This window comes from Ramlibacter cellulosilyticus (assembly GCF_014297465.1).
GTDB lineage: Bacteria > Pseudomonadota > Gammaproteobacteria > Burkholderiales > Burkholderiaceae_C > Ramlibacter > Ramlibacter cellulosilyticus.
Genome location: NZ_JACORT010000002.1, coordinates 110,481 through 223,685, shown reverse-complemented (window position 1 = coordinate 223,685; position 113,205 = coordinate 110,481). Strand labels below are relative to the sequence as shown.

Sequence of the window (113,205 nt, the reverse complement as noted above, 5' to 3'; positions counted from 1 at the left end):
TCCTGCGCGATCCGCCCGTTCACCACCACCCCGATGCGGTCCGCCACCTCGATGGCGACGCCGAGGTTCTGCTCGATCAGCAGGATGCCGATGCCCGTGTCCGCCGCCAGATGGCGCAGCGCCTGCGCGACCTGCTCCACGATCACCGGCGCGAGCCCTTCGGTGGGTTCGTCCATCACCAGCAGCTTCGGCTCCAGCAGCAGCGCGCGGCCGATCGCCAGCATCTGCTGCTCGCCACCAGAGAGCTGCCCCCCGCCGTTGCCCTTGCGTTCGGCGAGGCGCGGGAACATGGCATACACCTTGTCCACCTCGCGCCGGTGCTTTGCGACCAGTCGCAAGGTTTCGTCCACGGTGAGCGACGGCCACACGCGCCGCCCCTGCGGCACGTACGCGATGCCGCGCCGCGTGATCTCGTGCGGCGTGCGGCCGAGGATCTCCTCGCGGGCCAGCTTCACGCTGCCCGTCGCGGGCACCAGGCCCGTGATCGCGTTGCACAGCGTCGTCTTGCCCATGCCGTTGCGGCCCACGAGGCCCAGCACGCCTTGCGCCAGCGTGAACGACACGCCTTGCAGCGCGTGGGCGCGGCCGTAGTAGACGTCGAGGCCCTGCACCTGCAGCAGAGGATGGTCGGCCATCAGTGCTTGCCTCCCATGTAGATCGCCTGCACCTGGGTGTCCGCTTCGATCTCGGCCGGCGTGCCTTCGCGCAGCACGCGGCCGTTGTGCATTACCGTCACGCGTTCGACGACGCGCAGCGCGATGTCCAGGTCGTGTTCGATCAGCACGTAGCTCATGTGCGAGGGCAGCGAGGTGAGCAGCGCCACCAGCTCGCGCCGTTCCGCGGGCGACAGCCCCGCCGCCGGCTCGTCGAACAGGATCAGCCGCGGCGCGCCCGCGAGCGCCATCCCGATCTCCAGCTGCCGCTGCTGCCCGTGCGCCAGGTTGGCCACGGGTTCGTCCGCCACGTGCGAGAGGCGCGTCCGCTCCAGCAGCTCCTCGGTCGCGAGGCGCGTGGCATGCGCCGCGCCCGCGCGCACGAAGCTGTAGCGGCCGCGGCTCATGCCGCGCACCGCCAGGAAGAGGTTGTCCCGCACGCTCAGCTCGCGGAACAGCAGGGAGGACTGGTAGGTGCGCCGCAGCCCCTTGCGGATGCGCTCGTGCGGCGGCAGCTCCGTGATGTCCTCGCCGAAGAACCGGATCCGTCCCGCGGTGGGCGGGAAGTCGCCGGTGATCGCGTTGAACAGCGTGGTCTTGCCGGCGCCGTTGGCGCCGAGCACGGCGCGCCGCTCGCCGGCGGCCACCGCCAGCGTCACGTCGTCCACCGCGCGCAGGGCGCCGAAGGTGCGCGAGACACCCTGCAGCACCAGCGCATCGTTCGAGGCCAGGCCGGTGGCCGCGGGCGGCACGGACCGCGCGCGCGGCGCGGCGGGACGCAGTGACGTGACGGAAGCCACCCGTGCTCCTTACGGGCAGTTCGGCTCGTCGCGCGAGCCGATCTTGAACTGCGCCTTGGGCACGCCCAGCGTCTGGTCGACGTTGTCCACCTTGGCGACGACCTTGTTGTACAGGTTACCCTGCGCATCCTTCACCACCTCGGTGATGAAGGTGCTGCCGATCGCCTGGCGGTTGGCATCGAGCTTGACGTCGCCAGTCGGCGTCTTCAGCACCATCTTCGTCAACGTGTCGCGGTACTTCGCCTGGTTGCCGGAGAGGTCGCCCTTCACCTGCTCCAGGCCGTCGAGCGCCGCCTTCATGTTCATGTAGTACACGTACGCGAAGAGCGAGGGGCTGGGGAAGCCGCCTTGCGCCACGGGATAGGCCTTCTGGTAGTCGGCGACGAACTTCCTCCACTCGGCACCGTCGTACGCGTCGGCCAGCGGGCCGGCGGAGAGCGTGCCCACCAGCGAGTCGCGGCGCTTGCCGCGGTAGTTCAGCACGTCCTGCGACACCGTGATGGAGCCGCCGAGGATGGGCTTGTCGCCGCCGGCCGCCTCGTACTGGTTCAGGAAGTTCACCGCATCGGCGCCGCCCAGCACCAGCAGGATCGCGTCGACGTCCTTCGGGATGCGCGCGATGGTGGACGCGTAGTCCTTGCCGCCCAGCGGCACCCAGGCCTTCACCGGCACCTTGCCGCCGCCCTTGCAGAACTCGGTCATGAAGCCCTGCACCTGCGAGTACGGGAAGGAGTAGTCCTCGGCGACCACCATGACCTTCTTGTAGCCCTTCTTCAGGGCCGCGTTGCCCAGGCCCACCATCCACTGCGCACCCTCGGTGTTGAAGCGGAAGAAGTTGGGCGCCGGGTTGTCCAGCGTCGTGGCCTGCGCGCCGGAGGCGCCGTTGATGAAGGTCTTGCCAGGCTGCGTCTTCGCATAGTCCTTCACGGCGATGCCCTCGCTGCCCGAGAGCGGGCCGACGACCACGTCGACCTTGTCCTGCTCCACCAGCTTGCGCACGGCGTTGACCGCGACTTCCGGCTTGGCGTCGGAGGAGGCCTTGACAATCTCCACCTTGTGTCCGGCGACGGTGCCGCCGCGCTCCTTGAGTGCGAGCTCCGCGCCGCGCATGCCGTCCGCGCCGCCGGCCGCGAACGGGCCTTCCAGCGTGGCCAGCAGGCCGATCTTGATCGTCTGCCCCTGTGCCCAGGCCCCGCCCAGGGTGGCAGCGAACGCTGCGCCGGCGACGGCGCTCAGAAGGAATCTCTTGTGGACCACGCTTGTCTCCTTGGGGAAGTTGCGCTCAGCGCAAGGTTGATGGGACGGATGCCGGCTTCGCGAGCCGCGCCTTCGCGCGTGCCCAGAGGCCCAGCAGGCCGTCGGGGGAAAAGAGGACGATGGCGAGGAAGACCGCGCCGATCAGCAGGTTGAAGCGCTCGCGCTCGATCAGGTCGATCGCGAAGGTCTGCAGCAGCACGAAGACGAGTGCGCCGAGGAAGGGGCCGATGGGGTGGCGCAGGCCGCCCAGCACCGCGATCACCAGGATGTTGATCAGCCACGACGTGCCGACGGAGCCGGGGGTGACCAGGCCGTTGTACCAGGTGAAGAGGATGCCGCCGACGGCGGCGATGAGCCCCGCGAACGCATACGCGGCGACGCGGTGCGCCGTCACGTTGTAGCCGAGCGCGTTCATGCGGCGCGCGTTGTCGCGGATGCCCTGCAAGGCCATGCCGAAGGGCGAGCGCGCCACGTACTTCACCGCGAAGTAGCCGGCGAGCGAGCACGCGAGCGCGAGCCAGTAGAAGGGCAGCGGCGAGCGCCAGTCGATGCCGAGCACGTGGGGCGGGTAGACGCGCTGGAAGCCCTGGAAGCCGTTGAACAGGGAGTAGTTCTGCAGGCAGAGGTAGTAGAACGCCACACCGATCGCCAGCGTGATCATGATGGTGTAGATGCCTTCGGTGCGCACCGAGAGCCAGCCGATCAGGGTGGCCGCGACGACCGCGACGAGCATCGCGATGGCGAGCACCACCGGCCAGGGCCAGCCGAGGCTGATCGCGCTGGCGCTGGAGCCGAGGATGCCGACGACGTAGCCCGCCATGCCCGCCACGGTCATCTGCGCCAGCGAGACCATGCCGCCGTAGCCGGAAAGGAACATGAGCGAAAGGGCGACCAGGCCGAGTGCGAGCGATTGGCCCGCGACCTGGAAAGTGAGGAAGGGGGAGGCGACGAAGGGGAAGACGAGCAGGGCGACGGCGACGACGATGTGGTGGGGGGCGATGTTGGTGCGCAGCCAGTGCCACCAGCGCGAAGTTTCACGCTCGCCCGTAGGCTGGGTTTCGCGCAGCGAACCCCAGCTTTCGGCGCCGGATCGCTGGGGTTCGCTGCGCGAAACCCAGCCTACGGACCGTGCGGACCCGCCAGCCGACGCTGCCGCGCCCGTGTTCATCGCCTTCCGCCACTGCGCCGCACTCATGCCGCCCTCCCGAGGATCCCGCGCGGGCGGAAGGCCAGCACCAGCACCAGGATCAGGAACGTGAACACCACGCTGTACGTCGGCGCATAGACCAGCCCGAACGTCTCCGCCAGCCCCAGGATCGCCGCGCCGATGGCGGCGCCCACCACGCTGCCCATGCCGCCGACGATGACCACGATGAGGGACGCGAGCAGCAGCCGCGTGTCCTCGCCCGGCACCATCGACAGCTCCACCGCGCCGATCACGCCGCCGATGCCCGCGAGCCCCGCGCCCAGCGCGAAGGTGACCGCGAACACGAGGTTCACGTTGAACCCGGCGGCGGACAACATGCCGCGGTCGTCGACGCCGGCGCGGATCATCATGCCCACGCGCGTACGGTGCAGCAGCAGCCACAGCGCCACGCCGATCACCAGGCCCAGCCCCAGCAGGCTGAGCCGGTAGGCCGAGTACGCGTTGATGACGGGGATGCCGCGGATCGGGCCCTGCAGCCACGCGGGCGCCTCCATCTGGTGGACCTGCGCCGTGAAGATCCAGATCAGCAGGTCCGCGATCACGACCGACAGGCCGATCGTCACCATCGTCTGGCGCAGGTCCTGGTTCTGCATGTGGCGCAGGATCAGCACCTGCATCAGCAGCCCGAGCAGCGCCGCCACCGCGAAGCCCGCCGCCACCGCGAGCAGCCAGGAGCCGGTGCGCTCCGCGACGATGAAGCCCACGTAGCCGCCGACCAGGTAGAGCGAGCCGTGCGCCAGGTTCACGTTGCGCATCAGGCCGAACACCAGCGTGAACCCGCTCGCCACGATGAAGTAGAGCGAGCCGAGCGTGAGCCCGTTGAGCAGCGTGATGAGGAAGAGGCGCGGGCTGTCGAAGAGTGCCCAGAGGCAGAAGGCGAGGATCGGCCCGCCGACGAGGACCCAGGTCGCGAGCGTGCGCGCGCGGCGCTTGCGGGCGCCGGGGAGGGGCACGACGGGCAGCACCGCGCTCATGCAGCCACCCGGAATTCGCGCTCCGACGCCATGTCCGGGCTCTTCGCGAACTGCCCGTCCTTCATCACGGCCAGGATCCGCTTCGGGTCGCGCAGGATGGCGATGTTGGCGAGCGGGTCGCCGTCCACCAGCAGCAGGTCGGCGAGGTAGCCTTCCTTCACCTGGCCCAGCTCCTGGGCGCGCATCATGATCTCGCCGCCGTACACCGTGGTGCTGCGGATCGCCTCGGCGGGCGTCATGCCCAGGTACTTGACGAAGAACTCGAGGTCGCGCGCGTTCTGGCAGTGCGGCGTGAAGGCGAAGCCGTAGTCGCCGCCGGGCAGGACGCGGATGCCGCGCTTGTGCATGGCTTTCAGCGACTCCAGCGCCGCGTCCCACTCGCGCTGGTAGCCCATCGCGACCGCCTTCTCGTGCGTGATGCCGTAAGCCTCGGCCTCGTGCAGCATCGCGTAGAGGATCGCGATGCCGGGCGCGACGAACACGCGGCCCCTGGCGGCCTCCAGCATGTCCAGCGTCTCTTCGTCGGTGAAGCTCGCGTGGTAGATCACGTCGATGCCGTGGCGCAGCGCCTGCTTGACCGAGGCCGCCGAGCGGGCGTGCGCCGTGCCGCGCTTGCCGCGGACCCGCACTTCGTCCATGGCCGCGGCGACTTCCGCGTCGCTCATCCAGGTGGTCTCGGCCGGAGAATCCGGCGTGAAGTTGTCGCCCGACAGGTTGATCTTGATGGAGTCCACGCCGTACTTCAGGAACATGCGCACGGCCTTGCGCATCTCGTCGGCGCTGTTCACGTTGACGCCGAAGCTGAACTCCGGGAAGGGCAGGTGGGGCAGGGTTTCGTCGCCCAGGCCGCCGGGCACGGTGATCTCCTGGCTGGCCGCGAGGTAGCGCGGGCCGGGGATCTGGCCGCTGTTGATCGCGTTGCGGATCACGACGTCCAGGCGCGGCTTGGCGCAGGCGGCGCCGACGCAGGAGGTGAAGCCTGCCTCGAGGTAGCGCTTGGCCACCTTCGCGCACCAGAGCACGTGCTCCTCCAGCGGCATGCGCTGGATTTCGGACAACGTCGCCGCATCGTTCCAGGAGAAGTGTGTGTGCGCCTCGCACATGCCGGGCATCAGCGTGGCGCCGGCCGCGTCGATCACGGTGGCGGGGCCGCTGGAGACGGACGCGGCGGAACGGCTCACGCGCTTGATGCGGTTGCCTTCGACCAGCACGCTGCCGAGATACGGCGGCGCGTTCACCTGGCCTTCGAGGATGCGGACGTTGGTGAAGAGGACGCTGTTGTCCATGCCGCGCTCCTCAAGCCGCCCAGCGGGTGTGTCGGGTGGTCGCGTCCTGCCGCACGGGCGGGGCGCGGTGGAACTCGCCGTCCTTCATCACGGCGAGCAGCCGGCGCTTGTCCTGCAGCACGGCGATGTCCTCCAGCGGGTCGCCGTCCACGAGCAGCAGGTCGGCGAGGTAGCCTTCCTGGATCTCGCCGATCTGGCGCTTGAGCTTCATCATGGGAGCGCCCCAGGCGGTGGCGGAGAGCAGCGCCTCCATGGGCGACATGCCGACCATCTTCACGAAGTACTCCAGGTCCTTCGCGTTGGTGCCGTGCGGCGTCCAGGCGAAGCCGTAGTCGCCGCCCGGCAGGATGCGCACGTCGCGGCGGCGCAGCGCCTTCATCGTCTCGATCGCTGCTTCGAGCTCGCGGAAGTAGCCCATGCCGCGCGCCACGGCGGGCGTGATGCCGTACTCGCTGGCGTGGTGGCAGGTGTTGATCAGCCAGGCGAGGCCCGGCGCGATGAAGTGCTCCTTCTTGTGCTCCTCCAGCAGGTCCAGCGCTTCCTCGTCGGCGAAGCTCGCGTGGTAGATCACCTCGATGCCGTGGCGCACGCACAGCTTGATCGACCTGGTGGAACGCGCGTGGGCGGCGACGCGCTTGTTCCAGGCCTTGGCTTCCTCGACGCAGGTGGCGATCTCGGCTTCGGTGAACTGCGAGGCTTCGCTCGGGAAGCCCGTGATCGACTCGCCGGAGAGGTTGATCTTGAGCGAGTCGACGCCGTACTTCGCGAACATGCGCACGCAGCGCCGCATCTCGTCGCAGCCGCTCACGACGGCGCCGAAGGCGAACTCGGGCTGGGGCAGGTGCGGCTGCGTGGTGTCGCCCAGGCCGCCGGGGACGGTGATCTCCTGGCTGGCCGCGAGGTAGCGCGGGCCGACGATGGTGCCGTCGTTGATCGCGTTGCGGATCACGACGTCCAGCCGCGGCTTGGCGGTGGCGGCGCCGACGCAGGAGGTCCAGCCCATGTCGAGGTAGCGCTTGGCGATCTGCGCGCACCAGAGGATGTGCTCCTCGGGCGGCATGCGCTGGATGGCGTCGAGGCTGGGCTGGTCGTTCCAGGCGAAATGCGTGTGCGCCTCCACCAGGCCGGGCATGAGGAAGGCGCCGGCGGCATCGACGACCGTGACGCCGCCGACCGGCGCGTTGCGCACGCCGGCGCCGCTGCGCGTGACGCGGCTGATGCGGTTGCCCTGCACGAGCACCTCGCCGCGGAAGGGCTGGCTGCCCGAGCCGTCGAAGACGCGCGCATTGGTGAACAAGACGTCTGCCATGCTTTGCCTCGGTGTTCAGCGTTGCGCCGGGAGGAAGGCGCGCAACTCGCGCGCGCAGTCTTCCGGGCGTTCGATGGGTGTCCAGTGCCCGCAGCGGTTCAGGATGACGGTGCGCAAGCTCCTGGCCTGCGTGAAGCGTTCGGCCATGTTGCGGACGGCTTGGGGTGGGGCGACCACGTCTTCGTCGCCGGTCACCAGCATGGTGGGCGCGGCGATGCGTTCCACGGTGGCGGGCTTGCAGTCCGCGAGCGCGAAGCAGTTGCGGGCATAGCCTTCCGGGTCCTGCCGCATCAGGCTTTCGCGCACGTACGCCACGGCGACGGGTTGGCGCTGGCGCGTGTCGGTCGACGTCGCGGCGTCGACGAGGGCCAGCGCGATCTCGTGCATGCCGCGCAGGCCTTCGGCCTTCGCTTTCTCGCCGCGGGCGCGGATGTTCGTGCGCGCCGTGTCGCTGGGGGCGAGCAGCGGCCCGAACAGCGAGAGGCTGCGCACCAGGTGCGGCTGCGCCGCGGCGAGGTGCTGGGCGACGATGGTGCCCATGGAGTGGCCCAGCACGTGGGCGCGGCTGACGTTCAGGCGGGCGCAGACGTTGGCTGCCGCTTCGACGAGCTTCTCCATCGTGAGCGTGCCGCCCGCGCTGGCCGACCTGCCGCTCCCGGGCAGGTCCGGACGGATCACGCGGTAGCCGGCGAGCGCCGGCATGAGGGGCGTCCAGGTGTTGGAGTCGCCGCCCAGCCCGTGCAGGCAGAGAACGGCATCCCCTTCGCCGTCTTCCTCGACGGCGAGTCGCTCGATGCTGTGGAACACGGTCGTCTCAGGCGGGCGCCGAGCCGCGGGCGCGGGCGGCTCGTCGCGAGCCGCGGGAATGCCGGGTTGCCATGCGCATGGTGATCCTCCCCATTGCGTCTGAACCACTGACGATCCGCACCTGGCGCCGAGACGCCAGGACCGTTTTGAGACACCCGTCTCAAATTGGCCGGGTCATGATAAGCAGAAGCCACATTGACCCGCAACGGCCATGCGGCACCATCCACCCCCGGAGTTACCCTTGCCCAAGAAACAACTGATACCGACTGCGGCACCGCCACCGCCGAGCAGGGGCGTGCGCGCTTCCACCTTCAAGCTGCTGATGGACACGGCGATGGACCTGATCCAGCAGGACGGCCACATCCCCTCCATCGCGGAAGTCGCCGTGCGCTCCAACGTGTCGCGCGCGACGGCGTATCGCTACTTCCCGAGCCGCAGTGCGCTGATCACGAGCGTGGTGGATGCTTCGCTGGGCCCGGTGCGAAGCGCTCCGCTCGGCACGGATTCCGATGCCGAGGATGCGCGCGAGCGCGTGCACGCCGTGTTCAAGACGACCTTCCCGCGCTTCGAGCAGTACGAGCCGCAGTTGCGCGCCGCGCTGCAGCTGGCGCTGGAGCAGTGGGCGCTGCAGCGCGCCGGCTTGCTGGAGGAGGAGCCGTACCGGCGCGGGCACCGGGTGGGGATCCTCTCGACCGCGCTCGCGCCGCTGAAGGGCGATCTCACGCCGGCGTCGCGCGAGCGGCTGCATCGCGCGCTGTCGGTGCTCTATGGCATCGAGGCTTACACCATCCTCAAGGACATGTGGGGGATGGGGGAGAAGGAGATCGAGAAGACGGTGCTGTGGATGGCGGATGCGTTGATGGAGGCGAGCTTGCGGGAGGGGAAGGGGAGGCGGTGAGCGGTGGAGGTCGGCGCATGCTGGGGTGAACTTCGTTCAACCCAGCCTACGAAGGTTTCGTTCGACCCAGCCTACGAAGGGCCCGTAGGCTGGGTTGCGCGAAGCGCACCCCAGCAACCCCTTCCCCCCGCAGCCATCACTTCCCGATGCAGAACCTGCTGAAGATCACCCCCAGCAGGTCGTCCGCACTGAACTCCCCCGTGATCTCCGACAACGCGTTCTGCGCAAGCCGCAGCTCCTCCGCGAGCAGATCCAGCGCCTGCGCCTGGCGCGCAAGGTGCGCAGCCGCTTCCATCAGATGCGCGTCGACGCGCCGCAGCGCGTGGAGGTGACGCTCGCGGGCGATGAAGACGCCTTCGGGGGCGGCCTGCCAGCCGGCGATCTCCAGGAGGTGCTTGCGCAGCTTGTCCAGGCCATCGCCGGTCCTGGCGGAGAGCGTGATCGACGGTGCGTCGGTGGGGTTCGCTTCGCTCACCGTCCCCGCGTCGCGGGCCACCCTACCAGTGGCGTCCGATGTAGGGTGGCCCGCCGCCAGGCGGGGAAGGTGAGCGAAGCGAACCCCACCGTCGACCGCATCCGCCTTGTTCCACACATCGATCACCGGCACGTCCACCGGCAGCTTCGCCGCGATCGCCGCGTCGGCGGCCTGGTAGTCGGCGGAGTCCGCCCGCGTCAGGTCGTGCAGGAACACCACCGCGTCCGCCTTCTCGATCTGCCCCCACGCGCGCTCGATGCCGATCTGCTCCACCTGGTCCGCGCCTTCGCGCAAGCCCGCGGTGTCCACCACGTGCAGCGGCACGCCTTCGATCTGGATCGTCTGCCGCACGACGTCGCGCGTCGTGCCCGCGATCGGGGTCACGATGGCGAGCTCGGCGCCCGCCAGCGCATTGAGCAGCGAGCTCTTGCCCGCGTTCGGCTGGCCCGCGATCACCACGTGCAGGCCTTCGCGCAGCAAGGCGCCCTGGTGTGCGCGCTGCATCACGCGCGCGAGATGGGACTGCAGGCGTTCCAGCTGGCCCTGCGCATCGGCCTTCTGCAGGAAGTCGATCTCCTCCTCGGGAAAGTCGAGCGTCGCCTCCACCAGCATGCGCAAGTCGATCAGCGCATCGCGCAGCGCATGGATCTCGCGCGAGAACTCGCCGGCCAGCGAACGCGTCGCGCTACGCGCCGCGGCTTCCGTCGACGCATCGATCAGGTCCGCGATCGCCTCGGCCTGCGCGAGGTCGAGCTTGCCGTTGAGGAACGCGCGCTGCGTGAATTCCCCTGGCTCCGCGACACGCAAGTTGATCGAAGCACCCGCCTCCAGGCAGCGCGCCAGCAGCAGCTGCAGCACCACCGGCCCGCCGTGCGCCTGCAGCTCCAGCACGTCCTCGCCCGTGTACGAATGCGGCGCGGGAAAGTGGATCGCCAGCCCCTGGTCGATCGCGCTGCCGTCCGCGGCGCGGAAGGGCCCGTACACCGCCTGCCGCGGCGGCAGGTCGCGCGGGCAGATCGCGGCGATGATCGACGAAACGTCCTTCGCCGAGACCCGCACGATGCCCACCGCGCCGCGCCCGGGAGCGGTGGCGATGGCGGCGATGGGCTGGTCGAGGCGGGAGAGCATGGGGGCGGATTATCGGACCGCCGCGCGGAACGCGCCGCCGCTGCGCCCTAACGCACCAGCGTCACGGGAATCCGCGAGCGCCGCGCCACCTCCAGCGCCACGGATCCGAGCGTGGCGGCGGCGGCAGCCCCGAGCCCGCGCGTTCCCATGAAGACGAAGTCGCACCCGAGCTCCTGCGCGCAGGCGAGGATCTCGTCCTCCGCTCGCCCGGTTCGCACGTGGGGGACCACGCGGCGGTGCGCGCCCAGGGCCATGTCCTGCGCCTGCGCGAGCATCGCCGCGCCCCGGGCGTGGGGCGATGCATCCGCGCCCGCGTCGGCGGGCGGCTGCACGTTGAGCAGGTGGAGCGTCGAATCCGCGGCGCCGCCGAGTTCCTTCAGCGCCAGCGAAAGGGCGCGGTACGCGGCGGGCGAGCCGTCGATGGGCACGAGGACGACGTTCACGGGCTTCTCCCTGCTGGGTTTGCGCGCTGCGTGGGCGTGCGAGGGCAGTATCGCGCGGAATGGGGGGAGCGGGAAAAGAAAAGGGCCGCAAGCGCGGCCCTTCACTGGGTCCCCGCCTCCGCGGGGATGACGGAGGGGGAAGCGGGGACGACGGAGGGGGAAGCGGGGACGACGCCTATTTCTTCGCGTCGTTCGCTGCCGCCTGCCCGAACTTCGGCAGGTTGAACTCCGGCGGCACGCCCATGCGGACGTTGATCAGCCACTGCTGCGCGATGGACAGGATGTTGTTCGTGATCCAGTACAGCACCAGGCCGGCCGGGAAGAAGAAGAACATCACCGAGAACACCAGCGGCATCAGCCACATCATCTTGGCCTGCATCGGGTCCGGCGGCACCGGGTTCAGCGCCGTCTGCAGCAGCGTGGTCAGCGTCATGATCGCCGGCAGGATGTAGTAAGGGTCCTGCACCGACAGGTCCTTGATCCACAGGATCCAGGGCGCGCCGCGCATTTCCACCGAGGACAGCAGCACCCAGTACAGCGCGATGAACACCGGGATCTGCACCATGATCGGCAGGCAGCCGCCCAGCGGGTTGACCTTCTCCTCGCGGTAGACGCGCATCATCTCCTGCTGCATCTGCTGCGGGTTGTCCTTGTAGCGCTCGCGCAGCTGCATCACCTTGGGGTTGATGGCCTTCATCTTGGCCATCGACTCGTAGCCCTTGGCCTGCAGCCAGTAGAAGGCAATCTTGATGATCAGCACCAGCGCCATGATCGACCAGCCCCAGTTGCCGATGAAACCGTGCAGCGTGGAGAGCAGCCAGTACAGCGGCTTGGCGAGGATCGTGAGCCAGCCGTAGTCCTTCACCAGCTCCAGGCCGGGGGCGATCGCCTCCAGGCGCTTTTCTTCCTCGGGGCCGGAGAAGAACTTGGCCGGCACCGTGGTCGTGGCGCCCGGCGCCACGTTCAGCGGCGTGATCATGCCGACGGCGTACAGGTTGTCGGACACCTTGCGCACGAAGTTGTCGCGCTTGATGCCGTCCGGCAGGATCCAGGCGCTCGCGAAGTAGTGCTGCACCATCGCGACGTAGCCGCCCTCGGAGTTCTTGTCGATCTCCGCCTTGCCCTTCTCGATGTCGCTGAACTCGATCTTGTGGAACTTCTGCGCCGGGGTGTAGACGGCGGGGCCCGTGAAGGTCGAATAGAAGGACGACTCGCCCGGCAGCTTGTTGCCGTCGCGGACCAGCTGCATGTAAAGCTGCGGCGTCACCGCGGCGCCGGAGGTGTTGACCACCTCGTGGCCCACGTTCATGGCGTAGTCGCCGCGCTTGATGGTGTAGGTCTTCACCAGCTTCACGCCGCCCTGCACGGGCGACTCGAAGCGCACGGTCATCTCGTTGGTGCCGTCCTTCAGGGCGCGATCACCGCTGAAGGTCATCACCGTCTTGTGGTTCGGGAAGTCGCCGCCGATCAGGCCCGTCTGCGCCAGGTACACGCGCTCGGCGTTGTGGTTCATCAGCACGAAGGGCTCGCCGGTCTTGTCGCCCGCGTACTTCAGGAGCTCCGTGCGCACGACGGTGCCGCCTTCGGTGTCGAAGGTGACCTTCATGACGTCGTTGCTGACGGTGATCATCTCGCGCGGCGTCGCGGTCGCGGCAGGCGCGGCCGACGGCGGCACGGCGCCCGGCGCGGCGGCGGTCGTCGACTGCGGCACGGTGGCGATGCCGCTGGCGGCGCTCGCATTCGCGCTGGCGGCGGCCGAGGGGGCCTGGGCCGTCGCCGCCGGTTTGCCGGAGGGGAAGAAGGTGGCCTGCTTGCCGTTGTAGACCTGCCATTGGTCCCAAAGCATCACCAGGGAGAAGCCGAAGATCACCCAGAGGATGGTGCGGCGGATGTCGGTCATGGAGATTTCTTCTGTTGTGCGAGTGCGCCCCAGCGCGTGAAGAGCCGCGGGGGATGGTCGGGAACGGGATCATGCCCGCCCGCGCACCAGGGGTGGCAGCGCGCGATGCGCGCGACCGTGAGGTAGGTGCCCGCGGCCGCGCCGTGGCGGTCCAGGGCTTCCAGCGAATACGCGGAGCAGGTCGGCGTGAAGCGGCAGGCGGAGCCTATCCAGGGGGAGAGGGTGAGGCGGTAGGCCTTGACCAAGCCCATGAGGATGCGTTTCATCGTGCAGCCTTCTCGAAAAGCTGCAGCAGCTCCCCGCGCACCGACGCCTTCAGCGGCTCGCTCCAGGCGCTGGGGAAATCCTTGCGCGCGAAGTCCAGCCGCAGCCGCACCACATGGGCGGCCGCGGGCAGGCGATCGGCGTAAGCCGCGCTCACGGCGTAGATCTGCCGCTTGATGCCGTTGCGGGTGACGGCCCGCTTCGCATGGCGCTTGGGCACCACCGCGCCGATCCAGGGTTCGTCCCGGACGGCAAACAGCGCCTGGCTCTTGTCAGGCGCAGGCGCTGTGGGGTGGGACGGCTCGAATGCTGCGCGGTGCAGCACGAAATGCGGCGTCCGGGAGACGGTGCCGCCTGCCATCGCTGCCTCGAACTGTGCCCGGGTCTTCAGCCGCTGCACGGCAGGCAGGCGCAGGCTGCGCTTGCTAGGCGTTGCCGGCTCAGACGGCCAGGCGCTTGCGGCCCTTGGCGCGGCGGGCGTTGATCACGGCGCGGCCGCCACGGGTCTTCATGCGGACCAGGAAGCCGTGGGTGCGGGCGCGGCGCACTTTGGAGGGTTGGTAGGTGCGTTTCATGTTGCTTCTCGGGAAAACCCGGCATTATCCCCAAAACCGGGTACCCGGACAAGCAAGTCGGTTGTCAAGCCTCCGGAAGATGACCCTCACAACAGCCTCGGCAGCTTGTGTGGATAAGGTGTTCAGCAACTAGAATGCGCCGTTTCGCGCGACAAAACTAATCCACAGGAGCGACGGGGCACATGAGCGAGGGGCAACAAGGCAGGCTGGCAGCATCGCCGAGCCTGGAAGCAGGCGACAGCCTTTGGCAGGCGTGCGTCGACCAGCTGGCACAGGACCTCCCCGAGCAGCAGTTCAACACCTGGATCAAGCCGCTGACGGCCCAGGTTTCGGATGACTTCTCCAGGGTCACGCTGTTCGTGGCCAACCGGTTCAAGCTGGACTGGGTCCGCGCCCAATACGCAGGCCGCATCGCGGCCGTCCTCGAGAAGCTGTACGGCCAGCCCGTGCCGCTCGAGTTAGCCATCACTCCGCGGGAAACCGGCGCCAGGACTTACGCCACGCCCGCCGTGGCGGCCAATGCGCCGGTGGCCGAGCCGGCCGAGATCGAGGAAGAAGTCGCCCCCGGCGGCTTCAAGAGCCGGCTCAACACGGCACTGACTTTCGACACCCTGGTGGAGGGCACGGCCAACCGCATGGCGCGCGCCGCGGCCATGCACGTGGCCGGCACCCCGGGCCAGCTTTACAACCCGCTCTTCATCTATGGTGGGGTCGGGCTGGGGAAAACCCACCTTGTGCACGCGGTCGGCAACAGGCTGCTCGCGGACAAGCCCAATTCCAAGGTTCTCTACATCCACGCGGAACAGTTCGTCTCGGATGTGGTCAAGGCTTACCAACGGAAGACTTTCGACGAGTTCAAGGAGCGCTACCACTCCCTGGACCTGCTCCTGATCGACGACGTCCAGTTCTTCGCCAACAAGGACCGCACGCAGGAGGAATTCTTCAACGCGTTCGAGGCGCTGCTGGCCAAGAAGAGCCACATCGTGATGACCTCGGACACGTACCCGAAAGGCCTCACGGACATCCACGAGCGCCTGGTCTCCCGCTTCGACTCCGGCCTGACAGTCGCGATCGAGCCGCCCGAGCTGGAAATGCGGGTGGCCATCCTGATCAACAAGGCGCGGGCCGAGAACTCGGAGATGCCGGAAGAAGTGGCCTTCTTCGTGGCGAAGAACGTGCGTTCGAACGTGCGCGAGCTCGAAGGCGCGCTGCGCAAGATCCTGGCGTACAGCCGCTTCAACCAGAAGGAAATCTCCATCCAGCTCGCCCGCGAGGCGCTGCGCGACCTGCTGTCGATCCAGAACCGGCAGATCAGCGTGGAGAACATCCAGAAGACGGTGGCCGACTACTACAAGATCAAGGTCGCCGACATGTACAGCAAGAAGCGCCCGGCCTCCATCGCCCGCCCGCGCCAGATCGCCATGTACCTGGCCAAGGAACTCACCCAGAAAAGCCTGCCCGAGATCGGCGAACTCTTCGGCGGCCGCGACCACACGACGGTGCTGCACGCGGTGCGCAAGATCTCCGGCGAGCGCCAGCAGCTGACGGAGTTGAACCAGCAGTTGCACGTGCTGGAGCAGACGCTGAAGGGGTGAGCCAGGTTGCAACGGTGGGGTTCGCTGTCGCTCACCTGCCGCTTGCGCGCCACCCTACAGGGGGCGCGCCGACCTGTAGGGTGGCGGCGCGCCGGCGCCGGCAGGTGAGCGCAGCGAACCCCACCGGACAGCCCCCGCACCCCCCACCCCGTCGGTGGGTAAGTGCCTGTGAAATAAGCGAAAATAACGGTTTCACCCGCTACAACGACAGCATTAGGAAGAGGAAGACATGATCGTCCTGAAGGCAACGCAAGAAAAACTGCTCTCGGTCCTCCAGTCGGTAGCGGGCATCGTCGAGAAGCGGCACACCTTGCCGATCCTGGCCAACGTGCTGGTGCGCAAGACGGCCGGCAACGTGCAGTTCACCACCAGCGACCTCGAGATCCAGATCCGCACCACCGCGGACATGGACGGCGACGCGGGCAACTACACCACCACCGTCGGCGCGCGCAAGTTGATCGACATCCTGCGCACCATGCCCAGCGACCAGACGGTCAGCCTCGAATCGAACCAGAACAAGTTGATCCTGAAGGGCGGCAAGTCGCGCTTCACCCTGCAGACGCTGCCGGCCGAAGACTTCCCCCTGGTGCAGGAAGCCCCGAGCTTCGGCCCCGTGTTCTCCGTGCCGCAGAAGACGCTGAAGGACCTCCTGAACCAGGTCTCCTTCGCGATGGCGGTGCACGACATCCGCTACTACCTCAATGGCATCCTGTTCGTTGCCGAAGGCAAGGCGCTGTCGCTGGTGGCCACCGACGGCCACCGCCTCGCGTTCGCCTCCGCGAACCTGGATGTCGAAGTGCCCCGCCAGGAAGTGATCCTGCCGCGCAAGACGGTGCTGGAGCTGCAGCGCCTGCTGTCCGATGCCGAAGGCGCCATCGAGATGCAGTTCGCCAACAACCAGGCCAAGTTCGCGTTCGGCGGCATGGAGTTCGTGACCAAGCTGGTCGAGGGCAAGTTCCCCGACTACAACCGCGTCATCCCCAAGAACCACAAGAACAGCGTCACGCTCGGCCGCGCGCCGCTGCTGGCCAGCCTGCAGCGCACCGCCATCCTGACCAGCGAGAAGTTCAAGGGCGTGCGCCTGAACCTCGAGCCCGGCACGCTGCGCGTGGCCAGCAACAACGCCGAACAGGAAGAAGCCGTGGACGAGCTCGACATCGACTACGGTGGCGATGCGATCGAGATCGGCTTCAACGTCACCTACCTGATCGACGCCCTGGCCAACATGGACCAGGACATGGTGAAGATCGACCTGGCCGACGCCAACAGCTCCGCGCTGGTCACGATCCCGGAGAACGCGAGCTTCAAGTATGTCGTGATGCCGATGCGCATCTGAGAGAGATGTGATGTGCGGAAAGCTGGGGTCGGCTGCGCCGAACCCAGCCTACGAACTGCGGGAATGCCCCGCGGGCTGGGATTCGCGAAGCCGACGTAGGCTGGGTTCGCGAAGCGACCCCAGCGATTGGTAAGTCAAGCAAAGCAGGTTATGGCCCAAGATCACGTGAACCCCCTCCCGCCCGAAGACCAGAACGGCCAGCCCGCCGTTCCTCCCGCCGGGGCCGGGGACTACGGCGCCAGCTCCATCCAGATCCTCGAAGGCCTGGAAGCCGTGCGCAAGCGCCCCGGCATGTACATCGGGGACACCAGCGACGGCACCGGCCTGCACCACCTGGTCTTCGAGGTCGTCGACAACTCCATCGACGAGGCCCTGGCCGGCCACTGCGACGACATCGTCGTCACCATCCACACCGACAACTCGATCAGCGTCACCGACAACGGCCGCGGCATCCCCACCGGCATCAAGTGGGACGACAAGCACGAGCCCAAGCGCAGCGCCACCGAGATCGCCCTGACCGAGCTGCACGCCGGCGGCAAGTTCAACCAGAACAGCTACAAGGTCTCCGGCGGCCTGCACGGCGTGGGCGTGAGCTGCGTGAACGCGCTGTCGTCCATGCTGCGCGTGGTGGTCCGCCGCGAAGGCAAGGTGCACGAGCTGGAGTTCAGCAAGGGCTTCGTCGTCAAGAGCGGCGAGGTGCACGAGGAGACGGGCCCCACCGGCGAGAAGGCGGTGATCCGCCCGATGAACATCCTGGGCGACACCGACAAGCGCGGCACCGAGGTGCACTTCCTGCCGGACACCACGATCTTCAAGGAAAACAACGACTTCCACTACGAGATCCTGGCCAAGCGCCTGCGTGAACTCTCCTTCCTGAACAACGGCGTGCGCATCCGCCTGCACGACGAGCGCACCGGCAAGGAAGACGACTTCGCCGGCGCCGGCGGCGTGAAGGGCTTCGTCGAGTTCGTGAACAAGGGCAAGCAGGTGCTGCACCCGAACGCCTTCACGGCGATCGGCGAGAAGCAGAGCGACCAGGGCACCATGATCGGCGTCGAGGTCGCGATGCAGTGGAACAGCGGCTACAACGAGCAGGTCCTCTGCTTCACCAACAACATCCCCCAGCGGGACGGCGGCACCCACCTCACGGGCCTGCGCGCGGCGATGACGAACGTCATCAACAAGTACATCGAGGTCAACGAGCTGGCCAAGAAGGCCAAGGTGGAGATCTCCGGCGACGACATGCGCGAGGGCCTCACCTGCGTGCTGAGCGTGAAAGTGCCCGAGCCCAAGTTCTCCAGCCAGACCAAGGACAAGCTGGTCTCCAGCGAAGTGCGTGGCCCGGTGCAGGACGTGGTGGCCGCCAAGCTGGCCGAGTACCTGGAAGAGCGCCCCAACGACGCCAAGATCATCGTCGGCAAGATCATCGAGGCCGCCCGCGCGCGCGAAGCCGCCCGCAAGGCGCGCGAGATGACGCGCCGCAAGGGCGTGCTGGATGGCATGGGCCTGCCCGGCAAGCTGGCGGACTGCCAGGAGAAAGACCCGGCCCTGTGCGAGATCTACATCGTGGAGGGCGACTCCGCCGGTGGCTCCGCCAAGCAAGGCCGCGACCGGAAGTTCCAGGCCATCCTGCCCCTGCGCGGCAAGATCCTGAACGTGGAGAAGGCGCGCTACGAGAAGCTGCTGACGTCGAACGAGATCGTGACCCTGATCACGGCTCTCGGCACCGGCATCGGCAAGGCCGCGGTGGAAAGCGGCAAGAGCGGCGCCGACGACTTCGACGTGGCCAAGCTGCGCTACCACCGCATCATCATCATGACCGACGCGGACGTGGACGGCGCCCACATCCGCACGCTGCTCCTCACCTTCTTCTACCGCCAGATGCCCGAGCTCGTGGAGCGCGGCCACATCTACATCGCGCAGCCCCCGCTGTACAAGGTGAAGAGCGGCAAGGAGGAGCTGTACCTGAAGGACGGGCATGAGCTCGATGGCTTCCTGCTGCGCATCGCCCTGAACGGCGCGCGCGTGGAAACCGGCGGCGCCGACAACCGCGTGATCGAAGGCGACACGCTGCAGGAGCTGGCGCGCAAGCACCAGGTGGCCGAGAGCGTGATCAACCGCCTCTCCGGCTTCATGGATGCCGAGGCTCTGCGCGCCATCGCCGACGGCGTGCGCCTGAACCTGGACACCGTGGCGGACGCGGAGCAGAGCGCGGTGGCGCTGCAGGCAAAGCTGCAGGAGATCGACCGGCTGACGAATGCGGCGCCGGCGGAAGTGGCGGGCGAGTTCGATGCGCGGACGGACAAGCCGATCCTGCGCATCTCGCGCCGGCACCACGGCAACGTGAAGTCCTCCGTGCTGACGCAGGACTTCGTGCATGGGGCGGATTACAAGGCGCTGGCCGAGGCGGCGGATACCTTCCGCGGGCTGCTGGGCGAAGGTGCCCTGGTGAAGCGCGGGGAGGGGGAGAAGGCGAAGGAGGAGCGCGTGTCCGACTTCCGCTCCGCGATGAAGTGGCTGATCTCGGAAGCCGAGCGCACCACGTCCCGCCAGCGCTACAAGGGGCTGGGAGAGATGAACCCCGAGCAGCTGTGGGAGACCACGATGGACCCGAACGTGCGTCGTCTGCTGCGCGTGCAGATCGATGATGCGATCGAGGCGGATCGGGTGTTCACGATGTTGATGGGGGATGAGGTGGAGCCCAGGCGCGACTTTATTGAGACGAATGCGCTGAGGGCAGCGAATATCGACGTCTAAGTTCTAGGCGCTGCCTTGGGCACAAGAAGGGGCACAACGCGGCTGGCGTGTGCCCCATTTTTCTTTACTCCTGGCCTGTGAGGAACCTTGTTTGCCCGTTCTATACACGGTTGGGACCTAGTAGCCGTGGAGAGCGCGTGTTCGGAACCGATATCGATCTGAAGGATTTGAGTGCCCTGGGCGGAGCCGGGGGCGCTCTGATTGCGGCAATCAGCTATTGGTGGAAGACGCGGCATGAGCGTCGGCGCGCAACTAGGACCGCGCTGTTCTATTTGCTGGAGCTGCATCACGTACTAAGGCGGGTTTATGCCGCCTCCAGGTGGCTTAAGTTCGAACTAGGGCCTTCACTCAAGGCGTCCCTTCGCTCGCGCGGCATCGAGTTGAACGAAAGTGAGTTCACTTCCATGTTGGCCCAAGTCATGCCGGCATTCAACCAGTTTGGCCGATCTCAGATCGAAAGAAGTGTGGCGGGGATGGCCGAAGGGTTGGCGCGGTCCTTGGTCGATCTCGCGAAGGAAGATCCCGTGCTGGCGTTCCGGTTGCGCGGGCGCGATCAACTCCTCCTGATGCCGCAGCACGTAGAACAGATTGCGGCCGGTCAAACAGCGTCGCAGCCCCCTGGGAGCAGCGACTCAGGCTGGGCGGACGCCGGTGAGTTCTTCACTACTGTGAGCTTGGAGGATCTTGAGAACGCGATCCGAAGTACGGCGAAGCGATGCGACCTGTGCACACGTTTTCGAGTTTGGAAGCTCCTGCGATCGGCGGCAGATGACCGAGATATTAAGTCAGTCATTCAGCGGCTTGTTGACAAGGCTGCGGCTTCGATAGCAGCGCAGAAGCAGTAGATCAGTTACAGCTGGCCGGCGCCTAAGTCGGCACGCTGCTCCTCATCATTTTCTACACCCAGATGCCCGGGCTAGTGGAGCCTACGACCAGTTTCACATCTGGTCCTTGGAGACGTAGTTGCGGTCTCGAGCTGCTGAAAGCTGGGAAGGGATATCGGGAACTTCGGTATCCCTCACGATCGTTCCAAGCGAGGTCTCCCCATGTCCCGCCAAGCTCAGTCCATACGCGACCGACAACCTGTCGAAATCGTCGGGATGCCATCCCAAGTCAACTAAGTCCGGCGGGACTGGAAGGCGCATCGTCTCCACGCTGACGAGCCAACCTGGAGTGCTGTTGATTGCATCTCCTATGCCTCCATAAAAGCGCATCCTCGATCCGCCCCCGCATAGAAGCAGTGGAATGCGCTGGAGTTGCGAGGGCGGCACTCCCTTGCCTACCTTGGCATCGCGGATGCACCCAGCGACCTGTGCACGGTAACGTCCCATGCTGAAATGCGCGTCCACGTCCGGACCGTCACTTTCCACTTCGTACCCAGGTAGATAGTCCAAGACACTTCCCGGGATGGGTCGCAGCCGATCGGTCGGCTTCGCAATTGCAGCAAGGTAATCTCTTGCTGCATCGTGCTCCGTCTCCCTGGGCAGGAGCTGCTGAAGCCAACCCACCCGGTCCCGATGCAGATTCATCACTCCGTTCGGCTCAACGCGGCTTGCGTAGAAGGTAAGGACGCCATCGCCGGCTTCGGGTACGCGCACATGAAACAGCGCAGAGTCCACTGTCCCCGCGCCTACGTCGACGAGCATCATCACCGAGCGCGATTGCCAGTCCCAGCGCGCGGACGACATGAAGCCCTGGAGCTGTGCACTCACCTCCGGAACAGCATCGACAGCGGACCAAGCGAATTCACAAGTCTCCTGGTTTGGGTCGGTCTCGATGGACAGTGAGCGAATGCGATAGCGGTCAGCCGCTTCTTTCGTGATCGTCTCCGCTTGCGCGTCGGCGGCAAGATTCGCGGCTGCCCAGGCAAGCCGCCTGAAAATTCTCACCATCGCCTCATCGCGATACGACCGCGCCGGCAATCCGAGGTTCATGCGCCAGTTCAACGCGTGCCGCGCGTACAGATCGCCATATTTCGTGAATAGCCACCCCCGCGCGCGCCGGATCACGAGAGCCAAGAAGGCGCAGCAGTCGTTGAACTCCGTGACCGGGCTCTTTGCCTTGCAGGCGAGCAGCCTCAGCTTCAGATCAGTGATCTGGTGGGTGCCGTCATGCAGGGAGTAGGCCTCGCCCGTCCGAAATACGCGCGAAGGAAGGAGATAGCTCTCGATTCCGATGCGCCGCGAATCGAATTGAACCGGAAAGACGCCCGCCGCGGCAAACGCGTCCCGAATCAGCACCTTGGTCGAGGAGGTACCAAAGTCGACGCCGAGCACGAGATCCGTTTCGTTGTCAGGTTCAGCGGTCAGCTGGCGGCCGATGCCCTCATTCATGAGAAGCGGAAGTCCTCGACTATCAGCCCGGTCATCGACGAACAGCGCATGCGGATGAAACTCGCCCACGCGGACGATCCTGGTCGTGGGCTTGGGCTGAGCGGTGGACAGGTCCGACCCGGAAGGTCTGGTCGGCACAATCTTCGCGGGGGAGACAATTGTCTGCCGCTCAACACCCCTGGTGGGTGCGCCCACACGCTGGGTACCTTTTGACTGCTGCCGGGCCGGCGACGCTGCTCGCACCGGAATGAAGGGGATGCGCTGATCGCTCGCCGCTGTCGTCGGCAAAGGCGCATCGCGCCTTTGAGGAGGGATGGATGAAGTTTCGGCAGGCTTGGCGGACCACACGCGGGAGTTGGCACGCACGCCCTTGGTCTTCTGCAATCCCAGACCGAGTGCCTTGAGCGCATCGCGCATTTGACTCCCCATTCCAGTGCCCTCCGTCTTCTTTATTCGAGCATGACCACCCCGGCGCAGACGAGCGCTGAGTCGTGCCTGAGTTCTCTGCGAAGTTGAAGTCGCGCGCGTCGCTCCACCGCTCGCTCGCGTACCTTTACGATGCGCCCCACGTTGGCCTTGATGGTCCGCAGCTTGCCCTGGCCACGCAGGAGCGCAATAAGCCCTTCCAAGCGCTCGATCTCGCGCCTCTCCTGGCGGTCGATCTGATCCATCTGGAAAGCCACGCGATCCCGGTTTTCCCGTCCAGCCCTCGCGGTGTATTCGACGTACCTGGCTTCCAGCCGGTCCATGACCGCTTCGAAGCCGTCGCCCACAGCGTCCCCAGGGAGTTTCCCTGGGGCCTCCGCCCACGGCTTGCCGGTCAGAACCGCGCCCGTTACCAAGCGCTCCGCATCATCCGGAGCGAGACTCCGCGCATCATCCAGCTTGAGGACCTCGAAAGCGAGCCGCTCGGAGTCTTGCTCACCGGTGATGCTCCAGCGACACACGGCAAAGACGTGCACCCCGCTTTCGAGGCCGCTCATCTCCCCACGAGAAGCGCGCAGCGCTGCGAGCACTGGATGCCGATGACGCTCCTCCGCATTCAGGCGCTCCCGTACGAATGCGATCAGCGGGTGGTACTGCGAGATCGATTCGGCGTCGCTCCGACTGCGCCTGAGCACGTTCTCGAAGATGCACCGCTGTCGACCACTAGCGGGACTCGCAAGGTGGCTTCGCTCCTGCAGCCGCTCTCGCTTCAGAAATTCCCCGAACTCGGCCCTGACGGTGGGGCCCAAGTCGATCTCCCACACCGGCGGATCGCCATCGGCGGTGCGAACCAGCTGTGCACCTTGACAGAACGCGTCGATGAAGTCGCTCACGTAGGCCTGCAGGTCTTCCGAGGCGACATAACGGTTCAGTTCCCGTGCCGCCGAGATCCTGTGCTGCAGGTAATCACCGTGCGCCACCAGTCTTCCAGCCTCCTGCTCCAGGTTGTCCTCGATGCGCGAGCACTGTTCCGCCGCGACGCGTGTCTGCTCTATCCGTTCGGCCTCCTGCGCCTCGGTGAGTTCATGGCGCAGCAGGTCGAAGCTCATCTCCCGAATCATCTCTCCCAGGATCCCCTCGATGCTGCCGAGAGCACGCTCAAAGATCCGCAGGCGCTCGAAAAGCCGAAGGTAGACGCGCTCGTCCAGCGTCCGTGCGAGGAACAGGTTCAGGATGTTGATGCGTGGCGCCTTCTGGCCTATGCGGTCGATGCGACCGATCCGCTGCTCGATGCGCATCGGGTTCCATGGCAGATCGTAGTTGACCAACAGCGCCGAGAACTGCAGGTCCACACCCTCGCTGGCGACCTCCGAAGCCAGCAGGAGCCGGGGACCACCGGTCGACTTGAACCGCTCCAGAGCAGCCTGCTTGTCCATGCCCCCCATCAGGACGACGGAGTCGACACCGATCTCCGCAAACCGCTCCGCCAGATAAGTCAAGGTGTCTCGGAAGTAAGCGAAGAGAACCACCTTCGCGCCGCCAGTCTGCCGCCAGTACTCGAGCAGCTGATCCCGCAGCTTGTTGAACTTGGAGTCGTGCTGCCGAAGCGCTGCAAAGTCGCCCACGTCCCGCGCAATCCGCGAGAGCTGCGAAATGAGGCTGTCTGCGTTGGGACGCGTCCCCTCGCGCCGATCGAGCGAGGCATCCTCTCCAAACGCGTCCCAGAGGATTTGGTCAATCTCCGCGTCCAGGTCGCCGCTGCGCCGGACCCACGAGCGGCACGCCGCCGCCATGGAACTGCACATCTGCCGCTGCGGCAGGGTCAACAGGAAGCCCTCTGCCATGTTCAAGTCGCGGCAGTACCGGCGCACTGCTGCCGTCACCTGATCGTAAAACCCGGCCTCCACTGGTGACATCTCCGCACTCAGCGCGATCGGCTGGCGGACGACGCGGCGCTCGTGTACGTCGCGCTTGCGGGTTCTCGTGACTACCTTCGTAATCGGATTGACTCGGTCGATCTGCTCCGCCAAGGCAAGCCTATGAGGCACTGAGGCCAGCGCCGCCCCGTCAGGAGGTGATGCCAGAATGAACTGCAGGGCCTCGCTGCGGGCAGACAGCTCGGAGCCGCGGAGGGCATCGAGCGCTGCATAAATGGCCTCCGCGTCGGGTCGGCCGCGCAGCAATTGGTCGCGCAACTCCACCAACGGTGCGTTCTCCTGCAACGCGTGATCGAACGACCACTCGTGCGGAAACGAATCACTGTCCACGAGATTGAGCAGGTGGAACAAGTCGGCATTGCGCAGATGCACTGGCGTGGCCGACAGCAGCACCAGGTTTTCAGCCATTCTGCGCAGGAGCTGTCCGAGACGGGCCGTCTGCGTCTCCGGATTGCGCATGTAGTGGGCCTCATCGATGACTACGAGGTCGAGCGGTGCGTCGCCGCCAGCGTTGTCGTCCGCCAGCCGTCGCAGGCGTGCGGCAAGGGACCGTTCCTCTTCGTCGTCGTCAGGCAGGTCGGTCAGGCCACGCAGACCCTGCATGCTGGTGACGATCGCGAAGGATGCGCGCGCATTGCCGGCCGCCTGCTCCAGGACCTCGACTACTTCCCCGGCGTTGCACTTGCGCGCCTCCACGCCGAAGCGGTCGGCCAGCTCCTCCCTCCATTTGTCCTGGAGCATGGCAGGGCAGACCACGAGGAGCCTGCGGGCGTCTTCCCGGCTGCGCAGTTCGGTCCAGATCAGACCGGCCTCGATGGTCTTGCCGAGGCCGACCTCGTCGGCGATGAGGATTCCGCGCGACGGCGAGTCCAGGAACGACAGCACCGGCTTGAACTGATAGGCGTAGAAGTCGGTATTGGTGGTGTACAAGCTATAGATCAGGTCCGCCAGCTTGCCTCCGAGCCGGGCGTGCGTCAGCGCGGAACGCAGATCGCGTGCGCGCCCGAAGCGCAACTGGCGCATGTCGTCGTAAGGGTTGGTCCCTTTCTCCGGGATCAATTCCAGAGCCAGTCCCGGGACGAATTCCGTCCGGTCCGGGAAGATCACCTGCCATCGCGGCGAGGCCGGATTGCCAGTCTGCTGGCCCGAAAGCACGCCCGCGCGCGCCGGGTTCGACTTCAGGCGCACGCGCTGGCCAGCCTGGAATTCTGCGCTCATGCGGCTGCGTACCAGCGGATGAAGCGCTCCAGCGCGGCCATCGTCGTGCACCGGAGGTACCAAGCCTTATTGCCTTCTGCCAGCCGGCTGCACTGGGAGTTGACCGCCGAACTTCTCGCCTGATCGGGCGCGTAGGGAAGCTTGGGGCGCTTGACATTATTGATCTCTATGCCTTCCATGTCCGGGGGGCATGCCTCGGCCCAAAGATAGATGGCTTCCCTGCGTTCGAGCGCCAGCGCGAGCTGCCGGCCCCGGTCGTTCTGGAACGCTGCCAGCTTCGTTGTTGCAGGCTGCAGTCGCGTCAGGTTTGCCGCCAGATATGCCTCTGCATCCTGGGCGAGCTTGAACTCCGTTTCGTCGCTCACTTCGTCCTCCTAGCCTTCGCGATCTGCACTGTCAGGCGACCCTGAACACCTTCATCACTTCGTCGCCCAGGTGGTTAATCACCTTCACCGCGATCCGGCCGGACTTCGGCTTCGGAAACGGCCGAGACGTGTCGCCGTACAGTGTGGCCCAAGCTTCCTCGTCGATCTCGGCCTTCAGCGTCGTTTTTAGCGATTTGTAGGGATCGCTTGCACCCAGGAAGTAGGCCTGGCGCACAAAGAAGCTCTCCTCGTTGTAGTCGGTGTCCACGAACCAGCAGGCGATCTCGTCGGGCCCGCTCGATTCCACCTTGCCCTCGTTCGGCCGGAACACGTCCACGCCCTTCACCTTCACCCGCAGGCGTCCATCGGGTTCCGCCAGGAGATCGATGTCCGGCTCGCCGAAGATCACGAACAGGTTGCCCTTCCCCGTGTTCTTCAGGTCCTCAGCCATGTGCAGGTCGGCATTCATGCGCGCCTTCAACACCGGCAGGGCGCCCAGCTTGTTGAACTCGGTCGTGTGCGCCTCGTAGTTGAAGGCACAGGCGATCAGCACATCGAATCCAGCGTCCGCCGACTCCCGCGCCGCGGCGACCAAGTCCACGCGGGTGACGGTGCCGAACTCCGGACCTATGAGGATCGCCGCGCGGCGTGGCTTGCCGGTCTCCGCGTCACCCTCGACGTAGCGACCCTCGGCGCACACCAGTTCGCCCGGCCACGGCGTCAGCGACGTGAAGTTGATCCGGCCCTCCTTGTGCGCTTGCTGAACACCGGCGGTCTTGAGGTTTTCCAGGATAATCTGCGCGAACGTCGGCTTGGGCGTGAAGCCCGCATCAGGCTCGTTCGCCTCCAGCGGATCGATCAGCTCGTCGTTCTCGTCCACGCCCAGCACGCGGTGGGGCGACAGGCTCTCGACGGTGAAGGGACCGGCGACGCGTACGCGCTTCTTGTCCTCATACGGCTTGTCGTAGAGGTACTGGTACTCCGCATTCGCGGCGATGCTGGCGTCGATCGCCTTCTGGCGTGCGATTCGGGCCTGCCACCATTGGGCGTGAAGCTTCCTGACAGTGTCGGGCCACTTGGCATCGGCTTCGCGCGGGATCTCCCATTCCGCCCACGCCCTTTTCAGCGCAGAGTTGAGCTGTTCGCGCAGCGGCTCCAGCGCCTTCTGCCACTCGTCCCAGATCACGTCCACTTCAGCGTTGTTGGTGATGGAACTCAGCTTGATGCGCGGCACTCGCTCGTAGACAAAGCCTTGGCGGATCCTGCCGTGAACGGGTGCCACGGACGGAGCGCTCCCCGTGATCTCCGCCTCCTTGATTTGACCTTCGCGCGTATCGGCGGGGATGTAGTAGGGGTAACGCGCGCCCATGATGCGAGTTCGGGCCAGCGCTAGGGCTACGCGCGAGGTGTCGACGGTGATCCAACGGCGCGCCCACTGCTCCGCGACGTAGGCCGTCGTGCCAGAACCGCACGTGGGATCGAGCACTAGATCACCAGGGTCTGTCGCCATCAAAAGGCAACGTTCGATTGCCTTGGCACTTGTCTGTACGACGTACAGCAACCCCGTCCCAATCTGAATTGATTCCCACCTATCCGCAATCGGCAGGACACGAAAATCCGAGATCTTTCGCAAATACTGCAAAGTGCCGGCGGGAGCGAACAGCCGAGCGGCTCGCTCAAGTCTTTTGAGGCCCGACTCATTCGTCTTGAACGTTCCAGTTCCCGGTCTGAACGTCCGCCCCTGAAAGGCGAAAGACTTTAGGTCCCCCTCACCTGCCGGCCTTGCACTTACTACGGCTGTGTACCGGCCCCGCTCGATCGCTGGGTCACTCTCATCGCGCGCGGCAAAGCGGCGAACCAATCCTCCCTGGTCCATAGCCAAGTCGTAACGATCAAGCCCGGGGCTGCCTGTCTGGCGCTCGACATACAGCGGCCGGAACTTTACGCGAGTCTTGTCTCGCGCGTAGAACAGTAGGTAGTCGACCGTCTGCGGCAGCAGCGCCTCATCGCTCGACCCAGTCTTTTGAAACGAAATGGTCGCCACATGATTCGCATCGCCAAAGACTTCATCCAGCACCGCACGTACCCGGTGGACGTTCTCATCTCCGATCTGCAGAAAGATCGACCCGCTTTCCGTGAGCAGATCACGTGCCACGGCGAGTCGATCGCGGAGGTAGGTCAGATAGGAGTGAATGCCATCGCGCCACGTATCCCGAAACGCCTTCACCTGCTCCGGCTCTCGCGTGATGTGTCCGGCATTGCCATCTTTCACATCCCGGCTCGTCGTGCTCCACTGAAAGTTCGAGTTGAACTTGATCCCGTACGGCGGATCGAAGTAGATGCACTGCACCTTCCCGCGCAGGCCCTCGCGCTCGGCAAGCGAGGCCATCACCTGCAGGCTGTCGCCCAGGATCATACGGTTGGACCAGTTCTGGTCGTGGGCGTAGAACTCGGTCTTGTCGGCGTCGTGCGGCACACCGTTGAAGTCGGAGAACAGGTCCGGCGTCCGCTCGCCTTCCACATGTTGACGCTCGCGGGTCTCACGAAGCAGGTCGTCAACCAGTGCCTTGGCGTGCACCTTCTCTTGGATGTACAACGGCGCCGCGTGGACCACGAGGTCGCTCCAGTCCTGCCGGTCCTTGCCGCGCCACACCAGCTGCGGGTCGAGATCCGAGTTCCGCGCCTGCTTCTCCTCCTCTAGCGCCTGCCCGCCGCTGCGCGGGTACTTCACCTCCACCGGGGCGAGCTTCTGCTTCTCGAGGACCGACTGGTACTCCGCGGTCGGAATGTTCTTGCGTCTGGCCTCGTCGTGCCGGATGGTCTCGACGGTCTTGGCGGCCGCGCCGCCGTTGCTCTTGCGCGTCGCCATCACGCGATCTCCGCCGGTTGCAGCACGCGATCGATCATCTCGCGGAAGGCCCTCTCCACCACGTCGGCAAAGTCCTGCTGCATGGCATAGACGTCCGTGAACTCGGCAAACGCCCAGCGCCCGAATTGATCCAGGCGGTTCACCCCCGGTACCCAGTAGGTCTGCATGGTGTTCTTCTTCTCCTTGGCATCCTCGCCCCGATATCCCTTGATCTCCACGACTAGGTTCAGCAGGTCGTCATCACCGCGGCCGTCGTCCAGCCGCACGATGAAGTCCGGCCGGTAGGTGCGCGTCTGGACCTGGTAGCGGTAGGGGACTTCCAGCCCGAGGTTGTGGTTCTTCACATAGGCGCGCACGCGCGGGTGGGTCTCGGCCACCCGACAAAACTCGGCCTCCCAGTCACTATCAAGCACCACCCAGTTGACATGGCAGCGGTCGGCCGCTGTCTGGTACCGCTCGGTTCGCGTGGTTGTGAACGAGAGGTGACGCGTGCTGCCCACCGGGTTATAGGGATCCAGCACGGCTTGCACCGGCCGCGCATTGGCCATCTCGGCGCGTACGATGCCGGCGGTGATGCGCTCGCAGGCAAGATCGGCCAAGGCCTTGTACATCAGCTGAGCCGGGCAGGTCCCGCCTTTGCAAACCAGATGTCCCTCTTCCAGCCATTGCCGCACAACACGTTTGAGCTGACCGAAGAGATGCAGCCTGGGCGCCTCGCCGGGTTCGCGCCACTTGTTCATCACGAGGTAGGAGGTCAGCTCGTACACGATCTGCGTGGTGCGGACGTCCGCCTTGTGCGCCAGGGTCAGGTTCACCTGCTCGCCGATGATGGCGCTTTGCAGCGTCTGGGTGGCGCCCACAAGGTCGGGCGTGAGCACGAGGGTGGAATCCTCATCGAAGGTGGCGGTCAAACGCTCCTCCGGCAGCTCGACGCGGTAGCCCTGGACCCGCGGAAAGCGGATCTCCAGCGCGTCGCGCCCCGGCCGTACCGCGTGCACGCGCACAGTCTCACGCGGCGGCTGCGGTGGGGCAATCACAGGTTCGGCGTTGAAGTCGAACGGAATGCCCAGCACATCCGCGTATTCCACATTGAAGAGGCCATCGTTGTTCAACTCATAGCTCGCGCGGCGCAGGGCCCGGCCGATCACCTGTTCGCAGAGCAGCTGGGTGCCGAAGGCGCGCACACCCAGCACGTGGGTTACCGTGTTGGTGTCCCAGCCCTCCGTGAGCATGCTCACCGAGACCACGCAGCGGATCGACTCACCCAGCCGGCCTGACTTGCCCACCGTGTTCATCACCTCGCGCAGCAGTTCCTGATCGCTGATGCTCTCGGCCGCCTGGGGATTGCCGCTGCGCTCCACCATCTCGCGCTTGAAGCGTTCGATCTCCGGGCCGGCAACGGCCCGGAAGTTGTCGTCCAGCGCCTCGCCGGACTCCAGCTGCTCGCTGTCAATCAGCAGCGTGCGCGGGCGCACGAGCCACCGACCGTTCTCGTCATGGTTGCGGAACAGGTCCAGTCGGCCGAACTCCAGCTTGCTCGTTCCGTCTTCGGCCAAGCGTTCGAAGCCGGAGACATAGTCGTACACCAGCTTCGACGTAGCGGTGTTGTTGCAGACGATGATGAAGCACGGTGGCACGGCGATGCCCGCCTTTTGCCACAGGTCGAACGTCTGCTTGTAGTGCCCGTAGAGCGCTTCCAGTGCGGTGATCAGCGGCGTCGGCAGCTTCAGCGGGTCCAGCCCGGCAGACTTGCCGCGGCCCTTCTTCGGCATGTCCTTGCGGATGTGCTCCCACAAGTTGCGGTACATGGGCATCTCGGTGCCGGGAATATTGTCCGCGACGGGAACGCGCGGCAGCTTGACGATGCCGCATTCGATGGCGTCCATCAGCGAGAAGTCCGACATGGTCCAGGGGAACAGGGTGCCTTCGACGTAGCCCGAGCCGCGCAGGAAGAAGGGCGTGGCCGAAAGGTCCATGACCCGGGACATGCCAATCTTGCGCGCGACCGCCTCCAGTCCGCTGATCCACAGGCGGGCGGCCTCGTTGTTTTGCATCGCCTCCTGCTTTTCTTCGGCGGTCAGGTCTTCATCCGGCGCGGCCGGCTTCTCGCGATAACAATGATGGGCCTCGTCGTTGATGGCCATCACGTGCTGCAGCCCCATCAGCTCTGGACAGACGCGCTGCAGCATCTGGCCGGCGGATTCCAGCGTCTGCGGCGCCTCGCCCGTGCGGCCCTGCAGCAGCTGCCGCCCACCCTTGGAGAGCTCCATGCGCTCGCGAAGCTTGAAAGCGTGATAGTTGGTGATGACGATCCTGGCCCGGCCCAAGTCTTCCAGCATGTCGGCAGGAATCAGCTCCCTGCTGCGGTAGTAGCTGTCGGGGTCATTCGGCAGCAGCACGCGCAGACGATCGCGGATGGTGAGTCCGGGTGTGACGATCAGGAAACCCCGCGTGAACTTGCGGCTGGTCGGCCGGCGAACGGCATTCACTGTCTGCCAAGCAATGAGCATCGCCATCACCGTGGTCTTGCCTGCGCCGGTGGCGAGCTTGAGTGCCAAGCGGGCCAGACCGGGATTGGCCTCGTTGCTGGCATTGCCCAGATGTTCGAGGAACTGCTCGGCTCGTTTCCCAAGCTGGGGCGCCACCTCGGTGAGCCAAATGGCGGTCTCCACCGCCTCCACTTGGCAGAAGAACGGCCGAACATCGCTGAACGCATGGTGGCGCCAGTGCTGCAGGAGGCGCGCCGTCTCCGGAGTGACTCCCCACGTGTTCGGGTCCGGCAAAGCGCGCCACTTGTCCACCTCCGCGCGCACCCCGTTGATGATGCCGGCGTGCGCGTACTGCTGCTGCGCCGACGAGTGCTCGTCAAAGACCAGCGCCTGCTGGGTGGCGCCTTTCTGCTTCCTGGGCTTCGGAATCGGAGTGACGAAGTCCGCGCGACGACGCGTCCGGACGATCTTTTGCGTCGGCTGCCCGCTGGCGTCCAGTTCCCAGTGTGCCGAGGGATAGCCGTAGGGCGAGTTGAGGATGGGGCGTTGGAAGAACTGACTGTCGGACATGCCGGTTTTCCTCAGGCTGACTCCGACATGCGGTTTGCGAAGCCGGCAGCCTGCCGGCCATACGCCTCCCGCGCTGATTCGGGCAGGAACACGTGCAGCAGGCATCTGGCCCGCGACAGGCCAGCGTAGTGGAGCATCGACTGCGCGGGGTCTCCGATGCCCTCCATGTCAATGGCCAGAACGACCTGCCGCTCGAGGCCCTTGAACGAGTGCATGGTGGAGAACACCATGTCCCCGGCGGCGGCCGCGCTCACATCTACCAGCGGCACGCCGGCAATATCCTTTATGCCGGCAAGGAGGGAGTTGTCCCGCGTGCGCGTCGAGAGCACGGCGATGTCCTGGGGTCGTACGTCCTGCTTGATCAAACGGGCGACAGTGCTTTCCAGCTGCGCCAGAAGAGCCTTGTGGTTGCGGTAGTAGACGTTCTCGCAGGGCAGCCCATCCGGAGCTCCCTCCAAGGCGAGGTCGATGCCCGAGATGATCGAGCCCTGCACGGCCACCTGCCGCGTGTTGCGGCAGTTCTCGAACAGATCGTCGAAGGCTGGTTGCGCCTCGTTCAGCCTCTTTTCAACTTGTTCCTGGATGCTCGTGCCGTAAATGTTCTGGTTGCGGTCAAAGAAGATGTGCCATCGGCCGCGGTTGATTCCGGGATTGCCCAGCATCAGGTCGAAGGCATCGATGTTGTCCAGCGTAAGCAGATCCTGCGCCTCGTCGATGATCAGCGCATCCCAAGCGGGCAGTCCGATCTCAAGCGCCGCGTCGACGAACGCCCTTGGATAGTCCTCCGCAAACAGCTTCGTCGCGTCCGAGGAACCGAGCCGATCCTGCAGGCCTGCCTTCGCGATCACCTCGTGGAAGAGAGCATGGACATGCCGGACATCGACGCCCGCAGACCGCGGGTCTGCGGCCATGGAGGTTCGCAGGTGTTGCGCCAGCAGCTGGTTGAAGCAGAGAAAGAGCACGCGGAGACCTTGTGCAGCCAGCTGGCATGCCCGTTCCACCGCCACGATGGTCTTACCGGTGCCCGCCTTGCCACGCACGAGCGTGCGCGGATTGGCTGCCATGCGCCGGGACGCCCGGATCTGGTCGTTCGAAAGCTGGATCAGACGCGACTCCACTCCTGTCACGTAGCTTCCCAGGCTGAAGGCCGAATCGATGTCCGGCCGCAGGATGCGCCGCGCGAGCTGCAACTCGGCACGAGTGGGCGCTCGGTACTGCCGCTCGTGCTTCTCGCGGTAGACGTTGGACCAGTGACGTTGCAGGCGACCGATGTACCAGCTCAGATTGCCGCGAAACTCCCTCTTGTCCATCAGTACGGCCGGTTCGATCTCGGCGCCAGTTGTCGTGAAAGTCTCGTTCGGCATCACCACACCAAATCCGAACAGGACATCGGCGAAGACCCGGTCTGCCTCCTCCAGCTTGCGCTGGACGGCGAACATGGTGGTTTTGGCCTGGGTCCAAGGATCTTCCCGCTTTGTGTACGACCGCCCGTTGGGTTCGCCGAATGTCCAGACTCCTTCTTGGCAGGACACCTTGCCGCCCTTCACCTCCAAAGCAAAGATGCCCTTGGTGGAGAGCACGATGATGTCGGCCTCGCCCCAGATCTTGGTTTCATGACCGTGCAGACCAAGCGAGTGCAGCACGATCCAGTCGGCGTCCAGGTCGCGCCCGAGTTTCTCGTAGACGGATCGCTCGCCATACGGGCAATCCTTCGGCTGTTCGGGGATGAGTGTGGCCACGTCTCAATCCTCCAGCGTGCCGAAGAATCCGCGCCAAGCAGGGCCTGCTTCCGATTCCGCAGTGCCAACCAGCATGGTGCGGTCCAGCTCTCGGTTGAACTTCTCGCATGCAGTTTCGGGGACCAGCAGGCAGCAGTGGCAGGCGGCACCACTGACCCTGTCGCCGGATTGAGCGGGATCGGTCTCGAGGCACACCGGGTCGCTGCCACACCATCGTGCGGAGCGAAGCGCGCGCACGACGATTCGCTCGATCTGCCCCGGCTCGGCCAAGCGGACGAGACCGCCGAGGCTGCCTTCCGAATCGGGGGAGCCGGTGTACACCAGCACTCCGTTCATCGCTTGCCTGGAGCCGGACGGTTCGCTGATGTACAGACGTTCCCGCAGCGCAGATGACGAGTAGCCGCAGTCGATCGAGATGGTGCGAATCAACGCGTGTGCGAACGAGTGCACCAGCAGGAGCCGCGCCGTGATCGTGTAGTCGCGCTGATATCCTCGGTCTGCAGCAATGGCGGCGGAGCGACGCTCCAGAACGGCCACGCGGTCGTGAATGGCGGGATTGGCCGTCAGCCACGCATCGATGGCATCGGCGCGGAATCTCAGGAACAGGCCCTCTCCGCGAATCTCCGCGGCGGGAAGCCAGTTGCGATGGCTCTTGGAAAGTGCCGCCACCTTGCCGTCGCGAATGGCATCCTGGATCTTTTCCGCACTTACCGGATACGGTTCGATGCGGCTGAATCCCGCCAGTGCCCGCACCTCCCGCAGGCGCGAGACAGCTCCCACCAGATCAAACCAGGGCGCAAGTGCAGCAGGCGGTTCGGCCACGGCGTTGCAGAACTGGGGCACGATGCCGCCCACGATCGGATCGTCGCGGTCCTGCGAGAGCGCGGCATACTCCTCGGCCCGGGACCCAGCATCCGAGAGGTCCGTCTGCAACCCCTCGATCTTCTGCTTTTCGCGCAGTGCTGCCTGGAGCGCCTCCACCGGCACGCCATAGGTTTCCGAGAGTCGTGCCAGTACTGGCGCCACGGCCTCGGCCGGAAGAGCGCTAAGCGTGATCCAGTTTCCCTCGATCAGCTGGAAGGTGGCATCGGACACCGGTGGAATCGAGAGCGCCGAAGCCACGACGGCAAAGTGCGCATTGGACGCGCCTCGCTGGATGGCTTGCGGCTGCGAGTCGCATCCAGCCTGGCGATCATGCAGCCATGGGCGCACCCCGTGGCAGCTGCGACCTTTCATGCTTTCAGGGCGGAAGGCATCCCCCAACGACTCCGAAGCATTGCAGCTCTTGCAATGCACATAAAGGTCGGCGAGCGAGGCCGACTTGCCTCGGGACTTGAGCTCCAGTACCGGACGGTCGCAGACACCGTCCGGCCGTCGCCGATGCGCCCACCATTCCCAGGGAAACTCCTCCAAATGTCCCTTGCGGCACGCCACGACGAAGCGAACCGGTGTGGTCAGCACCGGTCGCCCATGCGCCTTGCACTCGAGCTGGGCGCCGTCGGTGCCCAGCTCGAACGGGTTGCCCTCAGTTCCGATCCGGTTGCAGTGGGGGCACTCGTGCCACTCCGGGAAGCGGATGGCAGGCGCGGAATGCGAGGGATCGACACGACCGGGAAATCCGGACAGGTCCTCCGCGATAGGCGGCAGACGGAAGTGGTCGACACCCAGCTGCGCCTGCAGCCGCGCCTCCCCGATGGTGAGAGAAGGCAACCGCGTGGCCGCCTCCCAGTCCTCGAGCCCCATGGGCATGAAGGAACCCTTCTCAAGGTCGACGATCGCACCAATGCCATAGGTGGAAATGAGTTGGGATCGGCGGACTCTGCCAAGCGGTTCGACCCCCGAGGTAGCCGCGCCCTGCGCAGGCGAGCCGCCGCGGCCCATGGGTCTTCTTGCGGTGGCCATCAGGTGCTCCGTGGCTTGCGAGGAATGGTCTTGAGGATGAAGGCCGATGAAGGCTCGACTTCGCGCATCGTGTTGGGGGTCGGCCACGCCTGCCGCGCGCCCGGCGACGCCTCTTCGGCTGAACACATCAGGTGGGGCAGCGTCCGTCCGAAGGGCGCCTTCTTGATCCAATAGCGGAGGCGACCCGACGTGGCCCTGGCCTCGTTTGCTCGCCTTGCCCACTCTTCGACCTCGGCACGAAGATCCTCGATCGTGTCGCTGGCCTCGCCAGGGTCGGTTGCGGCGGCGACCCGCCTCCCGATGATCGAGAGGATCGATCCCACAGCCGGATCGTTCGGATCGAATCGCGCAGCCCCGTCATCGTCGGAAAGGCCGGGAACTAGATGGCGCACAAGTGAGGCGATCACGGCATGAAGGGCCTTGTCACGGGCCCGAGGAGCCCACGGCGTGACGCTCGTCGCCTCGACGCTCCGGTACAGCGCACCGTGGTAGCTGCGGAAGTGCTCGAAATGTGAGAGATCGCGTGGACGTCCGAAGTTGTAGAGCGTCATGACAAGTCCCGGTATGCCGCGGCCCACCCGACTGCTCGCCTGGATGTATTCTGCGGTCGACTTGGGCTGACCGTTCACAACCATCAATCCGAGCCTGGGCACGTCAACGCCAACAGAGATCATGTTGGACGCGAGCACAGTGTCCCTGGGTTCCGGATGCTCACCGGGGTCTTCATTGAATCGACCCAGCGTCGCCCCTAGTGCTTGCAACAGCTCCGGCAGCTCTCGCGACGAACGACGACTGCTCAGTTCAACGGGGAGGTTCTGGAGCTCGCGCCGGCTGACGCCAAGGCGGCCCGCGAGGAACTGCATCTGTCGCGGCACGTCGTCCTGCATCAGGACGTACGCGCCGCCAAGCTCGCGCAAGCTATTGAAGTAGGCGACGCAGGTCCAGTACGGGTCGATGGCGTCATCGTCGGCCCGGCCGGCTCCGACCAACGCCTCTGCAGACTGCAGAAGCGAGGCTACGACAGCCTGCAACGCGAACTTCGGACTGCGGCCTGCAGTGGGAATGCCCACATAGAGACGGTCCGGGCCCACACTGTCCCGCACCGCGAAGAAGGAGTCCGAGGCCTCGAACCCCGGAGGCGGGAATTGCAGGACCTCCCGGTCGAACAGCGACCGGACCTGCTGCTCCGCATGTCCGATCGTGGCTGTGGACCCGATGACTTTCGGCCGGATCTCGCCACGCGTGCACAGCGTATCGACGATGGTTTCGTAGAGTCCCGCCATCGAGCCCAGCGGCCCCGAAATCAGATGAAGTTCGTCCTGGATGATCAGGCCCGGCGGCTCCCCTCCATCAAGGCCGAACAGCTTTCGGATCTCGGTGCTTCGTGGGATCTGGGCGAACTTGTCGATCGTGCCAATCAAGAGAGAAGGGGGCGTCTCGTAGATGACTGCATCCACCGTCATGACCGGCAGTGACACACCCGCGGCCTCACAGTTCGGGTTCTCGCAGACGATGTCGATGCGCGCCAGCTGGGGGTCGGCACGGTAGGAGCTTGCTCTCAGATCGGAGCCGCAGACGGGACAGCGGAGTAGCTGCCGGGGCGTGGACTTCGGCTTGAGGTTGTTCACCTCCTGGGCGATTGCCTCGCGGGCCAGCTCCATCTTGTTGGGGGTGGCATCGCCGCCAACATAGAGGCCGAGAGTAATGCGCGAGCTACCCAGCCTAGTGTCGACAGCCCGTATGAGGTCGCATGCCGTGATCAACGCTGCCGCGCGCTGGAACTGCTGCACCGTGAGCAGACGCAGCGTATATCGCATGAGCACGTCCACACCGCCTTGCTCGCGCCGGCCGGGACTCTGCAGACGACGGTGGAAGATCTGGAATGCGGTCAGCGCAAGGTATGCCTCGGTCTTGCCTCCGCCGGTCGGGAACCACAGCAGGTCCATGCATTCACGATCTTCCAGTGAAGGGTCCACCAATCCGGGAATGACCAGCAGCATGAAGGCGAGCTGGAACGGGCGCCATACCAGTGCTCGGGCGGACGTCCCCTTTGCCGCAAACAGGGCCTGCCGGTCCATAGCGGCGTTGGCCAGTGCAAATGCCACCCAGGCAGCGTCATCGTCACGCAGCACGCCGACGCCCCGGCGGATCCGCTCGCACGTGGAGAGGCATCGCGCCAGATTCCCTTCTGCGGCATCGCGAAGATCTCCCTCGAACTGCTCGACGCGCTCTCTCAGGGTCTGATCGATCCAGAGGCCATAACAAGAAGCGAACGATTCGAGTGCCTCGATCACGGTTTCCCTGCCGGACTCCTTCGCCAAAAACGTCGCGCGAAGAGCGTCTGGCCACGACGCGCGGAAGTCGGCAAGAAGCGGATGACCGTCCGTGCTCGTGCCGCGCACGCTGGATTCCGGCAGCCATGCGGTGCGGACCTCACCGAGAGCGGGTCCCGGATCCTGCTGCCAAGTCGCAGCAATTCCATGCCCGACGGCGAATTCGCGCACGTCGCGGTAGAGAAGTGCGTTGGTGAGCGCATCCAGATCACCGCGGTCTGCAGGAGGCAGCGGTCGCGGCTGAATGGCGGGCGCTCCCGACAGCTCCGCACGGACGACGATCTCTGTCTGGAACAGACAGCGAGCGTCTCGCGGAGCCGCGTTTCCGCTGTCGGTCTCCTCGTTGATCAGCGTCACCGTGAAGACTTGCTGCTCCGGTCCTGCGCGTCGCCGGATATGCAATGAGAGTCGAGGATCCTTCACTTCCCCGCCGTCCGGCATTGAGAACGTGCTGATCCTGGTCGTCGACGATTCCGTTTCATTCGGGAGCACGACGCTGTACCGGAGCGGACGCCGGACCCACACCTTGCGGATGCGCGCATCGCTTCCTGCACCTCCCTTGGCAACATCGCCGTCTGAGCCAGGGACCTTCGCGCCTTCCCCGGCGGACACTTCGCCAGGCACATCGAGCGGCTCGTACCGAGATGTGCAACCCAGGTCGATCGTGACCGTCGCACCCGCTCGAACCGCGAAGGTGATGCCGATCGAGCAGGGACGAATTGCGCGATACCCTGGCACGGCGGCTTCGGAGGCTTCGTCGTCGCCGCTCGACTCGAGTCCGCTCTCATCGTCAGCGCCGTCCACTGCCGCGCCTCGCGGCCACAGGATGCCTGTGAGGTAGGTGTCAACCGGTGCGGATTCGATCGTTTCGTCGAGCGCGAGAGGTCCGGTCAACAACGAACGCGCCATCTCCACGAGCGACGATCGAACCGACTCCATGGAATGGGGTTCACTTGGCATGACGCTTCCAGGTCTTGAAATCGCCCGTGCCGGCGAGGGTGATGCCGAGCCAGATTCGGCTCGAATGCCACGGCTGCGGGATGCTTTCCGCCAATTCCGCATTGACGGCGACTGAGACAACTTCCGCAATGCGCAAGTTGTAGATGTTGCGCGGAATGGCGTAGCCGGGCTCCCAGAGTAGATCCAGCAAGTCCTGTGTGACTTGGGAGCTTGTCCGGCCAAGGAACAGGCCCTCGCCGTCCTGCTGTTGCAAACGGATGTCGTATCGGATGTCTCTTGCGCGCGCGGACGTTCCTTCTGCCTTTGCTTGGCTGAGAACCACCTTCCGATTGCGAAAAGCGGAGACACTGCCTGCCAGCACCTCCTGCAGCGACGCCACGCCTTGTTCGTCCTTGTGAAGATCCAGGGAAACGAAGCTGGTGAGCTCGATGTCCCCTTCAAGTCCCATCTGCACCTGAATCCACCGTGCCTTCCCCGTCCACGCTCCCCACTCGACGAGCCTGCTGCGCCCACCCCTGAATGAACGACTCGTCAGCGGTTTGAAGATGCAAGTGTTGGGAAGACGCCCCATGTGGCGACCCGCTCTTGTGACAGCAACGAAACCGACGTGTGCCTGCTCGAGAGGGTCCTCTGGCTCTTCGGTCGAATCCCTGTTCTGTGCGTCCAGGAGCGCTACGTTGTCAAACTCCATGCCCTTGGCTTGGTGAACCGTCGTGATGTGCACCACCGCCTCGTCGTCTATCTGATCATCCGGAAACGCATCCGGCCACGCCAGCCGATTCCTGAGTTCGTCCAGATCAAGGGCGAGCGCCGAATCAGATGCGCCGCTCGCGCGAGCAAGTCGCCGCCAGGCAATTTCCAGCGGAGGGACGCCGCCATTGGCCGCCGTCCCTTCCGGGAGGCGCTCCCTCGCCTTCGCATGCACCACATCGAAGACCTTGCGGCTGATGGTGGGATGCCTGAAGGTCGAGAGAACTGCGGCGATCCACGGCGGCACCGGTGGCCTGCCCCCAGCGAGACGCAGCGTGACCGCGATGGCAGGGGGTTCGAGCGCATCGCCCAGGAGCATCTTCCACACACGCAGCGCTTCTCCGTTCGTCCGTGTCAAGATGGCGAGCGATCCCTCGGGAAGCTGTAACAGCCAGCTGGGCCCGAGCTTTGCGTCCGTGGTTGACGTGGGCATCCTCGCCAGAAACCGCTGCATCGCTTCCAGCTTGCGCCCGGCATCGAGGGCCGGAGTGCCGAGGATCTTGCGCAGACTGGCAGCAGCGGCGGCGAGCTTCTCCGTTGCCCGGTAGTTCCGTGTGAGTGCGAGCTCCCGCAAGTTCGGACCCATGCGCCGCTTCAAGTCTTCCCAGGGATCCTCGGGCAGCGGCTGATCCCCACTTCGGGCGGCGAAGCGGTAGATGGCTTGGACAGGATCGCCGAGGACGGTGAATCCGACGGCGCCTCCACGGTTCCCGTTCAGTCGCTGCAGGAGTGAGGCCACCATCGCGGCGCGCACTCCCGGCAGGTCCTGGAATTCATCCACGATCACATGGCGGATGTTCGCCAGACGGTCGCCGATCGGATTCAAGGAGTCGTCCAGCATTCTCGTCACGGCGGTGATGTTCTGCTCGTAGGTGCGGGACATCAGTTCGTTGACCGGCTCGCCGCTTTGCCGCAGCACCCGGAATGCCCAGGAATCGAAGGTCCTGATGGCGAGATGCCTCAGGTCCTCGATGACCCCCTGATCGCTTAGCCGAAGATTGACCAACCTCTTCGACAATGTAGCAACGGCGCTGCGCGAAAAGCTCAATACGAGGATCTGGGCTGGTTGGAGGCCTTCCTCCAGCAGATGAACAAGGCGCATTGCGGCAACTTGCGTCTTCCCTGTACCCGGACCGGCGACGACCAACAGCCACTCATCGGAACCGGCCCCGATGACGGCGAGTTGTTCGGGATTGGCCTCGAACAGCTGGCCGGCCACCGCATGCATTCGCTCGGTCATTCGATCCGTCTTTCTTGTTCTGGTCGCACCGGCTCTGCCCCCTGTCGTTACTGGCACGAACCCCCGTTATCCAGCACTACTGATGGGATCCACAGAATCCAGAAGAATCCTGCGCCCACCCCCTCTCCAAAAATGTATCACTGATGGCCTCGAAGCCGCCTCATTCTTCCGAGCAAGTCACGATCGAAAAGTACAACCTATCCAGTACTTCTTCGTTCTCCACTTCACATTCCCAGACCGTAAACACGCGCCAACCCATTTCCCGGAGTGTTTCGGCGACTCGATGGTCGCGTGACATGTTCTGCCTGAACTTCTCTTGCCAGAATTCGTATCTGGCTTGTGGCGTCGTGGCAAACGGGCAGCCCTGATGCCGATGCCAGAAACAACCGTGCACGAAGACCGCTGCGTCATACCGGGGGAGCACGATGTCCGGGCGGCCCGGGAGATTGGTGCCGTGCAGCCGAAACCGGAGCCCCGCCGCGTGCAAGTAGCGTCGCACCAGCAATTCCGGCTTGGTGTTGCTGCCCCGGATGGCCGACATCATGCGGGACCGGGTGAGTGAATCGACTACGTCCACCATGTAATTGACTGTGCGAACGAGCAGGAGAACCAATCGAAGTGGGCACAGCACCTGGCCGAACGTACCCACGCACGCGACAATGTGCATTGTCTCCTGAGAAGAACGGCAAAAATGCCCCTGATCCCCGTCATCGACCTGTTTGCCGGCCCTGGAGGTCTCGGCGAGGGCTTCTCGCGTGAAAGCTCTGCCGATTTCCGGATAGCCGTTTCGATAGAGAAGGATCCGATGGCCTTCGAGACGCTACGCCTGCGAGCCGCGTTTCGGCAACTCCAGCGTCGGAACGCTTCCGAGGCCACGTGGGCCGAGTGGGACCGAATCATCGCCGAGGCGCCTTGGCCATCAGCATTTCGCCAGCTGGCGGAAAGCAGGGACACTGCGATTCAAGCAGCCTGCAGGATTGCGGATGACGAAGCGTTGAACCTGGAGCTCGGCCCGCGTGCACGCGCATCGGCCTCCGCCGAAATCCGGAAGCGGCTACTTGCAATCACAGGATCCGAGCAGCTCCCTCGCAATGCTGTTCTCATCGGTGGCCCCCCCTGTCAGGCGTACTCGCTTGTGGGAAGAGCCCGAAACAGGGGAACTGCAGGGTACAAGGCGGAGGCAGATCACAGGCACTTCCTGTACTTGGAATACCTGCATGTCATTGCTGAATTTGAGCCAGCGATCTTCGTGATGGAGAACGTCAAGGGCATTCTGACGTCCAAGGTCAAAGAAGCTGTCATCTTTGACTCGATCACGCGCGATCTCAAGCATCCGGCGAGCGTCGCCGGTGCGACGCATGGTGCGGAATACGTGTTGTGCACACTTTCCCAGTCGAGCTCCCTGTTCGAGGAGCCGTCGGCGGAAGACTTCCTTATCCGGGCCGAGGAGCACGGCGTGCCGCAGGCGCGCCATCGGGTGATCATTCTGGGAGTCCGCAAGGACGTATTCGAAGCTGCAGGTGGTGTGCGGAAGCTCGATCCTGCACCTGCTCCGTCCGTCCTGAGTGTGATCGGCGATCTCCCTCCGCTACGTCCGCAGCTCTCCTATCGAGGGAAAGGGCTCAATTGGCTGCACGCACTTCGCGCGCCGCTGTTCGATTCGGCAGTCCGCGAACTGCGCAGAGACCGACATGGGTGCGGTCCTGCGGTCGCCGAGCGGATGCTCAGAATTCGAGACAAATTGCAGGAGCGACAATCAGATCCGGGACACGGCAGTGATCGGTACAGGCTTTCAGCTGCCTTCCGTGAAAAGCAGCCGCAGGCGCTCGCAAACTGGTATCACGATCGGAAGGCCGCTCTTCTCGCCAATCACGAGAGCCGCTCGCACATGCCTAGCGACCTGATTCGGTACTTGTTCGTCGCCGCATTCGGCGAGGAAACCGATACAAGTCCACGTCTTCACGATTTCCCGAAGTGCCTTCTGCCGGCGCACAAGAACGTTGACCCCGAGAACGTTGCCGGTTCCATCTTCAAGGATCGGTTCCGCGTTCAGGTCGGGAAGCTCCACGCAATGACAGTGACGAGCCACATCGCCAAGGACGGGCACGCGTTCATTCATCCGCGTGCAGTGCAGTGCCGAAGCTTGACTGTTCGCGAGGCCGCACGCCTGCAGACGTTCCCTGATTCGTACGTCTTTCTAGGGAACAGGACCTCGCAGTACACCCAGGTGGGCAATGCGGTCCCGCCGTACTTGGCTCGCCAAATTGCGTCCGTCGTCGCCGATACTCTGAAGCGAGCGAGGCTCGACGAGCCTTCATCTTGTCAGGAGCCGCGACTCGCTCTGGCTGCGTGATTGTCGACGCGTCAGCTGTGCCGCGCCCCTCCCGCGGCCCGTCAGATCTTGTGCATCGTCCGCCCCACTCGAATCAGGCTCGCTTCGGGCGTGCGTAGGCGAAAAGCGGCCCTCCGCTCCTGAGGGATCTCGGGTTCTGGCGGCGCGGCTGATACTTGGGTCCTTAGCGATGGTAAGCGCAATGAGGAATGCGGCCTTGACCGTATCCCGGCGACGTCCAGGTCGTCGAGCGAGCGGGGCAGCTGCGCCGCGTCCAGTTCCACGAACTTGATCTTCTTCGGGTTCTCCACCACGTGCAGCGGCGTGAACTCGAAGCCAGCGCTGGATTCAGCTCGATCAGCCCCTGGTCCTGCAGCACCAGCGGCGTGCCGCCGCCGTTGGTGGGGTCGTTCAGGATGCCGTAGCGCGGGCCTTCCTTCAGGTCCTTCAGGTTATGGAGGGCGGCGTTGGCGCACGTAGTCGCTGAACTCCACCACCTACAGCTTCAGGCTCGGCGACTTTCTTCACCGCCTTGAAGATCTGGGCGTATGGGCTGGCGGACATAGAAGATTGCAACCGTCAGGTTCCGCTCTATGCTTGCGCGCAAGGCCCCGGCGCCGGCCAGCCCCATGGAGGACCGCCATGCCCATGCACCCCCTTCGCCCGCTGCTCCTCTCAGTCCTCCTCCTCTCCGCCTGCGCCTCCCAAGTCCTCAACCCCGTCACCGGCCGCACCGAACTCTCCGTCATGGACGAGGCCGCCGAGATCAAGGAAGGCGCCAAGGCCCACGAGGGCGTGCTGCAGGAGTACGGCGTCTACGCCAACCCCCGCCTGCAGGCCTACGTCAACGAGGTCGGCCAGAAGCTCGCCGCCCAGTCCCACCGCGCGAACCTCAAGTGGACCTTCACCGTCCTCGACTCGCCGGAGATCAACGCGTTCGCCTTGCCCGGCGGCTACGTCTACGTCACGCGCGGGATCATGGCCTACCTGGAGAGCGAGGCGGAGCTCGCCGGCGTGATGGGGCACGAGATCGGGCACGTCACCGCGCGGCATGGCGCGCAGCGGGCCACGCGCGAGCAGGCGGCGGGGATCGGCGTGCTCGCGGCTTCGGTGCTCGGGGCGGTGCTGGAGGCCGGCGGCATCGGCGGCGCGGGCAACCTGGCGGGCCAGCTGTCGCAGACGGCGGCGGCGGGGTACATTGCCTCGTACAGCCGCGACCAGGAGTCGCAGGCCGACCAGCTGGGCGCCGAGTACCTCTCGCGCAACCGCTACGACCCGCGGAACATGATCGACGTGATCCAGGTGCTCAAGCGCCAGGAACAGTTCGCCGCCGACATGGCCAAGGCCGAAGGCAAGCCCGCGTCCTCGGGCGCCAGCTGGCTTTCCTCGCATCCGGCCAACGACAAGCGCCTCGCGGACATCCAGGCCTATGCGGCGCGCTACAAGGAGCAGTCCGGCTACGGCGACGACGGGCGCGCGCGCTACCTGCAGGCCATCGCCGGCATGACCTTCGGCGACAGCGCGGAGCAGGGCCTCGTGCGCGGGCGCAACTTCTACCACCAGGAGCTGGGCATCGCGCTCACGGCGCCGGCGGGCTGGAAGATCCAGAACGCGCCGGAAGCGATCGCGCTGGTCAACCCCGCGGGCGACGCGGGGCTGGTCGTGCGGCTGGTGCCGCCCAAGGCCGGGACGACGCACGAGGAGGTGATCCGCAACGTGGTGAAGCCGGTGGACGGCCGGGTCGAGCGGCGGTCGCTGCACGGGCTGTCGGCGACGCACTTCGCGGGCACGGTCCGCAACCAGCAGGGGCAGTCACGCAACGTGGCGCTGACGCTGGTCACCGGGCCGGGCGATCGCAACTACTGGCTGCAGCAGGCGGCGAAGAGCAACGAGGCGCGGCAGCGGGCGCAGGCGGGGCTGGCGGAGGCGGAGGCGTCGTTCCGGGCGATGACGGCTGCGGACAAGGCGGCGGCGAAGGCCTGGAGCGTGCAGGCGGCGCCGTATCCGCGTGGCGGGTTTGCGGAGCTGGCGAAGGCGTCGCCGCTGCCGGCGGGTACGGCGGAGGCGCAGTTGAAGTTGATGAATGGGGTGTACGGGGGTGGCGCGGAGCCGAAGGTGGGGGAGATGGTGAAGGTGGTGCGGTGACGTAGGGTGATCGGTGGGGTGCGCATTCGCGCACCACCACCCTACAACACTTAGCCCGCCAGGTGCTCCCTCGCGGCCTTGGCCAGCTTCGCATCGAAAGTGGCAAGTGATGCTTGCAGCACGCCTGCCAGCCAGAGATATGCTGCGTCGTACGCGGACAACCCATACCGAACCGCCAACGCGTACTGGGCCTGCACATCCGAGCGATGCAGTTCGATGTCGTGCTCGAGATACTCGCGCAATGCGTCTCCGATCAGCGCTCGGGACTGGCCGCCGCGGGTCTTCTTCACGGCGACATTTGCGATCTCATGATCCAGCAGGAAAGGCGCATGGAGTGCCTTGCCTGCAAGCGCGTGCAGGGCGTCACTGCGCTGCGGCTCGTGGAACAGCACCGCCACGAGCACGCTGCAGTCAACCACCAGGGGCGGGCGGCCAAGGTAGGCCGGGGGCGGCTCCGCCACATGAAGCGCGCGTGACCGCGCCGATCCGCTCACCGGCTGTCCCGGTCCTCACGAATGATGTCGACACCAAGGGGACCGCCTCGCACCGGTTCGGGATACTTGACGAAACTTTCCCTGGCAATCTCCTCGATCGTGCGGGTGCCCCTGCGCCATCCCTGCAGCGGCGAGTTCACTGCACCAGGCCCGCGCGTTGCTGCGGGCTGGACCGCCTCCGTGATGATGGCCATCAGCTCTCCCTGGAGCGAGCGATGGTTGCGCGCCGCGCGCTGACGCAGCGCTTCGGCGAGAGGTTCCGGAACATCCTTGATCGAGAGGTTCGGCATGGCGGGCTCCTGAAGCGCGTGGAGCCATTTTGGAGCTGGAACGGAGCGGGGTCAAGTTCCCGCTGGGCCCTGGGACGCATAGGGCGGCCGATCGGCCGCCCTATCGGTTGCGGCTCGAGGCCGCAATGACGAGTTGGGGGGTTAGAAGCCCGGGACCACGGAGCCCTTGAACTCCGTCTGGATGAACTTCCGCACCTCCTCCGACTGATACGCCTTCACCAGCTTCGCCACCCAGGCCTTGTCCTTGTCCTGCTCCCGCACCGCGATGATGTTCACGTACGGACTCTTCGCGCTTTCCTGCGCGATGCTGTCCTTGCCCGGGTGCAGGCCGGCCGGCAGCGCGTAGTTGGTGTTGATGCCGGCGGCGTCCAGGTCGTCGAGCGATCGGGGCAGCTGCGCCGCGTCCAGCTCCACGAACTTGATCTTCTTCGGGTTCTCGACCACGTCCAGCGGCGTGGCCTTCAGCCCCGCGCCCGCCTTCAGCTTGATCAGCCCCTGGTCCTGCAGCACCAGCAGCACGCGGCCGCCGTTGGTGGGATCGTTGGGGATGCCGAAGCGCGCGCCTTCCTTCAAGTCCTTCAGGTTCTTGACCTTCTTGGAGTACACGCCAATCGGGAAGTTGACGGTGTAGCCGACCGAGGTGAACTTGTAGCCGCGGTCCTTGACCTGCTGGTCCAGGTAGGGCTTGTGCTGGTAGCTGTTGGCGTCCAGGTCGCCGGCGGCCAGGGCGGCGTTGGGCTGCACGTAGTCGCTGAACTCCACCACCTGCAGCTTCAGGCCGTCGCGCTCGGCGACCTTCTTCACCATGTCGAAGATCTGGGCATGCGGCCCGGCGGTCACGCCGATCTTGACCGGCTTGTCCTGCGCCAGCACACCGCCCGCCAGGGTGGCGGCGACGGCGAAGGCCAGGGTGGATTGCAGCAGCTTGCGCTTGTTCATGTTGTCGACTTTCCTTGGATGAAGAACAAAAGAGGGATTCACTTGTGGCTCAGGCGGCGCACCGCCCAGTCGCCCAGGCTTTGCACGGCCTGCACGAAGAGGATCAGCACCACCACGACGGCCAGCATGATTTCCGGCAGGAAGCGCTGGTAGCCGTAGCGGATGCCCAGGTCGCCCAGGCCGCCGCCGCCGATGGCGCCGGCCATCGCGGAGTAGCCGGTGAGGCTGACGAGGGTGATGGTGAAGCCGGCCACGATGCCGGGCAGCGCCTCGGGCAGCAGCACCTTGAAGACGATCTGCCAGGTGCTCGCGCCCATCGCCTGCGCCGCCTCGACCAGGCCCTGGTCCACTTCGCGCAGCGACGTCTCCACCAGCCGCGCGATGAAGGGCGCGGCGGCCAGCGTGAGGGGCACCACCGCGGCAGCGGTGCCGATCGACGAGCCCGTGATGAAGCGCGTGAACGGGATGATCGCCACCAGCAGGATGATGAAGGGCGTGGAGCGCACCGCGTTGACGATGCCGCCCACCACGCGGTTGACGCCCGTGTTCTGCAGCACGCCGCCGCGGTCGGTCAGGCGCAGCAGCACGCCCAGCGGGATGCCGATCAGCGAGCCGGCCAGGCCGGAGATGCCCACCATCACCAGCGTCTCCCACAGCGAGCTGGCGAAGAGCTCCAGCATGGCGGGGGTGAAGTTATCCCACATGGGCGACCTCCTCCACGACGACGCCGGCGCCACGCAGCTGCGCGGTCGCGGCATTGAGCTTCTCGCGCGCGCCGCGGGCGAACACCGCCAGCGATGCGAAGGGCTGGCCCTGCACCTCGTCGACCTGGCCGTGCACGATGCTCAGCTCGATGCCGTGGTCGCGGATCACGTCCGAGAGCAGCGGCCGGTCGGCGTCGTCGCCGGCGAAGGCCAGGCGCAGCAGCTGGCCGTCGGCGGCGGGCTGCGCGGTCATGAGGGCGCGGATGCGCGCCAGCACGCTCTCGGGCAGCGCCTGGGGCACGATCTCTTCGATCAGACTGCGCGTGGTGGCGTGCTGCGGCCGCGTGAAGACCTCGATCACCGGGCCTTGTTCCACGATGCGGCCGGCGTCGATCACGGCCACGCGGTCGGCCACCTGCTTGATCACCTGCATCTGGTGCGTGATCAGCACGATGGTCAGCCCGAACTCGCGGTTGATCTGCTTCAGCAGGCCGAGGATGGAGCGCGTGGCCTCCGGGTCGAGCGCGGAGGTCGCCTCGTCGGAGAGCAGCACCTTGGGCCGGTTGGCGAGCGCGCGGGCGATGCCCACCCGCTGCTTCTGGCCGCCGCTGATCTGCGAGGGATAGCGGTCGCGCATCGCGGAGAGGCCGACGAGGTCCAGCAGTTCGTCGACTCTTCGTTTGATCTCCGGTTGCGCCACGCCCGCGAGTTCCAGCGGCAGCGCGACGTTCTGCGCCACGGTGCGCGAGGAGAGCAGGTTGAAGTGCTGGAAGATCAGGCCGATCTCGCGCCGCGCCTCGCGCAGCTGCGGCTCGGAGAGGGCGGTGAGCTCGCGGCCGGCGACGATCACCTTGCCCGCCTTCGGCCGGTTCAGGAGGTTGATGGTGCGCACCAGGGAGCTCTTGCCGGCGCCGCTGCGGCCGATGATGCCGAAGACCTCGCCGGGAGCGACGTCCAGGTCGATGCCGCGCAGGGCCTCGTGGGCGCCGTACGCCTGGGTGACGGCTTGCAGTTGGATCATGCTGACTCGGGTTGTTGGCGGACAAAGGGCCGCCTGCGCCGCCGTGTCACGGGCGGTGCGACCAAAGAGGGAAGGGTATGGGCCGGAGCGCGCGTGCGCTCAGGCGGGACATCGCGCGCAGCGGCGCATTCGGCGGGAGGCGAGAGCCAGTCTCATGCTTCGCATTGTGGCGATGCGGGGCTGGGAAGGGAACGAATAAAAAATTGGATGCTTATGCGCGCACGCCTGGGCAACAGCGAAGACGGGTCTTGTGTCGCAGAGCTCGTAGGCTGGGTTGCGCGCACGCGCACCCCAGCGTTGCGCGAACGCGCTGGGGTTCGCTGGCGCGAAACCCAGCCTACGGAGCCGGCCGGAGCAGGGCTGCGGGCCGGGTGCTGATGGGTTCCGGACCGGCGAAAATGCGTTCATGCAAACACGTTCCCTCCCGCGCCGCACGTTCACGCGCCTCGCCGTAGCCTGCGGCCTCGCCCTGACGCTCTCCACCCCTGCCTTCGCCGCCTGGCCCGACAAGCCGATCCGCCTCGTCGTTCCCTTCCCCACGGGGCAGGCCACGGACATCTTCGCCCGCGCGCTCGCCGAGCAGCTCGGGAAGAAGCTGGGGCAGGCCGTGATCGTCGACAACAAGGCCGGCGCGGGCAGCAACATCGGCAGCGAATACGTGGTGCGCTCGGCGCCCGACGGCTACACGCTGCTGGTCGCGGGCAGCGCGATGGCGGTGAACCAGACGCTGTACTCCAAGGTCAACTTCGATCCGGCCAAGGACCTCGTCGGCATCTCGCTGATCGCCAAGGTGCCGCTGGTGTTCCTGGCCACGCCCGCCTCGGGCATCAAGTCGATGAAGGACCTCGCCGCGCAGGCGAAGGCGCGGCCCGGTGCGCTGAACTACGCCAGCGCCGGCATCGGCGGCACGCAGCATCTGTCCGGCGAGCTGTTCAAGTCGATGGCGGGCCTGTACATCACGCACATCCCGTACCGCGGCAGCGGCCCGGCGCAGTCCGACTTCCTGGGCAACCAGGTGCCGCTGATGGTGGACTCCGTGACCGCGGCGCTGCCGCACATCCAGTCCGGCCGTGCAGTGCCGCTGGCTGTGACGTCGGCGACGCGCTCGGCGCAGCTGCCCAACGTGCCGACGGTGGCAGAGTCGGGCGTGCCCGGCGTGAAGGGCTTCGAGGCCGTGGGCTGGCTGGGCCTGATGGCGCCGCACGGCACGCCGCCGGAGATCGTCGCGCGGCTGCAGAAGGAGGTGAACGACATCCTGCGCAGCGACGAGATGGCGCGCTTCATCCGTGAGCGTGGGTCGGAGCCGGCGCCGACGACGGGGCCGGAGTTCGATCGGTTTGTTGCGGCGGAGATCCGGAAGTGGGGGCAGGTGGTGAGGATTTCGGGGGCGAAGGCGGAGTAGGCCTCGCGACAACGGCTGGGGACGGGCGCTGTCCTCAGCTGCGGCAATGAAGTTCCGCGCACTCCTTCGTGATCGCGTCCAGCGTTCGTGAGAATTCAGAAGTGCGTCAGCGGCTCACGCACGGATTCGAGCAGCTTCTGCATGCCACCTTCATCCTCTTTCTTCGCCGTTTTGATGGCCTCGCCCAGGGCCTTGCGAATGCTGGACTTCAGCGAACGCAGGAGGACCGTCTGGTCGGAGAGCTTGGCCGCATACACCTCGAACAGAGCCTCCCCCTTGCCGGAGCCCGGCCTCAGGTTCTCTCCGTCGAACCAGCCGAGGTCACGCTTGGACGTCCAGATCGCGGCGTACACGTTGCTGTCGAAGGCCTCCTCACGCTTCGTACTCGTGCCTTTCTTGATCCCCAGCTTCAAGCCATAGCGAAGGTGAACGGTCTGGCTCCCCACCTTCCCGATGGCGCAGTCGGTGTAGATGATCCAGGTGCCGCCTAGCTTGCGTGAGTACGTCCAATAATCGCCCGACTCGTCCGTTGTCGTCAGCGGAGTGTCGGCCTTGTAGAGCGGATTCGCGCGGAACTTCGTGCCGGGGCGGCCCAGCTTCTTCTTGGCGTCGTTCATCGCTGCACCCTGCGCATCGGTGATGTGCGCCGTCAGCATCTGCCAGTTCTTCACGAGCAATGAGAACGCGCTCGCCCCATTGGCTACCCGTTCGCCTTTGATCATCTTGCCGGCGTGACCGATATGCGGCAGGAAGGAGAAGGCCAGGAAAGTCTTGAGCGAAAGAATGTCCGTGGAGGTCAGACGCGTCATCGCGAGTCCCTGTTGTTCGAGGTATTCGAGGAAGAGGTCCAGGAGCGAGCTTCCCGTTCGATCACTTGCCACCCGGAGCTGGTCGGCCAAATGCGTCAGGCGCAGGTGGCTCACGATGCCCCCACAAGCCTTTCCCTTGAGCTCCTTCTGGGTCGACAGGGGCAGCGGGTAGTGCGTGAGCAAGAGAACCTTGCGACCCGGTTCGGCGCGCGCCCAGTCCGCGTAATCGAGGAGCTGCTGGTTATTGAAGGTGGCGTTGGCACCGTCTGCTGCCTTGATCTCCACCAGGACGCTCGGACTGTCTTCGCCCTCGCGGGTCAGTGCAAGGTCAGCCCTTCGTCCGTGCCGTCCATAGGTGAACTCCAGCGAACCCTCCCACCGGCCCCGCTGACCGGACAGGGCGCGGTAGACCTCTGGATGACGACTCCCTACCGCCTTGAGCAGGTGGCCCATGTAGCGGCCCTGAAAGTCGCTCCCGCCACCCGCGTCGCCGGCTCCGCTCGCAGCCTTGAACTTGCCTTGGATCTCGTAGAAAAAGTTCTCTGATCTCATCGGTCCTTCCTGTTCTGCGGCGGGCGAACGTCGCCAGCATCGAACGTCGCCGTCACGGCTTGACGGGTCAGTCCCCGAACCAGTCCCGCATCTTCGCCGCGGCGAGGCCTTTCACCTTCGCATCGATGTAGGCAGCACACGTGGCAACGGCACCGGCGAGCGCCCCCAGGTCGTCGGTGAAGCCCGCCACGGGGATGGCATCCGGAATCGCGTCGATCGGAACCACGAAGTAGACGAGCGCGCTGTAGATCACGGTCTTGGCCCACATGGGCGTCTCCGGCTGCTGCGCGGCGTAGTAAAGCCATAGCGCCTTCTCGATGACTTCCCGGCCGGCGGACTTGGCGAAGTTCTTCACCTTCTCCCAAAAGCTGGAGTCGTCAAATTCGGCGGCGCTGATTTCCTTGGACATGGATCCCCTCTGTTCGTGTTGTTGGTGGGCAGAACAACGACCTGGCCCACCGACAGGTCAAACCTGAAGCTGGCTTTCGGTTACGGGGCGCCCTTGATCGTGGCAAAGACGATGGCATCCACCATCGCCAGGTTCGCGAGGTCGGGACGCTTCGGCTGGATCTGGATCAACGCCTGCCGCAACAGGTCCTCCAGGGCGAGGTAGGCCTTCTTGCTGGAAAACATCCAGTCCTCCAGCGTGACGATTCCATCGAAGAACTTCTTCCAGCGCGAGTCGAGCGGCACGACGTTCACGGCGAGCCCGGTGTTCACGAGGATGTTGCGCAGCTGCTTGTGACCGATCTGGGGAAAGGGCTTGGGATCGAGGCCCGCCGAGAAGTGTTTCGAGGAGGGCAGGTGGGCATCGCTGATCGTTCCGCGCGCCAGGTCGCAGAACAGTTGCAGGGCCTGGCCGTTCCGGCACAAAGTGTTCAACGGGTCCTGCGGTGCACCCGCCTTGGCGAAGTGCGGCAGATTGCCTTCGACCAACTCGCGCTTGAACTTGAGGCGCCACAGCCCCGAGTCGTTCATGCAGGTGTCCACCCATGGCCCCAGGTCGGCAGCATGGGCGAGCACTTGGTCGAGATGGAACAGCGGCCCGTCTGCGGCAATGAACAGCCCGAGAGGATCGGTCGCCTCGGACTTCTCGCGCGTGGAAAAGCCACACTCGACGAGCTTCTGCCAGAGATCGGCCAGAACGGTCGCGGGCGCCTCGCCGCGCCACATCCGTTGCGTGGCGTTCTCGACGTCCTCGGCTCGAGGCAGCGCTGCCATCTTCTCGGCCACACGGGCAACCACGCCTGCGTCGAAGGCAAGGGACGCAGATCGCGTGCCCTCGCGCCGATCTCCGGCCTTCGTCCGAATCCTTTTCACGGCGCCCTCTGCGTCGGCTTGATCGCAGAGATCGGCGACGGCGCGGCCGTCCTCGGTTCCCTGGGACAGGGCGTTGCCGCGAAGCGTCTTGCGCTCGTCGCGGCTCAATGCACGCACCTTGTCCATGTTCCAGAGGGTCGCCGGGCGCGACTGCTCGCGCCGCATGACTTCGTTGGTGCTCACTGGATCCTCACATTCGATGCAGACTTCATTCCTCAGGGCGCCACGCTGGCTTTGGCCGCCTCGAACACATGGTCGATGGCTTCATTGGCTCCCATCTGGCGCCAGAGCCTGACCATCTCGCTGTGCATCGCCTCGGGATCAAGGTCGTCCTCCACCTTGGCCTTGTAGGTGCGGATCCGCGTGAACGAGGACTTGAACTTCTTGTCCTTCTCCTTGAAGCGGGCGCGCAGTTCCCTCACGAAGCGCGCGCGATCGAACGAACTCCCATCCAGGACCGGGCCAACCTCGACGCACAGCGAAAGCTTCTCCTCCTCGCGGTGGAACCAGAACTTCGCGGGAAAGCTGGACCCCCATCGTTCCTTGTCGGCTACTTGGAGTTCTGGAGCAGTCAACCAGTCTCTTGCGACAAAGAACACATCGTTGGGCCGAGTGGAGAACGCCTCGACCTCGGACACATCCTGAGCGAACGTCTTGAAGGCCTCGCCCAGGGCCGAGACCTGTCCGTGCTCGATGATCAGGTCGAACGCCTGTCGATGCTGTGCGTAGATCTTCTTGCAGGCATTCACCAATTCTTCGGACACCACGACCTCCCTTTCCAACAAATGCAGATAGTCGCCAATGGCGTCGGCGATACGCGGATGCGGCGCGGCCTCCCTCAGGACACGATGCAAGGTGTCCTTGATGCGCCGGTAACCAATGCAGGCCCACGCGCCATCCTCGCCGTCGTAGCCGTCCGGAGTGAGGAACACGCCCATGAAGTTGTCTTCGTGATACTTGACCTTTGCGCGATCCCTGTAGTCGGAAAGCTGCTTGTCCCTCTCGGAGGCCCGGATCTTGTTTTCGATCACCACCAGCAGGCGGAGTGTTGGCACGTGGATGGTGATGTCGAAATGGTCGCGTTCGTAGTACACGAAGGCGCCGGAGAGATCGGCCACCGCGACGGTAAGCCTGGACAGCGGGGACTCTTCGGGATGCACCGCGACGACATCCAACAGGAAGGCTTTCAGAAACCGATCGCCGAGACCGTGCGCCTCGCTGGGGTTCAGCAGGTAGCCGATGAAGCGCGAGTGCCGGATTTCCTGCGTCTTCATGCCGACCGCGTCGAAGAAGTTGAACCTCTCCGCGACGTCATGTTCTCGCTCGAACGCCTCCACTGCCTCCAACAAGCTCAGGAGGCCATCCTCATGTTCCGTCATCGTTGTTTGCACTCCTCCCGCCACGCCTCCAGCACCATCACCATCGCCAACGTATCCAGCTCGCAGTACCGCTTCAACGCCGCCTCGACCCGCCCACGATCCGCAGCCGCCACATCCCCGAACTGCAACCGCGCATAAGCCATCGTCGCCGCGCCACCCGCCCGGATCTCCCCGAACTCCGACGACTCCTCGTCGTCGGCCTCCAGCGACACGTCATCGAACACCGGCGCCAGCAACTTGTACGGATCCTTCACGCCGCCGTTAGCCTCTCGCACCCACCACACCTGCTCCCGGAAGTTCAGGCTAGGAACCCCACCCGCCGCCCCGTACACCGGCTGCGAATAGCGCCCGCGCAGGTACGCCGACGACCGCAGCACCGCCGGCAGCACCTTCTTGATCGAACAGCTGCCCCGTGTGGACGGATGGAAGAACGCGCGCTCGGCCAGGTCGCACAGGTCCACCATGGCGCGGTCGCCCACTTCGATCCGCTTCGCATCGATCTTCCGGCGCGTCAGGCTGCGCAGGAACGCCATCAGCTCGGGTGCGTCGGCGGTCGGATGCGGGTCCGCTTCCAGTTCCTTCAGGATCGCGACCAGCGTCGTGTTCTCGTGCGGCGACCACATGAACACCGTGCCGCGCGCGCCCACCGCCCGCGCCAGCGCACGCGCGAAGTCGTAGTTCGGCCGCTGCCCCGGCGTGGTCACCAGGAACTCGTTCGCGTGCGCCACCGCGCCGTCGGCGGCGATGGTGTGGTGCGAGAACTGGAAGGCGATGTTCTCGTACGGGCGCTGGCCGGCGAAGTACGGCAGCGCGACGCGCGCCGTTTCGAAGTCGATCATGTGCAGCGGGTATTCCCACTGGCCCATCTCGCGCCGCAGCAGCTCGCGGTCCAGGTAGAAGTCACCGCCGCCCGGCCACTCGGGGCGGATCTGCAGGCACTGGCGCGCGTAGGCACCGAGGCCCTCCGACGCGGAAGGCTCGCCGAGCATGTCCGGCGTCACGTCCGCGAGCGCCACCACGCCGCGCTCCATCAGCTCCGCCTTCTTGCGGAAGTTCCACAAGTCCAGCACGGTGCCGCGGGCGATCCCTTCCGGGCCCATGCCGAAGGCCTGCTGCCAGCATTCGTGGAAGCCGCTGCGCTGGCCTGCCACGGGAGCGTCGACGCGGAATTCGCAGTGGGCGCAGCGCGCGCCGGGTACCGGTGCGATGCGCTCGTCGCGCACGTAGCGCTCGCTCCACTCCTGCGCGAGCGAGGCGAGCGTCGCCCCGGCCGGCGCACCGGGCGCCTTCAGCGGCCGCACCAGGATCTCCTGCACTTCCGCCTCGACATCCGCGCAGGTCAGCACCGGCTCCCCGATCGCGGCAGCACGCACCTCCACGCGCGCCTGCCTGCCATCGCGCCGGATCCGGAACATCTGGTTCAGCCCGTCGACGGAACCCGCCTTCGACTTGTCCGCCATCATCAGGCTGCACCGGGCCTGCAGGCCGGGGTAAGCAAGGGCGAACACGTGCCGCTGGAACGCGATGTCCTGCAGGTACGGCAGCATCTCCCCGACGATCCCGCCCCGCTTCGCGCGGAAGGCATGCGGGTCCGTGGAGTCGAAGGACTTGGCCTTCACCTCGATCAGTTCCACCTGCGTTCCCATTTTCCGCAGGATGTCCACGCGCACGAAGAAGTTGCCGTGGCGGATCGCGGCTTCGAAGATCGTGACCTCGTCGCGCTGGAGCAGGGCGTCCGTCTCGGCCACCTGCGCGTCGTGCGTCGCGGCGGTGACCTCGATGCCGCCGGGGAACATCAGCTTGGCCAGCTCCCCGACCTGGAAGCCGCCTTCGGCCAGCGCCTGCAGAAATTCGTCGTCGGACTTCGCGTCCGGGTACACCGCGGGCTTGCCCGTGTAATGCAGCTTGGTCGGGCACTCCACCGCGAGCTTGAAGCGCGACTTCGTGAGGTACCGAGGACGCGTGCTCATGCCGCCACCTTCATCCGGTGCGGATGCACCGCACGCGCCAGGCGCGCCGGCGCAAGCACCGTCACGTCGTCGCCGAAGCCCCGCAGCCACCACACCAGGCGCTCCGTCGATGCGACGGTGGCGCGGATCCTGTAATCGCTGCCGCGTTCCTCCAGGCGCTGGTCCGCGGCCAGGCGCGACTCCGCCAGGTGCAGCCCCGCCCCCTTGTCGATCAGGATGTCGATCTGCACCTTCTCTCCTTGTCCGAACGCCAGGCGACCCTCGTCGTCGAAGCGCTCCAGGTCGAAGCCCTTCGGCCGCGCGAAGGGCAGGCCCGTTTCCTTCGCCTTCTGGATGCGGTGCAGCGCCAGCGAGCGGTCGTCCTCGTAGCCGTCGAAGCGGCACACCAGGTACAGGCGCTCGGCCTGCTGCGCGAGGCCCAACGGCTGCACGCGGCCCTTCACCAGCTCGCCGCGCGCGTTCCGGTACTGCACGTCGAGCAAGTGGTTGGCGTAGAGGGCGCGGCTCACGGCGTCGAAGACGCCGGGCCGGATCTCGGGCGGCAGCAGCGGCTGCGCGCTGCTCACCACGCGCACCTTCTCCATCCATTCGCCGGCGGCGGATCCCTTCTGCAGGCGCGCAGCGGCGCCCAGCGTGCCGCGCGCCTGCGCGAAGAAGGGCTCCATGGACCGCATCACGTCCGCCGGCAGCAGCGCGCCGAGCTGCCGCTCCGCCAGCGCCAGGACCAGCGACTCCGTCTCGTTGAGGTGCGGGATGGACAGGCCGCGCGCCGCCTCCTTCCAGCAGTAGCCGTAGGGCCGCTCGCGGTCGTCGCGCTCGATGTCGAAGTGCGCGGAGAGCTCCTCCAGCTGGCGTTGCACCGTGCGCAGGTCCCGCTGCCAACCCGCATCCCGCAGCTGCTTCCACAGCTCCGTCGCGGTGATCTTGCGTCCGCGCGGGATGCGCTTGAGCAGCTCCAGCGTGAAGGCGAGCGTCTCCAGCGAGGCCGGCCGCGATCGCGTGCCACCTTTCCCCCGTGCGCTCGTCGTTTTCTTTTCCTGCGTCACTGCTTTGTCCGCGTCCTGGTCGCCGCCGGATGCCGGCTGCCTCCCGCCAGGCGCGAGGTGCCGATGCTAAGAGCCGTAACTCGATGTAAGCAATACGCCATTGCGACGCCTGTTGCGGGCCACCCACGCAGGAATGCACACGACGGCGCTGCGGCACGACGCGTCGTGCCCCGCTGCACAGTGGCACCGTTCCAAACCTTGTAGCAAGCTGACATGTTGATTCCCATCGCGGTCGCCATCTCCATCCTCGGCACCCTGTCGTCCACCGTGCGCTCCTGGGTCGGGGCCCCGATCTACTGGGCCTCCGTGCTCGTCCTCCTGATCACGCTGTACGGCATGACCGTGTAGCGGCCTCACACGAAGCCGATGCCAGCGCGCTGGGCACCCGGCTTCACGGCGTGCTCCGCCTCCAGCTCGCCGACCCAGGCGGCCGGGTCCAGCGCGAGCTGCAGCGCACGCACGCGCCGCACCACGTTGGCGAAGTCGCCGGGCGTGAGCTGGTCCAGCCGGTGCAGCCGCGCCGCCACGTCGGCGGCCAGCGCCGGGCGCGGCTCTTCTCCGCTCCAGCCCAGCGCGGTCTCACAGAACAGGGCCTCCCGCTGCTCCGGCCGCAGCGGCAGCATCTCCAGCCGGTACTCGAAGCGGCGCAGCAGCGCGGCGTCGATGTGGCGGCCGAAGTTGGTGGCGCAGACGAATACGCCCTGGAATGCCTCCACCTGGCGCAGGAATTCCGCCGTCACCGCCACCTCGGGGCGGTGGCCGGAGGCCTCGCGCGCCGCGAGCAGCGTGTCGGCCTCGTCCAGGAACAGGATCTCCTGCTGCGGCTCGCACTCCTCGAACAGGCGCGCCACGTTGCGCTCGCTCTGGCCGAACCACATCGAGTTGATGTCGGATGCCGTGCGGTACACCAGTTCGCGCCCGAGCCGCTGTGCGATCTCCGCCGCCAACTGCGTCTTGCCCGTGCCGGGCGGGCCGCTCAAAAGCAGGCGGCCGCGGCCCAGCCGCTCCAGTCCGCCCAGCACCGCGTCGGCACCGATCGCACCCTTGGCATGCAGGTAGCGCAGGTCGAAGCGCGTCGCGCGCTCGGGGATGCCGGGGCGCAGCTTGCAGCCCATGGCCTCGAGCATGTCGCCCAGCATCACCTTCACGCCGGCGTCGGCCCGCGCACCGGCGAGGCCGGCCAGCTGCGTGAAGTTCGCGGCGGAGGACACCAGCGCGGGCGATGCATTCGGGTCCGCCGCGATGGACTCCACCAGCTGCGTCGAGCACCCGAGCGGCGCCAGGTGCCGGCGCACCACCTCGCGCCGCACCTGCCGCGGCGTGGCGGGGAATTGCAGGCAGTAGGTGAAGCGCCGCAGGTACGCCGGGTCCAGGTGGTCGATGCGGTTGCTGATCCAGAGTACCGGGTGGACGTTGCGTTCCAGCAGGCCGTTGACCCACGACTTGCTGTCGTCGCGCCGGCCGAACATGCGCCCGAGCGGGTTGTTGTATTCGGCCTGGAAGATGTCTTCCGCTTCGTCGAGGACGACCACGCTGCGGCCCCGCGGCGCGAACACCTGCGTGAGCAGCAGGCTGCCCAGGCGCTCCTCGCGCGAGGCGGGGTCGCCGTCGGGGTCCGTGTCCATGACGCTGAAGCCCTCGGCGCCCAGCCGCTGCACGACCTGCGCCGCGTACTGCGTCTTGCCGGTGCCGGGCGCGCCGTACAGGAGGATGTTCACGCCCGGGCGTTGCGTGGCCAGCGCCTGCGCGAGCGCGGCGCGCAGCAGCTCGCTGCGCGCTTCCAGGTGCGGCCACGCGAGCGCGTCGTCCACCGGCTGGGGCAGGCGGCGCAGCACGATGGCGGCCATCGCCGCCGCGTCGCGCACGGGCGTGGTGACCAGCAGCATGCCCAGGCGCGACACCCGCAGCATGTCTTCCAGGTCGTTGCGCTGCGTGAAGCTCCCGGCGTCCAGCAGGCCGCTGCGCAGCAGGCGGGAGCCGCGCCGCATCATGGCGCGCACGTCGTGTTCTTCGGCACCGGGCAGCGCCGACTGCACGGCCTGCACGAGGCGCGCACCGCCGGCGGCCGATGCGAACGGTGCGGTGCCGATGCTGCTGGCCAGCACCGCGGCGGCGAGCGCGAGGTAGCCGCGCTCCACGTCCGTCAAGGCGAGGAGCTGCCCGAGCATGTCGACGTTGCGGTCCGCCGGCAGGGCGCTGCGTGCGACGCGGCGCTCCAGGTCGGCCTCCAGCGCGTCGAACAGCGGCCGGAACCGCGCGCCACCGCGCACCATCGCCTCGCCCACGATCTCCAGCACGACGTTCTCGGGCGGCTGCAGCGGCAGGGTGCGGCCGCTGCGCGCGCCGGCCTTCAGCCAGCGGGCGACGTGCTCCTGCGCGTCGTCGCGGACCAGGTTGCGCATGCCGCGCCTGCCTCCAGAGGGCAGCGGCGCGCCGGAGATCGCGTCCCGCAGCAGCGTGCGCTGCAGGCGCAGCAGCGGCCAGAAGGGCAGCGCCAGCGCGGCATGGTCCGTGTCGCTCTCGCGCACGCGCACGTTGCGGTAGATGCGCAGCAACGCCAGGCACACGCGCAGGTTGGCCGCGTGCTCCGGCTTCCTGCCATCGGGGCGCCATTCGCCGTCTCGGAATCCCATGGGTGCTCCTGTCTTTCGATGAGGCGGCAGTCTCCGCGGCGCTGCGACACGTTGCGTCGCACCGGCTTCCTAGAGTGCGTCCCCCCACCAGCGGAGACCCTTGCCATGAAGACCGATGACCTGCTTCGCCGCGCCTTGCTGAAGGCGGCGCTCCCGTGCCCGTTCACCCGCACCGGGCCGTCGCCCGGCTTGCTGTATCCCGCGGGCGCCCATGCCTGCACGCTGCCCCTGCGCGAAGGCGCGCCCGCGGCGGAACTGCGCTTCGCCGCCAGCGAGCTCGGCGTGCCGCGCGTCGAGATGACGCTGCTGCTGCCCGGCGACCTGGCGGGCGCCGACACGGTGGCGCTGTACCAGCGGGTGCAGCACGTCCACGACCTGTGCTGGCCCTGCCACTTCTCGCGCCACGAGGCGACGCGGCACATCCAGGTGCGCGCGCAGGTGTTCACGCGTTGCGTGCTCGATCCCGGCGAGCCGGGCGTCGACGAATTTCCCCTCGCGCCGGACGCGACGAGCCTGGCGCGCTGGATCCGCACCAGCTACGCGTCGTCGAAGCTGCTGCTCAGCGCCTACGCAGGGCAGGTGAGCTGATGGGGCCGATGGAGGACGTGTGCACCTATGCGCTCGCGCGCCTGCTGCGTTCGCGGGCGGTGTCGGTCGGGGCGCGAGCGCCGGGGCGGATGTTGCTGCAGCGGCGGGTGCGCGAGGCGATTGCACGCGCGCCGCGCAGCGCGCCGACGGCGCTGGACGACATCCTCGAACGGGTGGCGCAGGATGCCCGCCAGCGGCTTGCAGGCCTCATGCCCGATCCGCCGGCCTCGGACCCGGTGGGGCAGCTGCTGCTCCTGCGCGCTGCCGTGGCCGCGCGGCCGGACCTGTGGGAAGGGCTGGAGCTCGCGCCGGCGGGCGCCGACGCACTGGCAGCCGCACTCGGGCTGCCGGCGGGCAGCATCCCGCCCATCTACCTGCAGCGCCTCGCCGCGCAGCACGAGGCATTCGCAAGGCTGGCGTGATGGCGCGGGAGGTCAGCTCCGGGGCGCGAGGAAGGGAAAGCGCTGGAGCAGCCGATCGACGAAAGTTTCCGGCACGCGGGCCGGTGGGAGGTCGAGGCCCTTCGCCAGCGCGTCGCGCACGCTGCCTGGGCGCAGCCTCACGGATTGCCACGCGCCTGCGTGCACGGCGAGGGCCTGCTCCAGGAGCATCAGCTGCCGCAGCGGGCGGGCATCCGGCGGATCCGCCATCACGTCCCGCAGCACCCAGCGGCAGCTGCGGTCCACGTCGAACAGGATGCCGTCGAACATGGCGGCCTCTGCTTCGCCGGCGTCGGCGCGGTGCCGCAGCCAGCCATCGACGCGTTCCTGCGCCTGCGCGCTCGCGCCGTCCCGCATGCACCGAAGCGCCGCGTCCCGGACGAGGACCCAGGCCGGACCGGCGTCCGCGAGCTCCGCAAGGTCCCAGCGCACCAGCCGCGAGAGCACGAAGACGCTGAAGGGTTGCAGCAGCTCGATCGGGCAGGGCGCGATGCGCCGCAGCGCGGGCGGCGTCCCGGCCGTCCCGGACTGCAGCAGCTCCAGGCAAGTGGCACACGTGGAGAAGACCGCGACCAGCATGTTGAGCGTGGCCTCGCGTTGCGCGAACACCATGCCCGCGTCCGGGGGAAGGCCGGGGACGTCGTGGTAGCCCGTGTAGACGATGGACTGCTGCACGACCAGCGTGCCGGTGGGCAGGTCGCAGTGCACGGCGGCCCAGCCGCGCCGGTTGGCGTCGTTGGCCAGGCGCAGGAGCGCGTCTTCCGCCTTCGCGTCCGCGGAGATGGCGACCCGCACGCGGACCTGCGGGATCTCGTGCGCGGGTGCGTTCGCGCTGGCCTCGAGCTCCAGCCAGGGGCCGGCATCGTCGAAGCGGAAGCCGTCGGAGATGCGGTCGGCCGCCGCGGAGCTCTGGACCGCGAAGGCCTCGCCGGGCGAGCGCCAGCGCAGGTCGAGGGAGAAGGTGGCGCGCTGCAGCGCCTGGAGCAGGATGTCGGTGAGCAGGACGGGACCCTCCTTGTTTCAGTCGCGGGCCATCCTCCCCGGCGGCGCGACGGCTCGTGTCGCAGCGGTGCGCGCGACGTCGCGCGCCGGCGGCAACGCCATTGCCGCCAGCTCCACCACGAACTCCTCCAGCGGCTGCGCGGGCTCCCGCTGCGCAGCCCAGTCCCAGAACGCGAGGAAGCGCGCCTGGAACTTCCTGCGCCAGCGGCGCTGGAGGTACATCGTCGCGCCGAGATAGTCGATCGGTCGCAGGTAGCGCAGGGGCAGGCGCCCGAACGCGGCCAGCACCGACTGCGCCATGAGGCGGCGGAACCGCAGGGACGGATGGCATTCCGCCACGTAGCGGGCGAACACGCGCGACGTGCCTTCGCGCACGCCCTCGCGGACGGCCTGCTCCGGGTCCATGCCGCGGCGCGCGAGCGCCTGCATCGCCTTCGCTTCGAGGTCCCGGCACAGCGCGAGGCGCTCGCGTTCGAGGTCGTTCATCCAAGGCTTGCCGCAACGGCGGCGATGCGGTCCATGACGCTCCCCCAGTGCGACTCGTAGCGATGTCCGCCGTCGGGCGTGACGCACCGGAAGGCGTCCGCCGGGATGCGCTGCAGGGCGCTCGTGTACGGGAGGACGTCGTCGTCCTGCGCGAGGAAGAGGCTGACGAGGCGGGCGTCCAGGCCTTCGGCGAGGCTGGCCTCCATGGCCGCCCATTCGCGCGCATGCTCCTGCGTGACCTCGAAGTCCGCCCCCGTGCTGTAGTTCCTGTGGGTGCCGATGCGCTTGCCGACCGTCCGGCTCGGCTCCATGCTCGGGTTCACGAGCACGCAAGGCAGGCTCCAGCGCCGCGAGAAGTAGCAGGCATAGAAGCCGCCGAGGCTGGTCCCCACCAGGATGAGGGGAGAGCTGCGGGCCGTCCGGATGAGCGAGTCGACTTCGTCGCGCACGGCGCGCGGATCGATGGGCAGGTCGGGCGACAGCACGGAGCGGGGGCCGAACCTGGACCGGAGGGCCTGGGCTTTCGGCCCGTTGCCGGCGCTGGCGAAACCATGGAGATAGAAGATCGTCGGCGTGCTCATGCTGCTCCTTGTGGAACGGCAGAGGATAGGAGCGCACACGACGCGTCGCGTCGCGCCGGTGCGCGGTGGGCGCTGGCGCGCTCGGTGGGGTTCGCTTCGCTCACCGGCCCGCGGCGCGCCGCGGCCACCCTACGACGAACGGCGGGACACACCGGTACGTAGGCTGGGTTGCGCGAAGCGCACCCCAGCGTTCGCTGCGATCGCGCCGATCGCTGGGGTGGCTTCGCCAACCCAGCCTACGTCAACCCAGCCTACGTGGCTGCCAACCCAGGCCAGGCGCGCCCGCGCTATTGCAACGCGATCGGCGCCACGCCCATGTCCAGCCAGTTCTCCTGGTGGCAGGTGAAGATCAGGATCTGGTGGCGCTGCGCGGCGTCGTAGAGGACGCGCTTCATGCGCGCGAGGCGCTCGTGGTCCGAGTTCACCAGCGAGTCGTCCAGCATCACCAGCGTCGGCTTGCCGGCTTCCTTCAGCAGGTCGGCATAGGCCAGGCGCGCGATGATGCCCAGCTGCTCGCGCTCGCCGCCGGAGAGTTCCTCGAAGCGGCCGGTTTCGGTGCCGAAGGCGCCGCTGCGGCTGATGCGCGCCGGGCGCAGCGCTTCGTCCAGCTCGATGCTGGCGCCGGGGAACTGGATCGCGAGATAGTGGTTCAGGTGCTTCTGCAGCGGCGCGCGCAGGCCGCGCGCGACCTCGGCACGCTTGGCCGTCAGCACCTCCAGCAGGTGCGAGAGCGCGGCGGCGCGGCGCGTGCGGTCGTCCACCTGCCGCTGCAGGCGCGCCACTTCCTCTTCCAGCGTCGCCGCCTGCTCCTGCAGGCCGAGCGCGCCCTTGGCTTCCAGCTGGCCGGCCAGCTGGTGCAGCTCGGCGCCGATGCGGCCGTGCGCCGCTTCGAGCGCCGCGGCGCCATCGTTCCAGCGGCGGATGTCGTTGCGCAAGTGTTCGGGCTGCGAAGCCTGCAACTGCTCGTCGAGCCGGGCGATCGCCTGCGCGCGTTCGTCCTCCTCGGCGCGCGCTGCCACCAGCCCGCGCTGCGCCGCGGACCGGCGCTCGTCGCGGCCGGGCGCCTGCAGACGCGCGCGCGCGGCGTCGAGTTCGCGCGTGGCGAGGCGCAGTTGCTCCTGGGCACGGCTGGCCTGCTCGCGCGCACTCTCGTGCGCACGCTGGGCGGCACGGAGTCCTTCCTGCGTGACCTTCTCGCGCGCTTCGGCCGCCTCGACGGCCACGACAGGACCGTCGTCGGCCGGCAAGGCGGCGAGCGACTGTTCGTACCGGGTGGCTTCGCCCGCGGCAACGGTGAGGGCGCTGCGCAAGGGCTCGAGGCCGGCCGGCGCGAGCCCGCGCAGCAGGGCCTGGGCCTGCTCCACCCGGGACCTGGCCGCCTGCAGGTCGTCCTCGCCCTGGCGTGCCTGCTCGATGCTCTCGGCGCCGAAGCCTTGCAGCAGGCCCTGCAGTTCGTCTTCGGCCCGGCGGAGGTCCGCGCGCAACTGCGAGAGCTCGTTGGCCCCGGGCAGCACGCGGATGCTGCCGAAGCCGGGGATCGCCAGTTCGACCGGCTCGGACACCGTCACGCTGCCGCTGCCCGCGAGCGGCTTCCCGTCGAGACGGATGCCCTCGGCCTGCAACGCGTATTCGACGCGCGTGGAGACCGCCTCCAGCTTCGCGCGCGCCTGCGACAGCCTGGATTCGGCGGCACGCAGCGACTTGCCCGCGCCGGCAAATCCCTGCAGCCGCGCCTGCGCGGCCTGGTGCGCGATCAGTTGCTGCTGCTGCCCTTCCACGGTGGCGATCTGCGCCGCGAGCTCCTGCTGCCGCTGGCGCGCCGAGCGCAAGGCGTCCTCCTGGCCACGGCGCAAGGCAGCGCGGCGTGCAGCCGCGGCCGCGTCGCGCGCGGCGGTGTCGGCGTCCTGCGCGGCGCGAAGCTGCACCTCGGCGACGCGCACCGCATCGTGCGTGCGCGCGTCTTCCTCGTTGGCGGCGGCGACGGCGCGCTCGCGGTCCTGCGCCGCCTGTTCCTCCTGCTCCAGCGCTTGGAGTTCCTGCACGCACTGCGCCGCGCGACTGGCGGCCACCTGCCGCTGCAGTTCCAGCTGCTGCCGCTGGCCGGCGAGCTGCTCGATCGCCTGCAGGTCCAGCCGCGCCTTCTCTGCCTGCGCGCGGAGCTTCTGCCAGGGCTGGTCGCGCTCGCCCATCGCGTGCTGGTCGCGCAATTGCGTGAAGCGGTCGACGGCACTCTCGTAGTCGGCGATCGCGGTGCGCAGCTGCTCCAGCCGCTGCTGGCTGGCGGCCAGCTGCTCGATGCCGCGGGCGTGATCGCCGGCCGGCTTGCCCGTCTTCGTCTGCAACACGGCGAGCTCCGCGGCCACCTGGTCGATCACCCGGTCGCCCGCGGTGGCCGCGAGTTCGCCGAGGTCGTCGCCGAGCGCGCGCCGGATGTAGTCGTGCGCATGCTCCACCTGCTGCGCGATCTGGCCGGAGCTGCCTTGCTGCACCCACAACAGGCCCGGCACGCCCTGGTTCTCCGCCTTGCTCTCGCCCCTGCCGGCGTAGCTGAAGGCGAACATGTCGGCGAGCGCCTGTTCCGCGTCGTCGCCGCTCAGGGGCTTGGCGCCTTCGATCTCCAGCGTGCACGACTTCTTCGCGCCGAAGGTCTTGGCCAGGCGGAAGCGCTTGCCTTCGCGCAGGAACTCGATCTGCACGCTGGGGTTGGCGCCCGGCTGGCTCCAGGGCGCCAGCGTCTCGCCGAGGCTCGCCGTGCGGTGCCGCTCCAGGAATCCGACGCGCACCGCCTGCGCGAGGGTGGACTTGCCCTTGCCGTTGCCGGCCGCGATCAGGTTGATGCCCTCGGCCAGCGTCTCGAGGGCGAGCGGCTGGCGGAAACGCTTGAAGCCTTCGAGGCGGATGGAGCGGATCTTCATGCGGCCGCTCCCTGCGCGGACGCGCCGGCATGGGCGCTGCGCTGGATGCGGGCGAGCTGCAGCAGCGCTTCGCGCGCCAGCTCCGCCTGCGGGCCCTCCAGCTGCGTCCTCAGTTCCTTCACCGCCTCGCCGACGAAACCGTCGGCATGCAGGGCCTGCAGGTCGGCTTCGGTCGGCGCGAGCCGCAGGTCGTGCTGCCTGGCGGTGAAAGCGGCGGCGTTGCGTTCGGCAGCCTCCAGCGCCGCCTGCAGCCGCGCCTGGGCGGCCAGGTCGCACGTGCCACCGAGCACGACGTCGGCGACGGTGGATGCATCGATCGCCGCGAGCTGCTCCAGGGCTTGTTCGACGTCCGCTTCCCCCGTGACGTCCAGGCGCAGTTGCAGCCAGCGGTAGCGGGCGCTCGCGATGGAGCTGACGCGCGGCAGGGTGCCCGGTGCGTCGATTTCCACCAGCAGCACGTGCCCCGGATCGTTGTCGCGGAAGCGCTCGGGCTCGTGCGTGCCGCTGTACCAGGTGCGATCGTCCACCTGCTTGCGGCCGTGCCAGTCGCCGAGCGCGAGGTAGTCCAGGCGCGCCCGCGCCGCGCGGCCGGCGGCGATCGGGTTGGGCGAATCGACGTCCTCCGGCAGGATGCCGGCCACGCTGCCGTGCGCCAGGCCGATCCGCAGCAGGCCTTCGGACGTGGCGGCCTGGTCGAACCAGTCGGTGAGGTCGGTGTGGGTGTGGCGCTGGGTCAGGGGCGCAGGGAGCACGGCGAAGCGGGAGCCGCCGCGGCCGGTGACTTCCACGACTTCCGGCCGCAGGCAGAGGATGGCGTTCGGAGGCACCGCACCCAGGCGCTGCGCCAGCTGCCAGACCGATTCGGCCAGGGCCGCATCGTGGTTGCCGGGCAGCAGGAGCCAGGGCCCGTCGTAGCCGGCCAGCGCTTCGAACAGGCGCACGACGGTCTTCTCGCGCGGCGTCTGGCTGTCGAACACGTCGCCCGCGACCAGCACCGCGTCCACGGCGTGCCCGGTGGCGAGCGCGGCGATCCGGCGGACCGATTCGATGCGGCCGTTCGCCAGTTCCGCGGCGTCGCCCGCGTCGAACTGGGAATGAAGGCGGCCGATCTGCCAGTCGGCGGTGTGCAGGAACTTCACGGGGGTCTCCTCGAGGCTGCGATTATCCGAGCCCGCGCGGAGATCAGCGCGGCGGCGCGAGGAAGAAAGGCGCCGGAGGAGCCGTTCGACAAATGTTTCCGGGACGTGGGCCGGCGCGAGTCGCGTCCCGTGGCGAGCAGGGTGCCGCGCCGCCTGCAGCGGCACCCTGTACGTGGTCGACGCTTACCGCCCGTACCCGTAGCCGTAGTTGCCGCGCTCGCGGCTCAGGCGCGCGGTCGCGCGCTCGTCGCCGCTGCGCAGCACGACGCGCGCGTCCCGGAACGCATCGGTGTCGTCCTGGCGGCGGATCGTGTAGCTGCCCACGTAGGAGCCCGGCCGCTCCTCGTCGAGCCGCATGCCGCGCACCACCCCGGGGACTTCCACCCAGGCGCGGGCGCCCGGCGTGCCGTCGACGCGGAAGCGCACCACCTGGCCGGGGTCGAGGCGGTCCGGGTTGCGCGGCCACATGGTGAAGGCGCGCACCTCGACCGGGCCCGCGGCGGGGCCGGCGCCCATGTCCGCGGTGCGGAGCGACGCCGGGTAGTCGAACGCCATCGCGACGGGACGTTCGCTCCAGCCCGCGCGCACCATCATGCGGTCCGTCGGGTCGATCCGGTCGCCGCGGCGGATCACGTGGGTGCCGACGTAATCGCCCGGGGCGCGCTCGCGCAGCGCCACGCGCACGTCGTCGCCCAGCGACACGTTGGCCCAGCGCGCGCCCGGGGTCGCCTGGACGTGCAGGCGCAGCGTCGCGCCGGGGCGCAGGCCCGCATCCGAGCTGATCGCCAGGCTCCGCACCGTGCCCTGCGTGCTCTCGGCGACACGGTACTGGTACGTCTGCGCGGACGCAGGTTGTGCGACCAGGGCCGCACCCATCGGCGCGAGCGCCAACACGGCCAGGGCCACCTTGCTGCGAAGAATGTGTCTCATCGATATCTCCTGATTTGACGATGAGGACAGCTTAGGCCGCGGTGGATGAACGCACTCTGAACACGCCGGAGCGCTCTCGTAGGAGGAGGCCGCGCTGGCGTGTGCGGCGGGGTTGACTCTGCAAAGGCACTGCGAGGAGGCCCGAGGATGTTGCGTCAGGAGAAGAACATCCGGGAGAGTCCGCCGGCGATCAGCGCCAGGCCGAGCACCATCGCCACGCGCTCGCCGCCCGGCACCATCTTCTCGACGGCCACCGCCACCGCGAGAGCGGCCACCCACGCGATGTTCATCACGCCGCCGACGAAGAGCAGGGCCATCAGCGCCCAGCAGCAGCCCACGCACATGGCGCCGTGCCGCAGCCCCATGACCCACGCGCCCCGCACGTGCGGCCGCCACTCCCCCACGAGGAACGCGGCGGGCGTCCTGCACCGCGCCAGGCACACGCGCTTGAGCGGCGAGAACTGGTAGGCCCCGGCGATGAGCAGCAGCCCCGCGTTCAGTTCCTTCGAGGTGCTGACGATCATGGGGTCCACCCAGTCCATCCACTGCAGCACCCACTGCAGCCCGGTCGCCAGCGCGCTGAACCCCACCCACACCGCCAGGTACGCCGCCTCGAAGGCGCGCGCGCGGCCGGCCTGGCCTGGCTGCTCCTCCATCCGCGCGAACGCGAGCAGCATGGGCAGCGCCGACGGCAGCATCATCGCCGCCATCATCACGGACCACATCGCGAAGATGGCCGCCACGTTGGCCGGCGACCAGTCCGGCGCGCCGGGCATGGTGAGCTGCACCAGCGGGTGCCCCATGTCCAGCGCCATCCATGCCAGCAGCGCCCACGCGGCCAGCGCCACGGCGACGGCCAGGCCGGTGGTGGCGAGAGGGCGCGCGATTCCATGCATGGGCGGAACCATCCACGCAGCGGCCGTGCATGTCAACCGGCTTGAAAGTCGGGACGCGCGGGCTATCCTGAGCGGTACCGTCCACTTCACGTCAGGAGGGCTCCCATGGCCTGGCAGATCTCCGGTCAGTACATGGAGACGTGCAACTGCACGTTCCTGTGCCCCTGCATCGTCACCAACCTCCAGGGCACGCCGACGGAAGGCAACTGCAAGGCCGCCCTCGGGATGCAGATCGAGAAGGGCAGCAAGGACGGCGTGTCGCTGGACGGCATCGCCTTCATCACCATCCTCGAATCGAAAGGGCCGATGGGCAAGGGCGACATGACCGTCGGCCTGATCGTGGATTCCTCCGCCGACGACGCGCAGGTGCAGGCGATCACCGCCATCGCCAGCGGCGCGGCCGGCGGGCCGATGGCTGCGCTGGCGCCGCTGGTGGGCAAGTTCGCGGGCGTGGAGCGGGCGAAGGTGACGGTCACGCGCGAGGGCGAGAAGTGGACGGCCCGCGCCGGCGACCTCATCGACGAGACGTGCGAAGGCGTGCTCAACATGGAAGGCCGCCCGCTCGCCCTCGACCATGCCTCGCACCCGGTCAACGCGCGCCTCGCGCTGGCGAAGGCCGTGCGCAGCATGTTCAACGTGTTCGGCATCCAGTGGCGCGACGACAGCGGCACGCGCAACGGGCACTACGCGCCGTTCTCGTGGTCGGGTTGACGGCTCGCCGGGAGGGCCGAAGAGAAATAAGCCTGGATCGCCTTCGGCAGCGCCTTGCGCTGCGTGCGCTGCAGCCTGACCAGCAGCGCGTGCGGCGCCGCGTCCACTTCGTACTCCCGCTGGATGTCCTGCCGGATGCGTGACAGCAGCGCAGCGGCCACCTCGGCGTCGGCCATGGCACGGTGGGCGCGGCCGGCCGGGGGCAAGGCGTGGAAGGAAGCGAGGGATTGCAGGCGGTAGCTGCCCGCCTGCGGGTAAAGCCGGCGCGACAGCAGCATCGTGCAGGCGAAAGGGTGGTCCCGGCTGGCGTCCGGCCCCAGGCGGTCCAGCTCCGCCGACCAGAAGCGCTGGTCGAACGATGCGTTGTGCGCCACGAGCGGCACGCCCCGCACGAAGCGCGCCGCCTCGGCCATGACGTCCTCGGCGGGCGGCGCCGCGCGGATCATCTCGTTGCTGATGCCGGTGTATTGCTCGATGAAGGGCGAGATGCGCACGCCCGCATTCATCAGCGACTGGAAGCGGCCGACGACCTGCGCACCGTCGAGAAGGACGATGGCGACCTCGGTCGCGCGGTCGCCCATGGCCGGCGACAGCCCGGTCGTCTCGAAGTCGATGACGCCGACGACGCTCATGGCGCGCCGGCCGCCGGTTGCTGCTGCAGGTCCACGGTCACGCCGTAGGCGTGCAGCAGGCCGAGCACGTGCCCGATCGCGACACCGGGTTCACCGGCTTCGATGCGGCCGATGGTCTGCACGTGCACGCCCAGGCGCTCGGCCGCGGCGGCCTGGCCTTCGCCGGCACGGGTGCGGGCGGACCGGGCGGCGGTGCCCATGGCGCGGATCGCTTCGAGGACGGGGGCGGGGAGGTCGGGGGAGATGCGCTTGCCTTGGGGCATGCCGGGGATTGTCGCTGGTGGGCGGGGGGAACCCGTGCGGCGCCGATCGCAGTACCATGGCCGCACGACGGCTGCAGGTGTACGCATGCGCATCCGGCACGACCCCGCCACGGCGGCAGCGATCCTGCTGGTGGGGGTGGCTGCGCTGCATGGGCTGCTCGGCAGCCGCTTGGGGCCAGCGCCGGCGGCCGTCGCTCCTGCGGCGCGGCAGGCGCTGCCCGCAGCGGGTACGCAGGCCCGCACCGCGCTGGAGTGGTGCCGGGAGAACGTCGCGATCATCCACGACGTCCACTGGGCCAGCGCCTGCAGCGCCGCGGCGGCTGCGGGGGAAGCCGAGGATTCCACCGAGTGCACGCTGCCGGACGAGCGCGCGCGCCCGCTGAACGTTGCACGGGCCAGCGCCGAACAACAGTGCCTGGACGATGCGCTGGCAGGCACCGGTGCCGCGCCGGCGCGCTGAGTCCCAGGTCTTTTCAGCGCGCGGCTCCGTCGCATGCCAGCACCTTGCCCGGCCCGACGGCGCACACCTGCATCACGTGGCCATCCGTGCGATACGCGGTCGCGCTCCACGCGTCTGCGCGTGCCTCCAGCAGCAGGAAGCCGAACTCCCGCGCATGCCGCACGGGACCGAGGGTCACGCCCGGCGCGGCCGCGGGCCAGCCACTCGCCGGCTGCGGCAGGTCCGCATCCAGCCGCACGCCGCCATGCCCCGCCACGATCGCAGGCGGATGCCCGGACGTGAACGTCAGCGCCTCGAACAGGTGGACGTGCCCGTGCAGCCCCAGCTGCACCGAGGGTGGGTAGTACGCGTCGCCGTTCACCGCCCGCAGCACCTCCTGCAGCGAAGCATTCCCCGCATGGGGCGGCTTGCCGGGATTCGGCGCGTACCCGAACACCGGATGGTGGCTCACGAACCAGGTCGGCGCGCGCGCGGCCAGCTCGGATGCGGATCGCGCCTGCGCGAGGTAGACGTCGAGCGCACGGGCGTCACCGGGTTGCTGCGCATGCAGGCCCATGTCACCCGCCGTGCCGGAGTCGAACACGACGAGCTGCAGCGCGGGGCCGAGCGGCACGGCGTACGGTGCAGTGAAGTCGCCTGCGCCCCGCGGCTGGCGGTCGTCGCAATTGGCCGCGTCGTCGTACCGCTGCGGCACCAGCAGCCGGTGCCAGCCCTGGCCGGCGCGCGTGCATTCCTCGTGGTTGCCGCGCACGAAGACCCAGGGCGCGGCTGCGAGCAGGGGCGCCGCCGGTGCGAAGAAGTCGGCCCGCCACACGTCCCAGCCGTAGCCCATGGGGGTGCCGGGGCAGCCCGCCGCGCCGGCGGGGCAGGGTTGCTCGCGGTAGTGGTAGTCGCCGACGTGGATGACGAGGTCCGGCCGCATCGCCGCGGCGGCGGCCGCGATGCGGGCGAACGGCCAGTCCAGCGGGTCGTCGCATCGCTGGCCCGCGCCGGTGCGGCAGCCGGTGTCGCCGAGCACGACGATGCGGCGCGGCGATGCGTTCGGCACGGGGAGTTGCCGGACGCCGAGCTGCACGTGCGCGGCGCCAGTCGGCAGCATCGCCTCGCACACGGTCATGTCGAACACGGGTTGCGCCGACGAAGGCGCACCGCGGGCCCGCAGCGACGACGCCAGGGTGCGCCCGTCCACCACCAGCCCGGGACACGCATCGCCCGCCGCCATCACGATGCGCGCCTGCATCCGCGCCTCGGGCATCGCCTGCACCCACGCGGCCAGCGGCTCACCGCCCTGGCGCAGTGGCGTCGCGCAGCCTGCCAGCAGCACGGCGGCCGTCACGAGTTGCAACCAGCAGAGAAGCTTCCCCTTGCGCATGCAGGCTCTCCAGGGCGATGCGGAGCTCGCCATCATGGCCTCCGCGACGGGTTCCCCGCGCCAAGACCATCATCATTTCGTGGTACCTGCCCCGGGCAGCAGAGACTTTGCTGCATCGATCTGCATCCCAACTCACACCCCGTTGCCCTGCCGCTGGCCCGATGCATCCCACATGCAAGCCGGCCTTTGTCGCCTCGTGATCCGCCGCGCGCGTTCCTATCCTTCCTGCATTCGCAACCAAGGAGATCTCCGATGAACAAGCGCAACGTTTCCCTGTCCGTCGCCGCCGTGCTCGCCGCTTCCGTCATGGCGCTGCAATCGCCGCTCGCCACCGCTGCCGGCAACACGGCCAGCTCCGACACTTCGACTTCGCAATCGCAGTCCGCCAGCAACCAGAACGGCGTGCCGGGCGTGGAGATGAACGTCGGCAGCAATGCCAGCGACCGCGGCCTGCCCGGCGTGGAGATGAACATCGGCCGCGACGGCGACCAGAAGAACATCGACACCCGCACGCTGGGCGCGGGCTCGGACGACAGCACGGTCGGCAGCGACATGCAGTCCTCGCGCCCGCTGCGCGTGGACCGCAACTGACCTGCGCGTCAGGGATGGAAGGGGCGGCCCGCCGCTCCCGCGTGAGGGCGCGGCAGCGGGTCGTATTACCAGCGACTCCAGCACGTCGTGGATCGGTGCGCCCTGGATCGCGATCTGCAGGACCTGGTTCTGCCCGGCCATCAGGGGCGCTTCCGAGCCCTTCCACTCAGGGCGCCATCATGGTCGGCGCTGGCGTCAGGTGTTCCGATAGTTCCCCGGGCTGGAAAGGAGTCCGATGTGCGCACGAGACTTCATCAGCTGCAACGGCGAGAACCAGATCGCGCGTTTCGGGTTGTCGTTGCCATCGATCGCTACGCCGGTGGCCTTCTTCACTGACTGCCACACCAGCTTGGAGCAGTAGAAGCCCGAATCGTCCGCCAGGTCGAAGTTGAAGAACCTGTATGGCTTGTTCTGCTGCGACTTCGCGTACGCCAGCACGGCCCCCCGCTGGGCAGCATCCAGGTTCTTCAGCCGACCATGCCAGACGAGGATGTCGCCGCGCGCCTTCAGCCAATCGGCATAGCGCACGCGCTGCACGCAGCTTTCGCAGGCGAGGTTCTTGCCGTAGACAGCTTCGACCACGTAGGGAGTCTTGGTGGCGGCGTCGACCTCCACGAAAGCGACGTGCCCGACATAGGCGAGCTGCCCGATGCCATAGGTCTGGAAATCCTCCGGGCTGGAATCCGCCGCGTACTTGTTGATGAAGGACGTATACGTCATGTCCTCCACCACCTGGGCGAGCTGCAGCTGATACGTGCGGTCCTCTGCCGTCGCCTGCGCGGCGCTTGCCCGGGTGCTGCGAATGAAGTCGACGCGCAGCTTCTGCCACTCCTCCTCCGCGAGTTCGCCGTTGGACACCGCTGCCTTGTTCGGGTCCACGCCGGCGTACGGAATGAAGGCCCCTGCCGGCTTGGGCCAGACCAGGTCGCCCGTTTCGAACTGGTTGGGGTCCGGCTGCTGGGCGAGGATGGCCTGTTGGGCGCGCGAGGCTGCGGTGTGTACCGCTGCACCAGCCGCAGCCAGGTGCATGACGAAGGACCGACGCGAGGGCATGAGTTCCTTTCCTAGCGGAAGCGGTTCAGGAAACTTCTGACGGCGGACACCGGTACGAAGTAGTTGTTGATGCTGTCCCCGAGATTCGTTTTCGCCCCGGAGACGACACCCACCACCTGGAACTGCTCGTTCAGCACAGGCCCGCCGCTGTTTCCCGCAGTGAATTTCAGTCCGGTGGTGAGGAGCGGAATCCTGTGCTTCAGCATGCCGATGTAGTAGGTGCCCGCCTGCAGCAGGCACTCGGCCTTGGTGAATTCGTCCGGCCGTCGACGCTCCATCACCCCCGCCCCCGCCTCCTGGAAGCCGATGGCGATCACCTTCAGGTCGCTGCAACCCTTGCCCTCCGGGACCAGCGGTATGGCCTGAAACAAGGCCTTGAAGTTGGAGAGCTGGATCGCGTTGAGATTGGTGATCTGCAGGAGCGCGAGATCGGAGTCTCGATCGATGGCTACCAGCCGAGTCGGCATCGGGTACATGCCGTCGGACGTTTGCAGCTCGATTCTTGCAGTGCGGCTGAGGGTGTCTTCGATGGCCGTATCAAGGTTTGCGAACTGGTTCGTGGTGGACTGCAGCAGGCTCGTCCAGTCCCGGTTCCCGACCAGGACGTGCTTGGCCGTGATCACGAAGCCGCGGTCCCGATCGACCAGAAACCCGCTCCCGAAGCTCGAGGGCCTGGCGGCAGGGTTGTTGAGTGCGTCGTAGGTCACCCTCACGATGTACGTCGCGTTGTCTGCTGCGTAGTACGCGGCGCGGTAGTTGAGCGTCGGGATCAGGCGGCCGACGCAATCCTCCGCCCCGACGTACGTGTTCAGCTCGCAGTTCGCCTGGATCTTCTCCTTGCTCAGGAGATTGACGTCGATCGACTGGCCAGCGGCAGCGCCGGCGATGCAGAGCGCGCACGCCACGAACAGCCATCCGGAGGACTTCATGCGTTCTCCCCAAACAAGTGAACGAGGGAAGCGCACACGAGCCGTCCGCCGATGGACGGACCGGCTGTCCAAACCTGCCGGACAGCTGTGGCGAAATGTTTCGCCTCCCTGTGCGGCGCATTTCATTCTTGCCCGTGGTGGATCGCATCGGGAGAGACGAGCTTGCACGGAGCTGCATGTTCAAGTAGTTACGCCCGGCGAGGCCGGACGCGCGCATGCACAATGCGAGTTCACCCGCAAACTCTGATGCGCCCCTCCCCCTGGCCCGACAAGATCCTCGCCGTCCTGCGCGCCGGCAATCCGGCTGCCGCCATCGCGCAGATCAAGGTGGCACCGTCCGTGAAGGATCTCAACGCCTTGAAGAAGGCGATGGAGAAGGCGCAGTTCGCCGGGCGGTGGGTGGACGTCGACCGGGCGATCGAGGAGAGCTTGCAGGCGCTGTCCGCGCCGAGGCTGCACAGGTCGCCCTGAGGGGCGCGCCCCGAAGGCGCGGGGCGCCGCTATGATGGCCGCGCGCCGGCTGCGGGTCGGCCTCCAGCCCACACCATGCGCATCATCATCCTCGGCGCCGGGCGCGTCGGCGAAAGTGTCGCCGAGAGCCTGGTCTCGGAACGCAACGACATCACGGTCATCGATCCCGACCCGCAGCGGCTGCGGGAACTGGAGGAACGCCTGGACCTGCGCGGCGTCGCGGGCAACGGCATCCACCGCGAGGTGATGAAGCGCGCCGGCGCGGACGACGCCGACATGCTGATCGCCTGCGCCTCGCTGGACGAGACCAACCTGGTCGCCTGCAAGGTCGCCACGGACCTGTTCAACATCCCGACCACCATCGCGCGCCTGCGCACCGACGACCTGCAGGAAGGCGACGCGCTGCTGGCCCGCGAGGGCTTCGCGGTCGACCACGTCATCCGCCCCGAGCAGTCGGTGGTGCGCTACATCCGCAAGCTGATCGACTATCCCGAGGCGCTGCAGGTGCTGGAGTTCTCCGGCGGCCGCGTCCTGCTGGTGGCCGTGCGCGCCGCGCACGGCAGCCCCGTCGTCAACCAGACGATCGGGGAGTTCCGCCAGCTGTTCCCCGAAGCGCAGATGCGCCTGGTGGCCCTGTACCGGCAGGAACGGCTGCTGCGCTGCGAAGGCGCCACCCGCCTCCTGCCCGGCGACGAGATCTTCCTCCTCGCCGACCGCGAGCACGTGCGCGCGGTGCTGCGCGCCATGCACCGCAGCGAGCAGCCGGTGAAGCGGGTGATGATCTCCGGCGGCGGCAAGGTCGGCCTGCGGCTCGCGCGCATGCTGGCCGGCGAGTACCAGGTGAAGGTGATCGAGCGCGACACCAAGCGCTGCGAGTACCTGGCGTGCGAGCTGCCCGGCGACATGCTGGTGCTGCAGGGCGACGGTACCGACGAGGAACTGCTCTCCGACGAGAACGTGGAGCACGTCGACATGTTCCTGGCGCTCACCAGCGACGACGAGGACAACATCCTCTCCGCCATGCTGGCCAAGCGCCTGGGCGCGCAGCGCGTGCTGGCCCTGATCAACCGGCGCGCCTACGTCGACCTGATCCAGGGCAGCACGATCGACATCGCGCTGTCCCCTGCGCAGACCGTCATCGGCGAGCTGCTCACGCACGTGCGCCGCGGCGACGTGCAGGCCGTGCACTCGCTGCGCCGCGGCGCGGCCGAGGCGCTGGAAGGCGTGGCGCGCGGCGACAGGCGCACCTCGAAACTGGTGGGCCGGCGCATCGAGCAGGTGGCCTGGCCGGCCGGCGTGGAGGTGGGCGCCATCGTGCGCGGCGACGGCGCGGCGCAGCAGGTGCTGCTGCCCCACCACGACACCCTGATCGAAAGCGACGACCACCTGGTCATCTTCATTCCCCAGAAACGCCAGGTGCGCGAGGTGGAGCGCCTGTTCCAGGTGAGCGCCACCTTCCTCTGACATGGACAGCCTGCAACCCGTCCTGGCGGTGCTCGCGCGCGTGCTCGTGGGCTTCGCCGCCGCCTTCCTGGTGCCACTGGCCTGGGCGGTGGGCACGGGCGAGATGGCGGAAGCACGCGTGTGGGCCGGCGGGCTCCTCCTCACCGGCGGCGTGGGCCTGCTGATGCGATGGGTGCTGCGCCACCACACGCGCGAACTGCTGGCCCGCGACGGCTTCCTGCTCGTGACGCTGGTGTGGATCGTCCTGCCGGCCTGCGCCGCGGTGCCGCTGATGTTCACGGTGCCGCGCATGACGTGGGCCCCGGCGTACTTCGAAGCCATGAGCGCGCTGACCGCCACCGGCGCCACGGCGCTGATCGGGCTCGACGGCCTGCCGGTGTCGGTGAACGTGTGGCGCTGCTTCCTGCAGTACATCGGCGGGCTGGGCATCATCCTGCTGGTGGTGGCCGTGCTGCCGCTGCTGGGTCTCGGCGGCATGCAGCTGTACCGCGCGGAGACGCCCGGGCCGCTGAAGGACGACAAGCTCACCCCGCGCATCGCGGAGACCGCGCGCGGGCTGTGGACGGTCTACTTCATGTTCTCGGTGGCCTGCCTGGTGGCGTACCGCGTCGCGGGCATGAGCTGGGCCGATGCCTTCATGCACATGTGCACCACCATGGGCCTGGGCGGCTTCTCCCCGCACGACAAGAGCTTCGCGCACTGGGATTCGCCGGCGATCGAGGCAGTGGCGATCGTCTTCATGACGCTGGCGGGTGTGAGCTTCCTGCGCTACTTCGCGGTGTGGCGCAACCGCTCGCTCGGCGTGCTGGCGCGGGATGCGGAGGTGCGCTCGTACGTCACGGTGCTGGTGGTGGCCACCGTGGCCGTCACCGTGGTGCTCGTGGCGCACGGGAACTACGACAGTTACCTGGCGGCGTTGCGCGTGGCGGCGTTCCACGTCGTCTCGCTCGCCACCACCACCGGCTATGCGTCGACGGACTATGCGCTGTGGCCCGCCTTCGGCCCGGTGCTGATGATCTTCCTGGGCTGCTTCGCGTCCTGCGCGGGCTCCACGGGCGGCGGGATCAAGATGGTCCGCATGCTCCTGCTGCTGAAGCAGGCGCGGCGCGAGCTGGTGCGCATCACCCACCCGCGTGCGGTGAACCCGGTGACGCTGGGCGGCGGCACGGTCCCGGCAACGGTGATCGCGGCGGTGCTCGCGTACATGCTGATCTACGGCGCGAGCATCGTGGGGCTGACGCTGGTGATGCTGCTGTCGGGGCTGGACCTGGTCACCGCGTTCTCGGCGGTGATCGTGTGCGTGAACAACATCGGCCCGGGCCTGGGGTCGGTGGGGCCGGCGGGGCACTTCGGCGTGCTGAACGACTTCCAGCTGTGGGTGCTGAGTTTCGGGATGCTGCTGGGACGGCTGGAGCTGATGTCGGTGCTGGTGCTGCTGACGCCGCAGTTCTGGCGCAAATAGGGGGTCGGTGGGGTTCGCTGCCGCTCACCTTCCGGCGCTGGCGCGCCGCCACCCTACAAACATCGTGCGGCCTGCTTCTCGTAGGGTGGCGTGGCGAAGCCACGGAAGGTGAGCGCCAGCGAACCCCACCGATCCCCGCTCACTCCGGCAGGATCCCCAACCCATACATCACCTGCAGCGCCGGCCCCGGCTCGCCCAGCCCCGCGAACCACTTCAGGTAGATCTCCTTGATCGCCGAGCTTGCGAACACCTGCGCCAGGGCCGCATCCACCGCCTGCTGCATCGCCCAGTCGCCGCGCGGCAGCGCGATGGCATAGGGCTCGTACGAGAGCGCCTCGCTGAGCAGCACCACCTTGGACGGATCCTTCGCCTTCGCCACCATCCCCAGCAGCAGCACGCGGTCGCTGGCCACGGCGTCGATGGCGCCGGACTCCAACTGCGCCAGGCCTTCGTCGCGCGACTGCAGCGGCACCACGGTCGCCGCGACCGACAGCGCCTTCATCGCGTCGGCCAGCGCACGCTCGTTGGTGGTGCCGCGAATCACGCCGATCTTCTTGCCGGCGAGCGCCAGCAGCGAGTAGCCGGGCGTGCTCTTCATCACCATCAGGCCGGTGCCGTCCACGAACACGAGCGAGGAGAAGCCCACTTCCTTCTTGCGCCCGAGGGTCACCGTGCTGGCGCCGCACTCCATGTCGGCCTGCCCGCTCGAAATGGCGGTGAAGCGCGTCTGCACCGTCACCGGAACCCACCGCACCTGCAGCGGGCCCGCGCCCAGCTGTCGCTCGATGCCGGCGACGACGGCGCGGCACAGGTCCACCGTGTAGCCGGCCGGATTCTTCTCCTTGTCCTCGAAGGAGAAGGGGAGGGCGTCGGTGCGGTAGGCCACTGCGATGGAGCGCGTCTCCTGCACCTTCTTCAGCCGCCCTTCCAGCGGCTGCGCGAGAACGAAGGAAGGCGCCAGGCACAGCGCCGCGAGGAGGAGGGTGGGAATGCGGGACATCGCGCGACTGTCGGGCATCGCGCGCGTGTGTCGTATTGGACGAAGGTCCTACGAGGCCAGGAGCAGCGTCCGCGTGCCGAGCCGCCATCCTTGCAAGTTCAGAGCCGCGCGATCGCAGCCTCCACCGAATCCGCGAACGGGCTCGGCCCGCTCGCGCTCAGGTGCAGTTCGTGCGTCGCGCGCGTCATGCCCACGTACAGCAGCCGCACTTCCTCGGCGAACTCGTCTTCGCGCGCGTCGAGCAGGTTGAGCGCGACAAGCAGCACCACCGGGAACTCCAGCCCCTTGCTGCTGTGCAGCGTCGTCAAGGTGACGGCGTCCTCCGCGCGCTCCTCGCCGCGGCGATGCTCCCGCGTGAGAACCGCCGCTATGCCGGCGCCGTCCAGGAGCTCCTGCAGCTTCTCCAGCGGCCACCACTGGCGCGCGAGCACGACGATGTCCCGGGCTCGCGTGCCTTCGCCGAGCAGGTCCTTCACCTTGTCGACCACCGCGCGCAACTCCGACGTCACGCTGTCGAATCGGCGGAACACGGGCAATGGTCCGGAGCGGCCGGCCGACTCCGGCAGCACCAGCGGGATGTCGTCGCCGTCCGTGGTTGCGCGCTCCTGCAGGATGGAGCGCGCACACTCCAGCGCCACCGACAGCACCTCGCGCGTGTTGCGGTAGTTGATCCTGAGGATCTCCGTGCGGCCTCGCGCCTCGACGCCGAGCTTCGCGAAACTCAGCTTGCGCCGCTTCTTCTGGTAGATGGACTGCGCATCGTCGTACAGCACCAGCAGCGAGCGCGTGGCGGGATCCACCATCTTCACCGCGGCAGCAATCCAATCGTCCGCGAGGTCGTGGGCCTCGTCGATCAGCAAGGCGGTGTACTGGCCTTGCGGCACGCGGGACGAGGCGATGCCATCACAGGCGAGGCGCGTGACCGCGTCCGACCACTCGTCTCCCTTGAGATGGTCGACGCTCCCCAATTGGTAGGTGCGGACCAGCTCCCGCGCCCAGCTGTGGAACGTCCGGACCTGCACCGCCGGCCCGACACCCTTCATCCGCAGGATCGCATCGATGCGGTCCGCCAGCGCCTTGTTGTAGCAAAGGACCAGGATGGGCTTCTCCGGCCGCGCGGCGGCCTGCAGGTGCACCGCGCGGAAGATCAGCAGCATGGTCTTGCCCGAACCCGCGGGACCGTGGATGAGGCGGTGGCCTTCGCCGAGCGTGCGGGCGATCGCCTCCTGGTGCTGGTCCATCACCTGCAGCACGTCACGCACGACGAGCGCGGGCAATGACGGATTCAGCGGCAGCGACTGCTGTTCCCCCAGCCGCAGTTCCGGAAAGAGCAGGCCGCGCACCAGCGACAGCTGCGGCAGGGTGAGGGCAGGGCGCCAGTGCACCGTGAACATGCCCCAGAGGCGCTCCTGGAACGCCATGGGATCGACGTCCTCCGCGAGGTCGTCGGCCAGCAGCACCCGCGCCGGGTCGAAAACGTTCTGGAAATCGGGCTTGCCTTCGACGTCCGCGCGCTTGATGTGCGAGAGCACCGCGCCCCAGCCCCAGGGCAGGATCACCTTGCCCTGGTGCGGGCCTTCCTGGTGGCACAGCGCGGGATGCTTCTCCAGGAGGTGATGGACGTCCAGCGCATACGCCCGCGCCTGGGAGAGCGGATGCAGCGTGGCGACCTCGCCCCGCTCCGTGTGGAGGTGCACGCGCAGCGGGTTCGCCTCGACGATCGTCGAGAGCTTCCAGTCCTTCACCTCCAGGATCAGCAGGCCGCGCTGCGGATGCAGGACGAGGAAATCGGGCTCGCGGCTGGAACCGAGGATGGGGATGTTGTGCCAGACGGTGTAGTCGTCTTCCAGCTGCCTGGCCAATGCTTCGAACACGCGCCGCTCGCCGCCACGCACGCGCTCACGGATGCGCGTCTTGCCTTGAGGGAATACCGCCACGCCTCACCTCCCGTGGAGGTGGAGTCTACCGGCCTGCTGGCGAGGCGTTGCTGGGGTTCGCTGCGCGAAACCCTGCCTACGGGCGGCTGCACGAAAGGCGGCAAACGGGCGGCTGCGCGCCTGCAGGCACGTAGGCTGGGTTGCGCCGACGGCGCACCCCAGCCAGCCTGAAGCGAACCGGCGCGCCTCGGGATCGAGCATGGCCGCGCTTCGTTCGCGGTCGTGGCCGGCATGAGCGGCCCCGACCAGTGCAAGCGCGAAGACGGAATGGACGACGGTGCGCTTCATGTCGGCACGAAGAAATACGACGCAGCACGAACCGGCGGCCCAGACGAAGTCCTTGACCGGAATGGGTTCCGACACAGGTATTTCTCCGAAGGAGCAGGCCGCCTCCTCCTGAAGGAGGAGGCCCCTTGGCTGAGCCTCAGGGCCGCGCGAGGGCCTTCGCGATGTCTTCGGCGCTCACCGGCTTGGTGAGATGCAGCTGGAAGCCGGCCGCGCGCGAGCGCTCGCGGTCACGCTCGGCGCCCCATCCCGTGAGGGCGACGAGGTAGGCATCGCGCAGGTCCGCGCGGGCGCGCAGCGACATCGCCACTTGGTAGCCGTCCACGTCGGGCAGGCCGATGTCCAGGAAGATGATGTCCGGGCGTTCGCGCCCGGCCAGCTCCAGGGCTTCCCCGCCGGAATGGGCCAGGCGCACGGCATGGCCCTCCAGCTCCAGCAGCATGCCCAGGGTTTCGGCGGCGTCCTTGTTGTCGTCGACCACCAGGATGCGTTGCCGCTCGCCACCGAGCCGCGCGCGCGTGCCCGCGTCCTCACCGGCGTCGGTCCCGGCCTGCGCCTCCACCATCGGCAGGTCGATGACGAAGCGGCTGCCCTGGCCCGGGCCGGCGCTCTCCGCATGGATGCGGCCGCCATGCAGTTCCACCAGCCGCCGCGCGAGCGACAGGCCGATGCCCAGACCGCCCTGCGCGTGCTGCAACGCGCCGCCGACCTGCGTGAACAGCTCGAAGACGCGCTCCAGCATGTCGGCGGGAATGCCGACGCCGTCGTCCGCCACCACCACGCGCAGCATCTGCTCGCCCTGCGCGTGCGCCTCCAGCGTGATGCGGCCGCCGGCCGGCGTGTACTTGGCCGCGTTGTTCAGGAGGTTGGAGAACACCTGCGCCATGCGCGTGGAATCCACGTCGAGCAGCACGGGCGCAGGCGGCAGCTGCAACTCCAGCCTGTGGCCGGCGGCGTCGACCAGCGGGCGCGCAGCGAGGCGGCGCTGCCCGCCTCCGAGCGGCCCAGGACGGCCAGGCCGTTGCGCAGCGGTGCGAGCGGATTGCGCAGCTCGTGCGCGAGGGTCGCGAGGAATTCGTCCTTGCGCGCATCCGCCTCGCGCAGCGCCTCCTCGATCTGCTTGCGCTCGTTGATGTCCTGCAGCGTGCCGCGCAGCGCCACGATGCGTCCTTCGGCATCGCGTACCGCCGCGCCGCGGGCGGTCACCCACAGCCGGCGGCCCTTGCCCAGGGCGCGCACGTCCACCGAATACGAGGTCCCTTCGGCCACGGCCGCCTGCGCCGCGGCATTCAGGCGGTCCCAGTCTTCCGGGACGTACAGCGTGCCGCGCTGGTCGCGGAAGGGCGGCAGCTCGTCCCCCGGCTCCATGCCGAAGATGCGCAGCAGCTCGGGCGACGCCACCGTGCGGTCGCGCGCGGGGTCCCAGTACCAGGAGCCGATGCCCGCCAGGCGCTGCGCCTCGCGCAATTCGGCTTCGCGCTCCAGCAGCGCGTCCTGCGCGTGCTTGCGCTCGGTGATGTCGGTGAACAGCAGCGCCACGCGGCGCCGCTGCGGGTCGCCGACGCGGAAGGCGAACGCGTCGAACCACTTGTTCAGCGCCCGTGCCTGGCTCTCGAAGCGGATCGCCTCACCCGTGAGCGCGACGCGGCCGTAGTTCTCGATGTAGTTCGACTCGATGTCCGGCACCATCTCGCGGATGGTGCGGCCCACCGCATCCACCAGGCCGGCCTGGCGGGCGAACGCCGGGTTCACTTCCAGGAAGCGGTAGTCGACGGGACGCTCCTGCGCGTCGAACAGCACTTCGAGGATGCAGAAGCCTTCGTCGATGGATTCGAACAGCGTGCGGTAGCGTTCCGCCACGCGCTGCTGCTCCAGCTGCGCCACCTTGCGCTCGGTGATCTCCAGGAACAGCACCGAGAACTGCCCGGGCCCGACGCGGCGGGCGCGTGCCTCGTACCAGCGGTCGTCGAGGGCGGGGATCGTCACCTCGAATTCGGCGGGCTCGCCCGTGTCCACCACGCGCGCGTACGTGTCGACCAGCTCCCGCTGCACGCCGGGGATCACTTCGGAGAGCGCGCGGCCCACGGCCGTGGCCGCCGGCACGCCGGTGAGCTTCTCGAAGGCGTTGTTCGCCTCCAGGAAGCGGAAGTCGTGCATGCGGCCGTCGTCGCCGCGGATCGCCTCGGCCACGAAGAAGCCTTCGGCCATGCGCTCGAACAGGCCGCGCCAGCGCGCCTCGCTCGCGCGCAGCGCCTCCTCCGCGCGCCCGCGCTCGATCAGCTCGCGCGTGCGCTCGGCCACATCCTCCATCAGCGAGACCTCATCGGCCGTCCACGCACGGGCCGCCCGCTGGTTCAGGTACACGATGGTGCGCAGCTTGCCCGCCTTGAACAGGGGCACCACCAGGACGGCCCGCGTGTCCACCTCGTGCGAGGTCTTCACCGTGCCCTGCTCGCTGGTGAGGGGATGCTCGCGCACGTTGGCGATGGCGATCGCCTCGCCGGCGCGCAGGCGCGCGATCACCTGCGGGCCGAAGGCGCTCGCAGGGAAGCGACCGAGCAACGTGGGCACGGTGCCGTCGGTCCAGCACACGTCGTAGTCGATCAGGTCCAGCGTCTCGTCGACGTGGCCGTAGCCCACGCGGTCCACGCCGAAGTGCCGCCCCAGCATCGCGCACACGCGGCCCAGGATGTCCGCGTGCGGCGCGGTGCCGCGCAGGACGTCGGTGAGCGACAGCAGGAAGGCCTGGCGCGCTTCCGACTCGCGCAGCGCGCGGAACAGCCGTGCATTCTGGATCGCGACCGAGGCGCGGGCCACGAGGTCGCTCGCCAGCTCGAAGTCGTCCCTGCCGTACACGCGCTGCGAATCGGAGGACACGAACACCATCACGCCCAGCACGCCGCCGGGCGCCGCGATGGGAATGCCCATGTACGAACGCAGGCCCAGCGAACGCAGGGCGGCCAGGTGTTCCGCGTCGCGCGCGCTCCGTTCCAGCAGCTCGTCGCCGATCTCCGGGATCATTTCCGGCACGCCGGTGCGCACGATGTTCCACGCGCCCGCGGGCCCGTCGCGCAGCGGCGGGTAGCGGCGGTGCAACTGCCGCGCGAGTTCCACTTTCGCCGGGTCGGCGTGGGCGACGGCCAGGCGGCGCAACTCGCCATCGGCGTCCACCATGTCGACGGCGCACCAGTCGGCGAAGTGCGGCACCGCCATCGCGACCACGCGTCCGAGGGTCTCCTCGTAGTCGGTCGTGGAGGCCAGTTCGGCGCTGGCGCGCGCGAGGAACTGCAGGTCGGACTGCGCCCGCTTGCGCGCGTCGATCAGCGCGCAGGTCCCCGTGATCGCCAGCGGGCGGCCGTCGGCGTCCACGCTGGAACGTCCCACGCCTTCGACCCAGTGCACGCTGCCGTCCGGCCAGCGCACGCGGTACTGCACCTCGTGCCCGCCCGCGCGGATCGACTGCGCGAAGCCCGCCTCCACCGTCGCGCGGTCGTCCGGGTGCACCAGTGCCATGTAATCGGACGGCACTTCATCGGCGCCCGCCAGCCCGTGGACGGTGAACATCTCGGGCGACCACCAGCGCTCGCGCGTGCGCAGGTCGCTGTGCCAGGCCGCGACGCGGCCCGCAGTGAGCGCGGCCTGCAGGCGCGGCTCGCGCAAGGCGTCCGCCGGGAAGGGAGCCGTGTGGCCTCCCGCGCCGGGCCAGCGGAGGGCGCCGGGCTCGGCTGCCTCGGGAGCTTCGTCGTACGTCACATCGTGTCTCCAGCCGGCGATTGTGGAAGCTCGACCAATGAGGGGTTGTAGGCCGGTACCTACAGATTCTTCGAGACGAACGGACGGCGCCGTGGCTATGATCCCGCCGTACCAGCAGGGGGTGATGGTGCACGCAGCGCAGAGCGACCTGTCCGGCACGCGCGAGGAGCGGCGATATCTCACGCTGCTCTTCGCCGACCTCTCGCACTCCACCGCCCTCGCGGAGCGGATGGAGCAGGAGCACTATGCGGCGCTCATCGCCGACGTGCACGCCATCTACCAGGACGTGATCGAGCGCCACGGCGGCGAGGTCGAGCAGGTGCAGGGCGATGGCGTCCTCGCCAGCTTCGGCCTGGCCGGCCGCGCCGAGGATGCGGGCCGCCGCGCCGTGCAAGCCGCGCTGGAGATGCACGAACGCGTGCGCTGCCTGGCGACGCCGCTGCCCGACGGGCTCGCGCCCTCGCTGCACAGCGGCGTCCATTCCGGCCTGGTGCTCGTGCGCGAAGGTCGCGCCATCCTCGGCAAGCGCGAGCTGCTCGGCCCCGTCACCAACACCGCCGCCCGCCTGGCCGCAGCAGCCGGGCCGCACGAGATCCTGGTGAGCGAAGCCGCGCTCGGGCCGGCACGCCGCTTCTTCGTGACGAGCCCGCCGCAGCAGCTGGAGGTGCGCGGCCGCAGCGACCCGGTGCTGGTCTACAAGGTGGACGCGCGGGCCGGATCGTCCGAGGCCGTGAAGGCCGCATGGCGGGCGGGCACCGAGTTCCTCGGCCGTGCGGCGGAGCTGGCGCGGCTGGACGCCGCGCTCGACGAAGCCATGGCCGGGCACGCGCGCACCGTCGCGATCGTGGCGCCTCCCGGCCAGGGCAAGACGCGGCTGGTCGACCAGTTCCTGGCCGGTGCGCTGCAGCGCGGCTGCTTCGTCCTGCGCGGCTATTGCGAAGGCACGCTGGGCGGCGAACCGTCCGAACCCTTCCGGCACATGCTGCAGGCGCTGGGCGCCGAAGCCGCGTCGGCGACGGCGTTCGAGCAGGTGCTGGAGCCGGTCGCCCGCGAGCAGCCGGTGGTGCTGTCCATCGACGACTGGCAGTGGGCCGACGACGCCTCGCGCTCGCTGCTCGCCTCGCTGCGCACGCGGCGCGGCTGGCCGCTGCTGGTCGTGCTCTGCGCGCGCCCCGTGCAGGACGCGACGGGACCCATGCCCGCCGACGACGTCTTTCCCCTGCCGCCGCTCAGCGCCGACGAGTCGCGGCAGCTCGTCGCCACGCGGGTCCCTGGCGCGGACCCCTTCATCGCCGCGAAGATCTGCGACGCGGCCGGCGGCAACCCGCTCTTCCTGGAGGAGCTGTGCCACTCCGCGGCGCGCGGGCAGGCGGAGCGCCGGCCCGGCGGCGCGAACGCCGGCTGGCTGAGCCAGCTCGTGCAGTCGCGCGCCGAGGGACTCGACGCGGCGCAGAAGGAGCTGGTGCAGGTGGCCGCGGTGATCGGCAACGTCGTGCCGGCCTGGCTGCTGGAGACGCTCACCGGCCGGCGCATCGACGACGCCGTGCTGGGCCAGCTCGTCGAGCGCGACTTCCTCTTCGCGGGTGAACGGGCCGGCACGCTGCGCTTCAAGCACGGCGTGACGCGCGACATCCTCTACGACTCGGTGGGCCTGCACGCGCGGCAGGCGCTGCACCTGCGGATCGCCGAAGCGCTGCGCCAGCACACCTCGGGCGAGTCGCGCGACGACGCGCTCGAAGCCATGGCGCTCCACTACGACCTCGGCGGCGACGCGGCCCGCGCCGCGGATTGCGCGGAGCAGGCGGCCGACAAGGCGCTGTCGCTCTCCGCGCTGGACCGCGCCCGCGCGCTCTACCGGCTCGCGCTCGCCTCGCTGGACAAGCTGCCGCAGACGCCGGAGAGCGCCTTGCGCTGGGTGGGCATCGTGCAGCGCCTGGGGCGCGTGTGCGTCTTCGACCCGGTGCGCAGCGAGCTCGCGCTCGGGCAACGCGCGATCGCACTCGCGCAGGAGCATGGCGATGCCTCCACGGTGGGGCGCGTGCATCACTGGATCGGCTACATGTGCTATTCGCTGGGCGACACGCGCGCCGCCATCCGGCATGGCGAGCTGGCGCTGTCCGCGGCACGCGCGACCGGGGACGCGAAGCTGGAGCCTTTCGCCGTGGCCCTGCTGGGTGAAGCGTATTGCGCGGCGGCCCTCTACGACCGCGCGTTGCCCCTGCTGGACGAGGCGATCGTGGTGAAGCGCCGCCACCACAAGGGCCGCACCAACGTCGGCCTGGCCTTCTCGCTGGTGTGCCGCGCCTACCTGCTCGCCGAGCGCGGCGACTTCGACGGCGCCTACGGCTGCTTCGACGAGGCGGCCGCTTGCATCGAGGACGTGACGCACGAAGTGGGCGCCACCGTGGAAGGCTGGCGCAGCGCCGTGCTGCTGTGGCAGGGCCGCTGGCAGGAAGCGCGCGATGCGGCGGCGGCTTCGTGGCGCGTGGCCGAGCGCACGCAGAGCCTCGCGCAGATGTCGATCGCGCGGGCGATGGGCGCGTATGCGGAGTGGATGCTCGAGGGCCGCCCGGACAGCATCGGCACCATCGTGGAAGTGCTGGACTGGCTGCGGCCGCGCGACAGCTGCCTGTACCGCTCGCTGTACCACGGCTGGCTGGCCGACGGCCTGCTCGCGATGGGCCGTCGCGAGGAAGGACGGGCGCATGCCTTGCAGGCCTTGCGGCGCGGGCGCGAGCGCGACTTGCTGGGGCTGCCCATGGCGTGCCGGGCGCTGGCGCTGGATGCGGTGGTGCACGCGCCTGGACGGGCGGAGCGCTACCTGCGCTGGGGCATGCGGGCGGCGCAACAGCGCGGCTCGGTGCACGAGATCGCGGGGATGCAGCTTTGCGCGGCACGGGTTGCGCTGCGTGCCGGGGAAGAAGCGCGGGCCCTGGGCTTGCTGGACGAAGCCGCCGCCGCCTTCTCGCGGCTGCGGATGGAGTGGCATCTCGCGCAGGCCGAGGCACTGCGCGGGGAAGTCACTCGCGGTCGGTGATCACCAGCAGCACGGGCGAGCCGGTCGGTCGCAAGGTGCCGGCCTTGAGCACGCCGCCGATCATCGCGAGAAGGACGCCCATGGCCATCTCGTAGCCGGGGCAGCCGTGGACCGTCGGCTTCTCCGACGCGGGGCAGTCGCGCCCGAACAGGAGCTCGTCGGGTGCCTTCGGGTTCGTCATCGCGGAGCCGATGCCGAGCACGACGCGGCGGTAGGTGTTCGTCGTGTCGGCCTTGCGGTCGCTACCGACAGGGCTGCGCCAGAGAAGCTCGGGGACCGGGTGCTTGCGCATCGCGTCCAGCATCCGGCGGCGCAACGCGGTGTCCGCCTGGCCCAGGGTGAGTTGCTTGTCGGGCGAGTGTTCGAAGAGCACCTGCTGGTGGTCCCACAAGGACTTCTCCTCGTTGATCCAGGTTTCCATCACGCGCAGGAAGTTGCCTTGCACCGTGGGAGTGAAGCCGAGCATCGTGCCGGCGATGTTGTCGGCGATGCGGTCGGCCGTGACGCCCTGGGCCTGCAGTTCCTTCTCGATGTCGGCCGACAGCGGCGCATTGGCCAGGGACGGCCTGGTTGCGTACCAGGCGGCCACCGCCTTGCGGACCGCGTCCCCGTGCGCCTGGCCTTCCTCCACGACCTCGGTGCGCGGATGCGGGCCGAAGATGTAGCGCGAGGCGCTGCCCAGGCTGCCGGGGCAGCGGGGCTTCTCGGGACGGCCCGGACGGCGCCCGCCGGTGGCCAGGTGCGTGCCATCGGGCACGCCGAACAAGGCCGTGCACACACCGGCGAGGACGTCGTCGCTGAACGTGACCAGGTCGAGGGGGCGCCGGGCCGGGTCGCCGGGCGCGCTGGGGATGGGGAGGATCTTCGCCAGTGCCTTGTCGACCTCGGTCAGGGCGGTCGCGAAGGCAACGGACTCCGTGATGCGGGCGATCGCGTCCCTCACCGGCAGCTCCTGCTTTCGCTGCGCGTCGTTCGGGTCCATGCCCAGCAGGTTCGGGCCGATGGACAAGCCCTTGCGCACGCCGTAGCCGTGCACGGAGTAGCTGGTGCCGTCGTCCTTCATCACCGCGAGCACCTCGTCGTGCGTGCCCAGGAGCTTGCCGTACGCACGATTCTGCGGCGCCGCCGGGTTCCTGGTGCGCACCCATTCCCAGACGAGGGCGTTCTTCTCGCGGTCCTCGACGAGCGAGCGCACGGCTTCCAGGTCGGCGGCTTCGGGGTCGAAGGCCGGTGCCGTGGCCGCCGCAGCAGCGGCCGCGGGCGGGCGCGGCACGGCGAACTGGTCGAGGGATCGCAGCGCGGCGAGCGACGGCACGAAGGTGTACAGCCCCCACTGGAGCTGCACCAGCGGCTGGTCGTCGAACTCCACACGCTGCACCACGAACTTGTCCGGCGGCTGGACGCCCGGGGCCGGCGCCGGCACGGTCTCCTTCTCCACGTAGCGGAAGGTGTACTTCTCGCCTTCCTGCGGCACGCGCAGCAGCGGGTCGCCCTGCGCCGAGCCTACGCCGCTGCTGTTGCCGCCGGCGACCCAGCGCTGGATGGTCTCGAACTGCTCGGTGATGCTGGCGCAATAGGCCATGAACATCACGCCGCGGTCGGTGGTCCGGTCCTTCGTGGACTCCGGGCCGTAGGACATGCCGCGGCGCAGGATGCGGGGCGTGTACGGCCGCCCGTCCCGCGGGTTGGAGCGGCGGATGTGCGAGTGGTACGGGCAGGCGTCGCTGGCCTCCTGCGTGTCGAAGGCGAAGTCGTTGGGGTGCTTGCCGTTTGCGGGCAGGCCGTGCAAGGGGGCGCCGCCGGCGCCGCGCCCGAACATCTTCTCGAGCAGCTTCATGCCCTGTTGTCCGGGGGGCGCCACCTTGTCGAGCCGGTCCATGAACAGGCGCAGCTTGCGCACGACGAGGAAGCTGCCGTCTTGCAGGAAAGGGTCCTGCACGGAAGGTGCAGCGTCGCCGCGGGCATTGGCACGACCGAGCAGCAGCTCGCCCGAGCGGACGGCGTCGTCATGGAACGTTCCGCCCTTCTGCGGCTGGCAGGACAACGACGGCTGGCTGACGCCGTCTGCAACACCGAGGTGCCCGACCACGTCCCCGTTCGCGTTGCGGTAGCTGCGCAAGGCCTCCACGGCCTGGAGGTACAGGCCTCCACCATCGAGCTTCTTCGCGGCCGCCAGGAGGGCGGGGTGCAGCAACTCCTTTTCCGACGGGTCGTCGATGCGCAGCTGCACGACCACGTGCACCGTCTTGAGGTCGACGCGCTGGCCGCTGCCGCCGTTCAGGAGCTGCGGCCGGGTCCAGCGGTCCGGATGGTTGGTGCGCACGTCCCCCAGCAGCGCGGCGCGCGCTTCCATGCCTTCGAGGAAATCCTGCGGCAGCGTGTCGAGCGTGTCCTGCGAGAAGCCGAGCGCCTGCAGGCCCGGGTACGTGAGGGCGACGAGATGGCCGATGCCGCCCTTCGTCACCGGGCCGCAGAGGCCGGCGAAGCCGGCCAGCGTCTGGCGTGCCGCCTGCACGACCTTCGGGTCCCGCGCGTCCTGAACCCGCAGCAGCGCCATGCACCCGTGCGTCACGCGCCCGTCGTCCAGCATGTGCGACTGGAGCAGCTGGGGGTCGACGATGTCCGGCGCGCTCTTGGGTACCTGGGGTGGCTTGTTCCACTGCAGCCACTCGAGTTCCTCGGCGAACGCCTGCTTCGCCCCTTCCCATGCCTGTTTCAGCGGATGCGCCGCCGGCAGCGCGGCGGCCTTCGCCTCCACCTCCCGCATGAACAGGATGGGATCGCCCAGCACGTGCTGCGCGAACCGGCGCAGCACCGCCTCGTCGCCCAGCGGGTCGCCGAACCTGTCGTTGCGGGGGAAGTAGGCAGCAATGCGGTACAGGCCCTTGAGCGTGCGGAAGGGAAGGGCCAGCGCGCGCGTGGGGTTCTTCCAGGCTTCCACCAGCATGGTCCGGGTGCGTTCGACCGCCGAGGGCTGCCGGTGCCGCGCGAGTTCCAGGTCCGTCTTGCCATCGCGCTGCATGGCCTCGAGGCGCCCCAGGTAGCCGGCGTCTTCGCAGGTGATCGACGAGTTCGTATAGAAGAGGCCGGCATCCACCTCGTTGCTGCGCACCCAGTCGCAGAACGCGTCGAAGGTGGCCGCGCGCGAACCCGGATACGTGGGCGAATGGCAGAACAGCAGGTCCAGCAGCGGGCCGATGTCGCGCTGGATCACGCGCATGTACGGTTCCCAGCCGCCGTCGAAGGTCACGTTGAGCGAGAGGCGCCAGGTGCCGAAGGAAGGCGGCAGGCCTTGCGGCATGGAGTCCGGCGGCACCAGCGCGTAGCGGAAGCCGTGGATGATGCCGAAGCGCCCGATCACGTCCGGGAACACCGACAGCAGCTCCGATTCGCGCAGGTTCTGGCGCGAGGCATGCAGCGCGTCGAGCACCTTGCGCAGGCGGGCCACGTGGCTGATCGCCTCCACGCTGGGCACCATGTCGCTGCGCAGCGGCGCGAGCACGGAGAGATTGGTGAGGCCGGTCAGGCCGGTGGAGCGCGTGCGCGCCTTCGTTCCTGTGGATGTCACGGCTGGTCTCCTTCGCGCGTCACCGGGTGTAACGGAGCGACACACTTTAGGACGCAGGGCAGGCGATGGCAACGGACCGTCCCCTGTTTGGGCGTCGGCCGAATGGGGGAGGCGTTGCGCTTCGTCGAACGCCGTTCTGCTCGGCTGCAGGCAAGGAAACGCGCCGGTATGCTGCGCGCGAAACATGTCCTCCACGCCCCGCACCGCCGACGCCGTGACCGGCGACTCCCTCTGGTCCGCCTTCCTTCCCCTGCTGCCTTTCATGGCGACGGTGTTCGCCGGCTTCTTCGCCATGGGCATGGCCTTGCCCGTGCTGCCGCGGCACGTGCACGAGGCGCTGGGGCAGGGCACCGTCGTCGTCGGCTTCGTCATGGGCAGCCAGTACCTGTCCGCGGTGTTCGGGCGGATGGTCGCGGGCGGCAGCGTCGATGCGCGCGGGCCGAAGCACGCGGCGCTCGCAGGCCTCGGGTTCGCGGTGGCGGTCGGTGCGCTCTATCTCGCGTCGGTGCCGTTCGCGGGAATGCCGGACGTGGCACTGCTGCTCGTGCTGGCAGGACGGCTGCTCTCCGGCTTCGCGGAGGCGTTCGTGATCACGTCGACGTTGGCCTGGGGCCTCGCGCGCGTGGGGCCGGCGCATGCGGGCAAGGTGTTCGGCTGGATGGGCGTCGCGCTGTTCGCCGGGTTTGCCGCGGGGGCGCCCGCGGGCACGTTCCTGCACGGGCACTTCGGATTCGCGGGCGTGGCAATCGCCGTCGTGTCCGTCGCGTCGGTGGGATGGGTGGCCACGCACCGCATTGCCGCCGTGGCGCCGAGCACCTTGCCGCGCCTGCCGTTCCATCGCGTGCTCGGTGTCGTGAAGTTGCCGGGGCTGGGCCTCACCCTGTGCTCGCTTGGCTACGCGATGATCACCGCGTTCGCCGTGCTGCTGTTCGCCGAGCGCGGCTGGGGCGGCGGGGCGCTCGCGGTGAGCTGCATGGGCGTGGGTTTCATCGCCGGGCGGCTGCTGTTCGGGCAGTTGCCCGATCGCGTGGGCGGCGCGCGCGTCGCGATGTTCTGCGTGCTCGGCGAGGCGGTCGGGCTGGCCCTGCTCTGGATCGCACCGCACCCGGCGGTGGCGTGGTTCGGTGCGGCGCTGGCGGGCGGCGGCTACGGGCTCGGCTTCCAGGGCTTCGGCGTCGAGGCCGTGCGGCGCGCGCCGGCGCAAAGCCGCGGGTCGGCGATGGGCGCGTACGTGATCTTCCAGGACGTCTCGATGGGGCTGGGCCCGCCCCTGGGCGGACTGCTGGCGCAGGCGGCTGGACTGGATGCGGTGTACCTGGCGGCGGCGGTGGGCGCAGTCGGATCCGCGGCGGTCGCGGCCGTCCTCGCGCGCCGCCCGGCCTGACGCGAAGCTTGTGGAAAGCTGACAGTCCGGCGAACGACGATGGGAGAACTGGCCACGCTTAGGCAATTACCTTAAGCTCGACCGTTGCACCGGTTCAAAAACAAGAACGACCCGACGTGTCCCACGACGCTTCCCCGGCAATCCAGGCAGTCTCCCCCAGCCCGGGCGGTGCTCCCGCCGCGGCGGCGGCCGCCTTGCCGACCATCGACCGGTGGCTGGTGGCGGGGCATGACCGCATCGTCGGTGTCCTGCGCGATGGCACGAGCCCGCGCCACGGCAAGAAGATCATCACCTCGCCCGTCGTCCGCATGCGCATCCGCGACGACGGCGCCCGCGTCGCACAGACGCAATCCGGCAGCCGCTACGTGCTCGCCGCTCCGGCAGCGGGCTTCGGTGCGGAGCGCGCGGAGCAGTTCGTGCGCTTCAAGTGCAGCGTCCCGAGCTCGCAGGAGCTGCCGCCGCTGTCGCCGGACCTGCAGACGGGGTTGTTGAAGCTGCAGGGGTAGGGCCGGCGTCAGCAGCGCAGGCGGAACTGTTCGTCCCGCGTCTTGTGCCGCTCGGCCCGGATCCAGTCCTGTGTCTGCGCGCTCTGGGGCTGGCGAGCCATCGCGTCGAACTGGTTGACGCGAGCGTCCAAGGACTCGCACAACTGCCTCCTCTGGCTGGCCTGCGACGGCGGAGCCTGCACGTACGCCGGTGGTGCCGCGAGCTGCTGCCCTGCGTGGCGCTGCGCCTCGGCGATCTGCACCTGCTGCTCGAAGGGGAGGCCGGCGGGCACGCTGGCGATCCGGTCGATCAAGGCGCGGTGCTCGTGGCAGTGATTCGACGCCCAGAAGGTTCCGCCGGAATAGTCCTTGCAGTGGTAGATCGTTCCACCGGTCCGAGCCTGCGGCGCAGGCTCCGGCGCGGGTGGCTGCGTCGGAATGGCCACGACTCGCGCTGCCTCCGATGGCGACGGGACGCGCTCCGATCCTGGACGCGCCAGCGGGGTGGCGGAGGGTCGCTCTTCGACCAGCCTCTCCACCACGGGCTGCGCCTGCTTGCGGCGGGCGTTCTTCGCGGTCCACCAGTCGTAAGCCTGGTAGAGGGCGAAGCCAACGGCGATGCATGCGAGCGTCATCGTGAACAGCGACGGCGCTTGCGGTGGCGTAAAAGGCCGATCCATGTCCCGCAGCATGCGGTCCAGCGTGTTGCGGTTGCGCTCCCGCATGTAGTCGCGATCTTGCAGTCCCAACTGCCGCCCCCTCGTCGTCTGGCTCGGGAATGTAGCTAGGTTTGCCCGAATGGGACAGCCGGCGGAAGGAGGAAGGGCCGACGCGCTGCGCGCGCGGTGGGGTTCGCGGTGCTCACCTGCCGGCGGCGCGGCCGCCGCCACCCTACGAAGATGCGACGACCCATTCGTCGCGACTCCGGGATCTTTGCGCTCGAGGGGCGCGATGCTGCACGCATGCAGGCGATCCGGCAAGCGTTTTCTGCGTGGCGTCGCCTCGCGGCGACATCCAGTGGTCGGCTGAAAATTTATTTCGATGGAACAAGCCTGTGGAGCGTTCCGGCACAACCGGGCAGTTGTCCACATGCTCGGCCGTTACGCCAAGGTTGTCCAAGTTTGCAGGACACCACCGACGCACGCCTACACACAGTCGTCTCACGGACGCAAGTGCTTGATGGCAAAGGAAGAAAAGCGGGTTGTCCACACCGGAGCGCCGCCCTTAGCTACTACGACTAACTTTGAAAATGAAATTCAGGAGAACAGCCGCGGACACGAATCCGGCTGTTTGCGGCCGCGGGCCTTGGGGTCGGCGAAGCCTTGGCGCAGAATCCGCCGCTCGGATGGAAAAGGGTTCGCGATGCTGGTGCTCGTGGTCGGGTTGGTGCTGTTCCTGGGGGTGCATTCGACGCGCGTCTTCGCGGACGACTGGCGCACGGCCACGGTCGCGAAGGTAGGAGCGCGGCCGTTCAAGGGCGCGTACTCCGTCGTGTCGCTCGCCGGCTTCGCGTTGATCGTCTGGGGCTACGGCCTCGCGCGCCAGCAGCCGGTGGCCTTGTGGGCCCCGCCGCCGGTGGGCATGCGGCACGCGGCGTCCTTCCTGACGCTGCTGGCGTTCATCCTGATCGCGGCTGCCTACGTGCCGCACAACGAGATCAAGCACCGGCTGCACCACCCGATGGTGCTGGGCGTGAAGGCGTGGGCGCTCGCGCACCTGCTGGCCAACAACACGCTCGCCGACCTGGTGCTGTTCGGGTCCTTCCTGCTGTGGGCCGTGCTGGACTTCCGTTCCGCCCGCAAGCGGGACCGCGACACGGACACCGTCTACGTGAAAGGCAACGTGAAAGGGACCGCCATCACGGTGGTGGTGGGTGTGGCGGCCTGGGCGGTGTTCGCGTTCTGGCTGCACCGGGTGTTGATCGGGGTGCAGCCGCTGGGGATGGGGGCGTGAGGCTCAGCTCCCCCTTCCCGTCTTCTCCTGCAGTTCATCGATCTTCTTCGACGCCTCGGCCTTCGTGAGGTCGTCCTCGACGTCTTCCTTCGCCTCTTCGGCGAGCGTGTGCAGGTAGGAACGCTGGGCGCCCGTCATGGGCTGGTCGCCCGTGACCCAGCGGTCCGGGTCCTTCTGCATGTTGCTGTCCTCGGCCTTGGCTTGCGTCTGCTTGTCGGTCATGCGAACTCCTGACTGGCTATAAGCACAGTGTCCGTCCGGGGGCTGCGCCGGCATGTAGGTGCATGCCGGGAACTGCCCTCCGATACGAAGGTGTCCGACACCCTCGTGGCGACCTCCTTCCCAGAATGGGTCGGATGACACGGAGGTTTTCGCAATGGATGAACTGAAAGCGCCGCGGCCGCTGGCGGTGGTCACCGGTGCCTCGACCGGCATCGGCTACCACCTCGCGCGTTGCGCGGCCGAACATGGCTACGACCTGGTCGTCGCCGCGGACACGCCGCTGGCCGACGCGGTGAGGGACTTCGAGTCCCTCGGCGCGAAGGTGCAGGCGGTGCAGGCCGACCTGGCCACCACCGAAGGCGTGCAGCACCTCGTCTCCGCGATCGGCGAGCGCGAGGTGGAGGCCCTGATGGCGAACGCGGGCCACGGCCTGGGCGGCTCGTTCCTGCAGCAGGACTTCGCCGACGTGCTGCACGTGATCAACACCAACGTCACGGGTACGCTGCACCTGATCCAGCAGGTCGCGCGCGGCATGGTGGCCAAGGGCCGCGGCCGCATCCTGGTCACGGGCTCGATCGCGGGTTTCCAGCCCGGCGCGTTCCACGCGGTCTACAACGGCTCGAAGGCCTTCGTGGACTCGTTCTGCGCCGCCTTCCGCAACGAGCTGAAGGGCACCGAGGTCACCGTCAGCTGCCTGATGCCGGGCCCGACGGACACCGAGTTCTTCGTGCGCGCCGGGATGGAGACCACCAAGGTCGCCAACGACCCCAAGATGATGATGGACCCGGACGAGGTGGCGAAGATCGGCTTCCAGGCCATGCTGAAGGGCGAAGCCGATGTCGTCGCCGGCGTGCGGAACAAGATGCAGGTCGCCATGAGCAAGGTCATGCCCTCGCAGGCGACGGCGCAGATGCACCGCAAGCTGGCCGAGCCCGGCACGACCGAGCCGACGCTGCAGAAGGAACACCTGGACCACAAGGAGTAAGACCATGACCCACCGCTACAAGGCCCACCCCGAGGACAAGCAGACCCCCCGCTCCGGGAAGGTCGAGAACGACACCAACAAGCAGGGCCACGAGAAGGCCACGCAGACCAACGAGGGCCGCCGCACGGCCGCGAGCCGGCACGACCGCGAGGACCACATCGGCAACAACCAGGTGAAGATGCGCCGCGGGTCGACCCAGGGCACGAGCTCGCAGCAGCCGCCGATGAAGGAGGCGCGCGGCGGGAACAAGCGCGGGATGTAGGTCCCGCCAGTGAAAAGGGCCGCAGCGCGGCCCTTTTCGTTTCAGTGCGGATCCCGCAGGTCGCTGAACTCGAAGCAGTGGCAGCCCAGCCCCAGCTGGCAGCCTTGCGGGCGCCAGCGACCGTCCGCCTGCTTCACGAAGAACTGCTTGCCCGCCAGCAGGCGGCGCAGCACCGGGTCGAAACCGTCGAAGGCCGTGGGCGCCAGCGAGGCTGCTACGACGCTGCCGGTGACGAACTTGTCCGTGGCGATGGTCATGGCGCGGATTCTCCTGCTTGCCACAACGGCACGCCAGCACTGTCGTTGACAGTGGTGCGAGGGAGCAACGGTAAAGAAGTTTGAGGTGCGCGCCCTAGAGGTGCACGCCCACCCTGCGGGGGAACAGCTCGCGCTCCATGAGCGCCAGCATGTTGGTCCAGCCCTTGCGGCCGGTTTCTTCCATCATCCGGGCCTGCTCGCTGGCACCCATGTCGTGGGTGAGCGTCAGTTCGCAGGCCATGGGGCTGACCGGGACGATGTCCACACTCACGCGCGTGGGGTCTTCGGACCCGAACATCAGCACGCTGAAGTCGAAGACGATCCGGCGGGGGCGTTCCAGCTCGAGGTACTTGCCCAGGTGCACCACGTCGAAGACGCTTTCGTCGCCGTCTGCGGCGGGGCGGCGGTCGATGACGGTGAAGCCGCCGCCGACCTCGGGGGTGATCTCGCACTGCATGACGTTGCCGGTGCGGGTGCGGAACAGGAAGCGCGAAGCCTGGTTGGGCGTGAGCCACGCGTCGTACACGCGTTCCGCAGGGGCGCTATAGCGATGCGATACGCGAATGACGACGGAACTGCTCATCCGTGCTTTATCCCTCTGACAGGCACCGCCTGTCAATCCTGTCAATCCTGACAGTCCCCCTAGCGTGTGACTTCCGGCAGCTCGATCTTCACTTCCAGCACTTCCAGGTTGTCCTGGCGCGCCACGTCGACCTTGAGGTGGGAAGGATCGATCTTCACGTACTTGCTGATCACGGCGATCAGGTCGCGCTGCAGGGCCGGCAGGTAGTCGGGCGCGCCGCCGGGGTTGCGGCCGCTCCTCTCGTGCGCCAGGATGATCTGCAGCCGCTCCTTGGCCACGCTGGCCGTTTTCTTCTTCTCTCCGAGGAGGAAGGACAGCAGCGACATATCAGTAAACCTCCGTGCTACGCACTGCGGTTGCATGCTCCTTCGGAGCGGCCGGGCGGAGCATGTTCACTTCCTCCCGAACAGGCGCTTGAGCAGCCCCGCCTTCTGCGGATCCACGAAGCGCAGGGGCTTGTCCTCGCCCAGGAAGCGCGCCACCACGTCGAGGTAGGCTTCGCTCACGTCCGTCCCTTTCAGGTGCACGGCCGGCGTGCCCTGGTTGGAGGCCTGCAGCACCGACTCCGACTCGGGGATCACGCCGATCAGGGGGATGCGCAGGATGTCCTGGATGTCTTCCAGCGACAACATGTGGCCCGCGTCGACCCGGTTCGGGTTGTAGCGGGTGATCAACAGGTGCTCCTTGATGGGCTCCTTGCCGTCGATGGCCCGCTTCGTCTTGCTTGCGAGCATGCCCAGGATGCGGTCGGAGTCGCGCACCGAGCTCACCTCGGGGTTGGTCACCACCAGCGCCTCGTCGGCGAAGTGCATGGCCATCAGCGCGCCGGTCTCGATGCCGGCCGGCGAGTCGCAGACGATGTACTCGAAGCCCAGGCCGGCCAGGTCGTTCAGGACCTTCTCGACGCCTTCCCGGGTCAGGGCTTCCTTGTCGCGCGTCTGGCTGGCGGCCAGGACGGACAGGCTGTCGTTGTGCTTGTCCTTGATCAGCGCCTGGTTCAGCGTGGCTTCGCCATGGATCACGTTGACGAAGTCGTAGACCACCCGGCGCTCGCAGCCCATGATCAGGTCCAGGTTGCGCAGGCCCACGTCGAAGTCGATGACGACGGTCTTGTGCCCGCGCAGGGCCAGCCCGCTCGCGAAGCTGGCGCTGGTGGTGGTCTTGCCCACGCCTCCCTTGCCGGAGGTGACGACGATGATCTTGGCCATGGGGTTTCCTTAGGGGTTCAGCGGCTCCATCACCAGCTTGTCGTCGATCAGACGGACCTGGGCGGGTTTGCCGCGGAGGGATTCGGGCAGCGGGTTCTCGCTGGTGCGGTAGACGCCGGCGATGGAGACCAGCTCGGGCTCCAGGCACAGCGTGAGGATGCGGGCGCCGGTGTCGCCGCGCGCGCCGGCGATGGCCTTGCCGCGCAGCGGCGCATACACGTGGATGTGGCCGTCCGCGATGACTTCGGCGCCGGGATTCACCATCGACATCACCACGAGGTCGCGGCCCCGGGCATAGACCTGCTGGCCGGAGCGCAAGGGCTTGTCGACGACGAGGGCGAAGGCGGGCTGCTGGATCACGACCGGCGGCAGCGCCTGCATCGGCTCTTCCTCCCTCTCCCCCTGGGAGAGGGTGGGGATGAGGGCAGCCTCCGGCGCAGCGGCCAATCCGGCCTTCAGCGCCTCGCGCATCTGCGCCTCCGTCCCGCCCTTGGCCGCCACCGGCACCAGGCGGTACGCGGACAGCAGCTTCAGGAGGCGCTCGAAGTCCACGTCCGCGGCGCCCAGCGGCGCCAGGTCGATCACCAGCGGGTCGTGGTCGAAGAACTCCGGCATCTCGCCGAACCGCTCCTGCAGTTCTTCCGCCAGCGTCCCGAGGTCGGCGGACTTCAGCAGCAGCGCCACGAGGGGCAGGTTGGCGCTCTTGATCTCGAACGTGGCAGGCGCGCGTCCTGCGATGGCGACGGTCATCGGTACTGCGTTGGAAAGGCGCGCGGAGTTTAGCAGTCAGGTGTAACGCTTCAGGTTGCAAGCGCAACGGTTCATCGACGCAAGCCCTCTCCTACCGGATCTCCAGCATCCCGCGCTCTTGCCCACCCCTGCCGGCGCCGCAGACTGCGGGGGCAGACAAGGAGTCTGGAGATGACCCACACCCTTCACCATCCGACGCACTGGCTGGGCGTCGCCGTCGTCCTCGCCATGGGCTGCCTCGCCTTCGAGGCGATCGGCCAGCAGCCCACGAACAACCTGAACCCGAACGCCGCCGCGGTGTTCCAGGGGCGCCCCGCCATGTCCGGCGCGCAGGCCGGCCTGGGCGCGATGGCGGGCCCGCCGCAAGGCGGCCTGGGCCTGCAGGGCTCCGATGGGAGCGGCATGAACCTGCGCCGGCCGCGCATCATCGAGGAGCAGATGGCCCAGGCCCCCGCGCCGGTCGCCTGCCCCGAGGTGCCGCGGATCTCAGCGGCGGAACAGCCGCTGTGCCTGCCGCAGGTCTTCGACGAAGGCCTCGAACGCCGGTTCGCGCGACTCGGGATCGACCCGCAGCAGCGCGGACGGATGTAAGGTCACCAGGACCTCCAGGCCGTCCTCCCGCGGCAGCCACTGCCCGCGGTTGACGGTCACCGGCACGGCGCGTCCGAGCAGGGAACGCGCCGCGCTCGCGCCCAGGGCCACCAGGGCCGCGGGCCGCACCAGCGCGATCTCGTCTTCCAGCCAGTGATGGCAGGCCGCGATCTCTCGCTGCGTGGGGCTCTTGTGGATGCGGCGCTTGCCGCGCAGCTCGAACTTGAAATGCTTGACCGCGTTGGAGACGAAGGTCTGCTCGCGCGGGATGCCGGCGGCTTCCAGGGCGCGCGACAGCAGCTTGCCTGCCGGCCCCACGAAAGGGTGCCCTTGCAGGTCCTCCTGGTCGCCGGGCTGTTCGCCCACGAGCATCAGCTTGGGCTTCAGCTTGCCTTCGCCGATGACGGACTGCGTGGCGATCTCGCCGATGGGGCACTCGCGGCAGGCCATGGTGGCCGCCTTGAGCGCATCGAGGGTGGTGATCTTCGGGTCGGGCCGCTCAGGCATGGTGCGCGGCGAACACGCGCTCGTGGCAGGCCAGCCAGTCCGCATCGCCGGCATCGTGGCGCGGCAGCTCCGCGCCCGGCACGCCGGGGCCGAACAGCAGCCGGCCGCCTTCGCAGCGCACGCTGCGCTCGGGCGTGAACACCGCCCAGCGCGGCGCGGGCAGGCGCTTGGCGAGCCAGGGCGCCACCGCTTCCACGACGTGGTGCGCGGGCTCGTAGCAACCCACCTGCACGTCTTCGCCGTCCGCGTCGCGGAGCGAGCGCATGCGCAGGTTGGCCTTCATCTTGTGGATGTCGCGGCGCACGGCATGCGCCATGTGCTGCGCCTGCAGCATGTCGGCGTCGCCGGGATCGTTGCGCAGCCCGGGTTCGTGCACCAGGCGCCAGAGCAGCCGGTACAGCAGCGAGAAGCGCTCCGGGTCGCGGTGCAGCACCACGAACTCGCACAGGCGCGTGAAGGAGGCCGGCACGATGGCCGTCGCCGCGCGCGCGACGTTGCGCGGGCGGCTGGATTGCGGCGACTGCGGCGCGACGTAGGCGTCCGCGGGTTCCTCGAGTTGCCACTGCACTTCGTCGGGCGGGACCTGGTGCGCCAGCAACTGGCGCGCTTCGGAACGGAAGCCCGCCAGGTCGGTGTGGCCCGCGAGCCTGGCTTCCATGCTGGTACTGCTCATCATCCTCGACTCCGCTTCCGGCTCTTCGCCGTCGCCTTCCTGCGCGTCACGATGCGTTGGGGCTCGTCGCTCGCCACGGGTGCCATGTCCTCGCCGCGGACGCGCGGGCGCGAGGCTTGCCGCGGCGCGTCGTCGGCCGGCAGCGTGGGCGGCACCATGAAATGGGGCGGCACGGTGGTCACGAGCGCCACCCATTGCTGCCAGCCCTTCGCCATCCAGTCGAAGGTGGCGCGGTTCCAGCGCGATGCGGCCTCCCAGCCGGCCAGCGGGTGGAACCAGTCGGCCAGCGGCTGCGCTGGCTGTTCGTTGCGAGTCTCCATGGACGGCATTTTCGATACCAAAGTCTCTTCCGTGCGGTCAACGTATGTAATTGATTCAGGCGGGCACCGGCTTGCGCGTGCGCATCTCCAGCTTCAGGTAGAGCAACGCACCGGCCAGCAGCGGCGTGAGGTAGAAGATGGCGCGGTAGGCGAGCAGCGCGCCCAGCAGCTGGTGCTCGGGGATCTTGTGCGACAGCAGCGCGATGAAGACCGCTTCCGTGACGCCGAGGCCCGCCGGGATGTGGAGCATCACGCCGGCGATCGCGGCCACGAGCAGCACGGCAAGCGCCTGCGGATAGTCCACCTGGCCCTGCAGCAGCGCCCAGGGCACCGCGGCCATCGTCATCCAGTGGGTGCAGGAGATCGCGAGCTGCGCGAACGCCATGCGCAGCGTGGGCAGGTCGATCTCGTGGCCGCGCACCGTCCAGCTGCGCTGCTTGCTGAAGGCGCAGAGCCCCAGGTAGACGACGCTGAACGCCAGCAGGCCGACGCCCAGCAGGCGCAGCTCCTCGTGGTCGATGCCCCACTTGGGCGGCAGCTCCAGCGGCGCGAGGGTGAACACGAGGCCGGCCAGCAGGATGTAGCCCAGCCAGTTGGTGATCATGGACAGCGTCACGATGCGCGTGATGTCGCCGTAGCGCACGCCCATCTTGCCGTAGAGGCGGTAGCGGAAGCCGATGCCGCCCACGAGCGAACCCAGGTTCAGGTTGAAGGCGTAGCTGGTGAAGCTGATCTGCATCACCTTGCGGTCCGGCAGGTGGTGGCCCGTGTAGTGCCGCCCGACCACGTCGAGCAGGCTGTAGACCAGGTGGCTGACCACCGCCAGGAACAGCGCCTTCATCAGCACGGGCCGCGGCAGCTCCAGCATGCTTTCCTTGACGCGGCCCCAGTCCACCGTGCGTGCATAGCGCACCAGCAGGAAAGCCACGGCGAGGAGGAAGACCGCGCCGACGATGCGCTTGATCCACGGCCACCAGGGGTGGTTGCGCATCAGGCCTTCTCCCGCGCCGGCGAGAACAAGGGCATGGGCTTGCCCGCCATGGCGGCCGCGGGCAGCAGGCGCGGCACGTGCCGCGGCAGCCACTGGGCCCAGCGCGGGTAGTAGCGCGTGAAGTGGTACGCGAGGATGCTGCGGACGCGATCCCAGCCCTGCAGCTCGCCCAGCGTCTTCTCGGTCACCTCGCTGCACGCGTGGCACATCAGCTTCTCGAGGTTGGCGGACAGCGTCGCGTTGAACGCGCGGTCGCGGATGATGACGTTCGCCTCGAGGTTGAACGACAGGCTCATCGGGTCGAGGTTGCTGGAGCCGACGGTGCACCACTCGTCATCCATCACGGCCACCTTGCCGTGCAGGGGCCGCTCGCAGTATTCGTAGATCTTCACGCCGGCCCGCAGCAGGTAGTGGTACAGCATGCTGGCCGCGGTCTTCACGAACGGCATGTCGGGTTCGCCCTGCAGGATCAGCCGCACGTCCACGCCGCGCTTCGCCGCGCGCTTCAGCTCCTTGATCACCCGGTAGCCGGGGAAGAAGTAGGCGTTGGCGATGACGATGCGCTTGCGCGCCGAGCGGATGGCGATGCGGTAGTGCCGCTCGATGTCGTCCATGTGCCGGCGGTTGTCGCGCACGACGAACATGGCCTCGGCGCTGCCGGCGGGCGGCAATTCGTCGGGGGCGGCGCGGAACTGCTTGCGCCAGCGCCACCACTGGCGGCGGTGCCCGGCGTAGCGCAGGCCTTCCGCGAGCGCCGCGTGGGTGAAGCGATGGATCTCCGCCACCAGCGGGCCGTGGATCTCCACGGCGTAGTCCTGCTTGGCTTCGGGTCCGAAGTCCTTGAGGTGGTCCGCCGAGTAGTTGATGCCGCCCACGAAGGCGACCTGCCGGTCCACCACCACGATCTTGCGGTGCATGCGGCGCAGCAGGTGCGGCCGCAGCCCGAAGGGGCGCGGGCCCGGGTTGAAGGAGTGCACGCGCACGCCGGCTTCGCGCAGCGAGGAGAGGAAGCGCTCGGAAAGGTCCGGCGAACCCCAGTCGTCGATGGTGATGTCCACCTGGGCGCCGCGACGCGCCGCGGCGATCAGCGCCTCGTGCAGCTGCAGGCCCACCTTGTCCTCGAAGAGGATGAAGGTCTCGACGATCACCTCGCGCCTGGCGTTCGCGATGCAGGCGAACACGCGCGGGAAGAATTCCTCGCCGTTCTCGAGCAGGGTGAAGTCGTTGCCGGGGATCCAGCGTCTCTGTTCCATGCGTTCCTCAGAGGTGGATCTCGGCCACCAGCGGCGCGTGGTCCGAGAGGTGCGACCAGGGGCGGCGCGGCAGCACCACGGGCAGGTGCACCGAGCAGTTGCGCACGTAGATGCGGTCGAGGGACAGCACCGGGAAGATCGCGGGGAAGGTCTTCGCCGGCTCGCCGTACGCCGCCACGAAGATCTCGCGCAGGCCGGCCTCGCGCAGGAGGATGTCGTTGGCACGGCGGCGCCAGTCGTTGAAGTCGCCCGCGACGATCAGCGGCGCGTCCTGCGGCACTTCGGTGCGGGTGATCTGGCACAGGAGGTCCAGCTGCTGCTGGCGGTGCGCTTCGGCCAGGCCCAGGTGGACGCAGATCGCATGCACCTGGTGCGGGAAGTTGGGCACCTGCAGCACGCAGTGCAGCAGGCCGCGCTTCTCGGGGCCCGCGATCGACACGTCGTGGTTCTGGTAGTGGACGATCGGGAACTTGGACATCACCGCGTTGCCGTGGTGGCCCTTGGGATAGACCATGTTGCGGCCGTACGCGAACTGCGGCCAGATGCTGTCGGCCAGGAACTCGTACTGGCCGCCTTCCGGCCAGTCCTCGTATTTCTTGCCGTGCGCGTCGTGCATGCCCAGCACTTCCTGCATGAAGACCAGGTCCGCCCCGACCTTGCGCACCGCATCGCGCAGCTCGGGGAGGATGAAGCGGCGGTTGAAGGTGGTGAAGCCCTTGTGGATGTTCACCGTCATCACCGTGAGTTGCGGTGCCGCCACCTGGTTCTCGGTGGTGCGGTGCAAGGGCTGGCTCAGGTCGCTCATGGGCTTGCGTCGTCGTCGTTGTGCGGTGGGGCTCTTTTTGTAAATGCCCAGCTCTAGCGGCCAAGTAGGACGCAAGGCCAAGATCGTGCTGGCTTCAGGCGGTGCGGGCTGTGGCCCGCCGTCGATTCGGCCGTGGCGAAGCCGCGCGGCCGCCGCGCGTGTAGGAAGGCGACGCACGCGCCTGCCGGAAAGCGCCGCACGCCCCCGTGCGGGCGCATCCATTTTTTCGCGGCCGCGGCCACGGCACGGCTGAGGCAGGCCACCGTGTGCGCACGCCGCGACACACTCCGGCCCCATGACAACAACAACGACCCTCGCGCGCGCCTGCGCCACCGGCCTGCTGGCGCTGTCCTCCTCGCTGGCCCACGCCGTCGACTGGCAGCCGGACGCGTTCACCGTGAAGGCGGGCATCGGCGAACACAATTCGGTGATGGCGGGCGGCGGCCTGCGCTGGGACTGGGACTTCCAGCGGATGCGCCGCAAGTCGGAACTGACCGCCCACACCGAGGTGATGCTCAACGAGTGGCGCGCGGAGCGCCCCGATCACAGTGGCTACCGGCTGTACACGCAGGTGGTGGTGCTGCCGTCGCTGCGCATGCGCCTCGATCGCGGTGCGTCGCCCTGGTTCCTGGAGTTCGGCATCGGCCTGAGCTGGATGAGCCACAAGTTCGAGACGCCCGACAAGCAGTTCAGCACCGAGTGGAACTTCTACGACGTGCTGGGCGTGGGCTACACGTTCGGCGGCGCGCAGGGCAAGCACGAGGTCGACCTGCGGCTCGTGCATTTCTCGAATGCGGGGCTGCGCGATCCGAATCCCGGCCTGAACTTCGTGCAGGTTCGCTACACGCGCGAATTCTGAGACGGCGCCGTGCTCGGCCGTCCTACGACGCGCCGGAGCATCGGCCGATACGCGTGGCGAGTGAGCGCTCCAAACTGGTTCCATAGCACCCGGGCGAGCCGGGGATTCCTATAACCGAACCGTACGGAGCCTCACTGATGAAGAAGTCCACCCTTTCCCTGATCGTTGCCGGCTTGGTGGCCGTGGGCGGCATCGCCCAGGCCGAAACCTTCGACACCCCGCAGCAGTCGGGCGAAGCCAGCACCATGACCATGGGCCAGCCGAACCAGCTGACCACGAACTCGCCGTATGGCGACACCACCGTGATGGGCGCCGCGCCTTCCACCGTGATGGTGCCGATGGAGCACTACGTGCACGTGCAACCGGGCTGGAGCGGCAGCTACCAGCAGCGCCACGAGGCGGCCGCCACCTTCAACGTGCCGGCGCGCGCGGGTGAAGCCAGCACCATGACGGGCGGCGTGCCGAACGTGTCCACGGACAACCAGCGGATCGCGGACAACACCTACGTTCCGGTCTGGAGCGTGCCTTCCTATTGATCCAGGAGTGATGCCATGAAGAAGATCTCCCTCGTCGCGGCCGGCGTGCTCGCCGCTGCCGCGGGCCTCGCGCAGGCCCAGTCCGTCATGCTGGAGGGCCACAACGTGGTCACCACGGTGGCGGCCGAAGGGCAGCGCACCTTCTGGATCGACACGCCCGTGATGTCGGGTTCCGTGATCCCGGGCTCCGTCGCGGCGCTGAGCGTCGATTCCACGCCGGTGGCCGTGATCCACCAGGACAGCGTGCTGGCCGCCGCGCCGGTGAGCTCGGACACGACCATCCTCGGGGCCGGCCCGCTGCTGCGCATGGACCCGTCCATGTACACGCCGCCCGGACTGGTGTTCGAAGGCCGCTGAGCCTCCATCCCATCCGCTGCAAAGCCAGGCACCGCCTGGCTTTTTTCGTTTCCGTGCTCGCCCGGCGGCTCCTACGCGCAGCCGCTGGCGTGTCCGATACAGCCGGGATGCGGCGGCGCCAAACTGGTTGGCACGAGCCCGGCGCAGGCTGGGCACCCACCCACAACATCCAGTACGGAGAATTCCATGAAGAAGATGTCCCTCTCCCTGATCGCGGCCGGCGTGATGGCCGCCGCCAGCTTCGCCCACGCCGACGCGATCTTCTATCCCGACGGCACGATGGTCGAACTGGGCCCCAACGGTGCCGACACCCTGGCGCTGGACTCCAGCACCAGCCTCGACACCACCGTGCTGGGCGCCGGCCCCGCGACGTCGACCGTGACGACCACGACGACCGTGACGCCGGCCTACGAGTACGTGTACGTGCAGCCGAACATCAACTTCGACCGCCACACGGCGATGGACCAGATGCATCGCAACTACCACCTGACGCACAAGGGTGACTCCGTCACCCGCCACCAGGCCGCCGCCACCTTCAACGTGCCGGCGCGCGCGGGCGAGGCCAGCACCATGACGGGCGGCGCGCCGAACGTGGCCACCGACAACCACGTGGTTGTCGGCCGCTACGACATCCCCTACCACGTGGTGAGCGTCGACGGACCGTACTACGTGTTCTCGTACTGAGCGCCGCGGCGCCCATGAAAAAAGCCAGGCACTGCCTGGCTTTTTCGTTGTCGCGGGTGCGATCAGCCGCGGGGGCCGCCGTGGTGGCCGTGGCCACGGCCGCCCTTGCCGCCGAGGAAGCGCAGGCTCTCGGCATCGAAGGTCTTCTTCTGCTCGGCGTTGAGCTGGGCGTAGAAGGTCTTGGTCGCGTCCATGCGCTTGTCCATGGCGGCGTTGCGCTCGGCGCGCAGGGCACGCATGCGGTCGATGCGCTCCGGCGTGGTCAGGCGGGCGATCTCGGCGCGATCGGGACGCTGGTGCGGGGTGGGCTGCAGGTTGGCGGTCCACGTGCTCCAGGCGCCTTCCTGCGCCGGCGTGATGGCCAGCTTCTGCTTCAGCTCGCCGAGGCGCTGCGCCATGCGCTCCTGCATGCGGGCGCGGAACTGCTCCATGCGGGCCGCGTCGGGCCGGCCCGCGCCAGGGGCGCCGGCGGGCGGCGTCTGGGCCTGGACGGCGGCGCCGAAGCCGATGGCGGCGACGAGGGTGGCGGCGATCAGGTGGCGACGGTTCGGTTTCATTGGGAGGATCCTTTCAAGGTTCGGGGCCTGGGTGCGGGCCCGTTGGAAGGAAGTCTCGGCGGCGGCTGTGTCTCATCCATCGCGCCAGCGTTGCGGGAGTGTAAAGACCGGGCCTTTACCGGCAAGCTACACGCTGGGTCGTGTCCGTCCTACGGCAAGCACCCACCGGGGGCGACAGCCCGCACGGACGGGCAGGGCCACAGTGGGCTCCAACACAGTTGTCTTCAGGAGTTCCACGATGAGGTACCAGGATTTCGTGCGAGCGGCCGCCGGGGTGCTGGCCACCGCATTCGTCGCCGGAGCCGCCTGGGCGCAGGCGCCCAAGCAGCCCGAACCCGTCACGATGACCGACACGGCGCCCGTCCACGCCGCCGACCGCTCCAGCGTGGGCGCGGTGATCCTGATGGACGACCCGGTGCTGGCGCAGCGCGAGCAGATGCTCGCCGTGCAGGAACGGTCCGCGGTCGACACGCGCTCGATGGGCGCCGGCCCGGCGAAGGTGCTGCGGGACGTGATGGCGAAGGAGGAACTGAAGCGGCAGCAGGCGCTGGACGCGGAGAAGGCGAAGAGGTGACGGGGGTGCTGGGGTTCGCTGCGCGAAACCCAGCCTACGACCCGTGCTCGCTTCCCTTGTAGGCTGGGTTTCGCGCAGCGAACCCCAGCTTCCCCGCCACCCTACCTCGCCAATTCATCCAGGATCGGGCACTCCGGCCTCTCATCCCCCTGGCAGCAGTGAATGAGGTGCTTGAGCGTCCGCTGCATCTCCTGCATCGCGACGATCCGCTGCTCCAGTTCCTCGGCGTGCTTCTGCGCGATCCTGCGCACGCTGGCGCTCGCCCGGCGGCGGTTCTGCCAGAGGCCGACCAGCCCGCCGATCTCCTCCATCGAGAAGCCCAAGTCGCGCGCGCGCTTGATGAAGCGCAGCGTGTGCACCTCGGCTTCGCTGTACTGGCGGTAGCCGCTGTCCGTGCGCGCCACGCGCGGCAGCAGCCCCAGCCCCTCGTAGTGCCGCACCATCTTGGCCGACACGCCCGAGAGGCGCGCCGCCTCGCCGATGTTCACCGGCCAGGCGACGCCGTCCTGCGCAACCTTCACGCGGCGACCTTGTAGCCTTCTTCCTCGATCGCGCGGGCGATGGCCGCGTGGTCCTGCCCGGACTGCACGTCCACCTGGCCCGTGGCGAGGTCGACCTTGACTTCCGCCTGCGGGTCGACGGACTTCACCGCCTGCGTGACGGCGCCCACGCAATGGCCGCAGCTCATGCCTTGCACCTGGAAGGTCTGGTTCATCGTCGAATCCTTTCTGCTTTCTGGTTGGGAGGTTCCGGAGCGTGAACCTTGCCACCATGGTAAGGTCAAACCGCGGGATCCCAAGCCCCCGCGCGCTGCCGGGTTGATCCGGCGCAAGGCCTTGACCTTCCCATGATGGCAAGGTCCATCCTTCAGCCATGGACACCAGCACCACCGCCCCCGCCACCCTCGATCTCGGCGTTGCCGGGATGACCTGCGCCTCCTGCGTCAACCGCGTGGAGCGCGCGCTGAAGAAGGTCCCGGGCGTCAGCGATGCCGTGGTCAACCTGGCCACCGAATCCGCCCGCGTGACCTACGCGCCTTCCGGGCAGATGGAAGCGCAGATCCGCCGCGCCGTGCGCAACGCGGGCTACGAGCCGCGCAGCGCGGAACAGGCGCAGCAGGAAGACCTCTCGCCCTGGGCGGGCTTCGCGCCGGTGGCGCTGGGCCTGCTGCTGTCGCTGCCGCTGGTGGTGCCCATGGTCGGCGATCTCGCCGGCAAGCACTGGATGCTGCCGGCCTGGCTGCAGTTCGTCCTGGCGACGCCGGTGCAGTTCATCCTCGGCGCCCGCTTCTACAAGGCCGGCTGGCATGCGCTGAAGGCGGGCACGGGCAACATGGACCTGCTGGTGGCCATCGGCACGTCGGCGGGCTGGGGCCTGTCGATGTGGCTGTGGCTGGCGCAGGGGCACGAGCACCTGTATTTCGAAGCCTCGGCCGTGGTGGTGACGCTCGTGCTGCTCGGCAAGTGGCTGGAGGCCCGCGCCAAGCGCCAGACCACGACGGCCATCCGCGCGCTGCAGGCGCTGCGTCCCGAGATCGCGCACGTGATCCTGCGCTCCGGCGGCGAGGCCGACCTGCCCCTGGCGGAAGTCCTGGCGGGCGACCGCCTGGTCGTGCGTCCCGGCGAGCGCATCCCCGCGGACGGCGTGCTGGAGCAGGGCGACACGCACGTCGACGAATCCATGCTGACCGGCGAACCGCTCCCCGTCGCGAAGGGCCAGGGCGCGCGCGTCACGGGTGGGAGCATCAACGGCGAAGGCCGCTTCGTGATGCAGGCGACGGCGGTCGGCCACGAGAGCGTGCTGGCGCGCATCATCCGGCTCGTCGAGGACGCGCAGGCAGCCAAGGCGCCGATCCAGCGCCTGGTGGACCAGGTGTCCGCCGTGTTCGTGCCGGTGGTGCTGGTCCTCGCGGCGATCACGCTGGGCGGCTGGCTGCTGGCGGGCGGCGGCGTCGAGGAAGCGCTGATCCACGCGGTCGCCGTGCTGGTGATCGCGTGTCCCTGTGCGCTGGGTCTGGCGACGCCCGCGGCGATCATGGCGGGCACCGGCGTGGCCGCGCGGCAAGGCATCCTGATCAAGGACGCACAGGCACTGGAGCTCGCGCATCGTGTCGACACCGTGGCGTTCGACAAGACAGGCACGCTGACGGTCGGCCAGCCGCGGCTGGTGGACTTCGTCGCCGCGCCGGGCGTGGAGGCCGATGCGCTGCTTGCCGCGGCGGCCAGCCTGCAGAGCGGCAGCGAACATCCGCTGGCCCGTGCCGTGGTCGCGGCGGCGCGCGAACGGCAGCTCACGGTGGCGGCGCCCGATGCCGTGCGGGCGGTCGCGGGCCGCGGCACCGAAGGCGAGGTCGCCAACCGCAGCTACCTGATCGCCAGCCTGCGCTGGCTGGAGGAACTCGGCGTGCCGCTCGGCGCGCTGGAGGCCGACGTGCGGCGGCTGCAGGGGCAGGGCGCGACCTTGTCCGCGTTCGTGGAGCGCGCGACCGAGGGCCTGGTGTTGCGGGCGCTGATGGCGTTTGCCGACGAACCCAAGGCGGGCGCGGCCGAAGCCCTGGCGCAGCTGCGCGCGCGCGGCTTGCGGCTGGTGATGATCTCCGGCGACAACCGCGCCGCGGCCGTGGCCATGGCGGCGCGCCTGGGCCTCGCGCCGGAGGAGGTGCAGGCCGAGGTGCTGCCGGGCGACAAGGCGGCGCGCGTGGCGGCGCTGCGGGAGAACGGCCACGTCGTGGCCATGGTGGGCGACGGCGTCAACGACGCACCCGCGCTCGCGGCGGCCGACGTCGGCATCGCCATGGGCACGGGCACGGACGTCGCGATGCATGCGGCGGGCGTGACGCTGATGCGCGGCGACGTGGGCCTAGTGGCGGGCGCGCTGGACATCTCGCGCCGCACGGTGCGCAAGATCCGGCAGAACCTGTTCTGGGCCTTCGCGTACAACGTGGCCGGCATCCCGCTGGCGGCGCTGGGCTACCTGAGCCCGGTGGTGGCCGGGGCGGCCATGGCCCTGTCCAGCGTGAGCGTCCTCACGAACGCCTTGCTGCTGAAGCGCTGGCGCCTGCCGGGGCGTTGACTTGGGTCAAGCGGGCAGGGGCCCCTGCGTGCGAATCTGGCGGCAGGAGACCGACACCATGACCCGACCTGCCTTGCAAGTGATCCGCGACGAGCATGCCGCCGTCGCCGCCGTGCTGCGTTCCATGCTGCAGATGCTGGAGCGCGACCCCGACGAACAGCCCGAGCGCTTCTTCGACGTGCTGCGCGCGATGCTGTTCTACATCGACGAGTTTCCCGAGCGCCGCCACCATCCCAAGGAGTCGGACCTGCTCTTCCCGAAGATCGCGCGCGTGGCGCCGCAACTGATGCCCGTGATCCACAAGCTGGAGGAAGACCACATGTCCGGCGAGCACCGCGTGCGCGAGCTGCAGCACCTGCTGCTCGCCTGGGAGCTGCTGGGCGACAGCCGCCGCCCCGCATTCGACGACGCCGCGCGCAAGTACGTGCAGTTCTACCTGGAGCACATGCGTACCGAGGAGGTGGAGCTGCTGCCGGTGGCGCAGAAGCAGCTGACCGAAGCCGACTGGGCCCAGCTCAACGCCGCCTTCCAGGCCAAGGGCGACCCCTTCGCGAGCGGCGACCGCGACCCGATCTACGACCGGCTGTTCACGCGCATCGTCATGCGCGCGCCGGCGCCGATCGGGGTGGGACCGGAATGAACCGTCCTTCCCGCCTCCGCGGGAATGACGCGGGCTATCTCGCCAGCGCCGGGTAGTCCGTGTAGCCTTCCGCGCCGCCGCCGTACAGCTTCTCCTTCCGCACCTCGTTGAACGCTGCGTTGGTGCGCAGGCGTTCGACCAGGTCCGGGTTCGCGATGTACTTCATGCCGAAGGCGACCAGGTCCGCGCCTTGCGACAGCGCCTGCTCCGCCAGCGGACGGTCGTAGCCGTTGTTCACCATCCAGGCGCCCTTGGCTCCCGCTTCGCGCCAGGCGCGCAGCATCGCGTCGTAGTCGAAGGGACGGCCTTCCACTTCGCGCGGGCCGCCGGTCGCGCCTTCGATCAGGTGCAGGTAGCACAGGCCCAGCGGCGCGAGCTGGCGCACGACGTAGTCGAAGAGCTTCTGCGGGTTGTCGTCGACGATGTCGTTGGCCGGCGTGACCGGCGACAGGCGCAGGCCGGTGCGTTCGCGGCCGACCTCCTCGCACACCTCGCGCATGATCTCCAGCAGGAAGCGCGCGCGGTTCTCGATGGAGCCGCCATAGTCGTCCGTGCGGCGGTTGCTGCTGCTGCGCAGGAACTGGTCGACGAGGTAGCCGTTGGCGCCGTGCACTTCCACGCCGTCGAAGCCGGCGCTGATGGCGTTGCGCGCGGCATGGCGGAAGTCGCGCACGATGCCCGGGATCTCTTCCGCGTCGAGCGCACGCGGCTCGGACACCGCGACGAAGCCCTCGGGCATCAGGAAGGTCTTGGTCTTGGCGGTGACGGCGGACGGCGCGACCGGTTGGCCGCCACCCGGCTGCAGGCTCACGTGCGAGACGCGCCCCACGTGCCACAGCTGGCAGAAGATGCGGCCGCCGCGCGCGTGCACGGCTTTCGTGACCTGGCGCCAGGCGTCGAG

The 113,205-nt window shown here is 68.0% G+C and carries 100 protein-coding genes and 2 pseudogenes (1 of these 102 cut by a window edge); 31 read left to right on the top strand and 71 right to left on the bottom strand.

Going from position 1 to position 113,205, the window contains the following annotated elements:
• Positions 1 to 173: 173 nt before the first annotated feature.
• From H8N03_RS26240 to H8N03_RS06920, 8 genes and pseudogenes are all read right to left on the bottom strand, one after another.
• Positions 174 to 635: pseudogene (locus tag H8N03_RS26240) on the bottom strand (ATP-binding cassette domain-containing protein); the annotation flags it as partial.
• Entirely contained in the window at positions 635 to 1,453 is an 819-nt protein-coding gene (locus H8N03_RS06950; protein WP_222622876.1) for an ABC transporter ATP-binding protein, read from the bottom strand. The gene H8N03_RS06950 and the pseudogene H8N03_RS26240, both read right to left, overlap by 1 nt.
• Before the next feature lie 9 nt (positions 1,454 to 1,462).
• Entirely contained in the window at positions 1,463 to 2,710 is a 1,248-nt protein-coding gene (locus tag H8N03_RS06945; RefSeq protein WP_187075429.1) for an ABC transporter substrate-binding protein, read from the bottom strand.
• A gap of 25 nt (positions 2,711 to 2,735) precedes the next feature.
• A complete protein-coding gene (locus tag H8N03_RS06940; protein WP_187075428.1) occupies positions 2,736 to 3,905 on the bottom strand; it encodes a branched-chain amino acid ABC transporter permease in 1,170 nt (389 codons plus the stop codon).
• The gene (locus H8N03_RS06935; protein WP_187075427.1) at positions 3,902 to 4,891 is read right to left on the bottom strand and encodes a branched-chain amino acid ABC transporter permease; all 990 of its coding nucleotides are present in this window, start codon (positions 4,889 to 4,891) and stop codon (positions 3,902 to 3,904) included. The genes H8N03_RS06940 and H8N03_RS06935 overlap by 4 nt, the downstream gene beginning before the upstream one ends.
• Positions 4,888 to 6,177, bottom strand: coding sequence for a metal-dependent hydrolase family protein (locus tag H8N03_RS06930; protein ID WP_187075426.1), 1,290 nt, complete (start codon positions 6,175 to 6,177; stop codon positions 4,888 to 4,890). The genes H8N03_RS06935 and H8N03_RS06930 overlap by 4 nt, the downstream gene beginning before the upstream one ends.
• Positions 6,178 to 6,187: 10 nt before the next feature.
• A complete protein-coding gene (locus H8N03_RS06925; RefSeq protein WP_187075425.1) occupies positions 6,188 to 7,486 on the bottom strand; it encodes a metal-dependent hydrolase family protein in 1,299 nt (432 codons plus the stop codon).
• Positions 7,487 to 7,501: 15 nt separating this feature from the next.
• Complete coding sequence (locus tag H8N03_RS06920; RefSeq protein WP_187075424.1) at positions 7,502 to 8,293, bottom strand: alpha/beta fold hydrolase; 792 nt, start codon at positions 8,291 to 8,293, stop codon at positions 7,502 to 7,504.
• A gap of 295 nt (positions 8,294 to 8,588) precedes the next feature.
• On the opposite strand from H8N03_RS06920, the gene H8N03_RS06915 reads away from it, so the two are divergent.
• Positions 8,589 to 9,191, top strand: coding sequence for a TetR/AcrR family transcriptional regulator (locus tag H8N03_RS06915; RefSeq protein ID WP_354005088.1), 603 nt, complete (start codon positions 8,589 to 8,591; stop codon positions 9,189 to 9,191).
• Between the two features lie 136 nt (positions 9,192 to 9,327).
• On the opposite strand, the gene mnmE is transcribed toward H8N03_RS06915, so the two are convergent.
• From mnmE to rpmH, 6 genes are all read right to left on the bottom strand, one after another.
• Positions 9,328 to 10,794 (bottom strand): tRNA uridine-5-carboxymethylaminomethyl(34) synthesis GTPase MnmE, encoded by a 1,467-nt coding sequence (gene mnmE, locus H8N03_RS06910; protein WP_187075422.1) that lies wholly within the window; start codon positions 10,792 to 10,794, stop codon positions 9,328 to 9,330.
• Between the two features lie 47 nt (positions 10,795 to 10,841).
• Complete coding sequence (locus tag H8N03_RS06905) at positions 10,842 to 11,237, bottom strand: universal stress protein (RefSeq protein WP_187075421.1); 396 nt, start codon at positions 11,235 to 11,237, stop codon at positions 10,842 to 10,844.
• A 175-nt stretch (positions 11,238 to 11,412) separates the two neighbouring features.
• Positions 11,413 to 13,137 (bottom strand): membrane protein insertase YidC, encoded by a 1,725-nt coding sequence (gene yidC / locus H8N03_RS06900; RefSeq protein ID WP_187075420.1) that lies wholly within the window; start codon positions 13,135 to 13,137, stop codon positions 11,413 to 11,415.
• The gene (yidD, locus tag H8N03_RS06895) at positions 13,134 to 13,403 is read right to left on the bottom strand and encodes a membrane protein insertion efficiency factor YidD (protein WP_187075419.1); all 270 of its coding nucleotides are present in this window, start codon (positions 13,401 to 13,403) and stop codon (positions 13,134 to 13,136) included. Before yidD ends, yidC begins: the two co-directional genes overlap by 4 nt.
• Entirely contained in the window at positions 13,400 to 13,801 is a 402-nt protein-coding gene (locus H8N03_RS06890; protein WP_187075418.1) for a ribonuclease P protein component, read from the bottom strand. The genes yidD and H8N03_RS06890 overlap by 4 nt, the downstream gene beginning before the upstream one ends.
• A 40-nt stretch (positions 13,802 to 13,841) precedes the next feature.
• Positions 13,842 to 13,976 carry a 50S ribosomal protein L34 gene (gene rpmH, locus H8N03_RS06885; protein WP_027101598.1) on the bottom strand — a complete coding sequence of 45 codons (135 nt, stop codon included), beginning with the start codon at positions 13,974 to 13,976 and terminating at the stop codon, positions 13,842 to 13,844.
• Between the two features lie 182 nt (positions 13,977 to 14,158).
• On the opposite strand from rpmH, the gene dnaA reads away from it, so the two are divergent.
• The 4 genes from dnaA to H8N03_RS06865 all read left to right on the top strand — a co-directional run bounded on the left by dnaA (position 14,159) and on the right by H8N03_RS06865 (position 20,509).
• Entirely contained in the window at positions 14,159 to 15,571 is a 1,413-nt protein-coding gene (gene dnaA / locus H8N03_RS06880) for a chromosomal replication initiator protein DnaA (RefSeq protein ID WP_187075417.1), read from the top strand.
• Between the two features lie 229 nt (positions 15,572 to 15,800).
• Positions 15,801 to 16,907, top strand: a complete 1,107-nt coding sequence (dnaN, locus tag H8N03_RS06875; RefSeq protein ID WP_187075416.1) for a DNA polymerase III subunit beta — start codon at positions 15,801 to 15,803, stop codon at positions 16,905 to 16,907.
• Positions 16,908 to 17,057: 150 nt separating this feature from the next.
• Positions 17,058 to 19,664, top strand: a complete 2,607-nt coding sequence (gyrB, locus tag H8N03_RS06870; RefSeq protein WP_187075415.1) for a DNA topoisomerase (ATP-hydrolyzing) subunit B — start codon at positions 17,058 to 17,060, stop codon at positions 19,662 to 19,664.
• Positions 19,665 to 19,801: 137 nt separating this feature from the next.
• A complete protein-coding gene (locus H8N03_RS06865; protein WP_187075414.1) occupies positions 19,802 to 20,509 on the top strand; it encodes a hypothetical protein in 708 nt (235 codons plus the stop codon).
• Between the two features lie 93 nt (positions 20,510 to 20,602).
• On the opposite strand, the gene H8N03_RS06860 is transcribed toward H8N03_RS06865, so the two are convergent.
• The 10 genes from H8N03_RS06860 to H8N03_RS06815 all read right to left on the bottom strand — a co-directional run bounded on the left by H8N03_RS06860 (position 20,603) and on the right by H8N03_RS06815 (position 41,375).
• Complete coding sequence (locus H8N03_RS06860; protein WP_187075413.1) at positions 20,603 to 22,414, bottom strand: hypothetical protein; 1,812 nt, start codon at positions 22,412 to 22,414, stop codon at positions 20,603 to 20,605.
• Positions 22,415 to 22,446: 32 nt separating this feature from the next.
• Complete coding sequence (locus H8N03_RS06855) at positions 22,447 to 25,578, bottom strand: SNF2-related protein (protein ID WP_187075412.1); 3,132 nt, start codon at positions 25,576 to 25,578, stop codon at positions 22,447 to 22,449.
• Positions 25,575 to 25,943 (bottom strand): hypothetical protein, encoded by a 369-nt coding sequence (locus H8N03_RS06850; RefSeq protein WP_187075411.1) that lies wholly within the window; start codon positions 25,941 to 25,943, stop codon positions 25,575 to 25,577. The genes H8N03_RS06855 and H8N03_RS06850 overlap by 4 nt, the downstream gene beginning before the upstream one ends.
• Before the next feature lie 31 nt (positions 25,944 to 25,974).
• Entirely contained in the window at positions 25,975 to 28,812 is a 2,838-nt protein-coding gene (locus H8N03_RS06845; RefSeq protein WP_187075410.1) for a site-specific DNA-methyltransferase, read from the bottom strand.
• The gene (locus tag H8N03_RS06840; RefSeq protein ID WP_187075409.1) at positions 28,812 to 31,871 is read right to left on the bottom strand and encodes a BPTD_3080 family restriction endonuclease; all 3,060 of its coding nucleotides are present in this window, start codon (positions 31,869 to 31,871) and stop codon (positions 28,812 to 28,814) included. Before H8N03_RS06840 ends, H8N03_RS06845 begins: the two co-directional genes overlap by 1 nt.
• 11 nt (positions 31,872 to 31,882) lie before the next feature.
• Complete coding sequence (locus H8N03_RS06835; RefSeq protein WP_187075408.1) at positions 31,883 to 33,610, bottom strand: nuclease-related domain-containing DEAD/DEAH box helicase; 1,728 nt, start codon at positions 33,608 to 33,610, stop codon at positions 31,883 to 31,885.
• A gap of 3 nt (positions 33,611 to 33,613) precedes the next feature.
• Positions 33,614 to 35,512, bottom strand: coding sequence for a DUF1998 domain-containing protein (drmB, locus tag H8N03_RS06830; protein ID WP_222622875.1), 1,899 nt, complete (start codon positions 35,510 to 35,512; stop codon positions 33,614 to 33,616).
• Complete coding sequence (locus H8N03_RS06825; RefSeq protein ID WP_222622874.1) at positions 35,512 to 38,805, bottom strand: helicase-related protein; 3,294 nt, start codon at positions 38,803 to 38,805, stop codon at positions 35,512 to 35,514. The genes drmB and H8N03_RS06825 overlap by 1 nt, the downstream gene beginning before the upstream one ends.
• Positions 38,795 to 40,795, bottom strand: a complete 2,001-nt coding sequence (locus tag H8N03_RS06820; RefSeq protein ID WP_222622873.1) for a UvrD-helicase domain-containing protein — start codon at positions 40,793 to 40,795, stop codon at positions 38,795 to 38,797. The genes H8N03_RS06825 and H8N03_RS06820 overlap by 11 nt, the downstream gene beginning before the upstream one ends.
• Positions 40,796 to 40,955: 160 nt before the next feature.
• A complete protein-coding gene (locus H8N03_RS06815) occupies positions 40,956 to 41,375 on the bottom strand; it encodes a very short patch repair endonuclease (protein ID WP_187075758.1) in 420 nt (139 codons plus the stop codon).
• A 111-nt stretch (positions 41,376 to 41,486) separates the two neighbouring features.
• On the opposite strand from H8N03_RS06815, the gene H8N03_RS06810 reads away from it, so the two are divergent.
• Positions 41,487 to 43,148 carry a DNA cytosine methyltransferase gene (locus H8N03_RS06810; RefSeq protein WP_187075406.1) on the top strand — a complete coding sequence of 554 codons (1,662 nt, stop codon included), beginning with the start codon at positions 41,487 to 41,489 and terminating at the stop codon, positions 43,146 to 43,148.
• A gap of 202 nt (positions 43,149 to 43,350) precedes the next feature.
• On the opposite strand, the pseudogene H8N03_RS06805 reads toward H8N03_RS06810, so the two are convergent.
• A pseudogene (locus H8N03_RS06805) lies at positions 43,351 to 43,587 on the bottom strand (MetQ/NlpA family ABC transporter substrate-binding protein); the annotation flags it as partial.
• A gap of 182 nt (positions 43,588 to 43,769) precedes the next feature.
• On the opposite strand from H8N03_RS06805, the gene H8N03_RS06800 reads away from it, so the two are divergent.
• On the top strand, positions 43,770 to 45,272 hold the full coding sequence (locus H8N03_RS06800) for a M48 family metalloprotease (RefSeq protein ID WP_187075405.1): 1,503 nt from the start codon (positions 43,770 to 43,772) through the stop codon (positions 45,270 to 45,272).
• Between the two features lie 50 nt (positions 45,273 to 45,322).
• On the opposite strand, the gene H8N03_RS06795 is transcribed toward H8N03_RS06800, so the two are convergent.
• The 5 genes from H8N03_RS06795 to H8N03_RS06775 all read right to left on the bottom strand — a co-directional run bounded on the left by H8N03_RS06795 (position 45,323) and on the right by H8N03_RS06775 (position 48,720).
• Complete coding sequence (locus tag H8N03_RS06795; protein ID WP_354005094.1) at positions 45,323 to 45,691, bottom strand: type II toxin-antitoxin system VapC family toxin; 369 nt, start codon at positions 45,689 to 45,691, stop codon at positions 45,323 to 45,325.
• A 71-nt stretch (positions 45,692 to 45,762) separates the two neighbouring features.
• Entirely contained in the window at positions 45,763 to 46,056 is a 294-nt protein-coding gene (locus H8N03_RS06790) for a FitA-like ribbon-helix-helix domain-containing protein (RefSeq protein ID WP_187075403.1), read from the bottom strand.
• Between the two features lie 141 nt (positions 46,057 to 46,197).
• On the bottom strand, positions 46,198 to 46,995 hold the full coding sequence (locus H8N03_RS06785; protein ID WP_187075402.1) for a MetQ/NlpA family ABC transporter substrate-binding protein: 798 nt from the start codon (positions 46,993 to 46,995) through the stop codon (positions 46,198 to 46,200).
• A gap of 38 nt (positions 46,996 to 47,033) precedes the next feature.
• Positions 47,034 to 47,699, bottom strand: coding sequence for a methionine ABC transporter permease (locus H8N03_RS06780; protein WP_187075401.1), 666 nt, complete (start codon positions 47,697 to 47,699; stop codon positions 47,034 to 47,036).
• A complete protein-coding gene (locus H8N03_RS06775; RefSeq protein ID WP_187075400.1) occupies positions 47,689 to 48,720 on the bottom strand; it encodes a methionine ABC transporter ATP-binding protein in 1,032 nt (343 codons plus the stop codon). Before H8N03_RS06775 ends, H8N03_RS06780 begins: the two co-directional genes overlap by 11 nt.
• A gap of 406 nt (positions 48,721 to 49,126) precedes the next feature.
• Between H8N03_RS06775 and H8N03_RS06770 the strand changes: the two genes are divergently transcribed.
• Positions 49,127 to 50,122: a Bug family tripartite tricarboxylate transporter substrate binding protein gene (locus H8N03_RS06770; RefSeq protein WP_187075399.1), complete on the top strand. Its 996-nt coding sequence runs from the start codon at positions 49,127 to 49,129 to the stop codon at positions 50,120 to 50,122.
• Positions 50,123 to 50,217: 95 nt separating this feature from the next.
• On the opposite strand, the gene H8N03_RS06765 is transcribed toward H8N03_RS06770, so the two are convergent.
• The 6 genes from H8N03_RS06765 to H8N03_RS06740 all read right to left on the bottom strand — a co-directional run bounded on the left by H8N03_RS06765 (position 50,218) and on the right by H8N03_RS06740 (position 57,198).
• Positions 50,218 to 51,483 (bottom strand): hypothetical protein, encoded by a 1,266-nt coding sequence (locus H8N03_RS06765; protein ID WP_187075398.1) that lies wholly within the window; start codon positions 51,481 to 51,483, stop codon positions 50,218 to 50,220.
• Positions 51,484 to 51,550: 67 nt separating this feature from the next.
• Positions 51,551 to 51,892 (bottom strand): YkvA family protein, encoded by a 342-nt coding sequence (locus H8N03_RS06760; RefSeq protein WP_222622872.1) that lies wholly within the window; start codon positions 51,890 to 51,892, stop codon positions 51,551 to 51,553.
• Positions 51,893 to 51,972: 80 nt separating this feature from the next.
• Positions 51,973 to 52,986, bottom strand: a complete 1,014-nt coding sequence (locus H8N03_RS06755; RefSeq protein ID WP_187075397.1) for a hypothetical protein — start codon at positions 52,984 to 52,986, stop codon at positions 51,973 to 51,975.
• Between the two features lie 32 nt (positions 52,987 to 53,018).
• Positions 53,019 to 54,182 (bottom strand): PDDEXK-like family protein, encoded by a 1,164-nt coding sequence (locus H8N03_RS06750; protein ID WP_187075396.1) that lies wholly within the window; start codon positions 54,180 to 54,182, stop codon positions 53,019 to 53,021.
• Positions 54,179 to 56,152, bottom strand: a complete 1,974-nt coding sequence (locus H8N03_RS06745) for a DUF2779 domain-containing protein (protein WP_187075395.1) — start codon at positions 56,150 to 56,152, stop codon at positions 54,179 to 54,181. The genes H8N03_RS06750 and H8N03_RS06745 overlap by 4 nt, the downstream gene beginning before the upstream one ends.
• Positions 56,149 to 57,198, bottom strand: a complete 1,050-nt coding sequence (locus tag H8N03_RS06740; protein ID WP_187075394.1) for a helix-turn-helix transcriptional regulator — start codon at positions 57,196 to 57,198, stop codon at positions 56,149 to 56,151. The genes H8N03_RS06745 and H8N03_RS06740 overlap by 4 nt, the downstream gene beginning before the upstream one ends.
• Positions 57,199 to 57,411: 213 nt before the next feature.
• Between H8N03_RS06740 and H8N03_RS26230 the strand changes: the two genes are divergently transcribed.
• Positions 57,412 to 57,546: a hypothetical protein gene (locus H8N03_RS26230; protein WP_255428100.1), complete on the top strand. Its 135-nt coding sequence runs from the start codon at positions 57,412 to 57,414 to the stop codon at positions 57,544 to 57,546.
• 5 nt (positions 57,547 to 57,551) lie between these two features.
• Here the strand turns inward: H8N03_RS26230 and H8N03_RS06735 are convergent, their stop codons facing one another.
• Positions 57,552 to 59,831, bottom strand: coding sequence for an AAA family ATPase (locus tag H8N03_RS06735; protein WP_187075393.1), 2,280 nt, complete (start codon positions 59,829 to 59,831; stop codon positions 57,552 to 57,554).
• Between the two features lie 105 nt (positions 59,832 to 59,936).
• Here H8N03_RS06735 and H8N03_RS06730 point away from each other — a divergent pair, with 105 nt between their 5' ends.
• Both H8N03_RS06730 and H8N03_RS06725 read left to right on the top strand, forming a co-directional pair.
• Positions 59,937 to 60,419: a hypothetical protein gene (locus tag H8N03_RS06730; RefSeq protein ID WP_187075392.1), complete on the top strand. Its 483-nt coding sequence runs from the start codon at positions 59,937 to 59,939 to the stop codon at positions 60,417 to 60,419.
• Complete coding sequence (locus H8N03_RS06725) at positions 60,419 to 60,841, top strand: hypothetical protein (protein ID WP_187075391.1); 423 nt, start codon at positions 60,419 to 60,421, stop codon at positions 60,839 to 60,841. The genes H8N03_RS06730 and H8N03_RS06725 overlap by 1 nt, the downstream gene beginning before the upstream one ends.
• Positions 60,842 to 60,853: 12 nt before the next feature.
• On the opposite strand, the gene H8N03_RS06720 is transcribed toward H8N03_RS06725, so the two are convergent.
• The 7 genes from H8N03_RS06720 to H8N03_RS06690 form a co-directional block, all read right to left on the bottom strand.
• The gene (locus tag H8N03_RS06720) at positions 60,854 to 61,654 is read right to left on the bottom strand and encodes a hypothetical protein (protein ID WP_187075390.1); all 801 of its coding nucleotides are present in this window, start codon (positions 61,652 to 61,654) and stop codon (positions 60,854 to 60,856) included.
• Between the two features lie 225 nt (positions 61,655 to 61,879).
• Positions 61,880 to 62,347: a hypothetical protein gene (locus H8N03_RS06715; RefSeq protein ID WP_187075389.1), complete on the bottom strand. Its 468-nt coding sequence runs from the start codon at positions 62,345 to 62,347 to the stop codon at positions 61,880 to 61,882.
• Positions 62,344 to 62,928, bottom strand: coding sequence for a YqiA/YcfP family alpha/beta fold hydrolase (locus H8N03_RS06710; RefSeq protein WP_187075388.1), 585 nt, complete (start codon positions 62,926 to 62,928; stop codon positions 62,344 to 62,346). The genes H8N03_RS06715 and H8N03_RS06710 overlap by 4 nt, the downstream gene beginning before the upstream one ends.
• Positions 62,929 to 63,215: 287 nt before the next feature.
• Entirely contained in the window at positions 63,216 to 65,843 is a 2,628-nt protein-coding gene (locus tag H8N03_RS06705) for an AAA family ATPase (protein WP_187075387.1), read from the bottom strand.
• On the bottom strand, positions 65,840 to 66,982 hold the full coding sequence (locus H8N03_RS06700; RefSeq protein WP_187075386.1) for a metallophosphoesterase family protein: 1,143 nt from the start codon (positions 66,980 to 66,982) through the stop codon (positions 65,840 to 65,842). The genes H8N03_RS06705 and H8N03_RS06700 overlap by 4 nt, the downstream gene beginning before the upstream one ends.
• Positions 66,983 to 67,165: 183 nt before the next feature.
• Positions 67,166 to 67,912 (bottom strand): hypothetical protein, encoded by a 747-nt coding sequence (locus H8N03_RS06695; RefSeq protein ID WP_187075385.1) that lies wholly within the window; start codon positions 67,910 to 67,912, stop codon positions 67,166 to 67,168.
• 155 nt (positions 67,913 to 68,067) lie between these two features.
• The gene (locus H8N03_RS06690) at positions 68,068 to 68,808 is read right to left on the bottom strand and encodes a DUF2182 domain-containing protein (RefSeq protein WP_255428099.1); all 741 of its coding nucleotides are present in this window, start codon (positions 68,806 to 68,808) and stop codon (positions 68,068 to 68,070) included.
• Between the two features lie 105 nt (positions 68,809 to 68,913).
• On the opposite strand from H8N03_RS06690, the gene H8N03_RS06685 reads away from it, so the two are divergent.
• Positions 68,914 to 69,519, top strand: coding sequence for a DUF1326 domain-containing protein (locus tag H8N03_RS06685; RefSeq protein WP_187075383.1), 606 nt, complete (start codon positions 68,914 to 68,916; stop codon positions 69,517 to 69,519).
• Here the strand turns inward: H8N03_RS06685 and H8N03_RS06680 are convergent.
• Entirely contained in the window at positions 69,492 to 70,151 is a 660-nt protein-coding gene (locus H8N03_RS06680) for a 3'-5' exonuclease (RefSeq protein ID WP_187075382.1), read from the bottom strand. The genes H8N03_RS06685 and H8N03_RS06680 overlap by 28 nt on opposite strands.
• A complete protein-coding gene (locus H8N03_RS06675; protein WP_187075381.1) occupies positions 70,148 to 70,414 on the bottom strand; it encodes a helix-turn-helix domain-containing protein in 267 nt (88 codons plus the stop codon). Before H8N03_RS06675 ends, H8N03_RS06680 begins: the two co-directional genes overlap by 4 nt.
• An 85-nt stretch (positions 70,415 to 70,499) precedes the next feature.
• On the opposite strand from H8N03_RS06675, the gene H8N03_RS06670 reads away from it, so the two are divergent.
• Positions 70,500 to 70,874 carry a hypothetical protein gene (locus tag H8N03_RS06670; protein ID WP_187075380.1) on the top strand — a complete coding sequence of 125 codons (375 nt, stop codon included), beginning with the start codon at positions 70,500 to 70,502 and terminating at the stop codon, positions 70,872 to 70,874.
• Positions 70,875 to 70,887: 13 nt separating this feature from the next.
• Here the strand turns inward: H8N03_RS06670 and H8N03_RS06665 are convergent, their stop codons facing one another.
• The gene (locus H8N03_RS06665) at positions 70,888 to 72,246 is read right to left on the bottom strand and encodes a metallophosphoesterase family protein (protein WP_187075379.1); all 1,359 of its coding nucleotides are present in this window, start codon (positions 72,244 to 72,246) and stop codon (positions 70,888 to 70,890) included.
• A 252-nt stretch (positions 72,247 to 72,498) separates the two neighbouring features.
• Between H8N03_RS06665 and H8N03_RS06660 the strand changes: the two genes are divergently transcribed.
• Complete coding sequence (locus H8N03_RS06660) at positions 72,499 to 72,837, top strand: hypothetical protein (protein WP_187075378.1); 339 nt, start codon at positions 72,499 to 72,501, stop codon at positions 72,835 to 72,837.
• Between the two features lie 195 nt (positions 72,838 to 73,032).
• Here H8N03_RS06660 and H8N03_RS06655 read toward each other — a convergent pair whose 3' ends face one another.
• Positions 73,033 to 73,890, bottom strand: a complete 858-nt coding sequence (locus tag H8N03_RS06655) for a YiiX/YebB-like N1pC/P60 family cysteine hydrolase (RefSeq protein ID WP_187075377.1) — start codon at positions 73,888 to 73,890, stop codon at positions 73,033 to 73,035.
• A gap of 11 nt (positions 73,891 to 73,901) precedes the next feature.
• Positions 73,902 to 74,819 (bottom strand): S1 family peptidase, encoded by a 918-nt coding sequence (locus H8N03_RS06650; RefSeq protein ID WP_187075376.1) that lies wholly within the window; start codon positions 74,817 to 74,819, stop codon positions 73,902 to 73,904.
• A 246-nt stretch (positions 74,820 to 75,065) separates the two neighbouring features.
• Here H8N03_RS06650 and H8N03_RS06645 point away from each other — a divergent pair, with 246 nt between their 5' ends.
• From H8N03_RS06645 to H8N03_RS06635, 3 genes are all read left to right on the top strand, one after another.
• Positions 75,066 to 75,290: a hypothetical protein gene (locus tag H8N03_RS06645; protein ID WP_187075375.1), complete on the top strand. Its 225-nt coding sequence runs from the start codon at positions 75,066 to 75,068 to the stop codon at positions 75,288 to 75,290.
• 75 nt (positions 75,291 to 75,365) lie between these two features.
• Positions 75,366 to 76,754: a Trk system potassium transporter TrkA gene (gene trkA / locus H8N03_RS06640; RefSeq protein ID WP_187075374.1), complete on the top strand. Its 1,389-nt coding sequence runs from the start codon at positions 75,366 to 75,368 to the stop codon at positions 76,752 to 76,754.
• 1 nt (position 76,755) lies between these two features.
• A complete protein-coding gene (locus tag H8N03_RS06635; protein WP_187075373.1) occupies positions 76,756 to 78,216 on the top strand; it encodes a TrkH family potassium uptake protein in 1,461 nt (486 codons plus the stop codon).
• A 139-nt stretch (positions 78,217 to 78,355) separates the two neighbouring features.
• Here the strand turns inward: H8N03_RS06635 and H8N03_RS06630 are convergent, their stop codons facing one another.
• The 4 genes from H8N03_RS06630 to H8N03_RS06615 all read right to left on the bottom strand — a co-directional run bounded on the left by H8N03_RS06630 (position 78,356) and on the right by H8N03_RS06615 (position 85,191).
• Positions 78,356 to 79,216, bottom strand: a complete 861-nt coding sequence (locus tag H8N03_RS06630; RefSeq protein ID WP_187075372.1) for an amino acid ABC transporter substrate-binding protein — start codon at positions 79,214 to 79,216, stop codon at positions 78,356 to 78,358.
• 98 nt (positions 79,217 to 79,314) lie between these two features.
• Positions 79,315 to 81,153 (bottom strand): DEAD/DEAH box helicase, encoded by a 1,839-nt coding sequence (locus H8N03_RS26610; RefSeq protein ID WP_187075371.1) that lies wholly within the window; start codon positions 81,151 to 81,153, stop codon positions 79,315 to 79,317.
• Between the two features lie 424 nt (positions 81,154 to 81,577).
• Positions 81,578 to 82,372, bottom strand: a complete 795-nt coding sequence (locus H8N03_RS06620; protein WP_222622871.1) for a hybrid sensor histidine kinase/response regulator — start codon at positions 82,370 to 82,372, stop codon at positions 81,578 to 81,580.
• Positions 82,297 to 85,191 carry a PAS domain S-box protein gene (locus H8N03_RS06615; protein ID WP_187075369.1) on the bottom strand — a complete coding sequence of 965 codons (2,895 nt, stop codon included), beginning with the start codon at positions 85,189 to 85,191 and terminating at the stop codon, positions 82,297 to 82,299. Before H8N03_RS06615 ends, H8N03_RS06620 begins: the two co-directional genes overlap by 76 nt.
• A gap of 97 nt (positions 85,192 to 85,288) precedes the next feature.
• On the opposite strand from H8N03_RS06615, the gene H8N03_RS06610 reads away from it, so the two are divergent.
• Positions 85,289 to 88,228, top strand: a complete 2,940-nt coding sequence (locus H8N03_RS06610) for an ATP-binding protein (RefSeq protein ID WP_255428122.1) — start codon at positions 85,289 to 85,291, stop codon at positions 88,226 to 88,228.
• Here H8N03_RS06610 and H8N03_RS06605 read toward each other — a convergent pair.
• A complete protein-coding gene (locus tag H8N03_RS06605; protein WP_187075367.1) occupies positions 88,212 to 91,796 on the bottom strand; it encodes a Dyp-type peroxidase domain-containing protein in 3,585 nt (1,194 codons plus the stop codon). The two genes, H8N03_RS06610 and H8N03_RS06605, sit on opposite strands and share 17 nt — an antisense overlap.
• Before the next feature lie 184 nt (positions 91,797 to 91,980).
• On the opposite strand from H8N03_RS06605, the gene H8N03_RS06600 reads away from it, so the two are divergent.
• Both H8N03_RS06600 and H8N03_RS06595 read left to right on the top strand, forming a co-directional pair.
• Positions 91,981 to 93,180 (top strand): MFS transporter, encoded by a 1,200-nt coding sequence (locus tag H8N03_RS06600; protein WP_255428098.1) that lies wholly within the window; start codon positions 91,981 to 91,983, stop codon positions 93,178 to 93,180.
• Between the two features lie 116 nt (positions 93,181 to 93,296).
• A complete protein-coding gene (locus tag H8N03_RS06595) occupies positions 93,297 to 93,686 on the top strand; it encodes a hypothetical protein (protein WP_187075366.1) in 390 nt (129 codons plus the stop codon).
• An 8-nt stretch (positions 93,687 to 93,694) separates the two neighbouring features.
• On the opposite strand, the gene H8N03_RS06590 is transcribed toward H8N03_RS06595, so the two are convergent.
• Complete coding sequence (locus H8N03_RS06590; protein ID WP_187075365.1) at positions 93,695 to 94,414, bottom strand: hypothetical protein; 720 nt, start codon at positions 94,412 to 94,414, stop codon at positions 93,695 to 93,697.
• 613 nt (positions 94,415 to 95,027) lie between these two features.
• Here H8N03_RS06590 and H8N03_RS06585 point away from each other — a divergent pair.
• Positions 95,028 to 95,618: an NnrU family protein gene (locus H8N03_RS06585; protein WP_187075364.1), complete on the top strand. Its 591-nt coding sequence runs from the start codon at positions 95,028 to 95,030 to the stop codon at positions 95,616 to 95,618.
• Positions 95,619 to 95,621: 3 nt separating this feature from the next.
• Here the strand turns inward: H8N03_RS06585 and H8N03_RS06580 are convergent, their stop codons facing one another.
• Positions 95,622 to 95,840, bottom strand: coding sequence for a DUF3072 domain-containing protein (locus H8N03_RS06580; protein WP_187075363.1), 219 nt, complete (start codon positions 95,838 to 95,840; stop codon positions 95,622 to 95,624).
• Between the two features lie 154 nt (positions 95,841 to 95,994).
• Here H8N03_RS06580 and H8N03_RS06575 point away from each other — a divergent pair, with 154 nt between their 5' ends.
• On the top strand, positions 95,995 to 96,825 hold the full coding sequence (locus tag H8N03_RS06575; protein WP_187075362.1) for an SDR family NAD(P)-dependent oxidoreductase: 831 nt from the start codon (positions 95,995 to 95,997) through the stop codon (positions 96,823 to 96,825).
• A 4-nt stretch (positions 96,826 to 96,829) separates the two neighbouring features.
• Positions 96,830 to 97,087: a hypothetical protein gene (locus tag H8N03_RS06570; RefSeq protein WP_187075361.1), complete on the top strand. Its 258-nt coding sequence runs from the start codon at positions 96,830 to 96,832 to the stop codon at positions 97,085 to 97,087.
• 41 nt (positions 97,088 to 97,128) lie between these two features.
• Here the strand turns inward: H8N03_RS06570 and H8N03_RS06565 are convergent, their stop codons facing one another.
• From H8N03_RS06565 to minC, 5 genes are all read right to left on the bottom strand, one after another.
• The gene (locus tag H8N03_RS06565; RefSeq protein WP_187075360.1) at positions 97,129 to 97,344 is read right to left on the bottom strand and encodes a hypothetical protein; all 216 of its coding nucleotides are present in this window, start codon (positions 97,342 to 97,344) and stop codon (positions 97,129 to 97,131) included.
• 94 nt (positions 97,345 to 97,438) lie between these two features.
• Positions 97,439 to 97,927, bottom strand: coding sequence for an SRPBCC family protein (locus tag H8N03_RS06560; protein ID WP_187075359.1), 489 nt, complete (start codon positions 97,925 to 97,927; stop codon positions 97,439 to 97,441).
• A gap of 59 nt (positions 97,928 to 97,986) precedes the next feature.
• Positions 97,987 to 98,253 carry a cell division topological specificity factor MinE gene (gene minE / locus H8N03_RS06555; protein WP_187075358.1) on the bottom strand — a complete coding sequence of 89 codons (267 nt, stop codon included), beginning with the start codon at positions 98,251 to 98,253 and terminating at the stop codon, positions 97,987 to 97,989.
• A gap of 66 nt (positions 98,254 to 98,319) precedes the next feature.
• On the bottom strand, positions 98,320 to 99,135 hold the full coding sequence (gene minD / locus H8N03_RS06550; RefSeq protein ID WP_187075357.1) for a septum site-determining protein MinD: 816 nt from the start codon (positions 99,133 to 99,135) through the stop codon (positions 98,320 to 98,322).
• A 9-nt stretch (positions 99,136 to 99,144) separates the two neighbouring features.
• Complete coding sequence (gene minC, locus H8N03_RS06545; protein ID WP_187075356.1) at positions 99,145 to 99,885, bottom strand: septum site-determining protein MinC; 741 nt, start codon at positions 99,883 to 99,885, stop codon at positions 99,145 to 99,147.
• Between the two features lie 171 nt (positions 99,886 to 100,056).
• Between minC and H8N03_RS06540 the strand changes: the two genes are divergently transcribed.
• Entirely contained in the window at positions 100,057 to 100,476 is a 420-nt protein-coding gene (locus H8N03_RS06540) for a hypothetical protein (protein ID WP_187075355.1), read from the top strand.
• Here H8N03_RS06540 and H8N03_RS06535 read toward each other — a convergent pair.
• The 6 genes from H8N03_RS06535 to H8N03_RS06510 are packed head-to-tail and all read right to left on the bottom strand — an operon-like array spanning position 100,372 to position 105,025.
• Positions 100,372 to 100,983: a UdgX family uracil-DNA binding protein gene (locus H8N03_RS06535; protein WP_187075354.1), complete on the bottom strand. Its 612-nt coding sequence runs from the start codon at positions 100,981 to 100,983 to the stop codon at positions 100,372 to 100,374. The two genes, H8N03_RS06540 and H8N03_RS06535, sit on opposite strands and share 105 nt — an antisense overlap.
• On the bottom strand, positions 100,976 to 101,659 hold the full coding sequence (locus tag H8N03_RS06530) for a DUF4130 domain-containing protein (protein WP_222622870.1): 684 nt from the start codon (positions 101,657 to 101,659) through the stop codon (positions 100,976 to 100,978). The genes H8N03_RS06535 and H8N03_RS06530 overlap by 8 nt, the downstream gene beginning before the upstream one ends.
• Positions 101,656 to 101,976 (bottom strand): hypothetical protein, encoded by a 321-nt coding sequence (locus tag H8N03_RS06525; protein WP_187075352.1) that lies wholly within the window; start codon positions 101,974 to 101,976, stop codon positions 101,656 to 101,658. The genes H8N03_RS06530 and H8N03_RS06525 overlap by 4 nt, the downstream gene beginning before the upstream one ends.
• Before the next feature lie 55 nt (positions 101,977 to 102,031).
• Positions 102,032 to 102,967 (bottom strand): lysylphosphatidylglycerol synthase domain-containing protein, encoded by a 936-nt coding sequence (locus H8N03_RS06520; RefSeq protein ID WP_187075351.1) that lies wholly within the window; start codon positions 102,965 to 102,967, stop codon positions 102,032 to 102,034.
• Entirely contained in the window at positions 102,967 to 104,220 is a 1,254-nt protein-coding gene (clsB, locus tag H8N03_RS06515; protein WP_187075350.1) for a cardiolipin synthase ClsB, read from the bottom strand. Before clsB ends, H8N03_RS06520 begins: the two co-directional genes overlap by 1 nt.
• A 7-nt stretch (positions 104,221 to 104,227) precedes the next feature.
• On the bottom strand, positions 104,228 to 105,025 hold the full coding sequence (locus H8N03_RS06510) for an endonuclease/exonuclease/phosphatase family protein (protein ID WP_187075349.1): 798 nt from the start codon (positions 105,023 to 105,025) through the stop codon (positions 104,228 to 104,230).
• A 295-nt stretch (positions 105,026 to 105,320) separates the two neighbouring features.
• Here H8N03_RS06510 and H8N03_RS06505 point away from each other — a divergent pair, with 295 nt between their 5' ends.
• The 4 genes from H8N03_RS06505 (at position 105,321) to H8N03_RS06490 (ending at position 107,461) form a co-directional block, all read left to right on the top strand.
• Positions 105,321 to 105,884, top strand: a complete 564-nt coding sequence (locus tag H8N03_RS06505; RefSeq protein WP_187075348.1) for an acyloxyacyl hydrolase — start codon at positions 105,321 to 105,323, stop codon at positions 105,882 to 105,884.
• Between the two features lie 137 nt (positions 105,885 to 106,021).
• Positions 106,022 to 106,420: a hypothetical protein gene (locus tag H8N03_RS06500; RefSeq protein WP_187075347.1), complete on the top strand. Its 399-nt coding sequence runs from the start codon at positions 106,022 to 106,024 to the stop codon at positions 106,418 to 106,420.
• A gap of 15 nt (positions 106,421 to 106,435) precedes the next feature.
• A complete protein-coding gene (locus tag H8N03_RS06495) occupies positions 106,436 to 106,777 on the top strand; it encodes a hypothetical protein (RefSeq protein WP_187075346.1) in 342 nt (113 codons plus the stop codon).
• A 186-nt stretch (positions 106,778 to 106,963) separates the two neighbouring features.
• The gene (locus H8N03_RS06490) at positions 106,964 to 107,461 is read left to right on the top strand and encodes a hypothetical protein (RefSeq protein ID WP_187075345.1); all 498 of its coding nucleotides are present in this window, start codon (positions 106,964 to 106,966) and stop codon (positions 107,459 to 107,461) included.
• A gap of 62 nt (positions 107,462 to 107,523) precedes the next feature.
• On the opposite strand, the gene H8N03_RS06485 is transcribed toward H8N03_RS06490, so the two are convergent.
• Complete coding sequence (locus H8N03_RS06485) at positions 107,524 to 108,018, bottom strand: Spy/CpxP family protein refolding chaperone (RefSeq protein ID WP_187075344.1); 495 nt, start codon at positions 108,016 to 108,018, stop codon at positions 107,524 to 107,526.
• Positions 108,019 to 108,256: 238 nt separating this feature from the next.
• Between H8N03_RS06485 and H8N03_RS06480 the strand changes: the two genes are divergently transcribed.
• Positions 108,257 to 108,592: a hypothetical protein gene (locus H8N03_RS06480; RefSeq protein ID WP_187075343.1), complete on the top strand. Its 336-nt coding sequence runs from the start codon at positions 108,257 to 108,259 to the stop codon at positions 108,590 to 108,592.
• Positions 108,593 to 108,693: 101 nt separating this feature from the next.
• Here the strand turns inward: H8N03_RS06480 and cueR are convergent, their stop codons facing one another.
• Complete coding sequence (cueR, locus tag H8N03_RS06475) at positions 108,694 to 109,113, bottom strand: Cu(I)-responsive transcriptional regulator (RefSeq protein ID WP_354005087.1); 420 nt, start codon at positions 109,111 to 109,113, stop codon at positions 108,694 to 108,696.
• Positions 109,110 to 109,307, bottom strand: coding sequence for a heavy-metal-associated domain-containing protein (locus H8N03_RS06470; protein ID WP_187075342.1), 198 nt, complete (start codon positions 109,305 to 109,307; stop codon positions 109,110 to 109,112). Before H8N03_RS06470 ends, cueR begins: the two co-directional genes overlap by 4 nt.
• 158 nt (positions 109,308 to 109,465) lie before the next feature.
• Here H8N03_RS06470 and H8N03_RS06465 point away from each other — a divergent pair, with 158 nt between their 5' ends.
• Positions 109,466 to 111,664: a heavy metal translocating P-type ATPase gene (locus tag H8N03_RS06465; protein WP_187075341.1), complete on the top strand. Its 2,199-nt coding sequence runs from the start codon at positions 109,466 to 109,468 to the stop codon at positions 111,662 to 111,664.
• A 58-nt stretch (positions 111,665 to 111,722) separates the two neighbouring features.
• The gene (locus H8N03_RS06460; RefSeq protein ID WP_187075340.1) at positions 111,723 to 112,304 is read left to right on the top strand and encodes a hemerythrin domain-containing protein; all 582 of its coding nucleotides are present in this window, start codon (positions 111,723 to 111,725) and stop codon (positions 112,302 to 112,304) included.
• A 34-nt stretch (positions 112,305 to 112,338) separates the two neighbouring features.
• On the opposite strand, the gene H8N03_RS06455 is transcribed toward H8N03_RS06460, so the two are convergent.
• Positions 112,339 to 113,205: the 3' portion of an alkene reductase gene (locus tag H8N03_RS06455; protein ID WP_187075339.1), read on the bottom strand. It continues 231 nt past the right edge of the window; the window shows 867 of its 1,098 coding nt (coding positions 232-1,098); the start codon falls outside the window, past its right edge; its stop codon occupies positions 112,339 to 112,341.

Bases quoted from the DNA above. Each gene is read 5' to 3' on its own strand.
- H8N03_RS06940 (WP_187075428.1), bottom strand. From the start codon at position 3,905: ATGAGTGCGGCGCAGTGGCGGAAGGCGATGAACACGGGCGCGGCAGCG.
- H8N03_RS06935 (WP_187075427.1), bottom strand. From the start codon at position 4,891: ATGAGCGCGGTGCTGCCCGTCGTGCCCCTCCCCGGCGCCCGCAAGCGC.
- H8N03_RS06930 (WP_187075426.1), bottom strand. From the start codon at position 6,177: ATGGACAACAGCGTCCTCTTCACCAACGTCCGCATCCTCGAAGGCCAG.
- H8N03_RS06925 (WP_187075425.1), bottom strand. From the start codon at position 7,486: ATGGCAGACGTCTTGTTCACCAATGCGCGCGTCTTCGACGGCTCGGGC.
- mnmE (WP_187075422.1), bottom strand. From the start codon at position 10,794: ATGCTCTCCCGCCTCGACCAGCCCATCGCCGCCATCGCCACCGCTCCC.
- yidC (WP_187075420.1), bottom strand. From the start codon at position 13,137: ATGACCGACATCCGCCGCACCATCCTCTGGGTGATCTTCGGCTTCTCC.
- yidD (WP_187075419.1), bottom strand. From the start codon at position 13,403: ATGAAACGCATCCTCATGGGCTTGGTCAAGGCCTACCGCCTCACCCTC.
- rpmH (WP_027101598.1), bottom strand. From the start codon at position 13,976: ATGAAACGCACCTACCAACCCTCCAAAGTGCGCCGCGCCCGCACCCAC.
- dnaA (WP_187075417.1), top strand. From the start codon at position 14,159: ATGAGCGAGGGGCAACAAGGCAGGCTGGCAGCATCGCCGAGCCTGGAA.
- dnaN (WP_187075416.1), top strand. From the start codon at position 15,801: ATGATCGTCCTGAAGGCAACGCAAGAAAAACTGCTCTCGGTCCTCCAG.
- gyrB (WP_187075415.1), top strand. From the start codon at position 17,058: ATGGCCCAAGATCACGTGAACCCCCTCCCGCCCGAAGACCAGAACGGC.
- H8N03_RS06860 (WP_187075413.1), bottom strand. From the start codon at position 22,414: ATGCGCGATGCGCTCAAGGCACTCGGTCTGGGATTGCAGAAGACCAAG.
- H8N03_RS06855 (WP_187075412.1), bottom strand. From the start codon at position 25,578: ATGAGCGCAGAATTCCAGGCTGGCCAGCGCGTGCGCCTGAAGTCGAAC.
- H8N03_RS06845 (WP_187075410.1), bottom strand. From the start codon at position 28,812: ATGGCGACGCGCAAGAGCAACGGCGGCGCGGCCGCCAAGACCGTCGAG.
- H8N03_RS06840 (WP_187075409.1), bottom strand. From the start codon at position 31,871: ATGTCCGACAGTCAGTTCTTCCAACGCCCCATCCTCAACTCGCCCTAC.
- drmB (WP_222622875.1), bottom strand. From the start codon at position 35,512: ATGGCCACCGCAAGAAGACCCATGGGCCGCGGCGGCTCGCCTGCGCAG.
- H8N03_RS06825 (WP_222622874.1), bottom strand. From the start codon at position 38,805: ATGCCAAGTGAACCCCATTCCATGGAGTCGGTTCGATCGTCGCTCGTG.
- H8N03_RS06820 (WP_222622873.1), bottom strand. From the start codon at position 40,795: ATGACCGAGCGAATGCATGCGGTGGCCGGCCAGCTGTTCGAGGCCAAT.
- H8N03_RS06815 (WP_187075758.1), bottom strand. From the start codon at position 41,375: ATGGTGGACGTAGTCGATTCACTCACCCGGTCCCGCATGATGTCGGCC.
- H8N03_RS06810 (WP_187075406.1), top strand. From the start codon at position 41,487: ATGCCCCTGATCCCCGTCATCGACCTGTTTGCCGGCCCTGGAGGTCTC.
- H8N03_RS06800 (WP_187075405.1), top strand. From the start codon at position 43,770: ATGCCCATGCACCCCCTTCGCCCGCTGCTCCTCTCAGTCCTCCTCCTC.
- H8N03_RS06790 (WP_187075403.1), bottom strand. From the start codon at position 46,056: ATGCCGAACCTCTCGATCAAGGATGTTCCGGAACCTCTCGCCGAAGCG.
- H8N03_RS06785 (WP_187075402.1), bottom strand. From the start codon at position 46,995: ATGAACAAGCGCAAGCTGCTGCAATCCACCCTGGCCTTCGCCGTCGCC.
- H8N03_RS06780 (WP_187075401.1), bottom strand. From the start codon at position 47,699: ATGTGGGATAACTTCACCCCCGCCATGCTGGAGCTCTTCGCCAGCTCG.
- H8N03_RS06775 (WP_187075400.1), bottom strand. From the start codon at position 48,720: ATGATCCAACTGCAAGCCGTCACCCAGGCGTACGGCGCCCACGAGGCC.
- H8N03_RS06770 (WP_187075399.1), top strand. From the start codon at position 49,127: ATGCAAACACGTTCCCTCCCGCGCCGCACGTTCACGCGCCTCGCCGTA.
- H8N03_RS06765 (WP_187075398.1), bottom strand. From the start codon at position 51,483: ATGAGATCAGAGAACTTTTTCTACGAGATCCAAGGCAAGTTCAAGGCT.
- H8N03_RS06760 (WP_222622872.1), bottom strand. From the start codon at position 51,892: ATGTCCAAGGAAATCAGCGCCGCCGAATTTGACGACTCCAGCTTTTGG.
- H8N03_RS06750 (WP_187075396.1), bottom strand. From the start codon at position 54,182: ATGACGGAACATGAGGATGGCCTCCTGAGCTTGTTGGAGGCAGTGGAG.
- H8N03_RS06745 (WP_187075395.1), bottom strand. From the start codon at position 56,152: ATGAGCACGCGTCCTCGGTACCTCACGAAGTCGCGCTTCAAGCTCGCG.
- H8N03_RS26230 (WP_255428100.1), top strand. From the start codon at position 57,412: ATGTTGATTCCCATCGCGGTCGCCATCTCCATCCTCGGCACCCTGTCG.
- H8N03_RS06735 (WP_187075393.1), bottom strand. From the start codon at position 59,831: ATGGGATTCCGAGACGGCGAATGGCGCCCCGATGGCAGGAAGCCGGAG.
- H8N03_RS06730 (WP_187075392.1), top strand. From the start codon at position 59,937: ATGAAGACCGATGACCTGCTTCGCCGCGCCTTGCTGAAGGCGGCGCTC.
- H8N03_RS06725 (WP_187075391.1), top strand. From the start codon at position 60,419: ATGGGGCCGATGGAGGACGTGTGCACCTATGCGCTCGCGCGCCTGCTG.
- H8N03_RS06715 (WP_187075389.1), bottom strand. From the start codon at position 62,347: ATGAACGACCTCGAACGCGAGCGCCTCGCGCTGTGCCGGGACCTCGAA.
- H8N03_RS06710 (WP_187075388.1), bottom strand. From the start codon at position 62,928: ATGAGCACGCCGACGATCTTCTATCTCCATGGTTTCGCCAGCGCCGGC.
- H8N03_RS06705 (WP_187075387.1), bottom strand. From the start codon at position 65,843: ATGAAGATCCGCTCCATCCGCCTCGAAGGCTTCAAGCGTTTCCGCCAG.
- H8N03_RS06695 (WP_187075385.1), bottom strand. From the start codon at position 67,912: ATGAGACACATTCTTCGCAGCAAGGTGGCCCTGGCCGTGTTGGCGCTC.
- H8N03_RS06690 (WP_255428099.1), bottom strand. From the start codon at position 68,808: ATGCATGGAATCGCGCGCCCTCTCGCCACCACCGGCCTGGCCGTCGCC.
- H8N03_RS06685 (WP_187075383.1), top strand. From the start codon at position 68,914: ATGGCCTGGCAGATCTCCGGTCAGTACATGGAGACGTGCAACTGCACG.
- H8N03_RS06680 (WP_187075382.1), bottom strand. From the start codon at position 70,151: ATGAGCGTCGTCGGCGTCATCGACTTCGAGACGACCGGGCTGTCGCCG.
- H8N03_RS06675 (WP_187075381.1), bottom strand. From the start codon at position 70,414: ATGCCCCAAGGCAAGCGCATCTCCCCCGACCTCCCCGCCCCCGTCCTC.
- H8N03_RS06670 (WP_187075380.1), top strand. From the start codon at position 70,500: ATGCGCATCCGGCACGACCCCGCCACGGCGGCAGCGATCCTGCTGGTG.
- H8N03_RS06665 (WP_187075379.1), bottom strand. From the start codon at position 72,246: ATGCGCAAGGGGAAGCTTCTCTGCTGGTTGCAACTCGTGACGGCCGCC.
- H8N03_RS06660 (WP_187075378.1), top strand. From the start codon at position 72,499: ATGAACAAGCGCAACGTTTCCCTGTCCGTCGCCGCCGTGCTCGCCGCT.
- H8N03_RS06655 (WP_187075377.1), bottom strand. From the start codon at position 73,890: ATGCCCTCGCGTCGGTCCTTCGTCATGCACCTGGCTGCGGCTGGTGCA.
- H8N03_RS06650 (WP_187075376.1), bottom strand. From the start codon at position 74,819: ATGAAGTCCTCCGGATGGCTGTTCGTGGCGTGCGCGCTCTGCATCGCC.
- H8N03_RS06645 (WP_187075375.1), top strand. From the start codon at position 75,066: ATGCGCCCCTCCCCCTGGCCCGACAAGATCCTCGCCGTCCTGCGCGCC.
- trkA (WP_187075374.1), top strand. From the start codon at position 75,366: ATGCGCATCATCATCCTCGGCGCCGGGCGCGTCGGCGAAAGTGTCGCC.
- H8N03_RS06635 (WP_187075373.1), top strand. From the start codon at position 76,756: ATGGACAGCCTGCAACCCGTCCTGGCGGTGCTCGCGCGCGTGCTCGTG.
- H8N03_RS06630 (WP_187075372.1), bottom strand. From the start codon at position 79,216: ATGTCCCGCATTCCCACCCTCCTCCTCGCGGCGCTGTGCCTGGCGCCT.
- H8N03_RS06610 (WP_255428122.1), top strand. From the start codon at position 85,289: ATGATCCCGCCGTACCAGCAGGGGGTGATGGTGCACGCAGCGCAGAGC.
- H8N03_RS06600 (WP_255428098.1), top strand. From the start codon at position 91,981: ATGTCCTCCACGCCCCGCACCGCCGACGCCGTGACCGGCGACTCCCTC.
- H8N03_RS06585 (WP_187075364.1), top strand. From the start codon at position 95,028: ATGCTGGTGCTCGTGGTCGGGTTGGTGCTGTTCCTGGGGGTGCATTCG.
- H8N03_RS06580 (WP_187075363.1), bottom strand. From the start codon at position 95,840: ATGACCGACAAGCAGACGCAAGCCAAGGCCGAGGACAGCAACATGCAG.
- H8N03_RS06575 (WP_187075362.1), top strand. From the start codon at position 95,995: ATGGATGAACTGAAAGCGCCGCGGCCGCTGGCGGTGGTCACCGGTGCC.
- H8N03_RS06570 (WP_187075361.1), top strand. From the start codon at position 96,830: ATGACCCACCGCTACAAGGCCCACCCCGAGGACAAGCAGACCCCCCGC.
- H8N03_RS06565 (WP_187075360.1), bottom strand. From the start codon at position 97,344: ATGACCATCGCCACGGACAAGTTCGTCACCGGCAGCGTCGTAGCAGCC.
- H8N03_RS06560 (WP_187075359.1), bottom strand. From the start codon at position 97,927: ATGAGCAGTTCCGTCGTCATTCGCGTATCGCATCGCTATAGCGCCCCT.
- minE (WP_187075358.1), bottom strand. From the start codon at position 98,253: ATGTCGCTGCTGTCCTTCCTCCTCGGAGAGAAGAAGAAAACGGCCAGC.
- minD (WP_187075357.1), bottom strand. From the start codon at position 99,135: ATGGCCAAGATCATCGTCGTCACCTCCGGCAAGGGAGGCGTGGGCAAG.
- minC (WP_187075356.1), bottom strand. From the start codon at position 99,885: ATGACCGTCGCCATCGCAGGACGCGCGCCTGCCACGTTCGAGATCAAG.
- H8N03_RS06540 (WP_187075355.1), top strand. From the start codon at position 100,057: ATGACCCACACCCTTCACCATCCGACGCACTGGCTGGGCGTCGCCGTC.
- H8N03_RS06535 (WP_187075354.1), bottom strand. From the start codon at position 100,983: ATGCCTGAGCGGCCCGACCCGAAGATCACCACCCTCGATGCGCTCAAG.
- H8N03_RS06530 (WP_222622870.1), bottom strand. From the start codon at position 101,659: ATGATGAGCAGTACCAGCATGGAAGCCAGGCTCGCGGGCCACACCGAC.
- H8N03_RS06525 (WP_187075352.1), bottom strand. From the start codon at position 101,976: ATGGAGACTCGCAACGAACAGCCAGCGCAGCCGCTGGCCGACTGGTTC.
- H8N03_RS06520 (WP_187075351.1), bottom strand. From the start codon at position 102,967: ATGCGCAACCACCCCTGGTGGCCGTGGATCAAGCGCATCGTCGGCGCG.
- clsB (WP_187075350.1), bottom strand. From the start codon at position 104,220: ATGGAACAGAGACGCTGGATCCCCGGCAACGACTTCACCCTGCTCGAG.
- H8N03_RS06510 (WP_187075349.1), bottom strand. From the start codon at position 105,025: ATGAGCGACCTGAGCCAGCCCTTGCACCGCACCACCGAGAACCAGGTG.
- H8N03_RS06505 (WP_187075348.1), top strand. From the start codon at position 105,321: ATGACAACAACAACGACCCTCGCGCGCGCCTGCGCCACCGGCCTGCTG.
- H8N03_RS06500 (WP_187075347.1), top strand. From the start codon at position 106,022: ATGAAGAAGTCCACCCTTTCCCTGATCGTTGCCGGCTTGGTGGCCGTG.
- H8N03_RS06495 (WP_187075346.1), top strand. From the start codon at position 106,436: ATGAAGAAGATCTCCCTCGTCGCGGCCGGCGTGCTCGCCGCTGCCGCG.
- H8N03_RS06490 (WP_187075345.1), top strand. From the start codon at position 106,964: ATGAAGAAGATGTCCCTCTCCCTGATCGCGGCCGGCGTGATGGCCGCC.
- H8N03_RS06485 (WP_187075344.1), bottom strand. From the start codon at position 108,018: ATGAAACCGAACCGTCGCCACCTGATCGCCGCCACCCTCGTCGCCGCC.
- H8N03_RS06480 (WP_187075343.1), top strand. From the start codon at position 108,257: ATGAGGTACCAGGATTTCGTGCGAGCGGCCGCCGGGGTGCTGGCCACC.
- H8N03_RS06470 (WP_187075342.1), bottom strand. From the start codon at position 109,307: ATGAACCAGACCTTCCAGGTGCAAGGCATGAGCTGCGGCCATTGCGTG.
- H8N03_RS06465 (WP_187075341.1), top strand. From the start codon at position 109,466: ATGGACACCAGCACCACCGCCCCCGCCACCCTCGATCTCGGCGTTGCC.
- H8N03_RS06460 (WP_187075340.1), top strand. From the start codon at position 111,723: ATGACCCGACCTGCCTTGCAAGTGATCCGCGACGAGCATGCCGCCGTC.